Here is a 115343-nt window from a genome sequence, read left to right as displayed (position 1 = left end):
GTACTGGGCGGAAAAGTGTTTGTCATGAATCCAAAACAGATTGCTAACCTTTAAAAAGATTTATGGCGATATGGATAAAACTGATGCAATTGTTGCTTTCGTTATCGCTGATTATTTGCGATTTGGACGGTTGTCTATGTCTGTCGTAAAGGAAGAGCAGTACGTAGCCCTTCAACAGTTAACAAGAGCACGTTATCAACTTGTTCGTCAAATTACAAAAGAAAAACAACGCTTCCTGTTTGGTGGATGCACTACTACGCAAAAACCAAATTTACACGCTAGAAAGGAGCGTTCATATTTGAAGCACAAATAGCTTTTAAGTTCTTTTAAAAAATTCCAGCAATTCCAATTTTGTTGCTGGTATATCTTTAAAGCCGCCTTTTTTGGACAAATCGAACCTTGATAACTAAATCATTATTTAATTTCCTCTTGACATAAAATGTACGCCAACCTATTAGAGCTGGATGCTTTCGATGCGGATGAAACAAAAATACAAGTTTTGTCCAAGCCGGGAAGATCCGCAATATCTAATTCTTATATGTAGCGTATCGATCTGGGCAAGCCGATGTGCCAATCGTTCTGTACGATTATCAACAAACTTGAGCTGCCAAACATCCTCTAGATACAGTAAAACCTACATTTGAAGAAAAATACCCGATGCATTAAAATAACCATTGTTTCATTTTAAATTATATTTCTTAAAATAAACCTGTATAATCGAAAAAGGAATATATACAATTATACAGGTTTATTCGTTTGTAGGTTTAACTTAATACAGTGAAAAATTACTGGTTAAAAACTTGTCTTGGAACTCTTCCTAGAAAGCTTAAGCTTATTTGAGAAGTAGCTACAAAATGTCAATTAATGATTGTTTAAGTGCTAGTCTCATGCTTGCTAATTTCATGCTATTGTAAACAATAGTTAGAAAAACTTGGCTTGTCGCCAAGTCTTTAGCGAAAGCTGTAGTTTTTCTTATACTATAAACCCTAAAATTTTATACTTTCCTATAGTGTAAAAAAATCAGAATAGACTTTTGCTCTTTCTCTGTTCGGTATCTTCATTATTTAATTGAAAGAAATCAAATAAGATTTCAATTAGTCGTTCAACAGGGCTGGGACAAAAAATTCAAAAGAGTGGTCTTGCCAATAAGTTGGTGAGTGACCACTCTTTTTTATAAAATTATGTGTTGCAAAAAGAACACCTTCTGATAAAGTTAAAGTAACTCACAAAAACAGAATCGGAGGTATCCTTTTATTTAAAATTATACCATGAATCAAGTCGTTTTGCCGTTAGATTTCGAAATAAAACTTCAAGAAAATGATATAGCCTATGCCGTAAACGGTGTAGTAGAGAATATTCCAGATGAAGGATTCACTGGTGTTTTGCGATAAACAGGCTGTCCTGCTTATCATCCACGCATGATGATGAAAGTGATTTTATGCGCTTATACGTAATCCATTTTCTCTGGTAGAAAGATAGAAGGATTACTGAAAGATAGCGTACGTATTCGGAAGCGCATACCCACTCATCACGTATAATATGTATCGTAAAGAGAAGAAAAAGAAATATAAGAATGACCCTTTTAACGTAGCAAATTGGGAATATAATTAGAAAAACTTGGCTTGTCGTCAAGTTATAGCGAAAGCTGTAGCTTTTCTTATACTATAAACCCTAAAATTTTATACTTTCCTATAGTATAAGAAATATGATACTTTTATCTGTCCAAATGGGAACAAATTGACGTTCCGTTACTTATCTAACGAACGAATAAAACTGGTTTTACACGAACATTTTAAAGTCTATGAATGTGAGGACTGTTTGGGTTGTCCGTTACGTTCCCAATGTACTAAAGCAAAAGAAGGGCATCATCGAAAATACACTATTGATTATTGTTTTCCACTCCAACCTTATACACCTACTTGAAATTTAATTAACATTAACCTGTATCACTTATTCGTATACAGTGGTAAACTTACCCTAATTTCTAATGTATTGTTCCGTATTACAGCTTCAGTGCTTCCACCTATCTGTTCGGCAAGAAGTTTTACTATAGCCAGACCCAAACCACCAGACTTACTTCTTGCTTGATCCCCAGTATAGAAACGTTCAAAAAGCCGTTCCACCTCATTTTCTGTCAAGTCTTTTACCTGATTTTTGAGGGAAATGATAGCATTTTCCTCCATAAGTAAACTTACTTCGATGACTCCCTTAGAATGTTGAATACAATTTTGAATAAGATTCTTTATAATTCTTTTAACAAAATGTTTATCTGCTAAAACAAAGATGGATGGTGTTTCAGTTAATTGAATTGATAAATTATTTTCTTCCAAGTAGGGAATAAAAGTCACAAGACATTCTCCTACAAGACTATTAAGGTTTGTTCGCTCTAAATTAATCTTTGGCTCGGCATTTGAAAGATAAGAGTACTCGAAGAAATGTTGAATTAGATTCTCTAAATCTTCTGTGTGCTTTTCAGCGATTTTGAGCCTTTTTAGTTGCTCTTGAGACAACTCCTCTCTTTTCATCAACTGTTGATAACCCTTAATAGCAGTAAGTGGTGTTCGTAAGTCATGGGAAATATTAACTATTAATTCCCTGAACTTCTTATCTTCACGAATACTTTTAAGGCGGATATTCTCCTCCGCCTTTAGGTACTTGTTAATGTTAGATGTCAGTTTATTAATGTCTTTATTTATTAATTCAACACTTACAGGCTGACGGGTATGTTCTCTTAAACGTTTTTCAAGCTGCAAATTTATATTACGCAGTTGTAGTTGTATAAGTCCAATATAGATGACTAATACAATAATTATTACTATCATAACAACAACTACAATATTCACTTCTATCAGCCTTCCAATTATTTGATTTCTGACTTTCTAAAAACTCCATTTGTAATGCTAAGTATCCATACAATAAATAACAAGCTGATACCGATCGCTTTCAAAATAACATCTACTTCTACATCCATTATTAGAACCTGATTATTTACTGAAAAAGGTGTAAATGAAAGGATATTTTCTATAAACGAAATTTCAGTTCCTAATCCCCCCAGGATTTGTAAAACCAATATAATACCGAAGCCGAGGAAGATAACTAAAGAAGTCTTTCTTACGATAAATGCAAGAAGTATACCTATACTCATTTGAGAAGCATATGCTAACATCATAACAAACATAATAACAAGCATTTTCCTAAATACTGTTCCTGTTAAATCTAGTTCAATCTGATTTGCTAATATATGAAGGAATATAGATGCAGAAAACGGTTCGGAAAACTCTGCTCCAGTGGAAAATGCAATGATGGTAACTACCGCGTATGGTAAAATCATAAGTAATACTAATAAATATAAGACAATTGCCTTACTAATAATCACAACTCCTCTACTAATGCCACAAGAAGAAATTGCATCATTTATAGATTTATTACTAAAATCACTACATATATAGATCCCCGCTAAAAATGGCCCAACAATTGCTATTGTCATAACATCACTTAATCCTGAAATGGGGCCACTTATTTCAATACCTACTTTTCCTTGGGCCACTAAATACGATACTAATGTCACAATTGCGGCGGCAGCCCACATAATTAAAAACAGTATTTTAATAGGTTTGGATTTTTTTAGTTTATATAGATCAGCCTGAATGATATTAATCATTCTTTTCTCCTCCAATAACAGAAATAAAATAGTTTTCTAAAGTATCTCCCTCAACAGAAAAATTGGTTGCAATAATTTCATGTTTAAAAATAGTTCTGGCAACTTTTTTCTTATCATCAACATAATCATATAGTTTTATAGTCTTATCAGGCATAATCTTATAATTCGTTGTGCCCAATTCCGTTTCCAATATAACTAGAAGATCCTCAGGATTTTCACATTCAATAAGAAGATGCCTCTGACATTTATTCTCCAACTCTTGAAGTGTCAAGGTTTGTTTGATCTCTCCATCATGGATAATAATATAGTCTGTTGCTACCTGATATAGCTCGGGGAGATTATGACTTGAAATAATAACGGTTATATGTCTCTCTTCACATAACTTCTTAAGCAAATTTCTTATTTCTTTAACACCAATTGGATCAAGCCCATTAATTGGTTCATCTAGAATAAGTAATTCAGGATTGTTAATGAGTGAAACTGCAATTCCTAATCTCTGTTTCATACCAAGTGAAAAATCTTTCACCTGTTTTTTTCCTGTATCACCCAATCCTACTAACCGTATTAGTTCATCCTCAATCTCTTCATTTGAAATTCCACGTAAAATTCTATGATATCTGATGTTTTCCTTTGCTGATAAACTCATATTAAGGCTCGGCAACTCTATCATGCATCCTAATCTTTTACGTTCAACCTGAATTGCTTTTGGACTTTCTTTTCCAAAAAACTCCATGCTACCCGATGTCGGAAAACTTAGACCTGCAATGATCCTCATTAAAGTACTTTTACCAGCCCCATTACTTCCGATTAATCCGTATATTTTTCCAGATTCTATTGTAATGGATATATTCCGTAACGCATCCACCTTACGAAATGTTTTTGTTATTTCGTTTGTTTTTAAAATATAATCTGTCACCCACCATCACCTCATTTGCAAATATAACATCTAAAAGTTAAGAAAAGGTTAAGAATAAAAAAAGGTTTAAGAAAAAATTATTTACTTAAACCTTACTCAAGCGATATCCTAGCCCCCAAACAGTTTCTATATAGTCTATATCTGGGTTAATGGTTTTTAATTTATTACGCAAATTACTGATATGCGTTTTTACTGCATTATCATCTCCTAGATATTCTTTATTCCATAAAGATTCATAAATATTACTTTTTGAATATACCTTTCCAGGATTCTGCATTAATAATTCCATGATTAGATATTCCTTTGCAGTAAGGTCTAATTTTACTCCAGATAAGGTCAGTTGTTTATTCGTAATATCTAACTCCAAATCTTTATACTTCAATACGTTATTTGCTTTCTTCTGGCTATTATAGTGACGTAGATTAGTCATAACACGTGCTGCAACTTCCCCTAAGTTAAATGGCTTTGTTATGTAGTCATCGGCACCTAATCGTAATAAGTCAATCTTTGTTGAAACCATATTTTTAGCCGAAATAATAATTATCGGAATGTCCTGGTGTGCTCGAATTTCCTTTAAAATTTCTTCGCCACTTTTATAAGGAAGCATGATATCCAACAAAATCAAGTCGTATTGATTATGTTTCGCTTCATTTAGACCTTCCATTCCATCAAGTACAATGTTGACTTCATATCCTTCATCTTCTAAAGACTCTGCTAGTAACCTACTTACATCTACATTATCTTCAATAATCAGTATTTTTTCCATTCTAGCGCAATTTTTTCCTGCTTCTAATCGTATGTAATCCCTTACAGTATACAGTTTATATTCTCCTTTCCTTAAATATTTAGTTTAATAATAATATATTGTATTAGTATCACAACTTGATAATCTGTACATGTGTGAAATAAATCAATTCTAATGAGGCAATATCATTTCTTCATTATAGTATTGTATTGGGGATATTATAATTTCAGCATTCGGTAGCTGAAATGGAAACCCTGTTAATAATTCGTATGTTTTAATATCAATCATTCTGGCACTCCATTTTGTACACCTTTCCACTACCGCACGACATATATTGTTTGGTAACCCCAATTTTTTGATAACGTTCTAGACCCCCAAGAACCTTACCAAAAAATTGAAGGATTATCAAAGAATTTTTGCTAGACTCCCCATTGCTTTTGAATAGGCAACATTAAGGAAATTGAACCATTTTTTGTACCAATTGACGGACGAGTTTTCCGATGCAAGACAGCAAGCGTACAGCCTCCTTGTCGGAGTACCAGTGCTTGTCGGGACTGCACAAGGCGCTTCAAGGAGAAAAGCGTACTTTTAAATAAAGTTTTACTATATGTAAGAGATTATAAACTGTTCCGGTTAAAATGAGTTCTACATATGAAAAAATTTAGGATTTTTCCCAAAAGGCAATTGCTAGTAAACTTGCTGAGCCTCGAGGAGCTAGGCGCTGAAGCTTGATGCGAATAAATTATCATACAATCAATAATTTTATAATTTCCTAGAAAACTAAGTTTCTCTTATACAAAATATTCCAAGAATTTTACATACTTTTTTTGAGTAGTATAACATATTTTATCTATTTGCGTTACCTTATTTTAAAAATAGGGTACAACCGCTTAGCAAATTAGAACTGTACTTCACTTATCAAGATCTCTATCTCAGAACCTTTTTTTAGAAAAACTTGGCTTATCGCTAAGTCTTTATGGCGAAAGCTGTAGTTTTTCTTATACTATAAACCATAAAATTTTATACTTTCCTATAGTGGAACAAGAGGGGGAAGCAAATATTTTTTTCCAATGGGGGATCATCTAATGATTCTTTTTATCGCTATCTCATGATTTTAGCGTTAAACTTGACTAATATAATCCTTTTTATTTGGAAACATCCCTGTTAAAATTCTAATTAATGGAAGGAGTGAGCGTGTTGAGTAAATGGATGAAAGAGAGCATGATCATTATTATCGGCTCTTTTATTTTTGCATTTGGAATTAATTATTTCGCGATCCCTAACAACTTGTCAGAAGGTGGTGTTATTGGTATATCCATCGTAACGTACTACCTGTTTGATTGGTCTACTGGAATTGTAAATTTTATTATAAATGCCATATTGTTAGCAATTGGTTATCATTATTTTAATAAAAGAGTAATTATATATACGATTATTTCCATTGTTTTTTCTTCTCTATTTTTACATCTCACTAAAAATATTGGAGAAGCGGGAAATGGTGACACTCTGCTGGCAGCATTATTTGCAGGACTAACAGTTGGAATCGGTTTGGGATTAATTTTCAAAGCTGGAGGTACTTCTGGTGGAACAGCTATCATCGTACGTTTATTAAACCAGTTTATCGGTTGGAGTTTCGGTAAAGGAATGCTAATAACGGATATAGCTGTAATCGGACTTTCTGCTTTTGTCATTGGTCAAGAAAAAGCAATGTACACGCTTATTTCTGTGTATATAGGTGCTAAAGCAATTGATATTATCGTAGAAGGTGCTAACGAACGAACTGCTGTACTGATTATTTCAAAACATCCTGAACAAGTATTGGAACAAGTAACAAATCATATGTCTCGGGGCCTTACTGTATTAGAAGGTAAGGGTGGTTATACCAAAACAAATAAAGAAATCCTTTATATCGTTATTAATAAACAAGAAATTGTCCAATTAAGGCATATTATTGAAAAGATCGACAAAAATGCCTATGTAACTGTCCATAGTGTACAGGAAATAAACCGAAGAGGGTATAAGGGAAAATAAGATGAAGAATTTTGACCAATGGATTCCACCATCTAAGATTCATCTTTCATATTTCTGTACATAGAACAGCTTGCTTTAAAACAGTAGGAGAATGAACATTGCATTAAGAATCTTGCAAGAGCCAACCCCTTTATTGCACAGGGATAATAGGGGGGCTTCCAGCATAAAAATAACGGATGAATCTCTCCTCTAATTGATAAATAAGGTTTGCTTACGGCCAAAGGATAACGAGGTAAAAACGAGTTAGATTGTGATCTAGTTCTAAAACAAGAAACTTAAATAAAAATCTTGGCTTTAAACTGTTATTTGGATATGGAAAAAAACAATAGAACATATAACTTTCCAAAGTCAAATAAAGTCTTGCTCCTCTTTGATAACAAATCGGTCTTTTAAAACGCTCACTACATTTGAAGTGGTGAGCGTTTTACTATAATAAGATGATCATCTGCGCCAAACACTGGTCGCCCTAGCATCCTTACTGGCTTATTGAATCTATTAATTAATGTATACCGACATTTTCCTCCTCGAATTTCAAAGCGGTCATGCTAGTGTCGGCGTTATCATCGAACAAGTAGGACTTCTCCTTGAAAAACCGCGATGTGTCGCTGTCGTAGCTTCCCCTGTCCTTGAAAAAGAAAAACGCTTTTTCTGCGTGCGATGTGTCGCTGTCGTAGCTTCCCCTGTCCTTGAAAAAGAAAAGCACTTTTTCTGCGTGCGAAGTATCGCTGTCGTGGTTGTTTCTTGTCCTGTTGACCCAAACGAATCAGGAATTTAGGAACCATTTTTCTCATCATATTCGCATCATCATATGCAGAATTTGAAATAAAAAATACAAATCCTCAAATTTGGGATAAAGGAAGGATGCCCCTCTCAACAGGGGTATACCGACGCTTTACGGCAAGCCCGCTTTTAGTCGGCCTTCCTTCAGATTCGAGCCGATGTTAATTTATCGTAATTAAACTAGATGAAAATAATTTCTCAAAAAAGTTACCCCAAAGGTACAAACGAATATAGATTCCTAAAGAGCATAAGATCAGCGATTATTCAAAGACGTGGCATCTTAGTCCTTTTACCCTCTTTTTAAAACATACGTTATAATTTGACTCGTTTACTATACTTTTTGACCAATTGCTGATTATGCTCGTCTGCCCCTTCTATATTTCCACTTAGGAAAATTGGAGGTTCAAAGTCTTGCTCTGCCATTTCTTCAATTGCTTTAGCAAACAATGCATTTAATATTGCTGCACCGATGACAGTTGAACTTGGTGCAAAAGGTACTTTAACTCTTTCATGAGATAGTAATGCATCACCTACAGGTGCATGATTGTCAATTACTAAATCTACTGCATCGAATAAATACTTTCCACTAGTGTGACGAGACGGTTGACTAGATGAATAAGTAATTGAAGTAATGCCAATGACATAAGCTCCTTGCTGTTTCGCAAAGTTTGCCACATCTACTGGTACAGGATTCCGTCCTGAAGTTGAAATAACAAACACGATATCGCCTGCTTCAATACCTTGGTCTTCTATAAAGTTTGCTGCATAATTATTTTGTCTTTCTAAAGTGGATGAACGAACAGCCCCCTCATGAAGCATTAATGGTTCATGAAGAATCGGATGCATCGGAACAAGCCCACCAGCCCGGTAATACACTTCCTCTGTTAAAATATGCGAATGACCACAACCGAATAAATGAATAACTCCGTCTGATTCGATGGCTTTAGCAACCTTCTTTGCCGCTTTTTCCATCACTTCCATTTCTTCTTTTTCAACTACTGCCAACAGTTCTGAAATTTTTTGAAAGTATTGTTGGATCAATATATTTTCCTCCTCTATATAATTAAAAGGTGTAAACAGTTTGTCAATTCAGCTCTACTGTAATCATTGATTTTTTGTTTAATTTTCACTAGCTTTTAGCATCGTTAGCATGTTATCTATAGCAAGATCGATAATATATTTTCCCTTATCTTCCGTTGCTAATGTGGCATCTCCTAATACCGCTGATGTTGTGAAATTTTCCCATGGAGTAGGAGTGACATCTGCATCACTTGGTATAACCGGAACATCATTTAAAGCTTTACTCATAACTACATATTCAGGTGCTAAATAAAGCATGTACGACGTTTCAATTTCACAAGCATGAAAATACGTGGCATGCGTTGATTCTGTTTCACGAACCTCTTTAGCAGCCTTATTCATCCCTGGATAAAAGAAATAAAATACTTTCATTTCAGGACAAGTCGTAAACAAAACCCGTGCTGCATCCTTTAATGCCGGCTGATTACCTAGATGACCGTTTACCATCGCAAACGTCTTAAAGCCTTGCCGATATAAACTTTCTCCAATATCGACTATCATTGAAATTAGTGATTCATTCGATACATTAATACTTCCTGGAAAATTACGTAAGCTCCATACTTGTCCATAAGGCAGTGTAGGCAAAACAAAACAATCGATTCGTTCGGCTAATCGTTTTGCAACACGTTCGGCCAATAAATTATCTGTTCCTAATGGCAAATGAGGGCCATGTGCTTCAACCGCACCAACTGGCAAAATAGCAATCTTTGTTGTTTTCATTTTTTCTTCTATATCAAAGGAATTTTCATATTGAAACTCCATTATTTACACCTTCTTCAACTTATTTGAAAGCTTAGCTAGCACTATTATTTAACAAACATGTTTGCCTCATCGAATTTATTTATGTTCTAAAAACATTGCAACGTCGAATGAATCCCTTCACTACAATTTGTCATTAACCTTTAAACGTAAAGCATCTAGCTGGGTTTTCTACAAAAAAACGATCTACTAATTGTTTTCCTGAAAAACCTGATTGATCAGCTTCTTCAATAAAGCGTGGAACCCATTTACCTAAAATATTTTCTAGACCTAATCCATGATCGTAATGTTTGTAATATGTTTTTCTAGCTGTATCCCCACTAATAAGAATTTGCTTTTCATACCCTTTTTTCACCAATTCGAAAATACAATGAACTCGAGTACTCTCTGGTGCATATTTTATTTTGGATATCCCATCAAAAGAAATAAATGCTCCTGTTTGTGCAACCTTCTCATGGTAGTAAGGGTCTGGATTTCGATCCATATGACCGAAGCTGACATATTCTAAATTGACGCCTTCAGATTTTAGTATTTCTATTTGCTCCAGTGCCATCGTACCTGCCTCTGTATGTGAATGAACGGGTGCTTTCGTCTCATGGTGTGCTCTTGCAACTGCTCGTATCGTTTTTTCTTCTAAAGGAGTAATCCGATTATAGCCAGTACCAAACTTCACCTGTCCTCCAGGAGTATTTGTACCTTCCAATCCTTCTTCTACTTCTCTGATTACAAAATCAGCAAGTTCATTAATGGATTTAGCCTCAATCCATTCGTAAAAAGTAGCATAATCACCAATAACCTCTTTTACATGTGCTGGTACTTTTGCTCCCCAGAGAAAGCTTTTATTAAAACCAGCTGTTCCAATAATCGTGATACCTGTTTCTTCTGCTATTTCTTTTACAGCCATGACATCTCTACCATAATCAACAGCCGTAGCATCAACGATTGCTTGTCCACCAAGCTGCTTAAAATCTAACACATCCAGCTTAGATTTTTCTTTATCATCAAGCAGTAAATCATCTTCTCCTCTTTCAGCCCAAAATGGCGGCCGACATACAATATGTTCATGTGAATAGGTGACTCCTAATGTTTTAGGGTTAATGTCGCCATGAAACGTCCGAATAAAACTCACTTTTTATTCACTCCTTCATTGATAATTTTTAATTTGCTTAAGTAACAGGAAGAAGGAACAGATGTCTGCTCCCCTTTACCCTTTTAAGATTCCTTTCAACTTTTACCATAGGTTCTATTTAGAAGAATAGCTGTGCTAATAGACGGACAAGCGGTCCTAGGATAAACATATCCGAATCAGCAGCCCACATGGCTGTATCAGGAATTGTGTCAGATATTAGCATTTTCACCATAAAAAATTGTCCCCATGCTACTACAGTTGAAGTAATAAACCCAGCGATTAGTGCACCGCGAACACCTCCGGTTGCGTTTCCGAAGACACCGGCTGTTGCCGAATGGAAGAATAGAACAATCATCGTAGGAACAAATACGTAACCAACTGTATTTCCAAGCACTACGAGCCAGATTAGGGCTCCGGCAAACGCACCTAAAAATCCTAGAATAACTGCATTTGGTGCATAAGGGAAAACAACCGGACTATCTAAAGCAGGCTTTGCTCCAGGCACAATCTTGGTAGCGATTCCTCTAAAAGCGGGTACCATTTCACCAATAAACATCCGAACTCCCAGTAAAACTACAGCTATTCCAGCAGCAAATGTGAAAGACTGAATAATAGAATAGATAATAAAATTCTTATCGCCTGCTGCAGCAACTAATTCCTGAGCTCCCGGAGTATCCTTAAATGAGATAATGATGGCACCAATCAAAAATAATAACCCCATTGTCAGTGCAGTGATCACATTTGAATCTCTTAAAAATTCCAACCCTTTTGGGAGTTTTATTTTTTCTGAATCATTTTCTTTGTTTCCAAGTACCTTTCCGGCTAACGCCCCCAATAAAGCGACGGAAGCAGAAGTATGTCCAAGTGCAATATTATCATTACCAGTAATTTTTCTCATAAAAGGTTGCGTTAACGCTGGCTGAATCGTCCAGTATAACCCCATAAAAACAGCTAAGAAAATAACAAGTTTCGTAAATGAAACATTCCCGGCTGCTTGTACAATAACCCCAGCGAATATCGTAGTTGTCCAAAACATCATATGCCCAGTTAAATAGATATATTTTAGTTTCGTAAAACGAGCCAATAGGACGTTGATCACAAACCCTAATGTCATTGCTAATGTTACTGCACTACCAAATTTTGCATTAAATCCTTCTTGTCCTATGAACTCACCGAGTGGCTCGGCTGACAAATTAAATACCTCTTTCCAGAGCGGTTCAAATACGGTTAATGCGTTTACAATAATTCCAGATCCAGCACTAATAATTAAAAATCCGATTACTGCCTTAAATGTACCACTAATCGTTTGACTTGCCGATTTTTTTTGAAGTAATAATCCTAGTAAGACGATAAATCCTAATAGTATTGCAGCTTCTCCAAAAACATTTGTGGCAATCCAAATAATAATATCCATTGATCATTCCTCCTATATTTTTTATCCCGCATGTAAGGTGCCATAAGACTCCCACTTCAAGACCTGAATTGATACAAAAGAGGCTAAGTGGGAGAAAACGGCACCTAAATGCCTGATTCGTTTAAGGGCCTTTAGGTCATACCCTTGTGGTACTAACATTCAGTAGGAAATGGAAGAAAACTCCTACTGAATGAAGTTTCACTTTATCCCGCATGTAAGGTGCCGTAAGTTTCCCACTTCAAGTCCTGGATTGATACAAAAGAGGCTAAGTGGGAGAAAACGGCACCTAAATGCCCGATTCGTTCAACTAACATTCCGTGTAAAAAGCATTCCACGGAATGAAGTTTCACTTTATATTGAAACCTCTGTTAAGAGGCTTCAATATTGTCTTTCAGTGCTTCATTAATTTCATCCATGTCAAAGTAGTTGTTAACAATGACAACTTTTGCCTTATGCCCTTGCAAACTTTCTGCAAGCTCATTACTTGTGATGATATAATCGGCATCCATACTGGAAGCTGCTGATACATCTGTATGTTCTACATCCGCTTGAATCCCCATATCACCAAGAACTTGTTCCACATTCATTTTCAATATTAGGCTTGTCCCTTGACCTAACCCACAAACAGTTAATATTTTTAACATTAGTCATCTCTCCATTTCTATAACTTTTTTTATATCATCAACAGTAGTTGCTTGTAATAATTGATCAATATTACTTGTGTCATTTAATAAGGTTGTTAATCTTCTAAGCAATGTCAGGTGATCAGAACTGGAAGCCGCACCTAGTCCAAATACAAGACGAACTGGATCATTGATGGTATGTCCAAATGAGATTGGTTCTTTCAATTGAACAAGGGAAACAGCTGCTTCATTAACCCCATCCTCAGGTCGAGCATGAGGGATAGCTATTTGGGGAGCTAATACAAAATAAGGGCCATTTTTCTGATAAGCTTGTTTCATAGCTTCTATATAAGAAGGCTCAATCAATTCTTCATCTAACAGTAATTGACCGGCAGATGCAATTGCTTCTTCTGCATTATTCACTTCTACGCCAAGTTTTATTAAATTTTTCTCCAAAAAATTCATGATTTACAAACACCTGTCTTTCTCTATGTTATTCCAGTTCGTTATGGGAGTACGTTTTAATTAGTTTATAAATCCTATGTTTATCCTGCGCGTCCATCACGAGTTGTTTATTATTTTTATTAGAAAACAGCTTTGTCAGCTGTGCTAAAGCTCTTAAATGCTGTTCATTATCTTTTGATGCTAAAACAACAAATATGGAAACATTTTTTCCTAATAAATCAACCGGCTGTTTTAAACAAAGCATACTCATTCCTGTTTTCTTTACACCATCATTAGGGCCGGCATGGGGTAAGGCAAATCGTTCAGAAATAACGATATAAGGACCATTTTGATAAATCGCTCTCAACATTTTATCTACATAGCGATGCTCAATCGTTTTATCATCAATTAATGGTTGAGCAGCAAGCCTTATAGCTTTTTGCCATGTATCCACTTGATCGATTAGTCTAATCCGATGTGAAGGCAACAACTCCTTTAAGTTTCTTTTCCTTCCATTACTTACTACATGGCCAGGGGTATAAAGGTACCTTTTTATCTCTTGTTGCAGCGCATCTTCGTTATGGATGGTAGCATAGCGTTTTACCATATCAATTAATGCTTCCACGGAATAGTCTTGCTCCTTATTCGTCGCAAACATACTATTTACTTTTTTTAATAGCTGTTCCTTATCATCATTACTTAATACAGGACTGACTACAAATACTGGTATACCGCGATCAGGTAGGGGTATTGTTGAGACAATAAAATCGACTGCTAAATCCATCTGATGATACTCGCGTAAAGAAGTTACTCCACTAATTTGAATATTGGAAAACAATCCTAATAGCTGACTTTCTAACAATTTTGACGTTCCTAAACCGTTGGTACAGACGATTAATAATCTCTTTTGTCTATTATCAAGCACCACTCCTTCTTTACGAAGCCACCCACCAAAATGTGTCGCAATGAATGCTACTTCATTCTCATCAATTGGCTGTTCAATCAACTCCTCAAAATGCTTCATTACCAGCTTTGTAATGTGAAACACTTCTGGATACGTTTTCTTAACAGAATCACGTAACGTATTTTCTAATTTAATACCATATTTGATTCGGTAATAAGCGGGTTTTAGATGCAACAGTAAATTTTCAATAATTTTCTTCGGCTCATCAAATTCAACAGCAGCATATAGCTGAAAGTCTGCTACCATCTTCTCAACTACACCAACTAAAGATTGCATCACACTATTTTCTTCATAGGGATTTAAGTCATAATTTACTTTCGCACTAAGTAAATATTTTGCAAAGTAGTAAACCTCTTCTTCATAGTTATGCTCTTCTGGCAGTACCTTAAATAGTTCATGGCATAACATCTTAGCACCTAAGAAAGTGTCCGTTGATTCAATTACTTCTTTTTCAATTGGATCAATATCAATAGTGAATCCTTGTTGCATGCGTTTCATAAAAAAGTGAAACCAAATAACTAAACTATTTAAAACATCATCAATAATTTCAATACTAAAATGTTTTTCATATGCGATTAAATTACGATGAATCTGGTGAAGCCAATTACGATTAAAAATGGAATACGTTTGAGGCAGGTCCGTTTTACCTTTACGTTCATCATGTAAAATGCTATACCAGCTATCCATCGGGGTGATAATTGACAAATATTGGATTAACACTTTTCTGACATCGATTTCATTTCCAATAATATGATACCCTCTGCCTCGTTCTGTATACATATTTAATTGATGACTCTCGATTTCATTTTTTAATATTCTTACATCATCTAGAATTGTATTTCTGCTCACTTGAAAAAGCTCTTGTAAATCTTCTACAAAATAGGCGCGCACACCACAGGTTATATGCAAATAAATCCATGCCTTGCGCTCTTCCTTTGTATATTCATAGTAGTTATCTTCTAAAAGTGTATAGCCTTTCGCAATAGCTTTTTTCGTACTGTTATCCAGATATATTCCTTCTGACCTTACTTGTTGAATCGAGGTTAAGCCCTGTTCCTGAAGCCAATCATTGATTCTTCCAATATCGTTATAAATCGACCTTCTGGAAACATTAAACATATCAGAAAGCTGAGTGATAGAAATATATCCATCATGAACTGCTAGTTTTTTTAATACTGCCATACTACGTTGATTCATAAATATCCTCCTGCCATCAAGATGAAGTAAGTAGTATGTCTTACATTTATTATAGCCAATAGTAGTTATTATAATAAGACCAAATTGGTCACAGCCATTTGTGCAAAATTGGGTTATTCTTAAATAAGATTCCCCAGATCATGAGTTTGTATAGAACTTATACAAACTTCCAACGACTAGAAACTACTTCAATTACTTATATCTCTAACTAAGTAAATAATGTTGTTTTGAATATAACTTGAATTGAACAGCCACTTTATGAACAAAAGTTAAAAGTGCTCGCTTAGCGCTGTACAAACGGTAGAGCTTCAGAAGAGGTAAAGTGAAACTTCATTCAAGGAATACTCTTCTCTTGAAACAGAAGATTAAAGGCTAAGTTCGCAAGCGTCCTTGAAAAATCACGATGCGTCGCTGTCGTAGTCCTTTTTATCCTTAAAAAAGAAGGTCACTTTTTCTGCGTGCGGTGTATTGCTGCCGTAGAACTCTGTCCTTGAAAAAGAAGCTCACTTTTTCTGCATGCGATGCTTATTCAAGAAGCTTTCCTTGTCCTGTTGACTGAACGAATCGGGGATTTAAGAGCCGTTTTTCTCACCATGTTCGCAACATCATAAGCAGATTTTTGACATAAGAAAAATACGGCTCCTTACATTCGATAAAGGAAACATGCCTCTAAAACAGGCGTATGCCGACGCCTGAGCGACAAGCCCGCTTTTACTCGGCCTTCCCTTAGATTCGAGTTGATGTTGACTTATCGCAGGAAGAAAAGCGAAGTTTGCTAGTCGCTTAAGCGCTTTAGCTAGACACAAAAGCTAGAAGCGCTCGGGTTAGCGACGTACTAACTGGAGGTCTTCTGACGAGGTAAAGGAAAACACGGTGACGGAGGAACCGATGCTGACTTATCGTAGGAAGAAGAGTGAAGTTTGCTAGTCGCTTGAGCGCTTTAGCTAGACACAAAAGCTAGAAGCGCTCGGGTTAGCGACGTACTAACTGGAGGTCTTCTGACGAGGTAAAGGAAAACACGGTGACGGAGGAACCGATGCTGACTTATCGTAGGAAGAAGAGTGAAGTTTGCTAGTCGCTTGAGCGCTTTAGCTAGACGGAGCTAATTTTCAAAAAAATTATCCACAATGCACAAATGGTCATAGTTCCTAGATAATAAAAAATCCATTGTTCCTAATGAAACAATGGATTTTCCAGCAGTTTTGAACGTACATATTTTTCTGTCGTTAAAAACTACTGCCCACACATGAATAATTTAGTCTACTACCTTATCATTAAGCTGATTGGCTATATCTGCCAGCAATGTAGCCGACGCTGATACCTCTTGCATCGAAGCATTTAATTCCTCGATAACAGCAACGATATTTTGCAAGTTGCCGCTTGATTCAGCCGTAACATCAGATACATTATTAATAGAAGAAGAAACATCATTCATACTATCTTTAACTTCATGCATTGCCGCTGATAAATCATGGATAAATTCATCGATTACGTCAACATCCTGGTAAATATCATTAAATACCTTTCCCATCTCTCCATTTCTTGAAACGCCTTGTTTAATTGATTTTCCACTTTCCTTAATAACATCTATCACTTCATTGGTGCCAGATTGAATTTCTTGAATGAGCTGTTGTGTTTTCGCAGTAGCATCATTTGTTTGTTCTGCAAGCTTACGAACTTCATCTGCTACTACCGAAAAACCTTTCCCGTGTTCTCCGGCACGAGCAGCCTCAATAGCAGCATTAAGCGAAAGTAAATTTGTTTGATTTGAAATATCGGTTATCAGTGACAATATTTCGCCAACCTGATTTGTTTTCTCATTCAATTCATTAACCACTTCAATCGAACGCTCGACTTGTTCACCAATTACATCCATTTGTTTCGCTACATTAGCAACTACTTCATTCCCATTTTTTGCATTCGTTATCGCTGTTTTAGAAGTCTCTGCTACAAACTTGGTACTTTCATCAATTTCCGTTAAACTGAAAAATACTTGGGATGAAGATTCATTAATTGTTTGAATTGAATGCGCCTGGGCATCTGCTCCAGAAGCTAATTCCTGAATCGAAGCAGATATTTCTGCTGTTGCTTTACTCGTCTCTTCAGTTGTAGTCATTAGCTGATTAGAAACTGTAGCTGTTTGCTCAGCCAACTCTAGAACTTCAGTACCTTCTGTTTTATTATCTTGCTGAGCTACTGGAAGTTGATTCATGACCCATCGATAGAGAGGATGGTTTGAAGAAGACACTTCCAACTGGCTTGTGTCTACCCCTTCTTTATTTTTTAGTGGTGAAAACAAAAAATTTCCAAATAAATATGCAAGAAACAGCGCTAATAGTATAATGATACCAATGAAAGACCATACAAAGATAGACTGTAAAGGAATGTCTAAGATAATAAATGTAAGAAATGTTAAAACAGGCAGTAAAACAATAACAAATGTGAAAAGTATTACATAAAGCAATAATATTTGTTGGATAGTTAAAGTTTTCGCTGTTTTTTTCATATTACTCCATCCTTAATCTATTTTAAATTCCGGAATATCCATAAATACCAAGGCTTCCTGCAAGTTCGTAAATGCTCTAATTGTATCATATGTTCCAGCACTTCTGGACAAGCGATTTAATTGCATTTTCAGTGCTACATTTGGTGCGACAGTAGCGTTTTTCTCGATATTACTGCTTACCCATTTCATTAATTCTCCCCATACTTCATTAACTTCCGGCTTAGCCACACCTTTAATGTTACTATTATCGTTGAGAAATTTTTTAATACCCGGTTGCTGTAAAGCACGTTTTGCTTCAGCAGCATGCTCCTTAGCTTCAGCTACAGTTTCAGCCATTTCAAAATAATTAAAATAAAGAACATCCTTATAAACTTTTATTTCATATTTAGCCATTTGTATTCTCCTTTTCTTCTACTACCGTTTTAAAAATATGCAAAGCATGGATCGCCTTAGGAAATCCTGCATAAGCACTACAATGATTGATTAATTCAAGAATTTCAGCCTTACTAACTCCAACTCGTAAAGCCGCATGAAAATGATACTGTAAACCTCTCCCTGCATCGCCTTGTGTAATTAAAGACGCCAACGTTATAAAAGAACGCTGTTTCAAATCAAGACAATCATCTTGATAAACATCACTATAACCGAATTCCAAAGCAAGTTTAGCTAAGCGTGGTGAAAACCTTTCTACCTCTTTCATCGCTGCTATTCCTTTTAACCCAGCCAATTCTTCAATTTGCTTCCATCCTCGTTCCTGCTTATCCAATTTCTTCTCTCCCATCTAAGTTTAGAAACGCTTGATTACTGATTAAAAATCCAGATTTTCAGAGAGTTTATTACCCTCGTTTTAATGTAGGCGGTACTTCCTCTTTTTCTACCATAATTTCAATTACCGCAGTTTGTGGGTGCTTTAATGCCGTTTTCGTTGCATCAATAACTTCTTCCATTGTCGTACAACGATAACCAGTTGCACCTAGTGATTCAGCAAATTTTGCTGCATTCATTTCGGTCGTATATCTTGTCCCTACTGCCCTACCTAAGTTATAGAGCATTCCTTTATCTACCATATCAAGCATTCCATTATTAAAAACAAAGAAAATCATATGAGTTTGTTGATTCACGGCGGTAGATATTTCTGTTCCATGCATCATCATACAGCCATCACCTGTAAAGCTTACAATCGGCGTTTCTGGTTCAGCTATTTTCGCCCCAATTGCAAAATTAAGACCATGTCCCATTGCACCAAATACATCGTCAAAAAAGAATGTACCAGGATTCACAATGTCAAAATGCTTAATTGCATGAAAAGTATGGCTCCCGTCATCTCCAAATACGATGGTTTCCTCTGGTAAGACCTCTCTTAAGCATTTCATAACTGCTGCTGTAGATATTTTTTGGTAATTCGCTTGTTTAATTTGCTCGCTCTCTCTTTCTAGCATTTCTTTTTGCCAATATGTTTGAAGATCTGGTGCTTCTCGCTTGGAAAAATAATTTATATTCAACTGATGAAGATTTACCTTCGCATCACCTTGAACAAATAAAGTTTCCACTGGAATTGATTTTCCAACAAAATCTGCAAATGGATCAAAATGAATGATTGTTTTTGGATAATGGTCTGGTCGCAAACCTGCTATCGACATATCACTCAACTTAGAGCCGATAACAACCATAACATCGACTCCTTCTTCCATATAAGCAGAAGCCGCTGCTGTACCGCCTAGTCCATATGCACCTAGTGACAGTCTATGTTTCGTAGGAAATGTGCCTTTACCTCCTGGAGTTGTCATGACTGGGATGTTCCATTTCTCAACAAACTCTAGTACCTGTTGATACGCCTTGGCTATGTGAACTCCTTTCCCTAACAATAAAACTGGTCGTTGTGCTGCATACAAAATTTGTGAAGCTTGTTCTAGATTTCCTGATACAGGAATATCGTTACTCCATTCAGAAGGTAAGGTGAATGACTCTGTCTTATCAATAAGCACATTGAGTGGAATAGACAAATGAACAGGTCCTTTTGCCCCAGTCAGCGCTTTTTCTAAAGCATGCTGTACATAATTTTTTAACAAGCTAGCATCCTCTACCTTTGCACTAAACAAAGTAACCGGACGAAACATTTCTGTTAAATCAGTACCGAACATACTCGAATCTTGTCCAACTGGTTTACCTGCATCCGTCAATGGTGGATGACCAGTGATAAACAAAACCGGTGCGTGATAAGCCTTTGCTTGTGCCGCTGCCGTAATAAGATTAGTTCCGCCTGGACCAGATGTACCAATAGCGATACTCAGACTATCATTTTGCATGGCATAACCTGTCGCCATATAACCAGCACCGCATTCATGGCGCGCTAAAACAAAGTCAATTCCCTGCTTTTCCATTTCCAAGATAAGTGGTACAATAGGCTTTCCCGGAACTCCAAATGCAAACTGACAGCCTTGTTCCTTAATCATTTCTACAATATGTGCTGCAACTGTTGCCATCTCTTTAGTATCCCTCCTAGAAGAATTATTAACTTCAGCTTTCTTTATATCGGCACATGTCAGGTATCTTTTAACCAATTTTTCAAATTATTGGATTCAGCCTTGCTGTTTTCACTTGAATTGATGTGAAAAGCTGGAGAGATCTTTCCTATACACAGATGTGTACAGATAAAATAAAGCTCTCCACACTAGCGTTTTAAAAATGATGTAATGGAACGAATTTTTTCTATTATTTATTCCAACCCTTTTGCACATACATGTATCAACTTAATCTATAGATCTAACATTTTTAACATGCAAAAAAGCAAACCTTTATCTGCGAGAGATATTAGCTTGCTTTTCAGAGAGTAAAATTTTGTTGCTACTTGCGATGTCTAATTCCATTATAAATTACGAATTAACTCGTTATTCTATTTACTCATGCAAAATATTAATTTAAAAATTTCACACAGACTACTTCCGGAACCTCTACCACAGAGTCTAACTGAGTTAGCTTACCTGTCTGTTGATCCCGTTCAAATAAAACTAAATTGTTACTATGCTGATTAGCTGCAATAATGAAAGACTCTGTAGGATCTAACACAAAATCACGCGGCCATTCCCCGCCAGTAGCTGTAAACTCGATAAAGGAAAGCTTGTCGGTTTTTTGATCAATTTGAAACAATGCAATACTATTATGACCACGGTTTCCTGTGTATAAAAACTTCCCATCTGAAGAAATATGAATAGCGCTGGCATCGTTCGTTTCTGCAAAATCCGCTGGTTTGGCGAGAATTGTTTGCTTTTCAGAAAAACTTCCATTTTCCGTATCATAATCGAAGACAATCACTTCCGAGCTTAGTTCTGTGAGCACATATGCCGTTTTACCATTTGGGTGAAATTCAATGTGACGTGGACCGCTTCCCGATTTTACTTTTAGAGTTTCATGACGCACAAGTTTGTTGTTATCAATACGATACGTAACAAGTTCATCCGCCCCTAAATCACAGATAATGACATAGTTACGGTCTGGCGTAAATCCTGCATAATGAACATGCGATTTTTCTTGACGTTCATGAGGACCACTACCTGTATGTTGTATAAAGGAATCTGTTTCTAATGTTTCCTTAGCTGTGAAAGAATATAGACCAACTTCTCCCTTATGATAATTACCAGTTACTAATTTATCTTGGTGGAAAGATAAGTGACATGGAGGCTTTCCTTCCGTTAGTTGCTCGTCTAACTTAACCAATTCACCAGCTTCCCCATTAATCTTATAAGCTTGTACCCCACCTAATTCTCCATCTTGCCCAATAGAGAACAAATAGCGATTATCCTCACTTATTGTCAAATAAGTAGGACTTCCTACTTCAGCAACAGCTTTAACTGCTGTCAACTTTCGTGCTTTTGGATCGAGTGCAAACCGATAGATTCCTTTACTTATTTTTCGAGTATAGGTTCCAGCATAGCCAATATAATTTTTTTTCATGATGTATCCTTCCTTTTGAAAGAAATGTATACATAAAGTCTAATTGTAAATCAATAAAAAGTAAACCTGAAACAAAAAAGCAGACACTGAGCGCTGAAGCTAGAGGAAACTTTTCAAAAATATCACAATGTAAAAACGGATATCCTTTCTTAGACAAGAACATAGTAACTTACTTGGATATAAAATCTTCATTTTAAGCGCATTCGATTTGAAACTATTTTACAATTTATTCGGTTAATCACTCTTTCTTAAAATACCATTTCCAAAACAGCAACCCAATGATAATTTGAAAACCAATAACACCATATAACCAAATAGTTAACATCGGATTTACAAAAATAAGAATCACTTCCTCCCCACCTCTTAATTAGAATTCTTCATATACTGAACATAAAGTTATCCCACTAATCTTTCGTTCACATCAATCATGGAGTAAATAGAATAGAAACTTCATCCAATAATTATTTTTCTCATTGAATATTAGTGGAACAAATCGACATTTAAGTGCCGTTATCTCTACTAAGACTTCTTCATATTCCCTTTAACTCGTGACGTAGAAATCTTACGGCACCTTAGATGCGGGATAAATCGTTAGGTCAAATTCATTTCCTTCGTTCAGAGATACATTCTTACTGCTCATTATAACCGGGTTGGGCAGACGGCTTTAGTATATAAGCTAATATAGCGATCGTCATTATTCCAATTACTGTTGCTACAGATCCTGCTAGCATCGTACTTTGGATAAATCCGCCAAATGAAAGAGTGAGGTAAGATAACAAACCAGCAAACATGGAAGCCTCCGCAGCTCGAGCCGGCGCTTTTTGCTTACCATAGATTGCATAAAGAATTGGTCCCATTGTTCCAGCTGCTACACCAGAAATTCCAATCCACATAATATCTCCCATGTATGCAGGTGGACGTATCACAAGAAAAAAAGCAAATAAACCAGTAACCGGAACAGTAATACGACTAATCCAAAATGCGATTCTCTCTGCTTTTTGTTTTCCGACACGAATCATTTTACGCTTAATTAATACTTTTAAAAAGATGTCATTGCTAAATACCGTTGCGATGGATACAAATAACCCGTCTGTTGTGGACATCGCAGCAGCTAATATGACGACACCGAATATGGCAACAAAAATTGCTGGAAAAGCCCAAACAACATAATCAATTAATGCTACATCTGAAGTTACAACCGTATCTCCAAGGACTCTGCGGCTATAAAACCCGCCAAATAATACAACTAGTGAAAAAAAGCTAGCAAGTATATAGGTTATAATCATTTTTCCTAAATCTTTTTCATCTTTTAGACCGAGTATTTTATTAAATAGATGAGGTGCAGAGGCAAAAGCCCACTGAATCATGATTGCCCCCAACACGGTTATAAATGAATGAAAATGCGTTGATTCCGGATTAAAGATTTTTACAAGGTTTTTATTCTGACTAGCTAAATTTTCAGTAATGCCTAGAAACGTATTTGTTATACTACCTTGCCAAAACAATACAATGCCGGAAATAAAAATAGCAATTCCACCAAAAGCCATCATTACTGCCTGTACTGCATCAGTATAAATGTCGGCCAGAGCCCCACCCGCAAATACATAAAACACTACAATAACAGCAATGGCTACTAATCCCATCGTATAAGGAATATCTAACAAATATTCAAAAATACGAGCGCCAGCGACAAATTGGCCTGCAATATAAAACACATTAAATAATAAAATAATCCCTGAACCAACTCGTAAAATATCACTATTGTAGAAATCACCGAGCCAATCCGGAAGAGAGAGCGATTGTTGTTGCTGATTGAGTTTTCTCGCTTTTTTTGCGACCATGATAACACCAATCGGTCCTCCTCCAATGATTGCTAAAAAAAGCCATAAATTAGATAATCCCCAATCATACGACCATCCCGGATATCCTAGAAAAGTAGCAGCACTTAAATAGGTTGCCGAAAAGGAGAGTCCAAGAACATACGGTCCAAGACCACTTCCGATCGCAAAATCACGGATGTTCTTTGTTTTCTTTGCACTAACCAAGCCAAGAATAAACATAGCGGAAAGAAAAACAGTAAAACCAATCCAAGTATAGGTCATAATAGAATTCATCCATTCTCCCTCCTCATTTATTAGAAGAACGTACTAAACGGTTAAACCGTTACGGGCAGGATGTTCATCCGATATATTTACGTGACCTTTCCCAAATAAATGTTCCCTTAAAGTAACTGCTTCATATTTTCTTCTGAAAATACCCCGTTCTTGTAAGACGGGTACAACATAATCAACAAATTCAGAAAAAGTTCCAGGGGAGTAAAATTGCGCAATATTGAAGCCATCTACATCCCCTTCTGTTGCCCAAACTTGCAGTTCATCAGCGATTTGTTCAGGTGTCCCAATAAATTTTACAGTACCATTACCAAGTCCATGATTTTTTACCGCTTCTTTTAATGTCCATTTCTTATTTGGATCTTTTGTGTACATATCTAAATTACCTTGTACAGCATCTGTTTCCATATTTTCAATATATTGATCAGGATCATATTGGGAGAAATCTATTCCTGTATGTCCTGATAATAAAGCTGCAGTTCCCTCATAACTGACGTGTTCTGTCAATTGCTGATACTTTCGATACGCTTCTTCTTCCGTTCGACCAACAATTGGAAGTATCATTAAAAAAATCTTTATATTTTTTGGATTTCTGCCTTTCTTTTTTGCTCGCGCTCGTAAATCTACGGTGTATTCTTTTACAGCTTTTAAGGAATGATTTTTCGTAAATACTGCCTCCGCATGCGTAGCAGCAAAATCCCTCCCCTTTGGTGAGGCACCAGCTTGAAAAATAACCGGAGTTCGTTGCGGAGATGGCTCTACTAAATGCGGACCAGGAACATTGAAATATCTACCCTTGTGATTAATAAGATGCACTTTGTTCGGATCAGCAAATTGATCATTGTTCTTGTCATAAACAACGGAGTGTTCCTCCCAACTATGCTCCCAGAGCTTATACACCACTTCCAAAAATTCATCTGCTCGTTGATACCGAAGCTCTTTTGGTAAGCGGTCTTTAAGCCCAAGGTTTTTCGCTTCACTTTCCAAATAAGAGGTCACAACATTCCAAGCAATCCTTCCATTTGTTAAGTGATCCAATGTAGAAAGCTGTCGTGCTAATGAGTAAGGCTGTGCATAAGTAGTAGAAATAGTCGCAGCAAATCCTAAGTGCTTCGTCACAGCGGCCATAGCGGAAATAGGTACAAGCGGATCATGTGCCGGGAGTTGAACTGCATGCTTTGTTGCTGCACGATGGGTATTTTCATACGTGCTATACGTACCTAATACATCGGCAATAAATAGAGCATCAAATTTTCCTTTTTCTAATATTTTCGCTACTTCTGTCCAGTACGATAAAGTATTATGTTTCCTTCCTAAATCTTTGTCATGTTTCCATAACCCAATAGAATGTGGTGATGGTGAATTTTGAATAAACCCATTTAAATGAATTTGCTTTATCATCTTTTAATCTCCTCCATAATTGATATTTTCAAAGGGATTTACCCTTAGTTAACTTTAAATTAAAGTATCCACATCATATTAGTTGGTTTTATAATCCTATTTGGCTAAATCTAGTACGTTAAATACTGGAAAATCTCGTTAATACTAGGATCTAACCAAGCAACCACTTCATCGGATTAAACTTTAGTCACAAAATTTTTGCTGCTTTGAATTGGCTTCTAACTAAAAAATGCCCCTTCCGATGAGGAAGAGGCATTCATAACCATACGACACTTCTCATCTTTCAAGCAAAAAGCTTGCTGGAATTAGCACCTTGTTACAAGTAACGGTTGCTGCGGGATCACAGGACCAGGTTCCTCCCCCGACTCGAGATAAGAAAAAATTTAATTATAAATTCAACATTTTCGGGTAATACACAATGCTTCTATTTATTGGGCTTTCATTATTATATCAAAAATTAATTACAGTCTATTTATACTGTTAACATTAAACTCAACTTGAATTAACTATAATCTAAAAACTAACCTCAAAATATGTTTATATACTGATGTATGAGCTCTAGTTAAAGACAATTATGTGCAAGTTGAAAAATGAGTTAAAAACTTAAATGATTGTCTGATATCGATGGTACGATAGTGTCAGAGTTAGGAATAAGTCACCGAACCGCTTCGATAATAGCATTACTTTTTGTTTTTTCCTATATGACAAAATAAAATATATAATTAAAATAACAGCCCCTATAAAAGATAATTGAGACGTAAATGTTCTAAAATCAAAACGACCTATTCATATCTTCTTTTATTTTGTCACTTTGGAGCTAGAAGTTCAATTTAGGTAATGTTTCGGTTTAATTCTTTCTTTAAATTTAGTCAGATTACCAATTAAATTCGATTGCCGCATTTCCGTGTACCAAATATTTCTTTATTACTAAAACGTCAAAATAGATATGTTCATTTTTTTCTGTTATATAATATTACAACTAATAATACTTAAAACACAATAATCTGTCAAGTCTTATTTTTGCGAATTATAACTTAACTTTTTGACCAAAACCTAATAAAATCGCCTTTTTATAAATGGCTGTAGCGACCACTAAATCAAAATATGCGGACCCCACCGATTTAAAAAAGGTAATTTCATCATCAGAAGAACGAGATAATAATTCATAATCAGTTAGTTCCCCTACTATATCTGAAAAGCTAAAATCACTTTGCTTTTCTGCGTAAATTAATTCTCCTGCTTCTTCTTTTGCACTAGAAAGGTCATCAACAACAATCTTAGTAGCACGTTTAATGGTTACAAGATCAACCTCTCTCATCGAAGGTAAAAATGAACCAATCCCATTTACATGCGTTCCTGGTTGAAGATCCTTTCCAGCAAAAACAGGTTCATACGATCGTGTGCTACATATTATGATATCAGCAGCTTGGACCACTTCTTTCGAGCAATTAACGACTCTAACAGGTATATCTACTCCCGAAGCTAAGAGATTTGTTTTAAAGCGTACAGCTTTTTCCAATGTCCGATTATATAAAACTATTCCTTCAAGTTCCCGTACAGCAAGTACACCCATCACTTGTTCAAAAGCCATTGCTCCAGTACCAATTATACCTAGTATTTTGGCATTAACACGTGCGAGTTTATCTGTAGCAATCGCACTTAATGCCCCTGTTCGTAAACGTGTTAAATAAGAAGCATCCATCATACAAATATGCTCACCGGTTGCAGCATCTGTCAGTAAAAGGACACCCTGGGTCGTTTTTTTACCTTGTTTAGGGTTTTCAGGGAAAATGCTCACGACTTTTATCGATGCAATATCCGATGATAAATCTGCACTTGGCATATACAAGCTGGAGGCTTGATATTTCGGTATACTAATCACCGTACGATGGGGGTTTACTATCTTTCCAGACTTTTTTGCATCTAATCCTAGTTTTATATCTTTTATCGCATCACTTATCAAATAATGAGCTTGAATTTCCGTTTTTGAAATGATTAACATGGAACGCTCCTTTTCTGGCATTCTAAAATCATTCATTTTGCTTATTTTTTTAAAACTCCTCTTAAAACAAACATAACATTGGCAGGGCGCTCTGCTAAACGTCGCATATTATAGCCAAACCAATCTTCACCATAAGGCAGGTAGATTCTAACTTTGTAGCCTTCTTTTAATAATCTGTCCTGCAGGTCGTTCCGAATCCCATAAAGCATTTGAAATTCGAATTGATCTCGTGATAGATGATAGGTTTGTTCTAGTTCCTTTGTATATGCGATTATTTTATCATCATGCGTTGCTATTGCCGTATAATTACCATACAATAAGTTTTGCTTTATTATTTTTTTGTAATTTTTATCGACATCGGCTTTATTTGGAAAAGCAACCTCCTCGGATTCTTTGTATGCTCCTTTAACTAAACGCAAATACGGTTTATATTTATTCAATGCCTCTAAATCTTTTTCTACCCGATATAAATAAGCTTGTAAAACCGTACCGACATTATCGAATTCCTGTTTAAAAGTAGTAAAAATATCTAACGTCTGCTCCAATCGCCCATAATCTTCCATATCCATCGTTACAATCACTTGATTTTCTTTCGCCGTCTGCATTATATTGCGCATGTTTTCCATAACAAGCTCGTAAGAAATATCCATTCCTAGAGATGTTAGCTTTAACGATAACTCAGCATTTAATTGTTGATGAGCAATGACCTGAATAGCATGGATACATTCCTGTGCTGACTGTCTAGCTTCCGTTTCATTATCGATAAATTCACCTAAATGATCCACCGTTATAACAAAGCCCTTTTCATTCAATTCCTTTATTTTTTTGGCAGCTTCATAAATATTTACACCTGCCACAAAGCGAGATGCTCCAAATCGGAATCCATATTTTTTGGCTGCTTTTGTTAACGTTTTATTGTTTGATAAAAACAAAAAGAAATTTCGCATTAATTGTTCCATGTTTATCCTTCCTCCCAACCATCCCGAAATTCTGTCTAGACAAAACAAAATCCTAGAAGCGCTCGGTTAGCGACATAGCTTCTAACGAGATTAAGGAAATATGCCTCTAAAACAGAAGGATGCCGACGCCTGACGCAAAAAGCCGCTTTTAGTCGGCCTTCCTTTAGATTCGAACCGATGTCAAAATTTATCGTAAGAAGGAGCTCGAAGCTTGCTAGGCGCTTGAGCACATAGCTAGACGAAGATACTTTTCAAAAAAAGTATCCACCATGAAGAAACGGATATCGTTTCCTAGACACGAAAAATCGGTTCAGGAAATGAAATAGAAAGGGCCCCCCTATAGTTGATGTTGCCCAACCATGGAGGGAAATACGAAGTCTTATATTAGTTAAAACATTTCAGAAGTTGTTTTTCCTTGCATATGCTGAATTAAATAGTCTGGCCCGCCGGCTTTTGAATCGGTTCCAGACATGTTAAAGCCGCCAAATGGCTGATAGCCTACTATTGCTGCTGTACAGCCTCGATTAAAATATAGATTTCCAACATGAAAATCTTCTCTTGCCAGTTCAATATGTTCACGATTATTTGTAATAACTGCACCGGTTAAACCGTACTCCGTGTTGTTGGCAATATCAATAGCCTCTGTGAAATCTTTCGCCTTGGTTAAAGCAACAACCGGTCCAAATATCTCCTCTTGCATAATTCGTGCGTTTGGATCTACATCAGCAAACACGGTTGGATGAATCATCCAGCCTTTACTATCATCACCATCTCCACCGATTAATAACTCGCCTTCTTGTTTACCAACTTCAATATAATCCATTATTTTATCGTATGCTGCTTGATCGATAACCGGACCCATAAAGTGTGAATTATCATGTGGATCACCAACCGACAATTCATTTGTTAATTCAACGATGCGATTTTTAACTTCTTCATAAACATCCTCATGAATAACTACCCGTGAACATGCAGAACATTTTTGACCAGAAAAGCCAAAAGCAGACTGAACAACGGATTGAGCAGCTAATTCCAGATCCGCTTCTTTATCAACGATAATCGTATCTTTTCCGCCCATTTCAATAATGGTGCGTTTTAACCAAATCTGTCCCTTTTGAACTTTAGCTGCACGTTCAAAAATACGAGTACCAACCTCACGAGAACCTGTAAAGCTTATAAAACGTGTACGCGGATGATCGACTAAATAATCACCAACTTCTTTTCCCGACCCAGGAATATAATTGATTACTCCTTTGGGAAGCCCTGCTTCTTCTAATACTTCCATAAATTTATAAGCAATAACTGGTGTTGCACTGGCAGGCTTAAGTAATACCGTATTTCCTGTAACCATAGCAGCAACAGTGGTGCCAGCCATAATAGCAAATAAAAAGTTCCATGGTGAAATAACGACACCAACGCCCAGTGGGATATAATGATATTGGTTATACTCAATTGGACGGCTATTTACTTTTACTCCATCCTTCAACTTCAACATTTGCCTTCCGTAATACTCTAAGAAGTCAATTGCTTCAGCGGTATCTGCATCTGCTTCCTTCCATGGCTTACCACCCTCCTTGATTAGATGAGCGGTAAATTCGTACTTCCTTCGGCGAATAATTGCTGCTGCGCGAAATAACAGATCTGCTCGGAATTTTGGATCCGATTTTCTCCAAGTGGTAAATGTTTTATCCGCTACTTGTATTGCTTTTTCTGCTAATTCCTGATTCGCCTTAGAGACATAGCCAACTACCTCATTCTTATTAGCTGGATTTACAGAAACGATTTTCTCTTCCGTTGTAACTCGTTCCCCGCCAATAATAAGTGGATATTCCTTACCAAACTCTTTTTCCACTTTTTTAAGGGTAAAAAGCATTTTTTGCTTATTTTCCTCCACTGTAAAATCAGTAAATGGCTCATGCTTGTATGGTACTACCATGTAAAAACCCCCTCATTATAATTGCCCCCAAAAAGGAAGCGTTTTCAATAAGATCAGCACTTTAACGATTCAAAGTATTACAGCATTATTTAATTACCACTATAATCCTTTTCCAAATATATTATTCAATTATTTTCTTCTCAATTGGAGTATATTGATATATTTATATACTTAGAACGGTAATAATTTTTAAATTATTTTGCTTAAAACAATTTAAGGAATACTTAAATTGTGGTTAACTAAATTATAAGATAGTTTTTGCTTTTTCGTCAACTAATTGCTTAGAGGTTATTCAAAAAGGTATAAGAATGCCTAATGGAACTATCGAATTTTTATTATGTCGCTTTTTCAACACCGATATAATTTTAGGAACAAAAAGTGCAAACGATCGTTTAGCGACGAACAAACTGGAGAACTTCTGACGAGAAAAGTGAAACTTCATTTCTTGGAATACTTTTCCCAAGAAATGTTAGTACCTTAAAGGTATGACCTAAAGACCTCTGAACCAATCGGGTATTTAGATGCCGTTATCTCCAATTTAAACTTCTCGTATTCTCTAAGTTGTAGTTTTACGGCACCTTACATGCGGGATAAAGGAAACACGATGACGAAAGGAGACGATGTTGACTTATCGTTGGAAGAAAAGCGAAGTTTGCTAGTCGCTCGAGCGCTTACGCTAGACGACGAAGAAGGAATTGCAAAAAAAGATATGCTCCATGTAAAAACGGATCTCGTTTTCCAGACAGTCAAAAAACTACCTAAGAAGGAGAGGGATAAATGGAAACATCATGGAATCTTGGAGATAAAATCAAGCAGCTACGCAAGCAAAAGAACTTAACATTAAAAAATATTTCTGAGAAAACGGGATTATCTATCAGTTTTTTATCCCAATTAGAACATTCTAAAACATCAGCTACTTTGGAGTCATTTAAAAAAATTTCCGATGCCTTAGAGGTTCACCCTAGCTATTTTTTTAATCAACCGAAATCTCCCCGCTCTGAAATTATGCGAAATATTGTAGATACGTTGAATGCAACAGAAAATCGCTTTATTTATAAAGATTTATCTGGAGGGATGGAAAATCCAGCTTTTATTCCTAATCTTATCATTCTCGATCCTGGTGCAAATCGTGGCAATAATTTTTCTCATAAAGGGCAGGAGTTTTTATACGTATTAGAAGGAACATTAACGATTGAGGTAGACCATCAGCTAGAAGTGTTACATCCACATGATTGTGTTTTCATGGATTCATCCAAGCCCCATTATTGGTATAACAGAACAGATAAACCGATTAAGTTTTTATGTATTTCTACAACAGAATAAGACCACACAGTACTGGTTGTGTGGTCTTATTTTACGTGTAACAACGAGTTTTAGCGGAAGCACATAGTCTAAACTATGCATATCAAATCAGATTTTACAGTAAATTTATATATTTTAACATTGGTAAAATTGGTAGATGAAGAGCAATCTGTTTGCTTTGTCTATGCTTCTACATATTCCCTACTTAAGACTAGATCACCAATTTTTATAAATTGTTGTCAATAAAAACTGTTAGTACTCTAGCGGGCTCATTATTAACAGGAACAAACAGGTGAGGTTTATCTCCTTTAAAATAAGCACTATCCCCTTTTTCCATATAGTGCTGTTTACCTTCATAGCGTAAATAAATTGCCCCTTCCAAAATATAAATAAATTCGTCCTGTGAATGCGTGTAAGCCTCATGTCTTATATTCATATCACGGGGTGTCACATGGACAATCGTTGGTTCAATTCCAGTAAATCTAGAACGATTCGCCAACAATTCATATGAATACCCCATATTGTCATCGCCCACTTTAAACTGACGATTTGTATGGGAAAGGATGACTAAATCACGTTCTTCTTGATCATCAAGTACCCATGATAATGGAACATGTAATGCCTCACTAATCTTTGACAATGTGGCTATCGCTGAAGCAGTTTGTCCATTTTCAATCTTTGATAATAAACTTTTTGATATACCACATTCATCTGCCACTTGCTGTTGTGTTTTTTTTGCTCGTAGACGCATTTGCTTAATTTTTGCCCCAATATTGTTCAGATTTATTGTTATTCTCTCCTTCCACAATAATAAATACCTAACTTCAACTAGAACCGAATACTTATTGTATTAGTTTTGCAAACGATTAAATGCAAAAAGAAAATTTTTACTAGTGTTATGTAGCTGATGCAAGTAATCGACTGGTTGCACTATTCTTAAAACACTAAAAGTAAGTGCTAACTTTATACACTGGTAAATAATTAAGAAAAGGAAGACAATAAGAATCAGTTGTTCATCGCTTCACCTACATTTCATCCATTGCGGGCAGCACTTTACCGTCCTCCCTCTATTAAAGGTAAATATATTTAATCATAAAATAGAAGCGAACCAACGTCAAATCAATACTTGGAAAAATGAATACACTCCTAAGATGAATACCTTTTACAAGTAAGTTTGATACAGGAAAAAGCCAGAATACATATCGTTTCAATGCATTCTAGCTTTATAGATTTTGTAGATATAGAATTAGTTATTTAACAGTTGATAAACTCTTGCTTCATAAGGTCTTAGAGAAACCTTATTCATATCACCCGGAGACGGTACTGGATAATTACTAATAAGTAGCTTGCTATCAGTTAGCGTTACGTTTTTCGGTAAAATGAACTCCGCTTCCTCATTGAATAGATTTGTAATTACAACTACTTTTTGATCTTCAAGCGTCCTTACATACGCATAAATTTGATCATGGTCTTCTAAAATAAGATCATAACTGCCATAAATAAGTACTGGGAGCTCTTTTCTTAACTGGATTAACTGACGATAATAATGATAAATCGAATTCGGATTAGCTAGTTCACGTTCGACATTCACTTCTTTATAATTAGGATTTACTTTTAGCCAAGGTTTTCCTGACGTAAAGCCTGCATTTTCTTTATTATTCCATTGCATTGGTGTCCTAGAGTTATCTCGTCCATTTTTCCAAATGATTCTCATGATCTCTTCATGACTTTTTCCATTTTTCCGCTCTTCTGCATACAGATTTTTGCTGGAAACATCATTGTAATCCTCAATGGAATCAAATTGAACATTGGTCATCCCAATTTCTTGACCTTGATATATAAACGGCGTTCCTTGCATCAGAAAATAAAGAGTAGCTAAACATTTTGCTGATTCTCGGCGATAAGCTTGATCATTTCCCCAGGTTGATACCGAACGAGGCTGATCATGATTTTCCAAAAACAGCGCATTCCAGCCATTTTGCTCAAGGCCTTTTTGCCACTTGGTTAATGTCCTTTTTAATGCATGAATATCCAATCCGCCGGAAATACTTTTACCCCAAAGGTCGAGATGTTCAAATTGAAAAACCATATTGAATTTACCCTCTTGCTCACCAACCCATAAATGAGCATCGTCCACCGTTACACCGTTTGCTTCACCAACGGTTACAATATCATACTTAGCAAATGTTTCTTGTTTTAATTCTGCTAAAAACTCATGAATTCCTTCTCGATTCATATGACCTTCAAAGGAAGGAGCATATTTTTTATTTTCCGGATTTGGCACATCTGGAAATCCTGGCACCTTTTTAATATGAGAAATAGCATCAATACGAAATCCATCAATCCCTTTATCCAACCACCAATTAATCATATCATATAAACTATTACGGACGTTTGGATTTTCCCAGTTTAAATCAGGCTGTTTCTTGGAAAAAACATGCAAATAATACGCGTGTGTTTGTTCATCATATTCCCATGCTGATCCGCCGAATATGGAGGCCCAATTATTCGGCTCTTTTCCATTTTTACCTTCATGCCAAATATAGTAATCTCGATACGGATTATCTCGTGACGAACGAGATTCGATGAACCATGGATGTTCATCGGATGTATGATTGATTACTAGATCCATAATCAGTTTCATCCCACGACGATGAACTTCTTCCAAAAGTAAATCAAAATCTTCCATCGTTCCAAATTCAGGCATGATTGCTCGGTAATCACTAATGTCGTAACCATTATCGTCATTAGGCGATTGATAAACAGGGCTTAACCAGATTAAATCAACACCAAGATCTCTTAAATAATCCAACTTGGAAATAACCCCATTAATATCACCAATTCCATCACCATTTGAATCCATAAAACTGCGAGGATAAATTTGATAAGCTACAGCTTCTTTCCACCATGCTTGTTTCATATCTATGACTCCTTCTTCCTATATTATTTCTAGTTAATTAGATATACTGTTTTATTCATTAAATATATATAGATTTAACAAAATAACAATTTACTTAACTATTAGCTAACGACCTATCCAGTTCTTTACAAAATAACTTCGAACGTCTGACCAGGTTGCATGAAGACTATTATCATTCAACAAAAATTATCTGTTTTTTATATTTGTAAAACTAAATGATCGGATATAGCTGGCAAGCTCGTATCATTAAACAACACTCTTGAAGATAATACTTCTACAGAAACAAAAATAAAGTGAAACTTTATTCAGTAGGAGTTTTCTTCCATCTCCTACTGAATTTTAGTACCTTAATGGTATGACCTAAAGCCCTTGAACGAATCGGGCATTTGGGTGCCGTTTTCTCCCACTTAGACCCTTTTGTACCAACCTAGGCTCTTGAAGTGGTAGTCTTACGGCACCTTACATACGGGATAAAATCAATCCGCCTGTCACTACAGTTTTTCTCCCATCCAGCAATCTGTCACATTATGTATCCGTTTGGTTTGCAGATAATACGTATCGTAATATCTTAAATCTTGTAAGATATGTGTAACCTTCTCCGCTTAAAGATTATTAAAATCACCAATGAAAAAATGAGGATGAGCATTGAAATTATTTTCTGAGTAAATTATCCATTTGTATTTGAAAAGGCTCTTCGTCACCCTTCTACCATCCTATATGACAGGAATAAAAAAAACTCATTATTTTTCCTTTAAAATTGTCATCCCTACAGCTTATGAGCCTTCCAAAAATCTCTATCCTCACATTGACTGACATAAAATGAGTAGTAACTAATTACCGGATGTTTTGTTAATAGTGCAATTCCTTCTTCAACATGATCGTAAGCAATATGAGAAGAATCCCATATAAATTCATAAGTGATCCTAATTCCTGTAATTTTTCCTAAAGAAACAATGTATCATTATCTGCTATTAAATTCCCATCTACATTCTATCTGCTGCAACAGATTGACTTACTTCCTGCAAGGAATAATTAGTGCAATCGTTTTCTACATTTTACAAAGCGTTTTGTGTTTTTCCATAAGTATATGGAAGTTTAAATATGAGGATATCCTAGTTATTTATATGCGTTTTCATTTCTAACAAATTAAAAACTAGCGAAAATTAAAGTTCCTTTGCGCAAACGATTGCATCACAATCATATAGTAGAATTTAAGATAGGTCAACACTTATTTTTAAGCCAATCAAAATTTGTTTAATTATTCAGCTTCCCTCTCAGGAAAAAGATACTCGTTAAGCCCTTGGTTAGGTACTACCTAGCCTGCGCATATATGTAGGACATGAAATGGATTGATGTTTAAAGTGGAAGAAATACAGATCTTGATTCGAGATACGAGAGAAGGATGTTGACTTATCATAGGAAGGAGGTCGAAGTTTTGCTAGCAGCACAAGCGCTTTAGCTGGACGACGAAGCTACTTTTTAGAAAAACTTGGCTTATCGCCAAGTCTTTAGCGAAAGCCATAGTTTTTCTTATACTATAAACCATAAAAATTTTATACTTTCCTATAGTGTTAGAAAACTTGGCTTGTCGTCAAGTCTTTATGGCGAAAGCTATCGTTTTTCTTATACTATAAACCATAAAGTTTTATACTTTCCTATAGTACAAAAAAGACATCTACCGGGCAGAAACGTAATTACCTTTACAGTGAAAAAAGGATAAAATCGTATTATTTTCACGACTTCATCCCTCTTGATCTGTCTTTCTAACTTTATACTGTTTTTTTATAGTGGTAAGCAAGTACTTTACTAGGAAGTTGCTTGCCAAGCTTATCTTGAATATACAAAGCAGCTTGCCGCATCTTATCTTCTTGTACCCCCGTTTTAATCCCTAAACCGTGCAATAAATACAGTACATCATTAGTAGCTACATTTCCTGCTGCACCTTTTGCATATGGACAACCGCCTAAACCGCCAACTGTACTATCAAAACGGGTTATTCCATATTTTAAACTCGTTAATATATTTGCAATTGCCATTCCTCTTGTATCATGAAAGTGCATAATAATTTTATCCGAATCGTAACGGAGAAAAACAGATTCTAAAAGTGCTTCTACTTGGGAAGGAACTGCAGAACCGATCGTATCCCCTAACGAAATAAAATCAACCCCAGCTTCAAATAGCTCATCGCAAACGCGAATAACTTGTTCCGGATTAATCCTCCCCTCATAGGGACAATCAAAAACAGTCGATACATATCCAGTAACAAATTTATCAGCCGAATTAGCTTCACTGATCACTTCTTTTAAAATAGGATACGTTTCCTCTACTGATTTATTAATGTTTTTCCGATTATGCGTCTCACTTACCGACATAAATACAGATGCGCCATCTATTCCAGCTTCTAAAGCACGCTCTAGACCCTTCAAGTTTGGTACAAGTGCAGAATAACGAACATTAGAATTTCGTTTAATTTTTTTACCAACTTCTTGAGCATCTCTAAGTGCAGGAATCCATTTTGGGTGAACAAACGAAGAATATTCAATTTCACCGACCCCGGAATCTGATAGCATATCAATCCATTTTACCTTATCCTCTGTATCAATAAAAATACTTTCATTTTGCAACCCATCTCTCGGGCCTACTTCTTTTAAATGAATAAAGCTTGGATAATGCATATCGTCTCCTCCTTTTCAATCCATATGAACAGATGCTGATTAACAGAAAATACAACGGAACAAATTCTCCACCGTTTTCTTTTTTGGAATGCGCTTTCAATATAAATATGATAACTATTCCGATTTTGTTTACCCATTCAAGCAAAGGTAAGATTTATCGAGTTTCTTATCCTTCTTTTGTTTTAAACGCCCGATATTACTGATTAAATAAGATACCTACCACATTCCATTTAGTTTCCTTTAGTTCAACTTTGTTGAATTAAGTATATTATAAAAATTCGGATATAGTCAACCATAAGACGATCGTTAGGATCGATAGTCTCAAAATTCATCTTTGTAATAATCTGGATGAACGTCCGTTTAAATATTACAAGTTTTTGTATTTCGTAAATAGTTAAACGAATAGCTATTAAGAGGGGTTTTTTATAGACGATGTTTGTTGTTACGATGTAATATCTTTAAAGCAGTTGCAGATGGTTATGATGTTATCCATTCCATTTTACCGATGCATGTGCTACAAATATTTCTTTAAAGTCATGAACGTTTTGATTTAAAATGGGAAAGACTAAAAATTCTCTATAATTCAAAGTCTTAGGAAAACATGAATATAATCGTAAAGTGAATCTTCAATTTAGTGATTTTCTTTTATCCCTTCTGATTGGTGGTTGAACAGAATAGGGCATTGACTTACAGTTGGATTCTCCACTTATCCTCCTAGGGTTAATCTCGTAGCATGGAGGGGCAGGTCTTACTGCCAATTACATGCGGAATATATATCCACGAAAAATCAGAAATCCACCTCGTTGTGTCTGTGAATAGTTTTCTTTAAATTAGTAGAATTCAGGATTTAAATTACTTATTTATTCCACATTTTTCACACACTATTCCCATGTTAATTAGTTAAGATAATAGTGTAGTTCCTAGTACAGGTAGAAATTGTATTTTAGACTACCACAGAAAGACAGGTGAAAGAAGTGGAATTACTTAACCTTCAGGGGTTATCACATATCGTTGGTATTCCACCATCCACCGCAGCTGCTTGGATTAAAGAATTCAATATGTATGTACCGAAAGTGCAAGATGAGGAAGAAAGTTATTATCTTCCTGAGGCTATTGATGTTTTAAAATTTATTAAGGTTTGTAAAAGCAAGCATTACAAGCAGCATGATATTTCAGAGCGGTTGGCTAATGGACATTTTCCAATCATAGTAGAATGCAGTAAGAAGGACACCCACAAAGAAGAAGTAGATCAGGAATATTATAAAGAAAACATTCGCACAATTATGCAAACTTTAGGATTAACAGTAGCTAATATTGCTAAATTAGAACAATCATTTCAAGTACTAAAACAAAAACAATCTGAACAAGTTCAAGAAATAAATAAATTGAAAAAACAAATTGAATGGCTACAAAGAAACCAAAAAAATGATGAAATTAACTGAGTTCACTGATTTCTTAAGGAGGAATAAACATGTTTAAACCTGATTCAAAAAAAGCTAAACCAGGAGATATAATAGAATTTAAGAAAGAAAATGTGTTACTTCAAGGAGAGGTTTTGCCATCCCATTGCAAAAGAAGTACTATTGTAGACATCTCAAAATCTCGTAACTTAACTAAATTAAACCATAGTTTTCCTACTACTGTTGTAGCCCATAAAAATTATCGTATCGTTGAAAAATATTCCTAACTATAAATACGTTTCAAAAAGTGGATAAAAAGGAACAAGGTTTCTAAGGTCGCAATGTCCTTGAAAAAGAAAAGCGCTTTTTCTTCGTGCGATGTGTCGCTTGCGAAGCTTTTCTTGTCCTTGAAAAATCGCGATGTGTCACTTGCGAAGCTTTTCTTATACTGCTGTACGCTGAACACAAGCACATCTATCTATGTGTCCAAGTTCCAGGCGGCTAGCTAGCTTGGAATAGCTGAGTGTATATAGTTAGGCTTTTTGAACAGCCTATAAGAACTTACAAAACATAATCCATAAAAATCCCCTAAAAAGTTAGTTGCAAATATCTGACTTGAACAGCTATTCCTTATTGTTGAAGGATGTCAACATCATGTATAATTGTATAGACAGTTATACATGATGTTTTTTATTTCCTGATTTTTTTCCATCTCACAACAGTCGTAAATTAACAAGATATGGAACAAAGCGATTGAAAGAAACCCCTAATTAGTTCAGCTTAAGTTCATCAGAAACGAAAAAATGATTCACAGTTTTACTTATCTATTCTAGTAATTTAATTTGGCATCGTATTTGCATCAAGAGAGTAGACTAACTACAAACATCAAGGAGGAGTGTCTTATGGAGTTGAATCATCTCACGCTCACTTACAAAAAAAACATAGCTATATTAACAATGGATGCCCCACCAGCGAATGCATTATCTTCAGCAATGATTACAGAAATGAGAGAAGTACTCAAACAATTACAAGATAACTTAGAAGTACATGCTATTATCCTAACCGGTGCAGGAAGGTTTTTTGCTGCAGGAGCAAATATTAAGGAATTTGTTCCTGCCATGGGTGATTATAATAAAGGAATTGAAATGTCTAAAGCGGGACAAGATTTATGCAATGAATTAGAAGCAATGACAAAACCGGTCATAGCCGCCATTAACGGACCGGCATTAGGTGGCGGGTTGGAAGTTGTAATGGGGTGTCATTATCGAATCGCTTCCGACAAGGCTACACTCGGTCTTCCAGAAGTTAAACTCGGACTTGTCCCTTCGTTTGGTGGCACACAGCGCTTATCCCGTATGACTAGTATTGCTACAGCATTAGAATTAATCCTCACAGGTAAACATATTGACAGTCAAAAGGCATATGAACTTGGCATCGTTCAGTTAACCGTTTCTGCTGATGAGCTTATGTCTACAGCTATTACCATTGCCAGCTCATTTATTGAAGAGAATAGCATGCAAAGTATTACCCGTGCCGTGGAAAGTGTTGTTCAAGGATACTATCAATCTGTTTCTGATGGATTAAAAAGAGAAAATGAAATATTTGGCGAGTTATTTTTAACGGCTGATGCAAAAGAAGGAGTGCAAGCTTTTGTAGAAAAACGCAAGCCCCAATTTCGCCATAAATAGTACATAGGAGGGCATATTAATGACAAACGTATTATTTTCAGTTCATGACCAAGGTATAGCTACCATTACGTTAAACAGACCAAAAGCTATTAATTCATTGACCTATGACATGCTTTCCCCTATCCATAGTAAACTAAAGGAATGGGAACAAGATCCTTCTGTATCCGTTATTATTCTAAAAGGAGAAGGACCAAAGGGATTCTGTGCTGGAGGCGATATAAAAACATTATATCAAGCAAAAGAAAATCCAGGGGCATTTAACAAAGCGATGGAATTTTTTAAAGAAGAATATGATACTGACGCGTTTGTAGCAAACTTTTCAAAGCCAATTATTGCCTATTTAGACGGTATTGTAATGGGTGGAGGTGTAGGTCTATCCTATGGTGCTAGTCATCGCATCGTCACCGAAAGGACAAAATGGGCAATGCCGGAAATGAATATCGGTTTTTTTCCCGATGTCGGAGCAGCTTATTTCCTAAATCAGGCTCCTGGTTTCACTGGACGTTATTTAGCACTTACATCGAGCATTATAACCGCTAGCGATGTTCTATACGCAAAGGCAGCAGATATTTATATGAAGAGCAGTCAATTTGAACCATTTCAGGCTGAACTCAAAAACATGAATTGGACGGAAGAGTCAAACGTTCATCAAAAACTTGACGAATTACTAAAGAAATATACAAGCAAACATGATGATAATGGAATTTTACAAGTTAATCAGGCACTAATCGATAAGCATTTTTCCCATGAAACGGTTGAGCAAATTATTGAATCTCTTGCTTCCGACCCTAGTGAATTTGCTCAAAAAACAAAAGAAACAATATTGGAAAAATCACCTGTTTCCTTAAAAGTAACATTAGCCCAGCTAATTAAAGGCAAAAATAAATCATTTAGGGCATGCCTGGATACCGACTTCATTATTGCCCGCAACTTTTTAAAGTCGGATGACTTTTATGAAGGAGTTCGATCAGTAGTCATTGATAAAGATAAACAGCCAGTTTACAAGTATCAGCAATTGGCTGACGTTCCAGATTCACTTATTGAATCCTTTTTTATACTATAGGAAAGTATAAAATTTTAGGGTTTATCCCGCATGTAAGGTGCCGTAAGATTCTCACTTCAAGAGCCTTTAGTTGATACAAAGGGTCAAAGTAGGAGAAAACGGCACCTAAATGCCCGATTGGTTCAAGGGCCTTTAGGTCATACCCTTGTGGTACTAACATTCAGTAGGAGATGGAAGACAACTCCTACTGAATGAAGTTTCACTTTATAGTATAAGAAAAACTACAGCTTTCACTAAAGACTTGGCGACAAGCCAAGCTTTTCTAAAATGAACGTTGTAAAAAAAGAAATCGCCCTAGCTAGGACGATTTCTTTTTTTTTAGAACCAGCGTTCGGTTACTACCTTTTTTCTCGTATAAAATTGCACACCATCTTTTCCATTCGTACCTAAATCACCGTAAAACGAAGCCTTATTCCCGGCAAATGAAAAAAATGCCATTGGCGCAGGGACATTAACGTTTACACCTATCATTCCTGCATCGATCTGTTCACGGAATGTTTGTGCGTGACGACCGCTTGACGTGTAAATAACCGCACCATTTGCAAACTTTGACCGATTTGTTAATGCAATTCCTGCTTCTAAATCTTTAATACGTACAATACTCAACACAGGAGCAAAAATTTCATCCTGCCAAATCTTCATATTCGGGGTTACATGATCAAAGATCGTTGCACCTACATAATATCCATCCACCACTTCGTCTTCAATATAACGACCATCAACTAATAACTCCGCTCCCTCTTCTACTCCTTTATCAATGTAGCTGATTACTCTTTCTTTATGTGACTTACGAATAAGTGGACCAACAAATGCCGTCTCATCCATTCCATCGCCAACTTTTAATTGTTTTGTTTCTTCTGTCAACAAACCAATAAATTCATCAGCTATTTCATCTACAACTGCTACAACGGAACAAGCCATACAACGCTCACCACTACTTCCGAAGGCAGCACCGATTACACCTTGTACCGTTTTTTCTATGTTGCAATCATCCATAACAATAGCATGGTTTTTGGCCCCTGCAAGTGCCTGAACACGCTTGCCATGTGCCGTACCCGTTTGATATACATGCTTTGCAACAGGTTCTGATCCGACAAATGAAATAGCTTCTATATCCGGATGTTCTAACATCCGATTAACTACTTCTTTTCCACCATGAACCAGATTAAGCACCCCATCTGGAAATCCAGATTGATAGAACAATTCAACTAATCGTTCTGCTAATACTGGAGTTCGTTCTGATGTTTTTAACACAAATGTATTACCACAAGCAATCGCTAATGGGAACATCCACAATGGAACCATCATTGGAAAATTAAATGGGGTGATCCCAGCAACGACACCTAGTGGATAGCGCCAAATCGAACCATCAATTCCACTGGCGATGCTTGGCAAGGCATCCCCTATCATTAAGTTTGGCGTCGAAGTTGCTAGTTCTACCACTTCAATCCCACGTTGAACCTCTCCATCAGCATCTCGTAATGATTTACCATTTTCAAGTGTAATAATTTTTGCTAATTCTTCTCGATGTTGGTTGAGTAACTGAAGATACGTAAACAACAAACGCGTCCGATTAGGAACCGGAACAGCTGCCCACTCTGAAAATGCAGATTTTGCTGCAGCTACTGCTTGATCAACATCTTCTTTTTCGGATAACACTATCTGTGCAATGACTTCCCCAGTCGCTGGATTTGGAACATCTAATGTTTCCGTTCCAGTTGATTCCACCCACTTATTACCAATAAAGTTTTTCACCCTTTTTACTTCTTGAGATATCATTTAGAAGCCTCCTTCAATTCTGATTGTTTTTGTACGCGTTCATAAAGTACCGCCATATCTTTATCGCCAAATCCTTCTTTTTCTACTTCTTTATATAGGGAAAGTAATTTCTGGCTAATTGGTAAATCTAGCTGATTTTTTTCAGCAACATCCATTGCAAATTCTAAATCTTTCCGCAGGAGCTTTAAGGAAAAACCTGGTTTATAATCATTGTTGGCGATAAATGTTTTGTAATTACGTTCGTAAATACGGCTTTGACCATAGCTCACATTGAGCATGGAAAAAAGGTCATCTAAATCTATGTTTTTCTTATTCGCAATATGAAGCGCCTCACTAACCCCTGCTGTATAAAATCCAATTAATAAGTTATTGATTATTTTCACGGTTGTTCCACTATCAATTTGTTCATTTACGTGAAAGATATTTTCCCCAATTATCTTAAAGATAGGTAATGCTTGCTCGTAAACCTCTCGTTTTCCTCCAACCATAACGGTCAGCGTCTGCTTTTCTGCGCCAATCACACCACCGCTTACTGGCGCAGCTATAAAAGGTATCGCCTGTTTATGACAAGCCTCTTCCAGCTTTTGATTCAGCTCAGGAGAAACAGTACTCGTATCAATAAAAATTTTAGTATGATCGCCATTTTCAATGAGCCCATCTTCTCCTAAATATACGTCTTCTACAGCTTTCACAGATGGTAAACTAGTCATAATCACATCACTTGCTGCAATCACATTTGCAATCGATGTTGAAATCTCTCCTCCTTGCTTTTTAAAAGCAACAAGTGTCGACTCACTTATGTCATAACCAATAACACCATATCCTTCTTTCAAAAGACCAGTTGCCATTGGAAGCCCCATATTTCCTAAACCTATAAAGCCTATTTTCGCCATTTTATCCCCCCATATCATTGAAAATAACCATCTTTCGTTATGATTTCAGTCGCTATTTCCTGCTTTTTTTCAAATAAATTGGAATACATCACCGGTAAAGAGCGAATCTCTTGAATTATCTCTTGCTTGGAGCTATTCTCTAACCCATAAATCGATGAAAGCAAAACAATCGCTTGATTTTCTATTCGCATATAGCCTTCTTCAGATAAAACATTAAATAACTTAACGGTTAATGGCTGCTTATCTGCATTTACGGCAATCTCTCCAGCTTTCATGACATAAAGCTCTTCAAGGATATTGGCAAGCCCATGTAAATAAAATTGATTTAGTTCTGTTAAATCAAATCGTTTCGTAAGCGCATTCATAATGGAGTTCAATAGCTGATGTGAATAGCGAATAAATACGTTATCAATCTTTTCTGATTGTTCCATTAGATCAGGTGCTTTTACATATTGTTTTAAAAATGATTTTGTAATTGTTAGACGGTTAATTTCATTTGTTCCCTCAAAAATTCGGTTAATTCTAGAATCACGGTATATGCGTTCAACCTCATATTCCTGCATATAACCGTAGCCACCATGAATTTGAACAGCCTCATCAATGCAATAGTCCAATGTCTCTGAAGCCTTTACTTTATTAATGGAACAATCCATCGCATAATTAGCCAGTACTTGAACAATCTGTGATGGCGATTCTACGTTAATGCCATCTAAGATGCTGGCAGTATAATAAGCAGTACTTTCTGCCCCGTAAATTGCTACAGCCATATTTGCCAGTTTTTCTTGAATCATACCAAATTTAACAATCTCCTGATTAAATTGTTTGCGCTCCTGCCCATATTGAACAGCAATGGCAAGAGATTGCTTGGATGTTCCAATATTAGCAAAAGCAAGCTTTAGACGTGCTAAATTAAGTATATTTAGTGCGATTCGGTGACCTTCTCCAATTTCCCCTAATATGTCTTCCTCCGTAAGTTCAACATCTTCTAAAATAAGCGTTGCTGTCGATGAACCTTTAATCCCTAGTTTCTTTTCTTCTGGCCCTATTGAAACACCAGGTCGTTCCCTTTCCACAATAAAAGCGGTTATCCCTTCTGTTGTATTGGCAAAAACAACATAGACACTTGCAATATGTGCATTTGTTATCCATTGTTTCTCACCGTTTAACACCCATTTGCCGTTTGTTTTTTTGGCAGTCGTTTTTGCATGAAGTGCATCAGAACCTGCATTCGGCTCCGTTAGTGCATAAGCACCTACCCATTCACCGGTGGTCAACTTCGGTAGATAACGCTTTTTTTGCTGTTCTGTTCCAAAATAAACAAAAGGTAATGTGCCTACTCCCGTATGAATGTTAAAAGAAACACTAAATGAACTTCCGTACCCCATTTTTTCTGCAATAAGTCCTGCAGTTCGTTTTCCCATTTCTAATCCACCATAAGCTTCCGGAACATCAGCACCTAAAAGTCCAAGATCACCAGTGGATCGGAATAATTCCTTTGCTACTTCATAATCATAGGCTTCCAGCTTATCCAAGTTGGGATTTACTTGCTCTTCTACAAATTTTTCAATCGTTTTTGCAATAAGCTGTTCTTCCTCACGAAATTCATTAGAATAATCAATTTGTAACAAGTGTTGCTTACTAGGAAAAATAAAGCTTTTATTACGTTTATCCAACCTTTCCACATCTATCCCCCCTTAATACAAATGACATTGCAAAAATCATACCAACTATTTAATATTGCACAAAATAGATGTGAAAGAACATGCTAGTTCACTCCATTTATAAGGTCGCCTTTAATTCTCAAAGAAAATTGACAAAGGTAATTTATCCATATTTTTCTGTTTTTTCACTTCTGAAATTTGGAATTACTATCTATTAAAAGCAAGAAAGAATTTGTTTAATTGTCCATACAGTTAAACAACTATTAGTCAATTGAAGATAGACAATTTTACGAAGTAGCAAGTGACTTTAACTAATCAGTTTTTAGCACTGTTCTTTTCATTACGGCGCGATTATCCACTGATTGACGATTCACTTTATGATTTTTTTTATCCCCTCCGATTGTTAGAATGAACAGAATCGGGCATTTGACTTGCAGTTGGATCTTCCACTTACCCTCTCTCCTATGGTTCACCTCGTAGCATGGAGGGGAAGTCTTACTCAGTTACATGTGGAATAAATTCCCCTATCGAATATAAGAAAAACCTTTTACCAACTTGCATTTCCTAGCAAAGAAAAACAAGGGAATAAAGCCTCAGATACGCATTATGAAATCTGCCGATAATAACGTAAAGATACCTGTTTTTCATTTGTCTCGGTTATCGTAGTTTGCTTGAACCGATACTTAAATCCTCTAGCTTCATAAAGTGAAACTTCACTCAGTAGGAACTTTTTCCTTCATCCCCTACTCAATGCTAGTACCATAAGGGTATGACCTGAAGGCCTTTGAACGAATCGGAAATTTAGGTGCCGTTACCTTACTTAGACTTCTTCGTATTCTCTATGACTCTTGAAGTGGGAGCCTTAGGCACCTTACATTCGAGATGGAATGGATTCCCACTGATTGCCCTTTTGTATTGAGACCCATTGTTCGTTTGCGCCGCCTGATGATGATTACTGTTTAGTAAGCGCCCGCAGCAGTCTGCTTCCAATTCCTTCATATCGGCATTTTTCATCTACATAAAGTGAAACTTCATTCAGTAGGAGTTTTCTTCCATCTCCTACTGAATGTTAGTTGAACGAATCGGGCATTTAGGTGCCGTTTTCTCCCACTTAGACCTTTTGTATCAACTCAAGCTCTTGAAGTGGGAGTCTTACGGCACCTTACATGCGGGATAAAGAACGAATATTTCAACTTTTTTATCTGTTATAAATCCACCGCCAATGACTCCAACAACCTGTGAATTATGTAATGCTATATGGGAATACTTACTTTAATATCGGAAGAAACCCGTTCTTCGTTATACTAATAGATGATGTTCAATGACACATCGAATTTCATCGCACGTTAGAACGTATAAAATTTAAAGCGTTGAAGTTCATTCAACGTAGTTAAAAATTTTTAAGTTCTAAGTATAAGTGTAACTAGGCTATCATCTTTGCTTTACTTGCTGCTAGCCAAGTTTTCTTTATTGACTTGTTTCTTTGTTCCTTGGAAAAGGGTATCCCCTTTTCCTGCCGTGAGAATGTGTTTCGAGGAGGCTTCACTAGTGCTCATATATCTCTAACAACATACACTGCGCTACTTGAAAATACGCCGTCTCGAACTTCTTAGTCTTTTTAATCCTCTTTTTAAACACAAACCAATAGACAATATTTTTATATTGATACTCTTCACTCAATCTACCTTCTACTATTTGTTTCCAAAAAAAAGTACGGATTTTAGCTGTAGGATTTGCATGTTTCACATTCGATTTTTCAATTGATGGATTCATTTTGCTACTTCCATTTTGTTTAATATACCGGCTATTTAAAATATTTTCGCTTTACTTCTAAGCCTTTTTGTTTTTATACCGCGATAGTTTATTGTAAAGGGTGGATCGAGAGACACCTAACAATTTAGCAGCCTGTGACTTATTTCCGTTTACCTGCCTCAACGTTTGCTCAATAATTTCCTCTTCTTCCTTAGATACCTCATCCATAAGCTGCTTCTTTCTTTGTATATGATTTAGTTTTACATCCGCAGTCTCCCGATAAGCCGAAACTTGCATCAACTCTGGCATGTCCCTCAGAGAGATATGATCACTATCTGTTAAAACAAACAAGCGTTCCAACACGTTCATAAGTTCGCGAATATTTCCCGGCCAATGATGATTTCTCATAAGCTTTAACAGCTTTTGATCTATCGTTTTCTCTTTTACTCCATAAATCTTAACTAAAGATTCGAGCTTATGAGCAATCAAAATAGGCAAGTCATCCTTTCGCTCTCGAAGTGGCGGGATATGAATGGGGATTACGTATAACCGATAATATAGATCTTCCCGAAAATCTCCATTACGTACCAGCTGCTTTAAATCTTTATTAGTCGCACTGATCAGTCGAAAATTAACGGATATGGACTTATTTCCACCAATTCTCACTACTTTCTTTTCTTGTAAAACCCGCAATATTTTTGCCTGCATATTAAAAGGCATATCACCAATTTCATCTAGAAAAATAGTTCCATTATGTGCCAGTTCAAATTTTCCCGGCTTGCCCTCCTTATCAGCTCCTGTAAACGATCCTTTTGTATATCCAAATAGTTCAGATTCCATCAATCCATCTGGAATAGCTGCACAATTTACACTGATAAATGGTCCTGCTTTTGTCATTCCTCCATAATGAATTGCTTTTGCAAATTGTTCCTTTCCTACACCGCTTTCTCCGGTTATAAGTACAGTCGCATTAGAGTCAGCTGCCTTTCGGGCAATCTTTTTAGCCTGAGAAATTGTAGGACTTTCCCCTAAAATATCCTCAAAATGGATTTGGTTTTCTTCCATATCTGGTAAAGTAATCTTGCTGTCTATTATGTGTTTGCCATCTAATTTTTCCATTCGTTTCATCGCTTGATATATTTCTGAAGTACCTTCATAGACAAGAATTCCTGCTGCACCGATTACTTTATTATCCTTCCAAATAGGAATACGATGGACAACCAAATTTTGACCCTGAAGACGATGTGCCTGACTACGTTCAGGAACTCCTGTCTTTAACACGACTGGTAATCTGGTGTTTTCAATTACTTCTTCCGCTAATCGACCAACTGCCTCTTCTTTAGGTACACCAACATAGCGACTATATGCTTGATTAAAAAGTTGGATAACACCTTTTTCATTTACTACCGTTAATCCCTCATATGCAGTATCAAATGTCAGCTCGTACCATTGAATAGTCTCGCTTTTATCATTTAATTCTTGCATGATCCGCTTTTGAAAAGTTAGCATTTCTACTTCTGAAAGTTCGCCTATCATTTTTCCACTTTGCCTGTCAACAATATATACAGGGAGATGAGTAATATCCTCCATTAAATAATCAGCAAAAACGGTTGAATAATCACTTTTCATCATGGCGGTAATGGAATTATCCCCCGAAATCTCATCAAGGCTGGCGATCACATCATGAATACGTAAGATTCCATGTACACGTCCTTCTTCTACAACGGGAAGCTCATTCTTTTTATACTGACAGAGAATAGTTAAAGCATCTTTTATCCGCATCGATGGCTGAATAGTAATTGGGCTTTTATTCATCCATGTAGCAACAGTGTAATTTGTTTTCTCCACTCCATATCCCTCCATTATCATATTAAGTTAGCCATATAAGTGCGGTTCAGAAAACTAAGAAATTCAAGACAACATGGTGTAGATCATTGGAATGTATGTCATCACATAGATTAAGTAACAGATTTAAATTATGATACGTTTAATTAATTTTTTGGACTACAAATAAAGCATTGGTCGACTCCAACACATATCTGCATTTTATGTAACCCTTTTCATTTTTGGTTAAACATTCACTTAGAGTGCTTCGTAAGTGAATGCAATAATTAAAAACTACGTTACTATTTACTATGCAGTTTCAATAATGGAAAAAAAGAGCATTTTTCTGAATTATAGCATTATTATTTCTTATTCGCAAACGGCCTCGTAATTTGTTCATCTTTTTAAAGTATTGGGGAAGTTTAAAAACGGAAGGAGGGTAATTATGGGAAAGGTAAAACAAAACTAAAAATAAAAAATACACATTAGCATGATGAACGAAAGCTAGAAATGCTCAGTTAGGACGTAAAAACTGGAGATCTTCTAACGAGATAAAATACTTTATTCAAGGGAGTGCTTTTGTCCTTGAAAAACCGCGCTGCTTATTCAGGAAGTCTTTCTTGTCCTTGAAAAATCGCGATGTATCGCTGTCGTAGCTTTCCTTGTCCTTTCGATCTGAATGATTCGGGGATTTAGGAACCGCTTCTCTCATCAAGATTGCAAAATAATAAGCAAAATTTTTAAATGAGAGAAGTACGACTCCCTACATCCGGGATGCCTCTAAAACAGGGGTATGCCGACACCTGAGTGGTAAGCCCGCTTTTAGTCGGCCTTCCTTTAAATTCGAACCAATGTTGACTGATCGTAGAAAAAAATATCTACCATGTAGAAATGAATATAATTTCCTAGACAACAAAAGGTAACTAACCATGAGGCTTTTTCAATCTCATGGCTGTCCACCTAAAATTCACAGTTTTTTCCACCTGAGAGAAAAAACTGACTAGATAACTCCTTGAATACGTAAAGCAATTTCTGCTACTAGAGCCGAACCCAAATATGTTCCCGTCAATACGAATATTCCAACGATAATAGTTCTCCAACCTAACTTGACAAAATCTGTCCATGATCTGCCAATAGAAATACCCGCATAAGCAAGAATTGGTGTCGTAATCGCAAGTAAGTTTACCTCTGATGTCCAAGCAACTATTTGTTCTGAACCAGGAACCCCAGGAATGGTTAGGATAAATGCGAGAATCCCAATATATGCAATACTCGGAATCTTCTTGTAAGGAATCATATGATGTATCATCACTCCTGCCAGACTGATCATTATTAATACGATTACTCCCGGAAGCGATGCTAGTGGCATAACGTCATAACCAATCCAATTGCCAATAACAACCATTAGGCCAATAATAACAAATAAGAGTACCCACTCTTGAATATTTTTTAGCATCCGCTACACCGCCTTTGATTTTGATTGTTCATATTTTTTTCGTGTCATAACTTGATATAATTTCTCCGTAAGTGGCAAGCCAATAAAGATACTAGCATATAAGCCTGTAACAGACGTTAGCAAATTACTAGCTCCTGAGAAGGCAGTAAGGTTATCAGCCATATCAGGATAAGCAGCAAGGAGCGGCCCCAAAGAAGCAGCCGTCATACTACCACTACCAATCCCCGTCGCCATCGCAAAAGAATATGGATGAAACGGAATAATTGAAGCCAAGAATCCTGAGGCCGCCCCCAAAAAAATCGAGCCAAAGACGGTACCAAATATGTACATTGCCATAACTCCTCTTCCTTCTGGAGAAGACAGACCATACTTATCTGTAATTAGAGCAAGATTTGGCTCTCTGCCGATAGAATGGGTCATCCCCACACTTTCACGTTTCAATCCTAAAATAATTGCCAGCGGTAATGCCAAAAGCACAGTTCCTAAATTTCCTAATTCCTGTAACACTAAAGCCCATCCTGCATCAACCAATTGCGGTATTGCCGGACCAGCTTGTACACCAAATTTGGCAATCAGTAAAGTAACGGATATAAACACAAGCGCTTCTGCATTTTTTGACTGTTTTTCCTTAATCAACGGTGTAAAAAATAAAACAACCCCAATGATGACAGCATAAAGCATGGGTAAAAGTAAAACGACACCTACACCTAATTTAACTTCATAGGTACCAATAAACTCCGTAAACATGACAATTCCTAATACAAGAACATGTAAACGCCAATCTTTCCATAAATTAACCGCTTGCTGACTCATACTCGTTTGCCTCCTTAAATGACTCGATAAGAGCCTAATCCAAGATCCTATCGAATTTCCAGCTATGAATTTTGTTGCATGTATTGTAATGTAGCAGCCCCCAATACTTTAGCAGCATTTAACAATGCTCGTTCATCGAAATCAAATTTAGGATGGTGATGTGGAAATGCTTTATCTATGCTGGGGTTCTTCGCACCAGTAAAGAAAAATGTCCCCTTTACATGTTGTAAGTAATAAGCATAGTCCTCCCCACTCATCACTGGAGGCGTTTCCGTAACTTCTTTTATATCAGGAACTTGTTTTGCGATATTTGCAACAAATTCCGTTTCCCTTTGATGATTAACGAGCGTAGGATAGCCTCTAGAATACGTAAATTCATAATCAGCCCCGGAAGCTTCACATGTCCCTTTAACAATGCGTTCCATTTCTTCTTCAATGGAATTGCGTGTTTCTTCATTCAATGTTCGAACCGTTCCTGTTAATTGAGCAGTATCAGCAATAACATTATAGGGATTCTTAGCAATAAAATTACAAACCGAAACGACTGCTGCATCAAGTGGATCTACCTTTCTACTAACAATTTGCTGAAGGCTATTAATCAGTTGACTACCAACAATAATGCTATCTATTGTATGATGCGGAGCAGCTCCATGCCCTCCGGCACCTTTAATCATAATATCAAATCGATCTGCTGCAGCTTGCAAAGCTCCAGTTCGGTAAACAATGGTTCCAAGTGGTAATTGTGCCTGTAAATGTGTTCCAAAGATAACATCGACGCCATCTAAGCAACCAGCTTCGATCATTGAAATAGCGCCCCCAGGTGGAAGTTCTTCAGCATGCTGATGCAGAAAAACAATCGTTCCTACTAATTCCTCCTGCATTCCATTTAATACTTTAGCAAGTCCTAACAATGTAGCAGTATGTCCATCATGACCACATGCGTGCATAACACCGTCATTTTTTGATTTGTATGGGACATCCGTTTTTTCCTGAATGGGTAACGCATCAAAGTCTGCCCGTAAAGCAATCGTCGGACCTGGTCTGTCTCCTTTTAAATAAGCTAAAACACCATTTCCACCAACATTTGTTTTGACTTTATGACCCAATGCAGTATGATAATCTGCAATATAGGCAGCTGTTTTTGTTTCTTGAAATGATAGTTCCGGATACTGGTGAAGATAACGGCGAATTTCTACCATTTCATTATAAACAGCATCCAACTGACTAAATAATTTGTCCACGCAATCAGTCTCCTTTTTTGTATTTAATGAATATCATAATATAATCTGAAAAAAAATAAAATAACATACGTGAAATTTTTTCTAAAATGTTCTTCTCACGAAATACTCGTTTAATCAAGGGAACATTTTGCAAAGCAGTTAACTAGCATCCGGGATAAAGGAAACATGCCTCTAAAACAGGTAGATGCCGACGCCTGAGAGGCAGGCCCGCTTTTAAACGGCCTTCCTTTAGATTCGAGACGATGTTGACTTATCGTAGGAAGAAGATTGAAGTTTGCTACAACTTGAGAGCTTAAGCTAGACTACAAAAGCTACTTATTAGAAAAACTTGGCTTGTCGTCAAGTCTTTATGGCGAAAGCTATCGTTTTTCTTATTCTATAAACCATAAAGTTTTATACTTTCCTATAGTGCGAAAAAAGGTATCCCATTGTAAGAATGGATAAACTCTCAATAGTATAAATAAACAAGGACCTTTAAAAGATCCTTGTTTTATACTAGATTATTTATTTACCAAAAATAACCACAATCGTTCAATAAAGTGAAACTTCATTTCTTGGAATGCTTTTTCCAAAGAAATGTTAGTACCACAAGGGTATGACCTAAAGGCCCTTGAACGAATCGGGCATTTAGGTGCCGTTTTCTCACACTTAGACCCTTTTGTATCAGCTCAGGTCTTGAAGTGGGAGTCTTACGGCACCTTACATGCGGGATAAAGTGAAACTTCATTTCTTGGAATGTTTTTTCCAAAGAAATGTTAGTACCACAAGGGTATGACCTAAAGGCCCTTGAACGAATCGGGCATTTAGGTGCCGTTTTCTCACACTTAGCTCCTTTTGTATCAGCTCAGGTCTTGAAGTGGGAGTCTTACGGCACCTTACATGCGGGATAAAAAATGTCAAGCTTAAATAATGCCCTGAGCAATCATCGCATCTGCGACTTTTATAAATCCAGCGATATTTGCACCAAGTACTAGATTTCCAGGTTGCCCATAATCTTCTGCTGCTTTGGTAGAAGTAGAGTAGATATTATTCATAATCTCATACAGCTTACTATCTACCTCTTCAAAGGACCAAGCTAAACGCGCGCTATTTTGTGCCATCTCCAAAGCGGAGACAGCTACTCCTCCAGCGTTCACGGCTTTTGCCGGAGCAAATAAAATATTATTTTCCAAGAAAATCTCAATAGCTTCTAGAGTTGTAGGCATGTTTGCACCTTCACCGACAGCCTTAACACCATTCGCAACCAGGAGCCTTGCTGCACTGTCATCTATTTCGTTCTGAGTAGCACAAGGAAGTGCAATATCACATGGTATTTCCCAGATGCCGGAGCAGCCTTCTTTAAACATAGCATGAGGGTGCTCTTTAATGTATTCTCTAATTCTTCCTTGTTCTTCCTCTTTTAAACGTTTAACAGTCTCCAAGTTGATACCATTTTCATCATAGATATATCCATCCGAGTCACTGCAGGCAATAACATTCGCACCTAATTCCGCCATTTTTTCCATTGCATGAATCGAAACATTTCCTGAACCTGATACAATCACTTTACATCCATCTAAGCTTAATCCGTTGTCTTTGAACATGGCATCCATAAAATAAGCAGTTCCATAACCTGTTGCTTCTTTACGAGCTAAGCTGCCGCCATATCCAATTCCTTTTCCTGTTAAGACTCCTGCTTCATAGGCTCTACAAAGCTTTTTATACTGACCAAACATATAGCCTATTTCCCTAGCACCAACACCGATATCACCAGCTGGCACATCTAGATCTGGACCAATATGTTTGCTAAGCTCTGTCATAAAACTCTGCGTAAAGCGCATAATTTCCATTTCCGATTTCCCTTTTGGGTCAAAATCCGCTCCACCTTTTGCTCCGCCAATTGGTTGACCGGTCAAAGAATTCTTAAATGTTTGCTCAAAGCCCAAAAATTTAATAATGCTCTCATTTACAGTTGGATGGAATCTTATACCACCTTTATATGGGCCAAGTGCACTACTAAATTGCACACGATAGCCACGATTTACCCGTACCTTTCCTTTATCATCCACCCAAGGAACACGAAATGTAATCGTTCTTTCCGGCTCTACCATACGTTCAAGAATTGCTTGTTGCATATAATTTGGATGCTTAGCTAAAACAGGTATAAGAGAATCAAACACTTCTTTAACTGCTTGTTGAAACTCTACCTGATCAGGATTACGCTTCTTAACCATTTCATATACTTCATCTACATAATCCTTTGCCTGTTGCAGATAGGTGAACTCCATTTTTTCAACAGTTTTCATTTTCCGTCATCCCTTTTGTGTCATTTAAATAATGAAAATATTTAGCGAACAATTAAAATTTAGTGGATTTCCTATTAAAGAATATTTTATAATTAAACAAAGTATCGAATCAATATAAAGAAACGATAGAGTTAATGCGTTAAACGCATGATTAGGAAAGGAGAGGAGAAAATGGAGATTCGCCAAATACGTTATTTTATGGAAGTTGCTACAAGAGAACACGTTACAGAAGCCGCAAATGCACTGCATGTTGCCCAATCCTCTGTTAGTAGACAAATTGCCAATTTAGAAAATGAATTAGGTGCTGATTTATTTATCCGAGAAAGCAGAAGGGTTAAATTAACACCGGTAGGAAAAATCTTCTTTAAACGAATGAAGCAAGCAATGAATGTTATTGATGACGCAACAAGAGAAGTAGAAGAATATTTAGATCCGAAAAAGGGAACGATTCGAATCGCATACCCTATCAGTCTGGCTTCCCACACGATACCCACAGCCATTCACGCATTCCGTGTTTACTATCCTGAAGTAAAATTTCAGTTAAAACAAGCACTTTATCCAGATTTAATCCAAGGAGTAATTGATGGCGATTTCAATTTGGCATTATTAGGTCCATTACCTAAGGCAGACGAAAAATTTAGACGAAAAATTCTATTCACGGAAAATTTGGTGGCTCTTTTACCACTTCATCATACACTTGCTAACAAGCCTTCTATTGGGCTTAGAGAATTAAAGGATGATCCGTTTATCATGCTTCCAAAGGGGTTTATATTGAGAGAAATTGTAGAAAAAGCCTGTACCTCACATGGATTTACTCCGAAGGTTGGTTTTGAAGGAGATGATACAGATGCACTAAAAGGATTAGTTTCAGCTGGGCTGGGAGTAGCATTGATGCCGGAAGTTACAGTGATCGATAATGTTCCCCGTTCCACTGTAAACATACCACTGTCAAACAATACAATCACTCGCACTGTTGGAGTAATCACACCTACACATCGTAAGCTATTACCCACCGAAGAGATATTTCATCAATTTTTACTGGATTTCTTTTCTAGATTAAATCATTTTAGTGGTTAAGAAAATAAGCCTCCCATTAGCATGAACGGAAGGCTTAGCAACTTTAAAAATCATTCATTTGTGATACCTTCTAAGAATTAGTTAACACGTTTTTCGCTATCCCAATACATCTTCCTTAAACGAAACTTTTGCAGTTTCCCTGTAGCAGTCTTCGGAAGTTCCTCAACAAATTCAACTGCCTTTGGCGCTTTAAAATGCGCCATATTCTCCCGGCAGAATGCTATAATTTCGGATTCCGTTACTGTATTTCCCGGCTTTAAAACAATAATTGCTAACGGTACCTCCCCCCATCTATCATTGGGAATGGCTATAACAGCCGTCTCCAAAACTGCCGGATGTTTATATAACACCCCTTCAATTTCTGTTGAGGATATGTTTTCTCCTCCGGAAATAATGATATCCTTTGCTCGATCACGAATTTCTATATAGCCGTCCGGATGAGTAACTGCTAAGTCACCTGTGTAGAACCACCCATCCTTCATTGCAGCTTTCGTTTGCTCTTCATCTTTATAATATCCTTTCATTACGACATTGCCTCGAGTTACAATTTCCCCAAGTTCTTCACCATTCCAAGCTACCTCTTGCCCATCCTGACCAACAACCTTCGTTTCCCCATTAAAAGCAAGTTCAATTCCTTGTCTTGCTTTTAATGCTGCTTGTTCTTCCGGTAATAGTTGATCAAAATCCGATTTCCATTCATTATAAAGAATAAATGGTGAGGTTTCGGTAAGTCCATAAATATGGATGATATCCAGCCCAAGCAGCTCTTGAGCCTTTTGAATTACTGCCGCTGATGGAGGGGATCCAGCAATCGCCATCCTGGATTTAACCTTAATATTAGTTTCATTTACTTTCGGGTCATTTACTAGCATATTAATGACTATTGGTGCTCCGCATAAAAGTGAAATATGATGTCTTTCAAATAAATCTAATATGACTTTAGGGTCTACTTTCCGCAAACAAACATGAACACCACCAACAGCTGTAATCGCCCAAATACCTCCCCACCCATTTACATGAAACAATGGAAGTGTATGCAGATAAACATCCTCATGGTGGACACGCAAATGAAACATAAAATCTGCCGCATTTAAATAATTACTACGATGGGTTTGCATAACGCCTTTAGGTTTTGATGTTGTTCCACTTGTGTAATTGATTGTTATAAGCTGATTTTCATTTATTTCCATTGGTGAAAATTGAGCAGGCTCGACATGCTTGATAAAGTTTTCATAATCAATTCCTTGAATCTTGCTTTCATAACCTGGAACCGCTACAATAACTATTTCCTCCAGATTTAAATTAGCAGCAATCTCTTCAATGGAAGGTGTAAATGCTGCGTCAACAATTAATAGTTTTGCATCACTATGATTAATAATGTATTCCATATCAGCTGATGAAATACGATAATTCATCGGAACCATTACTGCGCCCATCTGACAGATTCCATAAAAGCATTCCAGCATATAATGCGTATTAGGAAGCATAACTGCTACATGATCCCCTTTTCTAATTCCTGCTTTCATTAATGCTCTCGATAGTCGATCAACTCTTTCTCCAAATTGCTTATACGTAAATGTTTTTTCTTCATCGATAACTGCTGTTTTGTTCGGATAATATTTCATTGCTCTTCGTTTCCAATCTATTGGTGTAAGTGGATAATACATACCATCTGCCCCTTTGGTTTGATCAATATTAATTATTTGAAAAAGCATGCTGTTGTTTTACTATTTTCAACTGAGCACGCTGATAAGCTTCCTCTAGTTCAGCAACGATCTTCTCTATTGATTGCACATGAGTAATAGGCCCAATTCCTTGTCCTGCTCCCCAAATATCCTTCCAAGCTTTCACTTCTGTATTTAATTTATTAAAGTCAATTTCTTGCTTTTTCTCTAAGTTTGTTGGGTCTAACCCGGCTTTTACAATACTGGGAATTAAATAATTTGCATTTATTCCGCTAAAAGCATCTGTATAAATAATATCTTCAATGGAAGAATCAATAATCGTCTGTTTATACTCTTTTGTAGCTGAACTCTCCATGGACGGGATAAATCTCGTACCCATATAAACAAAATCCGTCCCTAGAATTTCAGCTGCTAAAATATCCTCTCCTTTTGACATACCCCCAGCTAAAATAATTGGTCCGGAAAAGAAGGATCGTACTTCGTGAACAAACGAAATCGGATTTAATACACCTGCATGTCCGCCAGCACCACTGGCCACCAATACTAACCCGTCTGTTCCTTTTTCGATTGCTTTTTTAGCAAATTTAATATCAATAACATCAGAAAATACGATGCCGCCATATTCATGGGCTATCTTTACCACAGGACTAGGATCGCCTAAAGATGTAATCACGATTGGCGGCTTATATTTTTCAATCAGTTTTAAATCCTCCGTATAGCGCTTGTTAGAGCGATGAGTAATAAAATTTATTCCCCATGGAGCAAGCTGCTTATTGGGATTTTCTCTTTTTATTTTCTCTAGCTCTGCATTGATTTGTGCCATCCATTCTTCTAACACTTCTCCTGTTCTTGCATTTAATGCCGGGAATGTTCCAATGATTCCAGAGGAACAGGCTGCTGTAACCATTTTTGGATTAGAAATTAAAAACATTGGTGCCATAATTACAGGTAAACGCATCGATTCTTTCATTTTTTGCACAGTTGCATTTGACATTTACAAGGCTCCTTTATACATTAAGTTGGATAAATAAATAGAAACTGCTCTCTCTCTCAACCCTTAACTATTCTGTTTTTCACATAATACAATAGGTTAATGAGTTGAGATCTCCCATCCTCCTCTAAAAAAGATGTTGCCAACATTGCTGTCAGCGAGTTCTCCTTCGACTAGTATTATGGTCTGGACACCTTACTAACACTTATACTGGGGGTAAAAAACGAAGCACCTTATAAAGCAAACGTTTTCAATAATATGATTATCTATATAAATTTACCAGTTTTACATATTGAACCCCCAGTATAATTACTGACAATTCTAATAATTACTTTTGTAATTGTCAAGTTTCATCAAGTGAAATTTATACCTTTTTGAAATATTCTTTCACATGGATTAATTCGTATTTTATTGATTAATCGGATGGATTTAAATGGGCTTTTAATAGTTACTTAAATAAGTTGAGACCTGTTGAATATCTTTTGAGAAGACTCTATCTGTTGTAATACTTGGTACGATTTCACGGAACTCCATCCATTTCTTTTTTAGCTTTGGTGACATATTATCTATCCCTCTATATTCCACAGCCTGTAGGGCACATATACATTCGATAGCTAGAACATGCCTTGTATTTTGGATAATCAAATGTGCATGTCGTGCACCAATGGTACCCATGCTTACATGATCTTCCTGATTTCCAGAAGAAGGTATAGAATCAACACTTGCAGGGTGGGCGAGTGTCTTATTCTCCGATACAAGGGATGCTGCTACATATTGCATAATCATAGCGCCAGATTGTAATCCTGGTGCCGGGCTTAAGAATGGAGGTAAATCATTTAAATGTGGATTTACTAGTCTCTCCACTCTGCGTTCCGAAATATTTGCAAGTTCTGCCATTGCAATTTTCAAAAAGTCCATTGCAAAAGCAATTGGCTCTCCATGAAAATTACCACTAGATATAATCAATTCTCCGTCTCGTAAAATTAACGGGTTATCTGTTGCAGCATTAGCCTCTATCTCTAACTTTTCTTTAACATAATCGAGTACTTGCCAGATAGCTCCGTGTACCTGTGGGATACAGCGTAATGCATATGCGTCTTGTACCCGTTTTTCTCCTTGATGTGCAACCAATTGACTTCCTTCTAACCATTTTATCATCCGTTTTGCTACAGCTATTTGTTGTGGGTATCCCCTTGCTTCATGAACTGCAGGGTGAAATGCATCAATAATTCCTTCAAGCCCCTCCATCGTCATAGATGCAATCCATTCACTGTCACAAGCAAGCCTTTCTGCTTCTAAATAACTGATAACCCCTACAGCAACCATAGCCTGTGTTCCGTTTATTAAAGCGAGTCCTTCCTTAGCCTGTAATACAATTGGTTTGATCCCTTTTTCGTTGAAAACTTTTTCTGTATCTATATGTTCCCCTGATGATCCGAATACCTTTCCTTCTCCAATCATTACTAATGCTAAATGAGCTAATGGAGCTAAATCACCTGATGCCCCTAAAGATCCTTGCTGAGGAATAACAGGATGAATCTGTTTATTAATCAATTCCATTAATAGTTCTATAAGCTCTGGACGAACACCTGAATACCCTTTAATAAGCGCATTTAGCCGTAACAGCAGCATTGCTCTTGAGACCAACTCCGAAAATGGCTCGCCTACACCACATGCGTGTGAACGAATAAGATGAAGCTGAAGTTCAGCGACATTTTCATTATTGATGATAACATCACTAAACTTGCCAAAGCCTGTATTTATCCCATAGATCGTTTGTTTATCTGAAACGATTCCTTCAACAGCGGCTCTGCTCTTCCTGACTCGATTCATACTTTGTTGAGAAATAGTCAGCCCTTCTTTTTTTAGACAAACCCTAGCAATTTGTTGCATCGTTAAAGAAGATCCTGTTAATTCAACCATAAGTCTCCCCCTTACCATTGTAATTTTTCGTTTAGAAGAACTTGGCTTGTCGCCAGGTCTTAGCGAAAGATGTAGTTTTTCTTATACTATAAACCCTAAAATTTTATCCTTTTGTATAGTAGAACAAAAGCGGATAAGCCAGGACAAAGCTACTTTTTAGAAAAACTTGGCTTATCGCCAAGTCTTTAGCGAAAGATGTAGTTTTTCTTATACTATAAAGCCTAAAGTTTTATATTTTCCTATAGTGCAAAAAATAACTACCATGTAAAAACAAATATCGTTACCTAAACATTTAAAAAGGAGGCAATAATGGCATACAAAATAGCCATCATCACCTCCTATTGACTAATATCGATAGGTAATGATTTAAATATGATTGACACCTAAACCTATAGCTTCATGTTCCAGTCCCTTTATTGGAGCTCCAATTGTTCCATAAAATGCAACCGCTAACCACTCACCTTCTGCTTCATTAGAATAAGGTTTTCCACGTACAACAGCAAAGCGAAGGCCTACTGTACGCATCATATCACCAATTGCCCACTGTCCTCTCATCACGCCTTCAAGCGCTTCCAAAATAGCATGATAAAGTGCGTGGGTTTCTCGATAAATCCCTTCGTTAATCAGCCCACTGCGCTTTACAGCAGTTTCTACAGCTGAAATAACCTTTTGCATATCCATTGACCCAACCTTCCCCTCACAAATTTGTACCTCTTGAAATAGTTTAGGGAAAGCTACACGCTCCTGTTCGTTAAGCATGGCAAATAAAATAGCGATCTTACCAATCCGCCTTTTGGTCATTGCTTCAGCCCCTACTCTGCAATTTCTAATAAACTAATAACTAATTGTAGTATACGTATATGAAAGCATCTTCGTCAATTGTCTACAAACGAACTGAGAGATACAATCACATCATTATATATGCAGCTTGACTGAATTTATTCTTACTAAAACAATACCCGATCATATTTGTTTCTTGAACGATTACGAACTCTTTTCAAACTCCATCAATCTTGCTTTTTTAGACTTTACTTTCGTTTTGTTGCTTCACTAGCTGTCTATTTTTTACTACTACACAACCATTTTTAATTACTGTATCTACATGGTTCATACCATATTGATAGGATAAAGTTAAATAGTTAGGAACATTAAATATGGTAATATCTGCTTTTTTCCCGACTTCGAGACTACCAACTTCTTGAGCATAATCAATGGCATGCGCTGCATTAATTGTTGTAGCTATTAAAACTTCTTCCGGTGTCATTCCCATGTTTAAACAGCCTAAATTCATAATAAACGGTAATGACAGCGTCGGAGACGAACCTGGATTTGCATCGGTTGATAATGCAACAGCAACACCATTATCGATCATTTTTCGTGCTTCTGCGTATTCAGCCATAAGGAAAAATGCAGTTCCCGGAAGTAAAACACCAATCACCTCTTTATCTGCCATCTGTTGGATACCTTTCTCTGATGCCTTTAACAGATGATCTGCAGAAATAGCACTAACTTCAGCTGCAATTTCAGCCCCACCATATGGTTCAATTTCATCAGCATGAATTTTAGGAATCAGTCCATATTTTTTGCCAGCTTCCAAAATACGTTTAGATTGCTCTGGTGTAAAGACTCCTCGTTCACAAAAAACATCGTTAAATTTTGCAAGCTTTCGCTTAGCTACTTCAGGAAGCATTTCATGGATTACCTTATCGACAAAAACTTCAGGGTCATCTTTGTCCGATACAGGGATGGCATGTGCTCCCATAAACGTCGACACGACGTCTACTGCATGATCTTCATGTAATTTTTTTGCTACTTCTAATTGTTTTATTTCATGCTCAGTTGTTAGTCCATAACCACTTTTCGCTTCGATTGTAGTTACCCCATGCAATAAAAATGTATCCAGCCTTTTTCTTGATTCTTCATATAGTTGTGCAAAGCCTGCCATTTGGGTCGCTCTTGTTGTCGCATGAATGCCGCCTCCAGCATTCATAATATCCATATACGTTTTTCCATTTAATCGCATAGCATATTCATTCTCTCTTGTCCCTGCATGTACTAAATGTGTATGAGGATCAATTAAACCAGGTGTTACTATTTTATTAGTTGCATCAACTTCGGTTGCATTTTCAATCAGTTCAGGATAGTTTTTTTGTATTTCTGCAGTTTTTCCAACAGCAACTATTTTTCCATCATGCGAAAGTATGCTGCCATCCTCAATAATACTTAACTCTCGCATAGCTGATCCTTTTGCCGGTCTTTCTGTATGTCCACGCATCGTAATTAACTGGGCTGCATGTTTGATAAATAATATATTCGTCATGTTATTACGCTCCTTTATTTTTAGCATGAATCATAGCTTTTGCTTACTAATTCCCTGCATCGCTTCAGCGATTAAATAAGCGGCCAGCCTAACTGTCTTATCATTTTCGTCGAATTCAGGGTTTACCTCAGAAATATCAAAGCTAAGTAAATTCGGCTGGCCTGTTATAAAACGGATTAAATCACGAACTGTTTTTGGTTCCAGTCCAAATGGGCTTGGAGCACTAACACCTGGTGCTGAAGAAAAGGCGAATACATCCATACATATTGTTAACATAATATAATCATATTGCTTGGCAAATGAATCAATAACTTGATACGTTTTGTCATCCGTTGTTACATTTTCGGCGAGAATATACTTACAACCATATTGGGCTGCGTCTTGAAAAAGCGCAGCTGTATTTCCCCATGGCTGAATACCTAAACATAAATAACCTGCCTGCTTATCATGTTCCAAAATTTGTCTAAACATCGTACCAGAAGAAGGAGGATCATCATTTCGCAAATCAAAATGGGCATCGATATTAATAATACCTAACTTAGCATCTTCTTTTATATACTCACGTACACCTAAATAATGACCAAATAAAGTTTCATGACCTCCTCCAACAATGACAGGAGTGCAATGTTGTTGCAATAATTGGTCAATATAGTTTCCAAGTTCTACTTGTGCTGCTTCTAAATCCTGATTCATGCAATTTACATTACCAACATCTATGAATCCCAAATTGTTTATGTGGTAAGGTAAGTTAGCTAACATCGAACGAATTTTATTTGGAGCTTTTGCTGCACCTTGCCGTCCCTTATTTCGTCTAACCCCCTCATCCGAAACAAAGCCAATAAGGGAAAATTCCCTTTGTAGCTCATTGTATTCCTTCCATTCATCGATATTTTTTAATTGGACAACTTGATGAAATCGAAAATTAGCTGGGTCCGTTTCATGATCTATCCTACCCGACCATAGTTGCTTTTCGGCTGGAGTATACATAATAAAACCACCTTATTCCTAATTATGATTTACTATCTAAAGCAAATGGCGTCCTTTTGCATACTGTGTTGAAATTTTTTTGTACTCGCCTGCTTGTTTATACAAATAAACCATTTCATGTGCTAGACCTATGGAAGCTTAGATACGATAAGAAGCAAGTTAACATCCTATTCCATCATGGGAATATGAATCCCCTTCTTTTTTGCTGTTTCTATCGCAATTTCGTAGCCAGCATCTACATGACGTGCAACTCCCATACCGGGATCAGTAATCAAAACTCGATTTATTTTTTCTGCTGCTTCATTCGTTCCATCGGCAACAATCACTTGACCGGCATGCTGGGAATACCCCATTCCTACACCGCCTCCGTGGTGAACACTTACCCAACTTGCTCCTCCTGCTGTATTGACAAGTGCATTTAATATCGGCCAATCCGAAACAGCATCACTGCCATCCTTCATCCCTTCCGTTTCTCGATTTGGAGAAGCGACAGAGCCTGAATCAAGATGATCTCGCCCGAAAACAATTGGAGCTTTAATAACCCCAGAAGCAACAAGTTTATTTACTTCCAACGCAAAACGGTGACGATCACCATACCCTAACCAGCAAATACGCGCAGGAAATCCTTGCCACTTGATCATTTTTTGCGCCATATCAATCCAATTGACTAAAGATTCATCCGCTGCAAACATCTCTGTTACTAAACGGTCTGTTTGGTAAATATCCTCCGGGTCTCCAGAAAGAGCCGCCCATCGAAAAGGCCCCTTCCCTTCACAAAATAATGGACGTATATAGGCTGGTACAAAACCAGGAAAACCAAAGGCATTTTTTACGCCCATTTCCTTCGCATAAGCCCGAATATTGTTACCATAATCAAAAACTTCCGCTCCAGCTGCTTGGAAATCGAGCATGGCTTGAACATGAATAGCCATAGCCGCTTTCGCTTTTTCCTCATAAGCTTTTGGGTCTGTTTTTCTCAATATGAGAGCCTCTTCAAAGCTCATTCCATTGGGAACATATCCATTTAACGGGTCATGAGCACTTGTCTGATCTGTTACGATAGCAGGGATTATCCCTTTTTGATAAATAGCTGGATAAATATCTGCACAATTACCAACAAGACCAATCGATACTGCTTCTTTTTTATGTTGAAATTCTCTAGCCAATTGCAATGCCTCATCCAAATCTGTAGCTAAATAATCACAATATCCCTCCGTTATTTTTCTCTCAATTCGCTTTTGTTCTACCTCAACTACAAGCGTTACTGCGCCAGCCATTTTTCCCGCCAACGGCTGTGCTCCACTCATGCCACCCATTCCTCCAGTTAAAATTAACCGGCCGGCTAAATCCGTAGTACCAAATGCTTTCCTACCTGCCTCTACAAAACTTAAGTAGGTTCCTTGCAAAATACCTTGAGCGCCAATATATATCCAGCTTCCAGCTGTCATCTGCCCATACATCATTAAGCCTTCACTTTCCAGTTTGTAAAAGTGATCCCACTTCGCCCATGCCGGAACAATATTCGAATTTGCGATTAATACTCGAGGCGCATGTTCATGTGTTCTAAAAACAGCTACTGGTTTACCTGATTGCACAATTAGCGTCTCATCATTTTCTAAATTTTTCAATGTCTCTATTATTTTATGAAAAGATTCCCAATTCCTTGCAGCTTTGCCAATTCCTCCATACACAACTAATTCATTTGGATTTTCTGCAACTTGCGGATCTAAATTATTCATCAGCATTCTCATGGCAGCTTCCTGTTGCCAGCCTTTACAGGTTAAGTTTGTACCTGTTGGTGCTTTGATCATTTGATTTGTTTTCATAAAAAAAACTCCCCTCATAATAAGTGAAACTTCATTCCGTGGAACGCTTTTTACACGGAATGTTAGTTGAACGAATCGGGCATTTAGGTGCCGTTTTCTACCACTTAGACCTTTTTGTACCAACTCAGGATCTTAATGTGGGAGACTTACGGCACCTTACATGCGGGATAAAGTGAAACTTCATTCCGTGGAACGCCTTTTTACACGGAATGTTAGTTGAACGAATCGGGCATTTAGGTGCCGTTTTCTACCACTTAGACCTTTTTGTACCAACTCAGGATCTTAATGTGGGAGACTTACGGCACCTTACATGCGGGATAAAGTGAAACTTCATTCAGTAGGGCTTTTTCCATTATCTCCTACTGATAGCAATCAGAACAAAGGCTATAATCTCAGGCGTCGTTAAAAAATCACGATGTGTCACTGTCGTCCCGAATCAACGGGGCGTTATCTTATCTCACATTTAGAACTCTTCGTATTCTTGAAGTGGGAGTCTTACGTTGCCTTAGATGCGAGATAAATTGTTAATACCAAAAATGAAATGAATTTCTTAAAATTGTAGTACAAATAATATAAGAAGATTCATATATAGTTATTCGCTCAAGGCAAAACGTGGACAAATTAACTTAACTAATCGTCATTCCTCTTACAACAAGCATTCTACATCAAACAATTTATAGCGGTTTTATTCGTATTCATATTTAAATAAATATTCTAGATATCCAGCAAATATCGTATATAAGCAAACTAATTCTTTTTATTTTAATAAGTGGCTAGCTATAACGATCTTTTGAATTTGCGATGTTCCTTCAAATATTTCTAAAATGCGCTGATCACGGTAAAATCTTTCTACTGGAAATTCCTTCATATATCCATAACCTCCATGAATTTGAACTGCTTTGTGCACAATTCTTTGACTTGCCTCAGAGGTAATTAATTTAGCAATTGCTGCTTCTTCAGATATTCTTCCTCCCCTGTCCTTTAATGAAGCTGCATAATACGTATACATACGTGACACTTCCAACTCAGCCTTCATTTCTGCCATCATCCATTGCAAACCTTGATATTCAGCAATTGGCTTGCCAAACGCCGGTCTTTCTTTCGCATACTGAACAGCAGCATCTAAAGCAGCTTGAGACAGTCCCACTGCCATTGCCGCAATTCCAATTCTGCCCCTGTCCACAACCTGCATGGCTAGCTTAAATCCATCTCCCTCGTTTCCTATTAGATTTTCTTTTGGAATACGGCAATTTTCAAAGATCAATTCATCTGTTCGTGCTCCTCTTATCCCCATCTTGTCATCTTCAGCTCCAAAAGAAAGCCCTTCTACACCGTTTTCTACGATAAAAGCACTTATACCTTTATTTCCTTTCGAAGTATCCGTTTTCGCATAAACGACAATAAAATCAGCATATCTGCCATTCGTAATAAAATGCTTCATACCATTTAAAACATATTCATCGCCTTCCCTCACTGCTGTCGTTTTCATTGATCCTACATCCGTTCCGCCAATTGGTTCAGTCAAACCAAAAGCAAACAGCTTTTCTCCTGTGCATCCTGGAAATAAAAATTTCTTCTTTTGTTCAGCTGTCGCTGCTAAAAATAGACCATCAATTCCTAAATAATGCGCAGTCAAAATGGATCCTGTAGCTGCACACCCATGGGTTATCTCCTCAACTGCAATTGCCTCAGTTACTGAATCAGCTCCTACGCCACCGTATTCTTCTGGATATGCTATGCCCAATAACCCTAATTCCCCCATTGTTTTCACATGCTCTATGGGGAATTCATTTTTTTCATCCAGTTCCTTTGCTCGCGGTGCCAGTACATCTTTGGCATAATCTCTCACCATGTTACGGACACTCACCTGCTCCTCTGTATATGCAAAATTCATCGAATCTTCTCCTTATATTTTTTTATAATGTCTTCAGTATGTTCTCCAAGTTTTGGCGCCGGATCTGTTGTTGTTTGCTCTACGCTCGAAAGCTTAATAGGATTGCCGGGAATTTTAAACCGACCACCCTCCGCTTGATCTACATCTACAAGCATATTCCTCTCTTTTATATATTCACTCTCGGAGATTTCTTGGATGTTATAAATAACCGAACAAGGTATTCCACCTTTTTCTAGTAACATCATCGCTTCTTCTTTCGTATATTTAGACAACCAATTTTCAATTTCTACTTTTAACGCTTTTTGATTCAATTGTCTGTTACGATCCGTATAAAAACGTTCATCAGATAACATATCTTGTCTGTCTATGATTAGACTAAATCTTTTAAACAGCGAATCATTCGCAATAGCAATTGCTAAATAGCCATTTTTCGTTTGATAAACATCAAATGGTGCACTAATTGGATGCCTGTTGCCAATTCTCTCCGGAATTGCTCCTTTCACGGTATACCGCATAATATTACTTTCGAGTAGAGCATAAATCGAATCAACCATCGCTACATCGACGTACTGCCCTTCTCCTGTACGCTCACGATGGAACAATGCAGTAATAATCCCAATGGCAGCATTTAGCCCTGCACTAGTATCTCCTAAAGAGGCGCCCACCCTGGTTGGTGGAAAATCATGATAACCATTAATACTCATTATCCCCCCTATAGCCTGAGCAATAAGGTCATACGCAGGTTTTTCACTCCAAATCCCTTCTTGGCCGAACCCAGAAATAGACGCATAAATCATATCGGGTTTTAATTGTCTTATCGATTCATAATCTAACCCAAACTTTTTCATGATCCCAGGTCGAAAATTTTCAATGATAACATCTACATCTTTAACCATGTTCTTGATTAATTGAATGGAGGTTTCTTCTTTTAAGTTTAGTTCAACGCTCTTCTTACCGGCATTTAAATAAACAAAATAGCCACTCACTCCATTTTGGAAAGGTCCGAAAGAACGCGTATCGTCTCCTGAACCAGTTTTTTCTATTTTGATAACCTCAGCACCAAAATCGACTAATATTTTTGTCGTGAACGGACCAGCTAATACTCTCGTAAAATCTAAAACTTTTATTCCTTCTAATGGTTTCATAACAACCATTCCTCCTTCTTAAAATAGCAATTTAGCTAGCGGTATGATGATTATTAATGTAAGTACAACTCTTTGGAACCAAATAATGACCAGCTTTGATATCGGGATTGGAATATCAGTCGATATAATGACAGGTATTACTGCCGAGAAAAATAAAATAGATGATACGGACAATACAGCAACTATAAAACGAGTAGCAAGCTCTGTTTCTACGACGATTAAAGAAGGCAGAAAAATTTCCGAAATTGATATAGCAGCAGCCTTAGCGGTTAATAAAGTTTCTGGTGCTTGAAGAACCCATGTAACAGGCAGAAAAATATATGCTACCCAGTCAAATAAAGGAGTATAGTAGGCTAAAAGGAGACCTAATAAGCCAACAGACATAATGGAAGGTAATGTATTCATTGTCATAATAAGGCCTTCTTTTAAATGAGAAGCTATGTTTACTATGAATTTAGGTGCTTGATCTGCAGCGTAAACTCCTTCCTTCCATGCATACCGTAATCTATTTTTTTTAATAATTACTTCTGGATCCCCTTTTCCTGAAATATATGTGTCCTTCATATTTTTTAAAGGCCAAATCCTTACTGTAATTGCCGTTACAACAAAAGTAATAATTAACGATAGCCAAAAGTACAAATTCCAATGATTCATCAAATCCAATGTGTTGGCAATTACAATCATAAATGTCACAGAGACGGTAGAAAAACCAGTTGCAATAATTGCTGCTTCGCGAATCGTATACTTTCCTTGAGTAAATACTCTATTCGTTACTAACAACCCAATGGAATAGCTGCCTACAAATGATGCCACAGCATCAATTGCAGAACGGCCCGGAGTTTTAAAAACCGGTCTCATAATCGCTTGCATAAAAATACCAATAAACTCTAAAAGTCCATAGCTGACTAACAAGGCTAAAAACATCGCTCCGATTGGAATCAAAATTCCTACAGGGATAATTAGTTTTTCTAATAAAAATGGCCCTAAGTTAGGTTCAAACAGCCAAGCTGGTCCTACATTAAAAATAAGCATCGCTCCAAATATAAAACCAGCAATTTTAAACAAAGTAAACATGACATCAATAAAGCTATAGCTCCAAGTTTTCTTCATGATTGGATAAACTGCCCCGAGAAATAGAATTAAAATAATATAACTATGGATAAATAGATTCGGAAGTGATTCAATAGCGCTTACGATATGATCAAGCAAAATAGATGTTTTTCCATAAATTGTCATTGGAACAAAAAAGGAAAAAACCCCACATAAACTAAACAACACAAATTTCCAACTAGCGAATTTATTTGTTGCTGAACTTTCGATTTGTGCTTCTATATTTTCCATACACGGCCCCCTCAATTATTTACACGCTTACATATTTCATTATTTTCTCTATTATATTTTTTCTGATATTATTAACATAGGGAATTATCTACAAATTCTAGTATTATTTTTAATTAAATGAACCTATTGTATTATTAAAAATAGCAAATATTTAATATTAATAGGACTTAATATTAAAGTACTTATTCAAAACATGGGTGAATAAGCATGCTGCCGTTTTGCAAGATAATTGTTTATTACTACACATGCCAGAATCTTCCCGAGACAAAATAATGAATACATTCGCTGTGGAATTTTATAGTTGATTTTTAAACATCCCTAAAGGAGGTTAATACTTTGGATATACTAATCATCGATAGAGATACTACGGAAAGAACAGGAATAGAGTGGTTTGTCCGCTCCAATCAATTACCTTTTCAACATATTTATCATGCTGAAAACATCAAACAGGCAAATATGTTATTAAGTAAAGTTAAACCTCATGTGGTTATTTTAGAACTAGAAATTCTATCCAATACAAATTTTGAATCCTTTTCTATTAATGTATTTCGTTTTTCAGAAAGACTAATCACGATAACAGCAGAGCCTGTATTTGAGCGGGCTTACCAAGCAATTGAGCTAGAAAGCAAATCTTTACTAGTTAAGCCATTAAATCTAAATCAATTAATGAAGGCCCTAACAAATGCATCACAAACTGAAGTTCATCATTCTGATACCTATTTTTCAAGAAATCAAGAAATATACCATTCCTTATTTATCAAATCGCCATTAACAGATTCTATTCAACCTTATTTTTTACTAATCGAGGCAGAATGCTCAAAGTACACGATCGATTTATTCCATTGGTTACATAAAATTAATCTTCCTTTTGCTGCAGAGTTTTTTCCGCTTCGGAATAAAGTAGTCTGTTTAGCTTACACGAATTATTCGTTTACAATCAATTCGCTAAAAACAGAGGCCTATAAAATGATTCAATTATGGAAAGAAGAATTTGACTCCAATATTAATATCGCTATTCATAATAGCTACATCAAGAGCGATAATTTGCAGCAAGCATATGTAGCAACAAAAAATATACTTCATATGCGTTTTTATAAAGGATTTAACCAGGTTTTTTTATCTGACGAACTTAATAAATTTATATCGTTTGATCCATTTTTAACTTCAACGGAACAACGCTTCTGGATGGAGAGTCTGGAAAAAGGGGATATTGAAGGGATTAAAGATTATTTGTACAAGCAATTTACAAACCCGTTTCACGAATACCTTGAGCCGGAAATTGTTAGAATCCAGCTTACTAGTATTCTTGCGCAAATCAGACGTTTTATAAATAATTACAAACTAGCAAAAATAGAAGACATTGAAAATAAATATCACCGAATGTTTCAAATTATTTTAAACAGTCCAATCCTCTATACAATTGTTCAGGAATTTATCTTGTTTTGTATCAACGTTATTAATTATTCCCAAATTCAAAAAGAAAAGAGAGATTTTAATTATGTAGAACGATCGATTCGCTATATTGAACATCATTTTAGAAATAAGTATCTTCGTTTAGAAGATGTAGCCAATCAATTGGAAATAAGCTCAAACTATTTAAGTCACTTATTATCATCTAAAGAAAAGCCTTTTAAAAGGTTAGTTAATGAATATAGAATAAACGAAGCAAAAAAATTATTACGTAACACAAATGAATCCATTCAAAATATTAGCGATTTAGTAGGTTTCAAAGATCCCAATTATTTTTCTCGTGTTTTTAAACGATTAACAAATACCTCTCCCAAATATTTCCGACAAACAAAAACATAATAATTGTGTTTCATCACATTATTGACAATCATTCATGATGTGTTTGTAGACCTAAATCGCCGCGCACTTTTGTACATATCGAGCTTGATCATTTAAATGCCTGTACGACAAGCTTGGCTCCAGAAAGACCCGCTCGAGTTGTACTTATACTTATTTCTTAACGATATTGAATTAATTTCTAAGCTAAGAAAGTATCCTTTTTTATTGACAAAAAAATAATAATAAAGCAGGAATCTCCTTGCATAATGACCGAAAATCTGCTATAGTACAGGCAATTGAATTACTTCCTGTTTCAATATTATGTTGAAATGTGGATAGAGGTGCGGCATTCAAGAGTACACTATTGGAGGATAATGAGATCCTTTGAAAATAGTGAAAAGGGGATTTCGCCGAAGCTATGGAAAACCCATTGTTTCTATAGCTGGTTCTGCTATTGAATAAGTACAGAACTGTCATATAGGTGACTATATGGAGGGCTATCTGACGCTGAAACTTTTAAATTGTTTCAAGCAGTAGCGATATGTCGTCGTTGCTGCTTTTTTGCGTAAAATCTTATGGCCTTCTCACCTAAACATTATTTAAAAAAGGGTGTGAAGTAATGAAGTTTGGCCAAGTGGTTACTGCTATGGTGACCCCATTTGACAATGAGAAAAATATTGATTTTCAGGCTGTAGAAAGACTAGTAAATTATTTAATTGAAAACGGTTCGGATAGCATAGTGGTTGCAGGTACAACCGGAGAATCTCCAACACTTTCCAACGAAGAAAAATTGGCTTTATTTAAACATGTTGTTAAAACTGCAGCTGGAAGAATTCAGGTTATTGCTGGAACTGGTTCCAATAATACAAAATCATCAATAGAACTAACCAAACAAGCGGAACAAATTGGTGTCAATGCCGTTATGCTTGTTACACCATATTACAACAAACCCTCTCAGGAAGGTATCTTTTTACATTTTCAAGCAATTGCTGAACAAACACGTTTACCAGTCATATTGTATAATGTTCCCGGAAGAACTGGTGTTAATATAAGTGCTGATACGACAGTTCGCCTTTCACAAATAGATAATATCGTATCGGTAAAAGAAGCTAGCGGTGATTTGGATCAGATGGCAGAAATTATCCGACGAACGACGAATGATTTCTCCTTATATAGTGGAGATGATAGTCTGACATTACCAGCTCTAGCGATTGGCGCAGCAGGTGTTGTCTCTGTAGCATCGCATATTATCGGTAAGCAAATGCAAACAATGATGGATCAATTTCTTCAAGGAAATATTACGAAAAGTGCTGCCATCCATCAAAACTCGCTGCCGATAATGAAGGCATTATTTGCTCAACCAAGTCCTGCTCCAGTTAAAACTGCTCTAAATTTAAAAGGGATCGCTGTCGGAAATGTCCGACTTCCTATGGTTCCGTTATCGAATGAAGAAATCACCAGCTTAAAACAAATTCTGAAGCTTGATGCTATATCATGTTAATAGTAAAAAATGATCAACGGGAAATCTCTATTTGAAATAGAGATTTCCTTGTTTTTTTATAATTAGTTACGTTCTCCCGACTGCGGGATTTTTTCTTCCGACTTCGGGGCGATCTCTTCCGACTTCAGGGCCATCTCTACCGACTTCGGGGCGGTCTCTCTCTACTTCGGGGTGGTCTCTCCCGACTTCGGGGCGATCTCTACCGACTTCGGAGCGGTCTCTCTCTACTTCGGAGCGGTCTCTCCCAACTTCGGGGCGGTCTCTCCCGACTTCGGGGCGATCTCTCTCGACTTCAGGGTGGTCTCTCCCAACTTCGGGGCGGTCTCTCCCAACTTCGGGGCGGTCTCTCTCGACTTCAGGGTGGTCTCTCCCAACTTCGGGGCGGTCTCTCCCAACTTCGGGGCGGTCTCTCCCAACTTCGGAATAAATGAAATTTTTTCCTCAATTAACACTTTATTCAAAAGCAATGTGAAATATTGAACATTTAATTTCTTTTCTGTGAACAAACAGTTAAAAAAATTCGACAAAATTCGTACTTTCAAGAAAAGGTAAGCGCTACACAATTATATCGGCTACTATTTAGTTGTAGTTAAAATAAAAATATTTGTGATATTATTAGGGGGTCACTCAATGAAAGCAGCTGTTTGGTATGGAAAAAAAGACATTCGAGTTGAAGAACGAGAACTAAGACCATTAAAAGAAACAGAAGTAAAAGTAAAAGTTGCCTGGGCAGGTTTATGTGGAAGTGACTTGCACGAATATGAAGATGGACCTGTGTTTGTTCCAGTCGACGAACCCTCTCCATTAACCGGAGATAAAGCTCCATTGACTATGGGGCATGAGTTTGCAGGGATTGTTGAAGAAGTTGGCGCAAAGGTAACCAAATTTAAGCCAGGTGATCGCGTAGCAGTAAACCCGACCATTACTTACGGAAATAAATCAGAAGATGTTGATATTTACGATGGCACTGCCTTCATAGGATTGCATACGGATGGCGGGTTTACGTCTTTTACTAATGTTCCAGAAAAAAATGTGTATCTTTTGCCAGAACCATTAACCTTGCAAGACGGTGCGTTAGTTGAGCCTACAGCTGTTGCTGTTCAGGCTGTAAAGGAAGGAAATTTACAATTTGGTGACACGGTTGCCGTATTTGGTGCTGGTCCAATTGGATTGTTAACTGTAATTGCGGCAAAAGCAGCTGGAGCAAGTAAAATAATTGCACTGGATCTTTCAGAAGCTCGCTTAGAAAAAGCAAAAGAAGTTGGGGCAACACATGTTATTAATTCAGGGAATACAGATCCTGTAAAAGCTATTCTCGATATTGTCCCTGATGGAGTTGATGTCTCCTTTGAAGTTGCTGGAGTAAAAGCAACATTCGAACAATCTATTGAAGTGACAAAAGCACGCGGATCAATGGTAATTGTTTCTATTTTCGCTAGACCTATTGAATGGAATCCAATCCAGTTAATTTTAAAAGGTGCCAAAATTACTTCATCCATCGCCTATTCGCCTACATCTTTCCAACAAACCATTGATTTAATGGCATCCGGGCAATTAAAACCGCAATCTATCATTACTGGGCAAATTCAACTTGAGGATATCGTTGATAAAGGTTTTGAAGTGTTATCCAACGATAAGTCCCAAGCAAAAATTTTAATTAAATTAAGCGGCGAAAAATAAATACACTTTAAAATAACGATCTAACCAGATGATAAGAGCTTTCTAGAAGTCATTCAGGTGGCTAATAGCAAGCTCTTATTCTTTATATTTGTCTTTAAAATGTTGCTGCGGATCCTAACAGCCAATTTAGGTTATTGATATAATTGCCTCTTTCATTTTCTAATCATGCAGAAATTACTATCATCTATCCATAAATCAATAATTATGCTGACATTTTCCTGCCAGTTTTATTAGGAAGCAAATAAATATCTATATATAAGTCGCTCTCTTTTCTATATATAAATTGTTCCGAAATTTTAATTAAATTGTCGATTTATGCAAAAAAATGTCATGTTTTATCATTTTGCGCTAAGATAGGACTGAGAGAATAATATAAAAACACTTTTGGGAGGAAGAAAATTTTATGAAAGCTGCAGTATGGCATGGAGAAAAAGATATTCGAATTGAGGAAGTAAATTTAAAACCTTTAAAAGAGACAGAAGTGAAAGTAAGGGTTGCCTGGGCGGGAATATGTGGCAGTGACTTACACGAATACGTAGAAGGTCCAGTATTTATTCCAACAGAGCAGCCAGACGCTTTAGCTGGAGGAAAAGCTCCACTTACAATGGGACATGAGTTCGCAGGAGTAGTAGAAGAAGTTGGGGCTAAGGTAACCAAGTTCAAGCCAGGTGATCGTGTTGCAATAAACCCGACGATAACTCATGGTGAAAAGTCAGAAGATCTCGATCCGTATGACGGTTTCTCTTTTATCGGGCTACATGCAGATGGAGGTTTTACATCATTTGCCAATGTTCCGGAAAATAACGTATATCGATTACCGGAGCCATTAACCTTACAAGATGGTGCATTGGTAGAACCTACAGCTGTGGCTGTCCAAGCAGTTAAAGAGGGCGACTTAAAATTTGGCGATACGGTTGCTGTGTTTGGTGTTGGTCCAATTGGATTATTAACCATTATTGCAGCTAGAGCAGCTGGGGCAAGTAAAGTAATCGCACTCGATCTTTCCGAAACACGATTAAAAAAGGCAAAAGAAGTTGGGGCAACTCATATTATTAATTCGGGAAATACGGACCCCGTAAAAGCTATTTATGAGATTGTTCCTGAGGGTGTCAACGTTTCTTTTGAAGTTGCTGGAGTAGCTCCTACTTTCAAACAAGCAATAGAAGCAACGAAGCCACGTGGGACAATGGTAATTGTTTCTATTTTCGCTAGACCTATTGAGTGGAATCCAATGCAATTAACGAATAAAGGTGTAAAAGTAACATCAACTATTGCCTATACACCTACGTCGTTCCAACAAACCATTGATTTAATGGCAACTGGACAATTAAAGCCGCAATCAGTTATTACAGATCAAATTCAATTAGATGATATTGTTGATAAAGGCTTTGAAGCACTAACTAACGATAAGTCACAAGCAAAAATCCTCGTCGAATTAAGTGGGGAAAAATAAGCAATCTTTTAATATGGTAGAATACTAATTAAATTGGAGCTTTGCAAATAAATCGATGAAAAGATTTACTTGCAAGCTCTTATATTTATTTCCATGTTTTACTTTTCTATGCGCAATACTGCACCTCGTTGAATGCATAGGTCTTAAAATACATGAACTTCCATATTCGAAATAAAACAACTCTTTTTTTACATATTTAAAACGGACGCTCCCAACTATTCACTATTTCTTATCCATTACAACACCAATTCTTACATTTGCCGGTATTTCAGTTGCCAATCGAAAAGTTGATTTGCGAAATACCTCTTGGAAAATTGCTATCGTTGCCCTCTTTTTTTTACAGGAACATATGCAGGAAGCGCGATTCTTGCACAACTTGGTCTATTTTTGGTTGATAATTAAAAGTGTTGCCATGACCTTCTTGACTATGAATGCGTAGAGAAATCGCTAGATATAGAAATGAAAACTTTTTATTGGTAGTAGAACATTCAACTGACGTAAGGTTCATCGCTAGTATTGTCAAGGAAATATTTGAAAGGGGCTGCCAATGTGTCATATAAGGTGACTTTTTGTGCAGCCTTTTGTGCTGTTTTATCCTTCTAATCCAGCTTGACCTACCAGTCTATTATGCTACTAAATTTCAGTTTCTTAAATATCTTCTGCTATATCCTATCTATTGACTAAAGCACATCCATATATTGGTGTTTTACTAAATTAAATATGTGTTTATGATTTAAATAGCTTTCAGGAACAAGGAATGTAACTGTAACCACACCTGGATGACGTCCGATTTCAATCGAGCCATTAATCGTAGCACGATTCATTACTTCCGGAACAGTTATATTAAAAAACGCAGCTGCTCGTTCCATACCATTTGTTGTTGCTTCATTTAAATCTGCACCTGAACCTACAAAGGAAACTGGTAACATTTCTTCTATTTCAGCAACTTGCCAGTGTTCAGCTAATACCTGTGCTCCCTGCTTTTCCTCTTTAGTAAACGGTTTAGCCAAATATGGAAGATCATCGTAAACAGGCAGGATAATCGGTCCGTCTACTTTTACTCCTTTTAATACATTTACTTGTAAACTAACAATCCCTGCTACATCGGTAGTATGGCCGGCAATTTCACCATCTCCTTGCATGGCATGCATATCACCGAGATAAACTCCTCCCCCTGTTACTTTTACAGGACATATTACAATGGCACCTGCACGGACACGATTAATATCCATATGACCATCTGTTCGTTCCTCCAGCTCTTCTTTCGTAATGGCATAATCATGCGGAGCGTCGATTAGAAATTGGCCAAAATCCCCCGCATTATGAGAATCAGGAAATGGTCGTGATGGTGTAGTACCTAATTGTCCTAAAAATGGTCGTAACCTTGCTATCGTACCAGGCATCTGATAAGGAGCGAAAGTTACAACTGGATTTTGAATGGAATTTTCTGGTATTGACATGTAGCTTTTTCCATCTTTTGCAACCTGTTCAGCAGCCGCTTTATTCAAAGTAATCCCAACCGTTTTTTTATCATTAAATGCCATTGTATAAGCATGTGTAAATGTAAATGGCGTAATGTCTTTATCACAGTTTTTACAATGGACTGCTTTCTCACCAATTCCTTTAATGATGGTTTCAGGGTTAACTGTACCACACCCTGGACATTTAGCAGCAACAAATGGATCACCGTTAAAGCGACCATCTACAGGCTTATCATTACCAGAAGCAGTAGCAATTGATGTAACCTCGATTGATTTAAGATGAATAGCAATTGCATCACCTATCTCCGCCCCCTCAACATAGACAGGCTTCGTTACTTCATGACCACCTTTCAAAGCTGGAGTAATCATAGGCCCCCAGCATCCCGGAGTTGTATTAGCAACAATATATCCCCCATCTTTTACCGCGTATTCCATTTTTCGAGCGGGATCAAGAATTCCATCTGTAAACTCATTAACATAAACGGTTTGCTTCGCCTTCATCATCAATCACTCTCCACTATTAATAGTTTATTCCCTGTTTTTCACATAATTGTTCATTCATGAGCATATATAAACTAGTCAGTTCAAGTAAAAAAGCAGTTTACAGACTTCTAGTAAAGCATGTTTACATACTTTTTAAGCTAGTTCTATATGCTCATTTTTATTGTAACTCATTTAGGAAGCGCTTACTATTAAAACGGATTCCGTTTTACAAATTCTTTGGAATATATACTTCGAATATAGGCTAGAGAACATTAGAAAAATGAATGCACAAGCGCTCGGATAGCGATGTACAAACTGGAGAACTTTTGAAGAAATAAAGTTAAACTTCATTCAAGGAGCCACTTCCCTCACAAAGTTCATGAAATAATAAGTAGATTTTTTGGAAATGAGAGAAATATGGCTCCTTACATTAAGGATAAAGAAAGCTTGGATGACGGTAAGCTTCTGACACAGCCGACAACTAGTTGCACGAATACTTATATCAAATTTTTACTACATTGAATCTACTTTCTGCGCTAAAATTTTTTTAGGTAGAAAATAAACCTCTGCGTATGAGAACATTTTTCTTTATATATATTAAGCTATAACAAGTTTTTTATATCTACTTGCACTTACTTTCTGCTAATCTATTTGGCGAAAAACAAATTCCGCATTAAATTTTTGCTTATATCTTTCATCTTATTCGTACACGTTAACGTGTAGATATTTAATTTTGATTAGCCATGTAGTCCTTTACCTTTTCTCTTAATGCTACTTTTAAAAACTTTCCTACAGATGTTTTAGGAAGTTCATCCATAAATAATATTTCGTCTGGTAGCCACCATTTTGCAAACTGTGGTTGCAAAAATGAAAGAATATCCTCCTTAGAAACTGTTTTCTTATACTTATCCTTTAATACAACACAAGCAACTGGACGTTCTTGCCACTTCGGATGTGGAACAGAAACAACCGCCGCCTCGTAGATAGCTTCATGTGCCATTAATGTATTTTCTAAATCAACCGAGGATATCCACTCACCCCCACTTTTAATTAAGTCTTTTGTTCGATCCACAATTTTAACAAAACCTTCCGCATCAATGGTAACGACGTCTCCTGTATAGAGCCAACCATTACGAAAGGCTTCTGTACTTCGCTCATCTTTATAATAGGAATCGGCAATCCAAGGTCCACGAATTAAAAGTTCACCCATGTCAACACCATCTTTCTTTATCTCTCCATGCTCATTAACTGCTCTAATATCAATGCATGGAACAACTATCCCTTGCTTCGCACGCAACTCCAATCTTTCTACTTCTGGAAGCTGTTCTTGATAGCTTTTTAGTCTGGAAAATAGAGCAAGTGGTGCTGTTTCTGTCATTCCATAAGCATGATAAAATGGAATTCCGTATTTCGATTCGAAGGCGTGGATCATTCCCTTTGGTGCAGCAGCCCCTCCACACAACACCCCGCGCAAACTATCCGTATTATAATGATTTTCCTCTAGTTCTTGAAGTAATCCAAGCCAAATAGTTGGCACACCAGCAGTAATCGTAACTGCCTCCGTCTCAATCAGCTCTGCTAAAACTTTCGGAGTTGGAAACGACCCCGGTAATACTTGTTTGGTTCCGAACCAAGTTGCAGCAAATGGCATTCCCCATGCATTAACGTGAAACATTGGGACAACCGGCATAGCAACATCTGATTCTGAGATTGCAGCTGTATCGGCTAAACCTAAGGCCATTGAATGTAACACAAGTCCGCGATGAGAATAAACGACACCTTTTGGTTTGCCTGTAGTTCCCGATGTATAGCATAAGACGGCTGGATCTTGTTCTTCAATATTCTTAGAAAAAGTAAATTTTCGATCAGCATTTTCCAATAGTTGTTCATAAGCGTATAGTGATTTTATCGATGATTCTGGTAATATATTTTCATCCATCATCACAATAAATGCTTTAACCGAAGTTAATTGATCCTGTAATTTTTCTAACATTGGCAACAGTTCTTCGTCCACAAATATTACTTTATCTTCTGCATGATTTATAATATGCACAAGATGCTCGGTCGATAAACGAATATTAATCGTATGCAGTACAGCACCGATGGCCGGTACAGCAAAATATGCTTCTAAATGCCGATGATGATTCCAAGCAAACGTTCCAACTCTATCCCCCTTTTTAATACCAAAGTTTTTTAACACATTCGCCAATGTTCTTGTTCGCTCACCGAGTTCGCGATATGTTAAACGATGAATCTTTTTTTGTGTACGAGAAACAATCTCTTTTGTAGGAAAATACGTCTCTGCACGTTCTATTAAAGATACGAGAGATAAAGGCGTGTTCATCATCATAATTTGCCCCCTATACATTTAATCAGATAATGATTTTTCCATTTGTAGTGCTTCACGAATTTGATACTTTAAAATTTTTCCCGAAGCATTACGAGGGATTTTTTTTCCTTGAATGATTTCTTTTGGCACTTTGTACTTGGCCAGATGATTACGACAGAAAGCTTTTATTTCCTCAGCATCTAATGCTCCCCCATCTTTGGAATTAACAATAGCGACGACTTTTTCGCCCCATAACTCGTCTGGCAAACCAACAACAGCTCCCCCCAATATGTTTGAATGTTCATACAGTACTTGCTCCACCTCCGTAGAATAAAGTGAAACTTCATTCAGTAGGAGTTTTCTTCCATCTCCTACTGAATGTTAGTACCTAGAAGGGTATGACCTAAAGGCCCTTGAACGAATCGGGCATTTAGGTGCCGTTTTCTCCCACTTAAACCCTTTTGTACCACCTCAGGCTCTTGAAGTGGGAGTCTTACGGCACCTTACATGCGGGATAAATATTTTCTCCACCGGAAATAATCATATCTTTTTTTCGATCAACAAGTGTTATAAAACCATCTCCATCGATAATAGCCAGATCTCCGGTATACAGCCAGCCGTCCCGGAGTATCTCTTTTGTTTCATGGGGTTTTTTATAATAATCCTTATCATCATTTCACTTCGAATAATAAACTCTCCAACTTGGTTAGCATATACATCTTCACCAGCCTCATTAACAACTCTGGCCTCTGTTAATAACATCGGTTTTCCACAGGCACCCATGTTCGTTTTATGATCCTCAGGCAATAGTAAAACACCACCAGGACCGCCTTCTGTTAGACCGTACATATTGTAAAATTGATCATTTTGAAACAACTTTGTCTAATAATGCTACTGGCATTGGTGCTGCTCCATATCCACAACGCTTAACAGAGGATAAATCAAAGTTGTCACTGTTTGGTACTTGAAGTAAAAAATTATACATCGTTGGAACTGCGAAGAAAAGACTTATCTTATATTTTTCAATATCATTCAATACTTGTACGGGGTTAAAATCCTTATGAATAACATGTAAGCCTCCTAAAAGTGTTCCAGTTATCATGAATAGATTTAATTGAGCTGAATGAAATAGAGGTGCTACATGAAGTAAATTATCTTCTGGTCCGATCTTCATCATAATGGAGGAGGTAAATGCTACGAAAAGAATACGATGATGATCAAATAATGCTCCTTTAGGTGTTCCTGTTGTTCCTCACGTATAAAGTATTTCTGCATCATCTGTTTCGTTTACTTCAACAGGCGGCTCCGATTGATTGCTGCTCATTATTTCTCTAAGTTGGTACTATCCATCTACTATATTTTCATTTGCGGATACTTGCAGTAATAATTGCTGATTCTCTTTTCCTATCTCGGCTACATTTGCATATTAACACAGCTAGTTTGTCACCTTTACTTATACCATGTGTAAGTAAACCATGAGCGAGCCGATTTACTTCTTCATTTTAATTGCCTATATGTGTACACTTTTTCGCCATAGTAAATTGCCTGTTTATCCGGATGTCGATTTGCGTTTCTAGCTAAAGTAGTCCAAGATCTATCTTCATCACTCCCTCGTATATTATATTTAGGCGTTATTTTTTCGCCCATTGTTTCTTATTAGTTTATCTGTTTTATTTCTTGAGAATTTATACGTGCGTTAAACCCGTCGTTTTACACTACAGGCGGACGCTTCCTAAGGTCTGCTCGAGCCTCCTCACTCGCAAAAAACGCTCGTTACGGGGTCTCAAGGCTCATGCTTTTCCCGCAGGAGTTACCGCCTTTCGTTCCAAGCGACTTGTTTCCTGCTTATTCTATTAATGGATATGTCCAATCCGTGATGTTCCTAGATAAAGGTCTTAGGATCATTTGGGACCATTCTTTTCACTCCCGCGGGTCATAACCGCATTGTAAGACTGTTCCCCAGTGTGCGTTTCGACCTTCATACACGCAGGCTGTACAACTTGATGTTCGAACCTAGATGTTAGTAGCTTTAGGGTGGCTTTCCATGCAAGGATAGTACTCATACACGAGGTTGCTGGCCAGCGTTCACACTAGGGCGTCATGAGCGTCCCAGGTTTTGGTTCCAATGATTCTAAATGAAAGGAGTGTTTAACCCCATGAAATTATTTGTTGATTTGGATGTTAGTTTTTTTTGATATCAAGGTTTGTTTTTAAACGGTGAAGGAGGCGAGTTGAATCCCTTCACAGTCACCAATGATTTACCTGATGCCACACAGCTAAAAAGACTTTCGTTTTAAAACTTCTTCTGTATGCTCACCAAGTTTTGGAGCTTTGCTTCGAAACGAACCAGGAGTTTTTGATAATTTAATTGGGATACCTATTTGCTTTATCGTTCCTAAAGAAGGGTAATAGCTTTCTTTAATCATCCCGCGTTCTTTCACCTGCGGATCATCGATTAATTCTGCAAAAGTTTGTACTGGGGATATACACGACTCATCCTTTGGAAAAATTGCTAACCATTCATCTAATGTTTTTCGAGAGATAATTTCTTGAATTTCATATTTTAAACGATGCTGCTCACGTAATGGTGCTTGTTGAAGCGGGATAAAGTCATCTCTACCAATAGTATTACAAAATACCTTCCAAAATTTAGCCTCCAATGCACCAACGGCAATCCAGCGATAATCCTTCGTTTCATAAACCTCATAACAAGCAAGTCCGCCACTTAACATTTGTTCACCACGTTTTGGCAACTGATTAGTGGCCATGAAATTAGGTAATACGGTTTGCATCCAAGCGATTACCCCATCCATCATCGAAATATCGATAAATTGCCCGCTACCCGCTTTTTCTCTCGCAATTAGAGCTAATAAAATACCTAATGCAGCTGGATATGCACCTCCCCCAATGTCGGCAATTTGTACAGCAGGAATGACTGGCTTTTCGCCACGCTCTCCCATTAAATGAAGTAAGCCGGCATAGCTGATATAATTAATATCATGACCAGCTTTCTTAGCATATGGACCATGTTGCCCAAAACCGGTTATACTACAATAAATAATTCTTGGATTCATGGATTTCAATGTCTCATAATCTATTCCAAGTTTTTTCATTACCCCTGGGCGAAATGATTCGATAACAACATCAGCTTCTTCTACCATACTAAAGAAACATTCTTTTCCTTCAGTTGATTTTAAATTTAAACAAATGCTTTTCTTATTGCGATTCAGGGAATGGAAAATGGCACTATTTTCATCCAACTTCGGCTCATAGTCCCTAGCATAATCACCAACTTTAGGATCTTCTATTTTAATGACTTCAGCACCAAAATCTGCAAGCAACATGGTACAATAAGGCCCCGGCAATAAGCGTGTCAAATCGAGTACACGAATCGAAGTAAGCGGCAAAACACCACCTCCATATTATTTTTTAACTTGGCTGATAACAAGCCTTTAGCGTATAAGCCCCAACCTAGTCGAACTTTTAATTAAAACAGATGCCAATTTTTATCCCGCATGTAAGGTGCCGTAAGACTCCCACTTTGAGAGCCTCGAGTTGATACAAAAGGGTTTAAGTGGGAGAAAACGGCACCTAAATGCCCGATTCGTTCAAGGGCCTTTAGGTCATACCCTTGCGGTACTAACATTCAGTAGGAGATGAAGAAAACTCCTACTGAATGAAGTTTCACTTTATTTAAGTTAATCGTTCAATTATCGTTGCATTGGCCATCCCATGCCCCTCACACATGGTTTGCAATCCATAACGTCCTTCTGTTCGTTCCAACTCATACATCATGGTCGTCATGAGTCGAGCTCCACTTGCACCAAGTGGATGCCCTAAGGCAATTGCACCTCCATTTGGATTGAGCTTTTGGGGGGCTGCTCCGGTTTCTTTCAGCCAAGCTAAAGGAACCGAAGCAAATGCCTCATTGACTTCAAAAACATCTATATCCGAAAGGGATAGCCCTGCTTTCTTCAGTACTTTTTCTGTAGCTGGAATCGGTCCGGTTAACATGAATGTAGGATCAGAACCAATAACGGTACGGGCAATAATCCGGAATTTAGGTTTTACTCCTAATTCAACTGCTTTTTCCTGAGACATGATTAACAGTGCTGCAGCCCCATCACTAATTTGACTGGAGTTTCCTGCCGTAATTGCCCCATCTTCTTTAAAAGCTGGCGTTAACTGTCCAAGCTTTTCCAAATTTGTGCTCTCCCTCGGCCCCTCATCTTGATTCATAACAGTTTCTGAACCGTCTTCAAGTTTCACTTCCAATGGCATAATTTCATAATCAAAATAACCTTGTTTACTAGCTGCAACTGCCTTTTCATGACTCTCTAATGAAAATTCATCCATCTGTTGCCGGCTTAATCCCCACTTATCGGCAATTCGTTCAGCAGATAGACCTTGATTAATAATTTCATATTTGAGAGACAGATTCTCATTGATTTTAACCCCTTGCATATTAGATCCCATTGGCACTCGAGTCATATGCTCAACCCCTCCAGCTACGACTACATCCATATCTCCACTTATGATGGCCTGTGCCGCAAAATGTACGGCCTGTTGACTGGAACCACATTGTCTATCGATCGTTGTTCCCGGTACTTCAACTGGATAATCAGCAATTAATGCAGCTTGTCGGGCAATATCAAAAGCTTGCTCTCCTACCTGTGACACACAACCATAGATAACATCTTCCACGAACTCTGGTGATATACCGGCTCGTTTTACTACTTCCATTAATGGTTTTGCTGCTAAATCTTCTGCGCGAATTTCACTTAACATGCCTTTACGTCTTCCAATTGGTGTTCTAACTGCTTCTACAATTACTGCTTCTCGCAAAATTATCATCCTTTCTGATTTTCAACCCCTGTCGTAAACGCTTTCAACAATTACAACCTTTGCTGTTTTGCAAGGACTTAATAGAGAGAGTTCACAAAACATATACTAAACATGAAGCTATGAATGAATAAACATATTTATACTTCTCATTTTCATAATCTTTATAGTCCCATATTTTTGCTAATAATCACTTTCATAATTTCATTCGAGCCTGCATAAATGGATGACACAGCTGCATCCCGGTATCTTCTGGCAATCTCGTATTCTTCCATATACCCATAACCGCCATGGAGTTGCATACATTCAGCAGCAACTTTTTTTACAAGATCTGTGCTCCACCATTTTGCCATTGATACTTCTGTAACCAGATTTTTTCCTGTCATATGAGATTTAATTAATTGATCTACAAAGACCCTTCCCATTTGAAGTGCAGTGTTCATCTCTGCCAACTTAAATTGTGTATTTTGAAATTGGCTAATCCTTTTTCCAAATGCTTTTCTTTGCTTTACATAATCAGTTGTCAAATCGATCATTATTTCAGTAGCTGCAATACTTTGAATACTTACGATTAACCGTTCCTGCTGCAATTTTTCCATTAAATAATAGAATCCTTTTCCTTCCTCCCCCAATAAATTTTCAGCGGGAACCCGTGCATCTTCAAAAATTAATTCACACGTATCATTCGCATGTTGACCAACCTTCCTCAATTTCTTTCCACGCCGAAATCCTGGCGTATCCGCTTCTACAACTAGTAAACTAATCCCTTTATGCGCTGGCTTTATATGCGGATCAGTTTTGCATACAACTACAATCAAATCAGCTGTATAACCATTCGTAATAAAGGTCTTTTCTCCATTTAAAATATACGTATCTTCATCTTTTATCGCTGTTGTTTGAATTGCAGCCAAATCTGACCCAACAGCCGGTTCTGTCATCGCTATTGCAGATATGATATCTCCCGTTATCGCACCAGGCAGCCATTTTTTCTTTTGATCTTCTGTACCATATGCATGAATATATGGCATTACAATATCATTATGTAATCCTATTCCAACCATTGCAGTGCCAATTCGTTCTAATTCTTCGTTAAGGACCACCGAATATCCAAAATCTGCTTCATATCCACCGTAATCCTCTAAAGCCCACGGACAAAGATATCCCCGCTCTCCCGCCTGCCGCCAAAATGATCTTGGTATTTGCTGATTTTGTTCCCATTCAGCAAAATACGGAGCCGCTTCTTGTGCTAAAAATTTTCGTAAGGAGCTCCTGAAAATCAGATGCTCTTCCTGTAAAAAGTCTCTTTCCACAACACACATCCCCCTAGAATATAGTAAAACTCTATTACGCATCTCGCAAAATGTTTTAGCTTACATGTTAATACTTGAATTGTTTTTTCATCAATTATTCTTATCAGTTTGCTACCTGATTGAAAAAATTACCATTAAATAGTTGCTACTGGTGACTTATTCATTACTTTGGCTGCATACGAATGGCACCATCCAAACGGATTGTCTCCCCATTCAACATTGGATTTTCAATAATACTTTTAACAAGTAGTGCGTACTCTTCTGGTTTGCCAAGCCTTGATGGAAATGGTGTCATTTCTCCCAATGCTTGTTTAGCTTTTTCTGGAAGGGATGCGAATAACGGTGTTTCAAATAATCCCGGTGCAATCGTCATCACGCGAATTCCTAAGGAAGCAAGATCTCTCGCCACCGGCAATGTCATACCGGTAATTCCCCCTTTTGATGCACTATACGCTGCCTGACCAATCTGCCCATCAAACGCAGCAACAGAAGCCGTATTAATAATTAATCCACGTTCACCATGTTCATTTGGATCATTTTCAGCCATTTTTGCAGCAGTAAGACGTAAAACATTAAAAGTACCGATTAAATTGACTTCAATCACGTTAGAGAACGTAGCTAAATGATGTACGCCGCGTTTTCCAAGCGTTTTCTCTGCAATGCCTATTCCTGCACAGTTCACAAGAACATCCACTCTGCCAAAACTCTCTATCGCTTCATCCAATGCCGTTTGCACACTTAACTCATCTGTAACATCTGCTTGAAAAAATATTACTTTATCACCGAGTTCTTCTGTTAGAGTGACTGCTTTTTCTTTAGATACATCTAAAATTACCGCTTTTCCCCCAGCTGCAACCAGCTTTCTCACTGTTGCTTCACCTAGGCCTGATGCACCCCCGGTCACTACAGATACACAATTTGTAATGTTCATTTAATTGCCTCCCGCTTTTATTAAAATCCGAAGTAAATACACTGTAATATCCTCAGCAATTTCTGGTTTACTCTTTTTTCCACTGTCTGAATACCATTGTGTTACCCAATTCATCGCTCCCAAAATGATATTTCTGACTACTTTTACGTCAACAGGGTAAAAAGCATTCGCTTCTATTCCTTCTGCGATCAGCTGGTCAAAACATTTCCCATAATCATCTCTCAGTTTTAAAATGACTTCGAGCTGTTCTTTAGAAAAAATCTGCTCCGGCTTTAACATTAATTCAAACCCTGACTTTTCAGTAAGGAGATATTCAATGTGGGTGGTCATTGCTTTTTTTAGCTTATCCATTATTGGCAAGTCCTGTTGTTGGATGGAGTTCATATTGTCCAAACTTTTTTCTAACAACATCATCTGACTTTGATATAATAGATCCTGCTTATCTTTAAAATAGTAATAAACGGTACCTTTTGTCATTAATAGCTTTGAAGCAATTTCCTCCATCGTAATGCCATAATACCCTTTCTCTGATAATACGCGTATAGCCATTCGAATTATTTCCTCTTTCTTTTCTGCTATTTTCCGGGCACGTAAAGACAAGGCATTCACTTCCCCATTTGTATTTATCCCACATCTAACTGGCAGTAGATCCTCCACCTAGTGAAGTAAGAGGATCTAAGAAGTCTAGGTGGAGGAAACTGAAAGTCAAATGTCCGATTGGTTTATCTAACCATAAGTTTCTCATGGCAAGTTTCACTTTATCTTACCATTATTCTAATTATTCTTTATTTGACTGTCAAGTTAATTTTCTAAAAATTTTAAACTAAAAAACACATGAGTGCTAGTGTGTAAGAAGAGCATAGTAACTTTAAGCACGGGATAAATTAATTAATGCAGGCTAAATCTACTTATTCTTATTCTGGTCATAAAGTCTTTCAAAATCCTTTTATCAATAAGTCTTTTGCCCTATTTATTATTTCTCTTATTATGCATTAAAATAACTAAGTTAAAAGCTTGCAAATTTAAATTGCTTGTTAAAAATTTTCTGAAATTAACCACTATCTTTTATAAGAATGGTATAATCATACTAATCTCCATTTTTGGATAGTCAACTATGAGGTGATTATATATGAGTATAAGGCTAGCTAATAAAATGGCTTATTTTCAAACTTCCATTTTCAATGAGCTATCTGCTTACAAAAAGAAAAAAATGCAAGAAGGGTTGGAAATGATTGATTTAAGTGTGGGAAGTCCAGACTTACCCCCTGCCCAGTTCGTAATAGACGAAATGACAAAAAATGTTCAAGATCCTGCACAATATGGCTATACATTAACCGGTATTGATGAATTACACGAAATGATTGCAGCTTACTATACCGAACAATATGCAGCACCTATTCATACAGAAACAGAAACCTTAATGGTAATGGGCTCACAAGATGGACTTGTGCATTTACCAATGGTTCTTACTAACCCGGGTGATATTATTCTTTTACCTGACCCTGGGTATACTGCCTATCAAACTGGGGTTTCTTTAGCTAATGCAACGCCATATTCCATGCCACTAAAGGAAGAAAATAATTTCTTGCCTGACTTAGAAGCCATCCCTGGCGAAATTAGAAAAAAAGCCAAGATGATGATATTGAATTTTCCAGGCAACCCTGTACCTGCTATTGCTACAAAAGAGTTTTTTGAAGAGGTAGTTAAGTTTGCCAAAAAATACGAAATTTGCGTTCTTCATGATTTTGCTTATTCTGAACTCTATTATGAAGAAAAACCAATTAGCTTCTTATCAATCGATGGAGCAAAAGAAGTTGGCGTAGAGTTTAATTCCTTTTCCAAAAGCTTTAACATGGCTGGTTGTAGAATTGGTTATATTGTAGGCAATGCTGAAATTATAGATGGATTGAAACGGTTAAAATCAAATATTGACTTTGGAGTATTTCTTCCTATTCAAAAAACCGCTATCTCCGCATTAAAACATGGTGCAGATTTTTGTCAAACATTAAGATCCGTCTATAAAAAGCGCAGGGATATTTTAATTCAAGGTTTTAGTGAATTAGGATGGAAAGTCGATCCCCCAAAGGCGTCCATGTTTATTTGGGCAAAGGTACCGGAACCATTTACATCTACAGAATTTACGTATCGACTCATAGACGATGCTGGAGTTGTCGTGATACCAGGCAACGCTTTTGGAAAGTCAGGAGAAGGCTATGTACGTATTGGTTTAGTTCAACCGGAGGAAATGCTTACAAAAGTCGTTAAACAAATGGAGAAGAGTCAATTATTCTAGATCCGTAAACATGGTTTAATTACAACTACTTAGAAGCTACATATTTTTTATGTCATCACTAGCCGAAAACATATAATTGCGTGTTCAAAAATTAGAAAAACTAGGCTTATCGCCAAGTCTTTATGGCGAAAGCTGTAGTTTTTCTTATACTATAAACCATAAAGTTTTATACTTTCCTACAGTACAAGATAGGGCTTTTTGAACATCCTGTTAAGTATTTTTTTATCCCGTATGTAAGGTGCCGTAAGACTCCCACTTCAAGAGCCTGAGTTGGTATAAAAGGGTCTAAGTGAGAGAAAACGGCACCTAAATACCCGATTCGTTCAAGGGCCTTTAGGTCATACCCTTGTGGTACTAACATTCAGTAGGAGATGGAAGAAAACTCCTACTGAATGAAGTTTCACTTTATTATATTGTGGAAAGTAAGAATAAAAATGATAAATAAATAGGCTGAGGTGAATCGTATGCTTCGGGCATTTTCAATCGTGTTAATTATTTGTGGAATAGCGATTCTTGGCTATGGCGGATTTCAATTATATAACTTTAAAGCAATGGAAAGTGAACGGATGGATGAAGCTAAATCATTTGTTTCGAACACTGTTGTTAAAGAAGTAGAAAATGTCAAAAAATTTAATTATGACCAATTGAAAACAGGAGATACGATTGGCATTTTATATATTCCAAAACTTGATCGTGAAGTCCCAATCGTAGAAGGTGTGGATGAAGAAGAATTGGCTCAGGGAGTTGGACATTACACCGGTACAGGTTTTCCAGGAGAAAATAAACAAATCTTACTATCCGGTCATCGAGATACAGTTTTTAGAAAATTTGATCAGTTAGAAGATGGAGATGAGTTCCATGTAAAAATGAAACATGGTACATTTGTTTATACCATTCAGGATCATAAAATTATATCTGCAGATGATACAACAGTCGTTGATCCTGATCGAAAGGATGAAGTATTAACCGTATCTACATGCTATCCATTTTCCTATATCGGTGATGCACCAGATCGCTACGTTATCTATGCCTATCCAAGATAACAGTAACCCTCATTTCCCCAGAAGTTAGAGTAAGATACTTCTAGGGTGTTTTTGTAAGTAACCCTTTTTATTTTCAATCCTCTGGCAGCTACATTTAAGAAGGGATAATCTACTCTATTCTCTCGATTTTTAGTTTATCCCGTATGTAAGGTGCCGTAAGACTCCCACTTCAAGAGCTTGAGTTGGTACAAAAGGGTCTAAGTGGGAGAAAACGGCACCTAAATGCCCGATTCTTTCAAGGGCCTTTAGGTCATACCCTTCTAGGTACTAACATTCAGTAGGAAATGGAAGAAAACTCCTACTGAATGAAGTTTCACTTTATTGCATAGCACTATCTTCTGGTTTTCGTACAAAGCACATAATACCGGCAATTAAATATAAAGCGGATTGGAAGAAAAACCCAGAGAACAACAACCAACTACTAATTATCGCAGCTGCTATTAAAAAACCTCCAGCAACTTTTGGATTCTTTTTTATATTTACTACTGCAATTAATCCTAAAATAAAGCTGATGACACACCCAAGAATAGGAATCCACAATAAATTAATAAATACGGGGAAAAAATCAGAAAGCGCCCCATATTCCGTTGGGTCAATAGCGTCTTTTAGAAAATCTACCCCACTATGAAGTATAAGTAGAAAAACTCCACCCATAATGGCCACTAATGCATCCATTGAAAAACCAACAATTCCTAATATATACTCAATTTTTCGATTCATTTACTTTAACTCCCTACTTTAACGTTTTTATTTGTTAGATAAATACGTACAGAAAAATAAATTGTCTCACACTTCATTTACAAAGTGAAGTTGTCGTCAATGGGAAGATTATCCCTCTATTTGATTACTTAAATTGATACAATCAGGCTTATACCGGCAATTGACCCTGTATCTACTCCTGTTGATAAAACACTTATCCTAAAAAGACTTACTTCTTAGAAAAACTTGGCTTGTCGCCAAGTCTTTAGCGAAAGCTGTAGTTTTTCTTATACTATAAACCATAAAATTTTATACTTTCCTATAGTACAAGAAAATAGATTGCTAAAAACTGGTTAAACTTCCCTTTGCCTAGTATAACAATTTTATACCAATTCTTGTTGTTGAAGATTGGTTCTTGGCAAAATTGCAGTTCGTGCATATACTACTTGGTCAGCTAGCTAACTTAATTTGTTCCATTTTTTAAAAAACAAACTGTAACAGTTGTACCATGCCCAACCTCACTTTCAAAATGAATGGTTCCCTGATGTGCGTCTACCAACGCCTTTACAATCGACAATCCAATTCCAATTCCACCTGTTTTCGTCGCTCTTGATTTATCACCACGATAGAATCTTTCAAATAAAAAGGGCAGATCTTCTTCTTTTATTCCAATGCCTTCATCTTTCATAACAAAGCAGACATAACCATGGCAATCTTCTACAAAAATAGATACCTTTTTACCAGCAGGTGTATATTGCAATGCATTATTAACAAGATTTGTTAAGATTTGGATAACCCGATCATGATCCCCTTTAAAATATTTCGACTCTTGAGGAGAGATTACTTCTAAAGTCACGTTTTTCTCCTGAAATAGTGGACTAAATTGATCCGCTAATAAGCTTATTAGTTTTCCAGCTTCCAATGTAGTAAAGTTTAATTTTTTTTGTGGATTTTCCACTGCAATCAGCTTTTCCAATTCATTAACTAAGCGAACTAAGCGCATTAATTCATGATGACTTTTTTCAAGCCGTTCCGGAGTAGGCTCCCAAATCCCATCCTGATAAGCTTCCAGTTGACTGCGTAATGTTGCTAACGGCGTTCTTAGTTCATGTGCAAAATCAGCTGTAAATTGTTTTCTTAATTTTTCTTCCTTAGCAAGTGATGTAGCTAACTCATTAAATGACTCTCCAAGCTGTTGCATTTCAATAGTTAAATCCTTTACAGGGACATTTACCCGTTTATGTCGTTTTAACTCCTGAATGGCTTTAGTTAAACGTATAAAGCCAGCAGTTAACCGTCTGGAAAATAAAAAACTAAATAAAATGGACAAGAGTAAAATAACAATAACAGCAATGAGAATATTTTGTTTGATTGATTTCAAAAATGTAAAATCCTCACCAACCAATTCTACGGGATAAACGACTTCCAGTTCACCAATTATTTCATTTCCTAATTTTATCGTATGTGAACTTGATTCGAAATCGACGGCTTCTGATTGGGAATAACCATGCATTCGGTGCATCATCCGTTGCATCATTGTTGTATCTGCAATGACATTTCCATTTTTATCAACGATTTTATAATATAGGTTTTCTGTCATTGCTTGATTATGCAGCATACTACTTGCTTGGTCACTCAATAATCTTCTCGTTTGTTGATATGTTTTAGTAATTTCTTCTTCTATTAAAGATATCCTTTCTTTTCTGCTTTCCTCTAAATAGCTAGAAAATTGATTTTCAACACCAAAAAATATGGAAAGGCTTGTTAAAAACACCCCACTTAGGGAAACAATTAATAAATAGATAAAGATCTTAGTACGAAGTGTTAGCCTCATCCGGCTTTCCTCCAAACTTATATCCCATTCCAAATACAGTCAAAATAAACACGGGTTGTCGAGAATCTGTTTCCACCTTTTTTCGCAAATTTTTAATATGCGTATCAATACTTCGCTCATAACCTTCAAAATAGTTTTCATCCTCTTGAATCTTAACTAATAAATCACCTCGGCTATACACTCTGCCCGGATAACTTGCCATGGTTACTAATATTTTATATTCATTCGGAGTTAGTGAAATGAGTTGATCATTAAAACGAACTTCTTTTTTTAAATGATCGATAACTAATTGTTGATTATTAAAGCTGAGCCTACGATTACTTATTGATTTCTTCACTCGTCGCAACAATCCTTTAGCACGGACAACTACTTCTCTTGGACTAAATGGTTTGGTTACATAATCATCTGCTCCGATGACGATTCCATTTATGATATCATCCTCTGCAGATTTAGCTGTAAGCATAATGATTGGAACATCGTTATCTTTTCTTGTTAATCTGCAAACCTCTTCTCCTGAAATATCCGGCAACATTAAATCAAGAATAATAATATTGGGATTTTCTTCCTTTATTTGTTTTAAAGCTTCTAATCCATTTGTTGCAAATATAATGTTCCAGCCCTCTTTTTCAAAATAAGCTGCTAACACTTCACGAATAACTTCTTCGTCGTCAACAATCAATACTTTTGTCACCGTTACCCTCTCCCCTTCAATGAATTACTATAAAATCTAAAAGCAGAAACCGTTTAAAATGTCTACGTACCTTTTTATAAAAGTGAAATTCATTCAGTGGTGTTTTTCCTTCATCCAAAGCTCTTCTTGTCCTTGAAAAAGAAGAACACTTTTTCTGCGTGCGATGCGTCGCTTACGTAGCTTTCCTTGTCCTTGAAAAAGAAATACGCTTTTTCTGCGTGCGATGTGTCGCTTACGTAGCTTTCCTTGTCCTTGAAAAAGAAATACGCTTTTTCTGCGTGCGATGCGTCGCTGACGTAGCTTTCCTTGTCCTTGAAAAAGAAATACGCTTTTTCTGCGTGCGATGCGTCGCTGACGTAGCTTTCCTTGTCCTTGAAAAAGAAGAACGCTTTTTCTGCGTGCGATGTGTCGCTGACGTAGCTTTTCTTGTCCTTGAAAAAGAAGAACGCTTTTTCTGCGTGCGATGTATTGCTGCCGTAGCTTATCTGTCCTGTTGTCCCGAATAAATTAAGCATTTAGATGCCTTTATCTCCCATGAAGCAGGAGTCCTTACGGTACTTTAGATGCGGAATAAAATTTTTATATGCATAACCAGTTGTACTTCAGAAGATATTAACAATAAGGCAAAGCGGTTTATTTAACCGGCTTTTTAATAGCCTTAAATGGAAGAAACATTACTTACTAAACATATTTTTAGATGCGTGTTTTTTTATATATTCTTAACTATTATTCATGATACCATGCGATGAAGTGGAAAAATACATCTTCACAACTTCTACATAAGTTCTTCATAGGTTCCTCAAAGCAATTCGATATGATAAAGATGATCAAAAGAAAGGAGTTGGAGAAAATGAAAAAAATGATAATTGGTATCCTAGCAGGTGCAGTAATCATTGGAGGTGCAGCAACTTACACGTTTGCCGACACAAATGAGAATAACCAATTCTTTAATGAGATAAGACCTTATATGGAAAAAATGCATCCAAATTTCTCTAATGAAGATTATGAAGCAATGTTTAATTTCTGTCATGGAAACGGTCAATTTAACAGAGGTCCCCAAAAGGAATTTGATAGACCTAACGAATAAAAAAGGGGTGAGGCACGCATGATGGGCGGATATGGACCTTTTTTCGCAGGGTTTGGACTCTTCGGATGGATTATTAACCTACTTGTTATTGGTATCGTTGTGTACTATTCCACAAGGTTGGCTTTAAAACACCACGATAAAGATAAGACTAATTAAAAAGGATTGGCTTTTGTACCAATCCTTTTTTCCACTATAGGAAAGACCTTTCTTTTTTCAAAAGGAAACAAAAAATGAGCACTAGAGATCTTAGTACTCGAGTAAATAGCATTCATTTATTTACCCCAAAAATAATCACTTATTTTTAGACGGTTTATTATTTAATTCAATAATAGATTGATAACTTGTAGGATATGGTTTGATTTTCTCATCCGCAGCTATAAAATCATATAAAATTTCTTCTGATCTATTATTAAAATAGATTAAATAACTTTCATCTTTTTTAATTTCAGCTACAACATTCTTAGGTAATGAAATTATTTTTTCATGTTTCTCCTTAACAAAAATATCATTTTCATTAAGATTTTTTCTCCTTTTGAATTTAAAATTACTATGTCTAAATTAATATCATATAAAGTCTTATTGATCCTAATTTTACTAAAATCATTGTCACCACTATCAATATCTATTAGGTTTTCATCATTATTTAAAATATCAATAGTAGGTAATAAATCATACTTCTCATAATCTTCCTCTTTAATATTAAAGGTCTCGGTTTTTACATGCTTTTTATTATATCCTTCTGCTTCATTTGTTACAAAAAACCTTAATAAATTAGTGTTTAACTCATCTTCTTTTTTTGGAAAGAAACTAATTTCCTTATCCTTTTCTATATTAAAAGGAATTTCAACCTTTAATTTAGTAGTTTTATTTGGAGGAGTAATTGTGTGAACCTCATTATAAATTTTACCTTCCAAGAAAATATCCTGTTTATCATTCCCTTGAAAAAATATATTTTCCAACTTAACAGCTTCTTTTGTTTTATTTTCTACAATTACTGTACCTTTTACATACTCATCTTCTTCATCTAACTTAATATAAGTGAAATCATCTTGCATTCCGTTATATTCTTCTTCTTGTTTTTCATCAGGTTCAAATACAACAGCAAAATCAAAATCACTTGAATTATCTACTACCTCAGATGAAGCCTCTAAATAAGCAAACTCTTCCGTCACCTGAAATATATTTTTTTGTTCTTTATCTATAACAACACTTTCATTTTCTTCTAAATCTTTTATACTACAACTTACTAGAAAAAAAGAAAATGACATTATAATTAATAATTGTTTCATAAACTCTCCTTTTAATTAATTGGAAAAAGGAATTTCATAAATATATTAGTTAACTAAAATAATATATACTATTTCAAAATCCAATGTTAAAATTTTAATAGATTGAAAAAGTCGAAGTAGTCCTTTTATATAATACCCCTTGATTAGTAGCAGTGTGTATTGTTAAAGAATTGTTTCCGTTTCGTTTTTTTGTGGCTTTTAAACTTGAACTTGATTTAGCTGTACGTTTTCCTATAGCTATTTTTTTCTTTCCTTTTGCGATTTTGTTTGTAGTCATATTCTTAATGGAATTTGTCGCTGAAGTAACTGTAGTTAATTTTAATCCCTTAGTTGAACCACTGGCCATAATCTTTTTTCCATTTGTTTTTAAATTAGATTGCCCTTTTGCTAATTTAACAATTGTAAAAACCTGTATCGAACTTTATTAAATTGTGGTGTAACAACATTTTCACCATTCTTTTCTTTCTTCTTGAGTTCAATTCCATCTCTTAAGTATGAATCAAACTTCTTAAATTCACTCTCAAAATCAGGTTCGAAATCAGCAGTCTTTTGTAAATCTTCTTTCTTAACATTTTTAGCAGCAGCATCTACAGTAGTAACATCCAACTGAGAAAACAAAAAGATAAAAGAAAAACACAAAACTAAGACGAACCTTTTTTAAACAAAAAAATCACTCCCCTTATGAATGTATAAGAAACCCCTTTCATTCTCCTTGAATTCATATTATATAAATGGAAATATTTTGCCGATTTAATTTTTAAATTATTATAGATAATTCAAAATAATATAGTATAGTAAGGTATGTACCCAAAAAGGTTATATGCTTAATTTGGGTACAATACCATTAAATAAAAAGGGGAGATAAACTTGCATAAGAAATTTCAAAAAAAATTAGTTTGGTTGATCATTTTAATATGTTTACAAATAACCTTTATTTTTTTATCTAATAAAATTGAGATCAATAACCAGATTTATAACAATTTGTTATTTATTACCGCAACTTTAATTATATCAATGACAATATATATTATATTAACTATTATAATTAGTAAGTTTCCGTCTTTTTTAGAGGATGGAATTTGGAAAAAACCGTTCTTCACATTATTAATAGGAACATTTGCTTTATTAATTCTTTCTGTTCTCATATTATTTATTTTTAATAATCTTAACACAAATCCTACAATGACTAGATCTTTAACATTTATTATGGGTTATCCCATTACTTTTGTTTTAATTTTAATGATTGAATCGTTTTTTAGAAAGTTATTAAACACACATAATAGAGAAAAGGTATTATTTTACAGTTCAATTTCTATCGTTCTTTCTCTTACCCTTATTATTTTAGTTGGTAAATTAAATAATATATAAACCAATAACCAGATAAAGTGAAACTTCTTTCAGTAGGAGTTTTCTTCCATCTCCTACTGAATGAGTACCTAGAAGGGTATGACCTAAATGCCTTTGAACGAATCAGGCATTTAGGTCGTTTTCTACCACTTAGATCCTTTTGTACCAACTCAGGCTCTTGAAGTGGGAGGCTTACGGCACCTTACATGCGAGATAAAAGAGAGACACATGTCATGAATTGAGCAACATACCATTTATTACTCAGAAAAAGCCGTTTCCTTTTTGCCTTGAACCTTCCCCCTGCCCCTTCAGTCAGCCAGTCGCTTCAAATTCCCTTGAAACTCACAAGGTGACTGGCACTTTAGTTTAGGGGGTTCTTTACGACAATTCTTCAGTCATAAACGAGAACTGGAAATGCTGTTTTCACACAACAATTGTTTTAATATAATGCGACGTGAATAATTTTATATATTCTATATATTTAAATACTGTAGTCTTGAACATGAGTGGTTTTATTTACTTACTCGTTTTTTCAATCAGTAATACATGCTTCTTTGATACTACGTTTTATAGTATTAAAAAATAATTATCCACAGAAATTTATTTGCATTTTAAAAATTTTTTAAACTAATCTAAATTTATAACCACCTCCAATTATTATTTAACCCTATTCATAACAAAATGATCAATCGTATCATTGCCGTTATTCCAATATACAAAAAATAACGGAGAGGAAAATGATAGTTTTCTTTAAAATACTTTATAATCATTGCTACAAATTGAAAATACAAAAAGAAGATTAAAATATTTGCTAAAAACAGTTGATAATCTGCCGTTCCTTTTGCCAACAAAATACTAGCAAATGCCACTAATTCTTTTAGGAGAAGAAATGAAAGAATAATGGCAAGAAAAATAACTGATACGTTTAAAACCATCTGTAATAAATAAGGAAATCGGTCAAGGAAAACAATATACACCTATTTTAATTTTTTCACATTGTAGCCTCCATACATAGAGTAGCTTATTCTATTTTTATAATAATATAGTATTCAATTGATATTTCTGTAATAAGTAATGGGATTGCCATTCTGTATAAGGAAAAAAAACAGCTTAAACCGACTCCAATGAGTTAATTGATTTCGATATCTCGTAAAAAACTGCCATTAATTTTACTTGTATTTTAGTTGCTCCAGGCAAACTTTTTGAGTTATAATCATAATATATTTAGAAAGGAAACAATTGAACGTTTTACCCAACCTTTCATACGTTACATAAAGTGAAACTTTATTCCGTGGAATGCTTTTTACACGGAATGTTAGTACCGCAAGGGTATGACCTAAAGGCCCTTGAACGAATCGGGCATTTAGGTGCCGTTTTCTCCCACTTAAAACCTTTTGTATCAATTCAGGTCTTGAAGTGGGGGTCTTACGGCACCTTACATGCGGGATAAAATATAATTCTATATATGAATGTTGCCTTAGACCAACTGTTTGCCTATAGACCAAAGGAGATGTCAGAAATGATTGAAGATAAGCCAATTTATCAATTTCAAATTGGAGACAAACTAGAAATAACTTCTATACAAGTAAAAGATATTATGCGAAGGAGGCTGCTTGATTTAGGGTTCGTACCAGGTGCAGTTATTGAAGTGATGCAAAAAAGTCCCTTAGGAGATCCTATCGCATTTAAAGTATTCAATACGACGATTGCCTTAAGAAAAGAAGAAAGTTCATTAATTTATGGAAAAAAAGTACTGAAAGAGGTGATATAAAATGAGTCATACAATTGCTTTAGCGGGAAATCCTAATACAGGGAAAAGTACACTTTTTAATTTACTGACAGGCTTAAGGCAGCATACCGGAAACTGGCCTGGTAAAACCGTTATGCTTGCAGAAGGCGAGTTAAAAACAGATAAGCATATATATAAAGTAATTGATTTGCCTGGAACTTATTCACTCTATTCAAACTCAGCCGATGAAGAGGTTGCCAGAGACTACATTATTTTTGAACAGCCGGATATTACAGTAGTCGTTGTCGATGCTACATCGTTAGCAAGAAATTTGAATTTAGCATTGCAAGTATTAGAAATGACAGATCAAGCAATCCTATGTGTGAACCTTATTGATGAAGCAAGGAATAAAGGTATAACGATAGATAAAGAAGAGTTATCGAGACAGCTCGGTATCCCCGTTATATTGATATCAGCACGAGAAAAAATAGGTATTATTCAACTGTTGAAAACCATTGATCAGATGATTGAAGGAAAAATTCATACGAATCCATATAAAATTAAATATAATTCTATGGTTGAAAAACAAATTAAAGAATTAGAACCACAGATTAAGCAAATTGTTGGAGATGCTTTACCCTCAAGGTGGGTAGCATTACGTTTGTTAGATGGAGATACTAAATTACTGGAAGCTTTAAAAGCATATATTAGTAATCCAGAGTTTACAAGTTTAAAACATGAGCCAATGAAGGGAGGGTGCTGTCATGGCGCATAATGCAGAACATCAACTTGACCAGCTTTTTAAACAATATGGTGACAATACTTCCCATGAAATGAGAGATCATATCGTTTCTAGAATCTATCAAACTTCACAAACTCTTACGAATAAATCGGTTCAATATACGAAGAAAAAAGTATCTTGGCTTGATGAAAACTTGGATAAAATCCTAACATCACGCATATACGGTTTCCCAATTATGCTTATGTTACTCGGTGTTGTCATTTATTTAACGATTGTAGGAGCAAACTATCCAGGAATTGTCATCACCAAAACCTTTTCCGTTGTTGAAGGTTGGCTTACTGCTTTTTTTCAATTGGTACACGCTCCTGACTGGCTATACGGAGTTTTAGTTGAAGGATTTTATCGAGGAACATCATGGGTTGTGAGTGTCATGTTACCTCCGATGGCAATTTTCTTCCCAATGTTCGCATTACTTGAGAACTTTGGTTACTTACCAAGAGTTGCTTTTAATTTGGACCGAGTATTTAAAAAATCAGGGGCTCATGGAAAGCAATCCCTAACCATGGCGATGGGATTTGGCTGTAATGCAGCTGCGGTCATGTCATCGAGAATCATAGAGTCGCCAAGGGAACGTATGATAGCTATTTTAACGAATAATTTTGTGCCTTGTAATGGTCGTTGGCCATTATTAATTTTACTTGCTGGGTTATTTATGGCTGCCGGCTTTTCAGGAGGGATGAGTACCTTCGTATCAGCAGCTGTTGTTGTTGGGATTGTATTGTTCGGTATTGTAATGACTATTTTTGTTTCTTGGTCATTGTCTAAAACGCTATTGCGAGGTGTGCCATCTCATTACACACTGGAATTACCACCTTATAGAAAACCGAAAATATGGAACACGATTGTTCGGGCTACATTAGATAAATCATGGTTTGTTTTAAAAAGAGCTGTTATTGTTGCCGCACCAGCCTCGATCATCACATGGATTTTGGCAAATATCTTTGTTGGTGATCAAAGTGTACTGGAGCATTTTGCCGGCTTTTTAGATCCTTTCGCTCATGCGATAGGGTTAGACGGTTTTATTTTAACAGCCTTTATTTTAGGGCTTCCAGCAAATGAAATTGTCCTACCAATTCTGTTAATGGGATACCTCGCCACAGGATCTATGATTGAAGTAGATAACTTAAGTGATTTAAAACAAATCTTTCTTGACCATGGCTGGACGTGGTTAACTGCACTAAACATGATGCTGTTCTCGCTTCTACATTATCCTTGTGGAACAACGATGCTAAATATTTGGAAAGAAACAAAAAGCGCAAAATGGACATTTGTTTCCTTTGCTCTTCCGACAGCAATCGCTGTTATAGTAACTTTTACAATTGCTCAAATCGTAAGAGGTTTTGGCTGGGTATAAAGAGGTGGATATGATTTGAAAATTAATTGCCAAAGTTAAAACATTAGAAAAACTTGGCTTGTCGCCAAGTTTTATGGCGAACGCTATAGTTTTTCTTATACTATAAACCATAAAGTTTTATACCTACCTATAGTATACCAATAAAGCCGCATGAAATCAGATTTTTAAATTAGATTTCATGCGGTTTATTCATGTTAAAAGAGTTTTGCCTCTTGTTTTGGAAAAGAAAAAAAGGTTTTGATTATTTTACTCACTTTACTTATTGTCTCCTTAAAGAAATCCATGTTCGTTCGCTCTTTTTAGTAACTTCAACAGGTATTTGATAGAATTCAGATAAAACTGCACTAGAAGTAATCTCATTGGTGAGCCCTTTTTGAAAGATTGTCCCATCTCGAAGCAGAAGTACATGTGAAAACACTGGTAGAACTTCCTCAATATGATGCGTTACAAATATAATTGTTGGTGCATCATGCTGTTTAGCTAATTGATTAATGAAACTTAGGAGTTCTTCACGTGCTAGGAAATCGAGTCCGTTTGTCGGTTCATCTAAAATTAATAAATCTGGTTTTGCCATCAGCCCACGTGCTACTAAAATTCTCTGTTTTTCTCCTTGTGAAACGGTTTGGTAAGGTCGGTTTTGCAAATATTCAATACCTAGTTTTTTCATTAATTGGTAAGCAAACTCAACATCTGTTTTCTCCGGTTGCTCATATAAACCAATAGAAGCATGTTTACCGCTAAGGATGATAGCTTCGGCCGTATTCGTTCCTTTTATTTTCTCTTGTAATGATGAGCTTACCCAACCTATTCTCTTTCGCAGATTACGTAAATCCGTTTTTCCGAACATATTTCCTAAGACAGTGATTTTGCCAGTAGTCGGCCAAATATAACCATTTACCATATTTAGTAACGTTGTTTTTCCAGAACCATTCAATCCGAGTATTGCCCAATGCTCTCCCTTATTTACTTGCCAATTTATATTATTTAACAAAACCTCTCCATCTCTTTTCCATAAAACATTTTTTATTTTAATTACAGTTGTCAATCGTCCTCCCCCATTCTTCTGTCGTAGATTTTATCTCTTATTATACTAAAAATTTATTAGAAAAACTTGGTTTGTCGCCAAGTCTTTAGCGAAAGCTATCGTTTTTCTTATACTATAAACCATAAAGTTTTATACTTTTCTATAGTATTAACTAAAGAGTTTTTCCTTCATTCTTCATTGTTATGAAGTAGAAAACGAAGGTTAAAATCATATTGTTCCTAAAAAGAAAGGACAATTTTTCGTCGTGCAATGTATCGCTGTCGTTGTCTTTTCTTGTCCTTGAAAAAGAAAAACGCTTTTTCTGCGTGCGATGTCTATTCAAGTCGTTTTCCTTGTCCTGTCGACTCGACCCTGATGTTAGGTACCGTTATCCCATTTTAGACTTATAATGTATTCTTAACTTTTGAAGTAAGAATTGCGATATGTTTGAATGCTACGTTTAAGAAGTAATTTAGTTGGTGTTAAATTTAAAGATCTTTATTTTTACAACAACAAATGATTATATTTCTTAAATATAAAAAGCCCTAAAGCACATGTCATTGCTTCAGGACTTTTCTATTTATGCTCCAATATACCGTTGATACAATTTCCTAGCTTTCTGGACATCGTTTACCCCATGAATCAACGTACGGCCATCTTTAAAAACAACAAAACGAGTATTTTCAATCGTAAACATAAGCAGCTCTCCATTATCTCTAATGGAATCTACAAGCGGCTTTAATTGCTTCGTTAATGCAGAAATAGACATACTTTTCACTTGATTTGGTCGTACCTGCACAGTATCTCTTCCACATAAGACAGTCGTTTGCATTCCTTGTTGCTTATTTAAATAAGGGTAGGTGGCTTGTTCGGAACAAGACGGACAATTAGGATTTATTAACTTACTTACATTAATTGATGCATATGTCCGTTCCCACACATCAAAATTAAGCATTTCTTGTGACATTTTATGACCAGTTAGATATTTCAAGCATTCCGCTGTTTGATAGCTCGCCGTAATTTGAACGGCTGGTGCTATAATTCCTACTGTATCACAGGTTCTCCCTTCTTGTGGAAGTTTATCAACAAGACAATTTAGGCAAGGCGTTTTTCCAGGTACAATTGGTAAAACAATACCATAGCTTGTTAAACACCCGCCGTATACCCAAGGAACGCTTGTTTTTGCGCAAGCATCATTGATGATAAACCTTGTGTTGAAATTATCTGTCCCGTCTATTACAAAATCTACCTGTTCTAGTAATCTCTCCGCTTTTTCTGGTTCAAATTCGTCAGCAATTCCTTCAATCGAAATCATTGAATTAATTGCTCTTAATCTTAATTCCGCTGCTTTTGCTTTTGTTCGAGAAAGTCTGGCATCTTCTTCTGTATAAAGCTGTTGTCTGCTCAGATTACTCCATTCAATATAATCCCGATCAATGATCGTCATTTTTCCAATCCCAGCCCTTGCTAACATCTCTCCATTTGCACTTCCTAATGCCCCGGCACCTACAATTAGAACATGCTTTTTTATCAGCTGATTTTGACCTTCCATCCCAATTGGTACAAATAATTGTTGACGAGAATATCGTTCTGAAATCATTCCATCATCGCCGCTTCCGGACTGCTTTTTGTTGCATATGTCTTTTTTGCTATGCGTCCTGCTTCATAGCCAAGTCGACCTGATTCCACCGCTAACTTCATCGCTTCAGCCATTTTCGCAGGATCCTTTGCACCAGAGACCGCTGTATTTAATAGGATACCGTCCGCCCCAAACTCCATAGCGTAGGCAGCATCACTTGGAGCACCAATACCTGCATCGACAATAACCGGGATCTCTGCCTGCTCGATAATAAATTGTAAATAAAGCGGGTTTACAACTCCTTGACCAGAGCCAATTGGTGAAGCCGCCGGCATTACCGCATGAACCCCTGCTTCTTCTAGACGTTTCGCCAGCACTACATCATCTGACGTATATGTCAGCACAGTAAATCCTTCATTTACAAGCTGCTTCGATGCTTTTAACGTTTCAAAAGGATCAGGCAACAATGTCTTCTCACAACCAATAATTTCTACTTTAATCATGTCACATAATCCGGAGGCTTTCGCTAAATGAGCGATACGAACTGCTTCCTCGGCTGTTTTTGCTCCAGCGGTATTTGGCAACAATGTATACTTTTGTAAATCAAGTTCTTCTAACAAGTTCGGCTCATTTGGATCAAAAATGTTCATTCTTCGTACTGCAAAAGTTAGTATTTCTGTATCTGAAACTGCAACAGCCTCTTTTTGTACTTGAAAGTTTGGATATTTTCCAGTACCTAGCAATAACCTGGATCGAAATGTTTTATCCCCTATTTTTAACATAACTTAACCCCCTCCAACAAAATGAACGATTTCAATCATATCTCCATCTTTAAGTTCTGTCCGTCGATACGCTTCTTTTGAAATAATCTCTTTGTTTCGTTCAACTACTGCTATTTTTTCTTGCAATTGATAGCTGGAAAGCAAATCAATAATGGTCATCTTTTCTTTGGAAAAATGTAATGTTTGACCATTTACGCGGATATTCATGGAAAGTTCCTCCCCTTTATTAGTGCACTCTCTATAATCAGTGCCTTATTTTTATAGCGCTTCTTGATAAACAATTCTTTCTGGTAATATTAACCCCAAAACTGGAATGGAAGCACGCTTACCAATCATTAACTCCTTTACCAATTTTCCTGTTGCCGGAGCTAGTAATACACCATTTCGGTAATGTCCCCTTGCATAAAATAACCCTGAGTAATTCGGATGCTCTCCGATAATCGGCAGACCGTCTTTCGTTCCCGGTCGAATACCTGACCAAACAGATTGAAGCGCTTCCCGCTGTAAATTAGAAAATACTGAAAACAAACATTGCATCAGCTCAAATCCTCCACCTACGGAAGCATCGCTAGTTTAATCATTCGGAACAGAAAGTTGCTCCAATAATATAACGGCCATCCAATTTTGGTACAAGATAAAGTGAAACTTCATTCCGTAGAACGCTTTTTACACGGAATGTTAGTTGAACGAATCGGGCATTTAGGTGCCGTTTTCTCCCACTTAGGCCCTTTTTGTATCAACTCGAGGCTCTCAAAGTGGGAGTCTTACGGCACCTTACATGCGGGATAAAAATCATCAAAGAATAACGTTGCTTTTATCTCCCTTTTTTTCCGTTTGATTGAAAAACATTCTCCTTTCATTGGTACCATTGGATTTGGCAGATCAAAAGTTGTAAACTAACGTTCACTATCTGCACCTGTTGCAATAACTACTTGGTCAGCCGTAAACGCATCTTTATTTGTTGTTAAGATGAATGTTGCCCTTGCTTTTTGGATCGTTACTACATGACAGTTTTCTAGAACCCCTCCTCCTAATTGGAGGGTGCTTGTTTGAACGCTTCACACACTCGTGTAGGTTCTACATGCCCATCCTCTTTCATATACAATGCTCCTTCTGCTTTAGACAGTAACGACAGAAATTTCTCTTTTAATTCCGATCGTTTAAGCCATTCTAATTCAGAAAAGGTTGCTTGTTTTCCCAAAGCTTCTGAGCTTCATTTTCATTCAAAGCTACTTCAAGCATACCAAAAGAGACAAGCTGTATATCGATGGAAGTAAGCTCATACAATTCCTGCCTTAAGCTTTTATATAAATCTCTGCTTTCCTTATAAAAACCATAAAACTCCCCAGAACGTTTATTTTCTGTATGAACACCAAGCATACCTGCAGCAGCACGAGTTGCTTGGTGACCACTTTCTCCCTTTTCCATAACCGTTGCAGATACGCCACTCTTATTCAAATAATAGGAAATACTGTGCCCAATCACCCCTCCACCAACAATAAGTACTTCATGATGATTTTTCACTTTTTCTAACCCCCTCTCTTAGTCTCTTCACAGCTTCCAGTGGATTATCTTGAGAAAAAACAGCTGACATAATAGCTATTCCATCAGCATTCACTTGTGCGAGCTCTTCAATTTTTGTTACATTAATGCCACCAATTGCTATAACCGGAAGATAAACAGAGGAAATAATTTTTTCTAATTGCTTTATTCCTCTAGGCTCCATTCCTTTTTTACTAGCAGTAGCATAAACATGCCCATACATGACATAATCTGCACCATTTTGCCCTGCCTCCACTGCTTTTGGTAAAGTATGAACAGACACACCTATCGTTAATGATGGAAACAGTTGTTTAATTTTATTTACAGGCAAACTGTTTTCTGGTAAATGAAGCCTGTTTACACCTGTTATGGCACAAATTACAGCATGTTCATGGATACAAAGACGGTCTTTAGTTACTCCAGCAGCCAATAAACGCTTCACAAATGTTAAGTACGCTCGCGGCGATTTCTGTTTTTCTCTTAAAATAATAAAATCGACATAAGGAGCAATAGCTTGTACCGTTTTTATTAACTCCGCTTCAGCCATTTTTCCATCAGTAACTACAATTAGTTTCATACTACACCTCATTTCGTTTAGATATACGCTTCAATATATGTAATTCTGAAAACCAATCTTGTCTATAAAGCGAATCTTTATTTTATAGAGCTTTTCTTTGAAAAATCGCGATGTTTATCAAGAAGCTTTCCTTGTCCTTGAAAAAGAAAAATGCTTTTTCTGCGTACGATGACTAATTAGAAGCTTTCCTTGTCCTTGAAAAAGAAAAACGCTTTTTTTGCGTGCGATGCATTGCTGTCGTAGCTTCTCTGTCCTGTTGGACGGAACGAGTTGGGCATTTAAGTGTCGTTATCTCCTACTTAGACTTTTTCGTATTTTCTATAACTCTTGGAGCGAGAGTCTTACGGCATCTTAGTTCGAGATAAATATTTTTGGTACAAAAATTATTTCGAATAGAGTTTGTCATGAATTTAGTTTTCTTTTAAAGATTAGAAAAACTTGACTTATCGCCAAGTCTTTATGGCGAAAGCTATCGTTTTTCTTATACTATAAACCATAAAGTTTTATACTTTCCTATAGTAAAATAAAAATGTCACTTTTTCCGGATTAGGAAAAAGTGACATACGTAGTCATAGAATCAAAGACTAATATAAAAATATTAGTCAACTGTCACTTTCCTCCGCTGGTACTTCATCCAGATCAGGTTCAAAGAGTCCCAACGTCATACGTTGATCTCAGCCAATACCCAATGGCACCCCTAGTGAAAATAAATTATTATTAAATATTTTAGAATATTATTTACCCATACTTTACATGATTATAAGTGATATGTAAAGTCATTACTATTATCGTAATTTCTCACTAAAAAGTCCGGCTTATGAGAAAAGCAACTTATTAACAGACTTTACTTATACAGTGAACTTATTAAACGCTCATAATATAAACATCTATAGAAAGTTATTCAAAAAGTCTGGTAAGAACGACGCATCGAATTTTTTCGTACGTTAGAACGTATAAAATTTTAGCGTGAAGTTCATTCAACGTAGTTAAAAATTTTTAAGTTCTAATATAAGTGCGACTTGGCTATCGTCCACCTCTTATTGTCGCTAGCCACGTTTTCTTTATTGTTTGTTTCTGTGCATCTTGGAAAACATGGGAATGAGTTTTTTAGGAAGCTATCCGAGTGCTCATGTATCTAATCAATAAAAGATCTTCTACTAAAAGGCTCCCACATACTGTAGGAAACTAGAAGTCAGTACACAAGCCTGCTATCAAAAACTGCGTCGCCTTGAACTTCGACTAGATAGAAGATGCTAGTGTCGAGCGTTGCAACAAGGGTGCCTGAGACCTTAGCCGACCTTGTTCCTTTTATCCTCTTTTTTGAACAAGCACTTTTAAGCTGTTTTCTATATAAAGGTTTGTTATACTAATTTCATAATGATCTTAAGGGGGATGAACATGAGTCAAATGTTAGTCGAACAATTCGCATTTAACCGAAATATGCTATTAATGGAAATGGATAAACTGGATGAATCTCTTATCGATGTACAGCTAGAAGGATTAAATAACACCATTCGCTGGCAAATCGGACATATTTTAACCGTTGCTGAACAATTTTTATTCGGTTTTCCTAATCAATCAGCTCATCTACCGGAAAACTATGTTTCCCTATTTGGAAATGGAACAAAGCCAGCTGATTGGCCAGAGGAAGTACCAAGTCTAGCTGAACTAAAAGATCAACTCAAAGACCAACTAAGACGGGTTATGGACCTACAGCCTGATTACTTTGCTACAAAATTGGAGAAGCCATTTTTAGGGCAGGAAACAATTGGCGGTCTAGCAAAAGTAGCTGTTTTTCATGAAGCAAATCACAATGGTCAATTACATACGATCAGCTTAATTGCAGGAACAAAAGCGCAAGCGCTCAGGTAATAACGATGTACAAACGGCAAGGTTTCTGACGAAGAGAAACTTCATTCAAGGAGTGCTTTTCTCCTTGAATGTTAGTTAAACGAATCGGGATTTAGGACCCGTTTTTCTCATCATGTTCTCAACATATTAGCACATTTTTGAATTGAGAAAATACGGATCCTTACATCCGGGATAAAGTGAAACTTCATTCAAGGAGTGCTTTTCTCCTCGTATATTATTATTAACTAGTATTTTTACTAGTTTTAAATCGTTGTACCACTCAAGGTATAATGTATTTAATCAGATAGAGGTTGTCGTAATTCTCCCCGTATATTAGCGCTCTGTCTCGACTTGGGTACGTTCTCTCTCAACTTTCCGGCGCTCTGTCTCGACTTGGGTACGTTCTCTCCCTACTTTTCGGCGCTCTGTCTCGACTTGGGTACGTTCTCTCCCTACTTTCCGGCGCTCCGTCTCGACTTGGGTACGTTCTCTCCCTACTTTCCGGCGCTCCGTCTCGACTTGGGTACGTTCTCTCCCTACTTTCCGGCGCTCTGTCTCGACTTGGGTGCATTCTCTCCCTACTTTCCTGCGCTCTGTCTCGACTTGGGTACGTTCTCTCTCAACTTTCCGGCGCTCCGTCTCGACTTGGGTACGTTCTCTCCCTACTTTCCGGCGCTCTGTCTCGACTTGGGTACATTCTCTCCCTACTTTTCGGCGCTCTGTCTCGACTTGGGTGTATTCTCTCCCAAGAGGGAAATACTGCTTACATTCGGGATAAAGAAAACATGCCCCCTGCAACAGGGGGATCGACGCTTTATGACAAGCCCGCTTTTAGTCGGCCTTCCTTTAGATTCGGCTCGATGTTAACTTACCGTAGTAAGAAGATCGAAGTTTGCTAGCAGCACAAGCACTTTAGCTAGACGAAGAAGATACTTTTCAAAAAAGCATCCACTCATGTACAAACGGATATCGTTTTCTATACAACAAAAAATTAATAATCTCTTTATCATGATCAATTGAAAGATACTTCATATTCATACGATAGTCTTGAAGAATGTTTTTTTACCAGTCTCCTAACTGAAGTCCAAATATTACAATGTTAACGTAAGGATCTTGAAAAAAGAGTTTTTCACCAGGGGATATTTTTAAATCGCCTTCCATAAAACCTAGTGAATAAATTAACTGTAAAAGATCACCATTCATCTTAAAGAAGATCCTTCCCCTCATAAATTCACCTTGATCTTACTCACAACTAATAACATCTTATTTCAACGCATAATTATATTTTTCTAATACCCATACTGGAAGCTCCATTCTTGATGTCATCAGCGGGTCAACAATTTGACAAATTTTCAAATCTGCCCCTACTGATAGAAACATAGCTGCTTCATCGCTATCCATTTTTAATTCGTTAACAAGAAAAGTATGCATATTTCTGGTTGCTTGCCTTGCCGCTTCATCCAGTGTCTCGGAAGAAGCAATTGTCATTACATGATCTGGATCAGCTAAAAATGGTAGCGGATAAGGTTGTCCTTTAATAACACTAACTTTAACAGTAATTTCAGCAGGTATTTCCAAGCCACAGATGACTACCTCGCCATCTCCCATAACAGCATGTGCGTCCCCCATTGCCAAAAGTGCCCCATCTACATTTACTGGTAAATAAAGCGTAGCTCCTTTGCATACCCGCTTACAATCCATATTACCACCATGGTCTTTCGGCGTTCCGGTCGGTACATCTTTATTACGGGGAGCGGTCCCAATAACACCAATCATCGGTTTAATTGGCAGTTTTAATTTTTCATTAAAATTGGCATAGCCATTTTCAACAGCGATGATTTTTGTTTTTTCCGCTGCTATCCTCTCTCCAAGTACTCCCATCTTAGGAACAACCGTCATAACGCCTTGATCTCTAATCTTAATATCAAGTATCTCTACCTTAAGCGTATCCCCAGGCTGCGCACCTTCTACATACAAAGGTCCAGTTGCCGGATTAATTTTATCCCAGCCAACAGAACTAAATTTATCATTTTCGTTCTTCATCTGATTACTAAAACAATCATAGGCCTCAAATAAGATTGTTTCACCTGAAGCTGCTGTTTCGACCGGTTTATTGTTTGGAGACATCGTTAAGATACATGTTTCCTTAGCAATTTTTTTCATTTTATTCCTCCTATTAGAATAGATCATGAATACAAAAGTTATCTATAGCATATCAGCTAATTTGTTTTTAACAATACTCTCTAGTCATATTCTATTTTTTTCTTTCCTTCTGTGTAGTAAAAATATAACATAATGAAAGGATCGGTGATTTTAATAGCTGTAATTAAGCTTCACTGTTATAATAAGGGTGGTTTTACAGCTGTGTAGGACTGTGTTTATTGAAGTTCTAAATATACAACGAGGAGAGAAGGTAATGAACGAGATTCGTCAAGTTATTTTTGATATGGATGGCCTGCTTTTTGATACGGAGCGCATTGCTTATAAGGCTTTGAAAAAAGCAATGGGTCAAGCTGGCTATCAACTATCTATGGATATATATAGTTTAGTTATTGGATCAGGAGTTCAAGAAGAGGAAAAAATACTGCAAGGTGTATACGGGGATGATTTCTCCATAAGCTTTGTTACGGAAAATTACCTAAAAGAATTTCAGCATATCGTAGAAACAGAAGGTGTTGGCATAATGCCAGGAGTACATGAATTACTTGATATATTAGATGAACTTCATATCAAAAAATGCGTTGCTTCATCTAGTTCACTGACAACCATTGAACATTACTTGACAATAAATGAATTAATGGATCGCTTCGATTTTTATATGAGTGGTGAAGAAGTAGAACGAGGTAAACCAAATCCTGATATTTTTATTGAGGCATGTCGCCGAGCTGGAGAGAAGCCTGATACAGCTCTTGTTCTGGAGGACTCTCCAAATGGCTTAAGAGCGGCATATGCTGCTGGGATTAAATGTATTGTCGTTCCTGATTTAGTTTCACCTGATCAAGAAATGAAAACAAAAGCTTATAAAATTGTCAATAGCTTATTCGATGTTCGAGATATGTTTCGTTGTATAAAATTATAGTATTTGTGATCACACATAATCGAAGGGGAAGATATAAACAAATGATCTTTTCCTTAGCTTTTTACTGTGTATTTATAAACTGACCTTTATTCAGTAAGGCTTTTTTCTACACGAAAAAGCAGATCAAGGCTAAGATAACAACGCCCTTTTAAAATTAGGATGTATTACTGTCGAAGCTTTTCTTGTCCTTGAAAAACCGCAATGTGTCGCTTTCGAAGTTTTTCTTGTCCGTGAAAAAGAAGAACGCTTTTTCTCCGTGCGATGTATTGCTTATGAAGTTTTTCTTGTCCTTGAAAAAGAAGAACACTTTTTCTGCGTGCGATGTATTGCTGCTGAAGCAACTCCGTCCTTGAAAAAGAAGAACACTTTTTCTGCGTGCGATGTGTCGCTGTCGAAGTTTTTCTTGTCCTGTTAACCTAAACGAATCGGGTAAGTAAGTGCCGTTATTTCCTGCTTGTTCTTCTTTTTATTCCCTATTGCTCTTGAAGAGAAAGACATACTGCACTTTAGATACGGAATAAAGTGAAACTTCATTCAGTAGGAGTTTTCTTCCATCTCCTACTGAATGTTAGTACCTAGAAGGGTATGATCTAAAGGCCCTTGAACGAATCGGGCATTTAGGTGCCGTTTTCTCCCACTTGACCCTTGTGTATCAACTCGAGGCTCTTGAAGTGGGAGTCTTACGGCACCTTACATGCGGGATAAAATTTTACTAAGTATTCATAAAATATCACGCAGTTGTCATTTTTCCTTCACATATTGATATTGATATCATTTTTATTAGTTGATACAATTTCGTTAAACTATGTTTTAATTTGTTATTAATTGTTATAAATCTCTTTATGGGTTACTTAAAATAAGTCGGCTCGGGATTATGTTTGCCAAAATTTTCATTTACTAAAATCATAAGAATCACTGTAATTAAGTTGTGCAAGGGGAATAAATACAACTTACGAGCAGTCAACCAAATAAACTGATAGAATAAAAATGATAGATCTATGGGAGGAAGTTACAAATGAAAAAATATCTGGGGATTGTTCTACTAGCAACAGTAATTGTATTAGCTGCTTGTGGTGGCGGTGCAGAAGAAAAAATCGAACCTAATATATCGGAAGAAGTAAACGACTTCACTTTTACTACACAAGATAATGAAAAGCTATCCTTAGAGGATCTAAAGGGAGACTATTGGGTTGCTGATTTCATTTTTACAAATTGTACGTCCGTCTGCATACCTATGACATCCAATTTGGTAAAATTGCAACAGAAGGCAAAGGAAGAAGATATAAACATTCAATTTGTTTCCTTTAGTGTAGATCCTGCAAACGATACACCGGAGGTATTAACATCGTATGCCAAAGACTATAAAGCAGATTTAGATAATTGGACGTTTTTGACGGGCTATGATTTTCAAACCATTAAAGAGTTTTCCATTAAATCGTTTAAGAGCATGGTGGCTCCTCCGCCAGAAGGTGAGGATCAAGTTTACCATGGAACGAGCTTTTTCTTAGTTAATCCAGAAGGAACGGCTATTAAAAAATATAATGGCGTACAAGCAGATAGTATGGATCAAATTCTCACTGATTTAAAAGTGCTTGGACTTTCCGAAAAAAAGTGATTTATACTACTGAGCCCTTTTGATGTAGTTTTGTTTGAGAACATATCCAATATCATTTTCAAAACAAAAGCTAAGCTAACTTTAAAACCTTAGCTAGAAAAACTGTAGTTTTTCTTATACGATAAAGCCTAAAGTTTTATACTTTCCTATAGTGCAAAAAAGACTGCTTAGTTGCACATTTGACCTAATTACAAATTTTCAAAGTAAAACAGCTAATGCCTTTGAGGGCATTAGCTGTTTTCATAGTTACAAAAAAACAAGTGGTAAGTGAAAGTGCCACTTACCGCTTGATTGCTTATTCTTGTGAAAACTTATCATCTACTCAGGTAGCATTCATTCCATCGACTTACCATCTTTCAATTCATTGGCTTAAAGATTTCTTTAATCTATACTTATACAATATACCCCTTGTATTATTATAAAAGAAGATGTAATAAATTTGATAGGAATCATTCCATTCAACCATATTATTGCAGTTTTTTAGCCTGACCATAATGTTTAAATTTGTCTACCATCATCTCCATTTCGTCATCTGACAAAATGACTGGTTCTCCTATTGCTTTTGCCTGCCAATAAAGTCGTGCACAAAATTCTAACTGTTCAGTAATTGCAAATGCTTCCTCCATATTTTCTCCTACAACATTAATTCCATGATTAGCTAGTAAAACAGCTTTTCTTCCTTCCATAGCGTTTAGCGCATTCTCAGCTAGTTTTTTTGTACCATATGTTGCGTATTCTGCACAGCGAATGTTTTTCCCCCCAGAATGTGCTACAAGAT

Annotated in this window: 95 protein-coding genes, 4 pseudogenes and 3 riboswitches (2 of these 102 only partly in view); of the genes and pseudogenes, 26 read left to right on the top strand and 73 right to left on the bottom strand. The window is 36.6% G+C overall.

Annotated features, from left to right (window positions below):
- From KQI21_RS09050 to KQI21_RS16775, 3 genes and pseudogenes are all read left to right on the top strand, one after another.
- Positions 1-238: pseudogene (locus KQI21_RS09050) on the top strand (IS110 family transposase) (its annotated part extends 58 nt beyond the left edge of the window); the annotation flags it as partial.
- Between the two features lie 1030 nt (positions 239-1268).
- A pseudogene (locus KQI21_RS16780) lies at positions 1269-1451 on the top strand (IS5/IS1182 family transposase); the annotation flags it as partial.
- A 265-nt stretch (positions 1452-1716) separates the two neighbouring features.
- On the top strand, positions 1717-1923 hold the full coding sequence (locus KQI21_RS16775) for a transposase (RefSeq protein WP_373687655.1): 207 nt from the start codon (positions 1717-1719) through the stop codon (positions 1921-1923).
- A gap of 23 nt (positions 1924-1946) precedes the next feature.
- Here KQI21_RS16775 and KQI21_RS09040 read toward each other — a convergent pair whose 3' ends face one another.
- The 4 genes from KQI21_RS09040 to KQI21_RS09025 all read right to left on the bottom strand — a co-directional run bounded on the left by KQI21_RS09040 (position 1947) and on the right by KQI21_RS09025 (position 5343).
- The gene (locus KQI21_RS09040; RefSeq protein ID WP_216483868.1) at positions 1947-2843 is read right to left on the bottom strand and encodes a sensor histidine kinase; all 897 of its coding nucleotides are present in this window, start codon (positions 2841-2843) and stop codon (positions 1947-1949) included.
- A 17-nt stretch (positions 2844-2860) separates the two neighbouring features.
- On the bottom strand, positions 2861-3661 hold the full coding sequence (locus tag KQI21_RS09035; RefSeq protein ID WP_216483867.1) for a hypothetical protein: 801 nt from the start codon (positions 3659-3661) through the stop codon (positions 2861-2863).
- Positions 3654-4577 carry an ABC transporter ATP-binding protein gene (locus tag KQI21_RS09030; RefSeq protein ID WP_216483866.1) on the bottom strand — a complete coding sequence of 308 codons (924 nt, stop codon included), beginning with the start codon at positions 4575-4577 and terminating at the stop codon, positions 3654-3656. Before KQI21_RS09030 ends, KQI21_RS09035 begins: the two co-directional genes overlap by 8 nt.
- A gap of 85 nt (positions 4578-4662) precedes the next feature.
- Positions 4663-5343 carry a response regulator transcription factor gene (locus KQI21_RS09025; protein ID WP_216483865.1) on the bottom strand — a complete coding sequence of 227 codons (681 nt, stop codon included), beginning with the start codon at positions 5341-5343 and terminating at the stop codon, positions 4663-4665.
- Between the two features lie 1173 nt (positions 5344-6516).
- Between KQI21_RS09025 and KQI21_RS09020 the strand changes: the two genes are divergently transcribed.
- Positions 6517-7353, top strand: coding sequence for a YitT family protein (locus KQI21_RS09020; RefSeq protein ID WP_216483864.1), 837 nt, complete (start codon positions 6517-6519; stop codon positions 7351-7353).
- A gap of 499 nt (positions 7354-7852) precedes the next feature.
- Here the strand turns inward: KQI21_RS09020 and KQI21_RS09015 are convergent, their stop codons facing one another.
- The 18 genes from KQI21_RS09015 to pruA form a co-directional block, all read right to left on the bottom strand.
- Entirely contained in the window at positions 7853-8056 is a 204-nt protein-coding gene (locus KQI21_RS09015; RefSeq protein ID WP_216483863.1) for a hypothetical protein, read from the bottom strand.
- A 389-nt stretch (positions 8057-8445) separates the two neighbouring features.
- Positions 8446-9174 (bottom strand): SIS domain-containing protein, encoded by a 729-nt coding sequence (locus KQI21_RS09010; RefSeq protein WP_216483862.1) that lies wholly within the window; start codon positions 9172-9174, stop codon positions 8446-8448.
- Between the two features lie 78 nt (positions 9175-9252).
- Entirely contained in the window at positions 9253-9975 is a 723-nt protein-coding gene (locus tag KQI21_RS09005) for a creatininase family protein (protein WP_216483861.1), read from the bottom strand.
- 133 nt (positions 9976-10108) lie between these two features.
- On the bottom strand, positions 10109-11101 hold the full coding sequence (locus KQI21_RS09000) for a phosphotriesterase family protein (RefSeq protein ID WP_216483860.1): 993 nt from the start codon (positions 11099-11101) through the stop codon (positions 10109-10111).
- A gap of 118 nt (positions 11102-11219) precedes the next feature.
- Positions 11220-12515 (bottom strand): PTS ascorbate transporter subunit IIC, encoded by a 1296-nt coding sequence (ulaA, locus tag KQI21_RS08995; RefSeq protein ID WP_216483859.1) that lies wholly within the window; start codon positions 12513-12515, stop codon positions 11220-11222.
- A 368-nt stretch (positions 12516-12883) separates the two neighbouring features.
- Positions 12884-13159: a PTS sugar transporter subunit IIB gene (locus tag KQI21_RS08990; RefSeq protein WP_216483858.1), complete on the bottom strand. Its 276-nt coding sequence runs from the start codon at positions 13157-13159 to the stop codon at positions 12884-12886.
- A 3-nt stretch (positions 13160-13162) separates the two neighbouring features.
- Entirely contained in the window at positions 13163-13603 is a 441-nt protein-coding gene (locus tag KQI21_RS08985; protein ID WP_216483857.1) for a PTS sugar transporter subunit IIA, read from the bottom strand.
- Positions 13604-13631: 28 nt separating this feature from the next.
- Positions 13632-15743, bottom strand: coding sequence for a BglG family transcription antiterminator (locus KQI21_RS08980; RefSeq protein WP_216483856.1), 2112 nt, complete (start codon positions 15741-15743; stop codon positions 13632-13634).
- A gap of 1255 nt (positions 15744-16998) precedes the next feature.
- Positions 16999-18249, bottom strand: a complete 1251-nt coding sequence (locus tag KQI21_RS08975) for a methyl-accepting chemotaxis protein (protein ID WP_216483855.1) — start codon at positions 18247-18249, stop codon at positions 16999-17001.
- 12 nt (positions 18250-18261) lie between these two features.
- Positions 18262-18642 (bottom strand): hypothetical protein, encoded by a 381-nt coding sequence (locus KQI21_RS08970; RefSeq protein ID WP_216483854.1) that lies wholly within the window; start codon positions 18640-18642, stop codon positions 18262-18264.
- Positions 18635-19015: a carboxymuconolactone decarboxylase family protein gene (locus KQI21_RS08965; protein WP_216483853.1), complete on the bottom strand. Its 381-nt coding sequence runs from the start codon at positions 19013-19015 to the stop codon at positions 18635-18637. Before KQI21_RS08965 ends, KQI21_RS08970 begins: the two co-directional genes overlap by 8 nt.
- A 70-nt stretch (positions 19016-19085) precedes the next feature.
- Positions 19086-20732 (bottom strand): thiamine pyrophosphate-binding protein, encoded by a 1647-nt coding sequence (locus KQI21_RS08960; protein WP_216483852.1) that lies wholly within the window; start codon positions 20730-20732, stop codon positions 19086-19088.
- A 430-nt stretch (positions 20733-21162) separates the two neighbouring features.
- Complete coding sequence (locus KQI21_RS08955) at positions 21163-22200, bottom strand: lactonase family protein (protein ID WP_216483851.1); 1038 nt, start codon at positions 22198-22200, stop codon at positions 21163-21165.
- A gap of 629 nt (positions 22201-22829) precedes the next feature.
- A complete protein-coding gene (locus KQI21_RS08950; protein ID WP_216483850.1) occupies positions 22830-24314 on the bottom strand; it encodes a sodium:solute symporter family transporter in 1485 nt (494 codons plus the stop codon).
- 33 nt (positions 24315-24347) lie between these two features.
- On the bottom strand, positions 24348-25712 hold the full coding sequence (locus KQI21_RS08945) for an LLM class flavin-dependent oxidoreductase (protein WP_216483849.1): 1365 nt from the start codon (positions 25710-25712) through the stop codon (positions 24348-24350).
- 273 nt (positions 25713-25985) lie between these two features.
- A riboswitch (SAM riboswitch) is annotated at positions 25986-26090 on the bottom strand.
- 649 nt (positions 26091-26739) lie between these two features.
- Positions 26740-27714, bottom strand: a complete 975-nt coding sequence (locus KQI21_RS08940) for an ornithine cyclodeaminase family protein (RefSeq protein WP_216483848.1) — start codon at positions 27712-27714, stop codon at positions 26740-26742.
- 41 nt (positions 27715-27755) lie between these two features.
- Positions 27756-28673, bottom strand: coding sequence for a proline dehydrogenase family protein (locus tag KQI21_RS08935; protein WP_216483847.1), 918 nt, complete (start codon positions 28671-28673; stop codon positions 27756-27758).
- Positions 28674-29061: 388 nt separating this feature from the next.
- Entirely contained in the window at positions 29062-30609 is a 1548-nt protein-coding gene (gene pruA / locus KQI21_RS08930; RefSeq protein ID WP_216483846.1) for an L-glutamate gamma-semialdehyde dehydrogenase, read from the bottom strand.
- A 604-nt stretch (positions 30610-31213) separates the two neighbouring features.
- Here pruA and KQI21_RS08925 point away from each other — a divergent pair.
- Together KQI21_RS08925 and KQI21_RS08920 are read left to right on the top strand one after the other, a co-directional pair.
- Positions 31214-31447: a hypothetical protein gene (locus KQI21_RS08925; protein WP_216483845.1), complete on the top strand. Its 234-nt coding sequence runs from the start codon at positions 31214-31216 to the stop codon at positions 31445-31447.
- Positions 31387-31932, top strand: coding sequence for a helix-turn-helix domain-containing protein (locus tag KQI21_RS08920; protein WP_216483844.1), 546 nt, complete (start codon positions 31387-31389; stop codon positions 31930-31932). Before KQI21_RS08925 ends, KQI21_RS08920 begins: the two co-directional genes overlap by 61 nt.
- Before the next feature lie 205 nt (positions 31933-32137).
- On the opposite strand, the gene KQI21_RS08915 is transcribed toward KQI21_RS08920, so the two are convergent.
- The 3 genes from KQI21_RS08915 to KQI21_RS08905 form a co-directional block, all read right to left on the bottom strand.
- A complete protein-coding gene (locus tag KQI21_RS08915; protein WP_301281743.1) occupies positions 32138-32719 on the bottom strand; it encodes a helix-turn-helix domain-containing protein in 582 nt (193 codons plus the stop codon).
- Positions 32720-33157: 438 nt separating this feature from the next.
- Positions 33158-34831 (bottom strand): glycoside hydrolase family 13 protein, encoded by a 1674-nt coding sequence (locus tag KQI21_RS08910; protein ID WP_216483842.1) that lies wholly within the window; start codon positions 34829-34831, stop codon positions 33158-33160.
- Between the two features lie 1769 nt (positions 34832-36600).
- On the bottom strand, positions 36601-37506 hold the full coding sequence (locus KQI21_RS08905; RefSeq protein WP_216483841.1) for a hydroxymethylglutaryl-CoA lyase: 906 nt from the start codon (positions 37504-37506) through the stop codon (positions 36601-36603).
- 974 nt (positions 37507-38480) lie between these two features.
- On the opposite strand from KQI21_RS08905, the gene KQI21_RS08900 reads away from it, so the two are divergent.
- From KQI21_RS08900 to KQI21_RS08885, 4 genes are all read left to right on the top strand, one after another.
- Complete coding sequence (locus tag KQI21_RS08900) at positions 38481-38948, top strand: MerR family transcriptional regulator (protein WP_216483840.1); 468 nt, start codon at positions 38481-38483, stop codon at positions 38946-38948.
- 29 nt (positions 38949-38977) lie between these two features.
- Positions 38978-39193: a YkvS family protein gene (locus KQI21_RS08895; protein ID WP_216483839.1), complete on the top strand. Its 216-nt coding sequence runs from the start codon at positions 38978-38980 to the stop codon at positions 39191-39193.
- Positions 39194-39808: 615 nt separating this feature from the next.
- The gene (locus tag KQI21_RS08890) at positions 39809-40594 is read left to right on the top strand and encodes an enoyl-CoA hydratase-related protein (RefSeq protein ID WP_216483838.1); all 786 of its coding nucleotides are present in this window, start codon (positions 39809-39811) and stop codon (positions 40592-40594) included.
- Between the two features lie 19 nt (positions 40595-40613).
- Entirely contained in the window at positions 40614-41657 is a 1044-nt protein-coding gene (locus KQI21_RS08885) for an enoyl-CoA hydratase/isomerase family protein (protein ID WP_216483837.1), read from the top strand.
- Between the two features lie 318 nt (positions 41658-41975).
- Here KQI21_RS08885 and KQI21_RS08880 read toward each other — a convergent pair whose 3' ends face one another.
- The 9 genes from KQI21_RS08880 to gdhA form a co-directional block, all read right to left on the bottom strand.
- Positions 41976-43436, bottom strand: coding sequence for a CoA-acylating methylmalonate-semialdehyde dehydrogenase (locus KQI21_RS08880; protein ID WP_216483836.1), 1461 nt, complete (start codon positions 43434-43436; stop codon positions 41976-41978).
- Positions 43433-44329 carry an NAD(P)-dependent oxidoreductase gene (locus KQI21_RS08875; RefSeq protein WP_216483835.1) on the bottom strand — a complete coding sequence of 299 codons (897 nt, stop codon included), beginning with the start codon at positions 44327-44329 and terminating at the stop codon, positions 43433-43435. Before KQI21_RS08875 ends, KQI21_RS08880 begins: the two co-directional genes overlap by 4 nt.
- Before the next feature lie 14 nt (positions 44330-44343).
- On the bottom strand, positions 44344-46002 hold the full coding sequence (locus tag KQI21_RS08870) for an acyl-CoA dehydrogenase family protein (protein ID WP_216484291.1): 1659 nt from the start codon (positions 46000-46002) through the stop codon (positions 44344-44346).
- 1533 nt (positions 46003-47535) lie between these two features.
- Positions 47536-47763, bottom strand: coding sequence for a hypothetical protein (locus tag KQI21_RS08865; protein ID WP_216483834.1), 228 nt, complete (start codon positions 47761-47763; stop codon positions 47536-47538).
- Positions 47764-47820: 57 nt separating this feature from the next.
- Complete coding sequence (locus tag KQI21_RS08860; protein WP_309245531.1) at positions 47821-49590, bottom strand: sigma 54-interacting transcriptional regulator; 1770 nt, start codon at positions 49588-49590, stop codon at positions 47821-47823.
- 976 nt (positions 49591-50566) lie between these two features.
- Positions 50567-51022 (bottom strand): hypothetical protein, encoded by a 456-nt coding sequence (locus tag KQI21_RS08855; RefSeq protein ID WP_216483833.1) that lies wholly within the window; start codon positions 51020-51022, stop codon positions 50567-50569.
- A 3-nt stretch (positions 51023-51025) separates the two neighbouring features.
- Positions 51026-51835: a DUF3100 domain-containing protein gene (locus KQI21_RS08850; protein ID WP_216483832.1), complete on the bottom strand. Its 810-nt coding sequence runs from the start codon at positions 51833-51835 to the stop codon at positions 51026-51028.
- A 62-nt stretch (positions 51836-51897) separates the two neighbouring features.
- Positions 51898-53076 carry a M20 family metallopeptidase gene (locus KQI21_RS08845; protein ID WP_309245530.1) on the bottom strand — a complete coding sequence of 393 codons (1179 nt, stop codon included), beginning with the start codon at positions 53074-53076 and terminating at the stop codon, positions 51898-51900.
- Between the two features lie 902 nt (positions 53077-53978).
- On the bottom strand, positions 53979-55361 hold the full coding sequence (gene gdhA / locus KQI21_RS08840) for an NADP-specific glutamate dehydrogenase (protein ID WP_216483831.1): 1383 nt from the start codon (positions 55359-55361) through the stop codon (positions 53979-53981).
- 171 nt (positions 55362-55532) lie between these two features.
- Between gdhA and gltC the strand changes: the two genes are divergently transcribed.
- Entirely contained in the window at positions 55533-56438 is a 906-nt protein-coding gene (gene gltC / locus KQI21_RS08835; RefSeq protein WP_216483830.1) for a glutamate biosynthesis transcriptional regulator GltC, read from the top strand.
- A gap of 77 nt (positions 56439-56515) precedes the next feature.
- On the opposite strand, the gene KQI21_RS08830 is transcribed toward gltC, so the two are convergent.
- From KQI21_RS08830 to KQI21_RS08785, 10 genes are all read right to left on the bottom strand, one after another.
- Positions 56516-58105, bottom strand: coding sequence for a long-chain-fatty-acid--CoA ligase (locus KQI21_RS08830; protein WP_216483829.1), 1590 nt, complete (start codon positions 58103-58105; stop codon positions 56516-56518).
- Between the two features lie 28 nt (positions 58106-58133).
- On the bottom strand, positions 58134-59117 hold the full coding sequence (locus KQI21_RS08825; protein WP_216483828.1) for an NAD(P)H-dependent flavin oxidoreductase: 984 nt from the start codon (positions 59115-59117) through the stop codon (positions 58134-58136).
- A gap of 438 nt (positions 59118-59555) precedes the next feature.
- Entirely contained in the window at positions 59556-61037 is a 1482-nt protein-coding gene (gene hutH / locus KQI21_RS08820; RefSeq protein ID WP_216483827.1) for a histidine ammonia-lyase, read from the bottom strand.
- A gap of 366 nt (positions 61038-61403) precedes the next feature.
- On the bottom strand, positions 61404-61838 hold the full coding sequence (gene hutP, locus KQI21_RS08815; protein WP_216483826.1) for a histidine utilization transcription antiterminator HutP: 435 nt from the start codon (positions 61836-61838) through the stop codon (positions 61404-61406).
- 220 nt (positions 61839-62058) lie between these two features.
- Positions 62059-63357 carry an imidazolonepropionase gene (gene hutI, locus KQI21_RS08810; protein WP_216483825.1) on the bottom strand — a complete coding sequence of 433 codons (1299 nt, stop codon included), beginning with the start codon at positions 63355-63357 and terminating at the stop codon, positions 62059-62061.
- Positions 63358-63387: 30 nt separating this feature from the next.
- Complete coding sequence (hutG, locus tag KQI21_RS08805) at positions 63388-64344, bottom strand: formimidoylglutamase (protein ID WP_216483824.1); 957 nt, start codon at positions 64342-64344, stop codon at positions 63388-63390.
- A gap of 167 nt (positions 64345-64511) precedes the next feature.
- On the bottom strand, positions 64512-66170 hold the full coding sequence (hutU, locus tag KQI21_RS08800) for a urocanate hydratase (protein WP_216483823.1): 1659 nt from the start codon (positions 66168-66170) through the stop codon (positions 64512-64514).
- A 757-nt stretch (positions 66171-66927) separates the two neighbouring features.
- Positions 66928-68064: an acyl-CoA dehydrogenase family protein gene (locus KQI21_RS08795; RefSeq protein ID WP_216483822.1), complete on the bottom strand. Its 1137-nt coding sequence runs from the start codon at positions 68062-68064 to the stop codon at positions 66928-66930.
- Complete coding sequence (locus tag KQI21_RS08790) at positions 68061-69209, bottom strand: CaiB/BaiF CoA transferase family protein (protein ID WP_253291371.1); 1149 nt, start codon at positions 69207-69209, stop codon at positions 68061-68063. Before KQI21_RS08790 ends, KQI21_RS08795 begins: the two co-directional genes overlap by 4 nt.
- Before the next feature lie 18 nt (positions 69210-69227).
- Entirely contained in the window at positions 69228-70550 is a 1323-nt protein-coding gene (locus KQI21_RS08785) for a YjiH family protein (protein WP_216483820.1), read from the bottom strand.
- Positions 70551-70886: 336 nt separating this feature from the next.
- Here KQI21_RS08785 and KQI21_RS08780 point away from each other — a divergent pair, with 336 nt between their 5' ends.
- The 5 genes from KQI21_RS08780 to KQI21_RS08760 all read left to right on the top strand — a co-directional run bounded on the left by KQI21_RS08780 (position 70887) and on the right by KQI21_RS08760 (position 76972).
- A complete protein-coding gene (locus tag KQI21_RS08780; protein ID WP_216483819.1) occupies positions 70887-72359 on the top strand; it encodes a helix-turn-helix domain-containing protein in 1473 nt (490 codons plus the stop codon).
- 307 nt (positions 72360-72666) lie between these two features.
- Positions 72667-72846, top strand: a riboswitch (Lysine riboswitch).
- Between the two features lie 111 nt (positions 72847-72957).
- The gene (dapA, locus tag KQI21_RS08775; RefSeq protein WP_216483818.1) at positions 72958-73839 is read left to right on the top strand and encodes a 4-hydroxy-tetrahydrodipicolinate synthase; all 882 of its coding nucleotides are present in this window, start codon (positions 72958-72960) and stop codon (positions 73837-73839) included.
- A gap of 80 nt (positions 73840-73919) precedes the next feature.
- Positions 73920-74270, top strand: coding sequence for a hypothetical protein (locus KQI21_RS16770; protein WP_216484288.1), 351 nt, complete (start codon positions 73920-73922; stop codon positions 74268-74270).
- Positions 74271-74469: 199 nt separating this feature from the next.
- Positions 74470-75519: a 2,3-butanediol dehydrogenase gene (locus tag KQI21_RS08765; RefSeq protein ID WP_216483817.1), complete on the top strand. Its 1050-nt coding sequence runs from the start codon at positions 74470-74472 to the stop codon at positions 75517-75519.
- 403 nt (positions 75520-75922) lie between these two features.
- Positions 75923-76972, top strand: coding sequence for a 2,3-butanediol dehydrogenase (locus KQI21_RS08760; protein WP_216483816.1), 1050 nt, complete (start codon positions 75923-75925; stop codon positions 76970-76972).
- Between the two features lie 680 nt (positions 76973-77652).
- On the opposite strand, the gene KQI21_RS08755 is transcribed toward KQI21_RS08760, so the two are convergent.
- The 9 genes and pseudogenes from KQI21_RS08755 to KQI21_RS08715 form a co-directional block, all read right to left on the bottom strand.
- The gene (locus tag KQI21_RS08755) at positions 77653-78954 is read right to left on the bottom strand and encodes an acetamidase/formamidase family protein (RefSeq protein ID WP_216484287.1); all 1302 of its coding nucleotides are present in this window, start codon (positions 78952-78954) and stop codon (positions 77653-77655) included.
- A gap of 709 nt (positions 78955-79663) precedes the next feature.
- The gene (locus KQI21_RS08750) at positions 79664-81283 is read right to left on the bottom strand and encodes a long-chain fatty acid--CoA ligase (protein ID WP_216484286.1); all 1620 of its coding nucleotides are present in this window, start codon (positions 81281-81283) and stop codon (positions 79664-79666) included.
- Positions 81284-81304: 21 nt separating this feature from the next.
- Complete coding sequence (locus tag KQI21_RS08745; protein ID WP_309245529.1) at positions 81305-81586, bottom strand: AMP-binding enzyme; 282 nt, start codon at positions 81584-81586, stop codon at positions 81305-81307.
- Positions 81587-81832: 246 nt separating this feature from the next.
- A pseudogene (locus KQI21_RS08740) lies at positions 81833-82472 on the bottom strand (AMP-binding protein).
- Positions 82473-83541: 1069 nt separating this feature from the next.
- Positions 83542-84672, bottom strand: coding sequence for a CaiB/BaiF CoA transferase family protein (locus KQI21_RS08735; RefSeq protein ID WP_216483815.1), 1131 nt, complete (start codon positions 84670-84672; stop codon positions 83542-83544).
- Positions 84673-84958: 286 nt separating this feature from the next.
- Entirely contained in the window at positions 84959-86110 is a 1152-nt protein-coding gene (locus KQI21_RS08730; protein WP_216483814.1) for a thiolase family protein, read from the bottom strand.
- Positions 86111-86271: 161 nt separating this feature from the next.
- Positions 86272-87426, bottom strand: a complete 1155-nt coding sequence (locus KQI21_RS08725; RefSeq protein WP_253291369.1) for an acyl-CoA dehydrogenase family protein — start codon at positions 87424-87426, stop codon at positions 86272-86274.
- Between the two features lie 154 nt (positions 87427-87580).
- A complete protein-coding gene (locus KQI21_RS08720) occupies positions 87581-88348 on the bottom strand; it encodes a 3-hydroxyacyl-CoA dehydrogenase (RefSeq protein ID WP_216483812.1) in 768 nt (255 codons plus the stop codon).
- Complete coding sequence (locus KQI21_RS08715; RefSeq protein WP_216483811.1) at positions 88349-88948, bottom strand: TetR/AcrR family transcriptional regulator; 600 nt, start codon at positions 88946-88948, stop codon at positions 88349-88351. It abuts the gene before it with no gap.
- 529 nt (positions 88949-89477) lie between these two features.
- Here KQI21_RS08715 and KQI21_RS08710 point away from each other — a divergent pair.
- Together KQI21_RS08710 and srtD are read left to right on the top strand one after the other, a co-directional pair.
- The gene (locus KQI21_RS08710) at positions 89478-90641 is read left to right on the top strand and encodes an LL-diaminopimelate aminotransferase (RefSeq protein WP_216483810.1); all 1164 of its coding nucleotides are present in this window, start codon (positions 89478-89480) and stop codon (positions 90639-90641) included.
- Between the two features lie 464 nt (positions 90642-91105).
- Positions 91106-91684 (top strand): class D sortase, LPxTATN-specific, encoded by a 579-nt coding sequence (srtD, locus tag KQI21_RS08705; protein WP_216483809.1) that lies wholly within the window; start codon positions 91106-91108, stop codon positions 91682-91684.
- A gap of 318 nt (positions 91685-92002) precedes the next feature.
- On the opposite strand, the gene KQI21_RS08700 is transcribed toward srtD, so the two are convergent.
- The 4 genes from KQI21_RS08700 to KQI21_RS08685 form a co-directional block, all read right to left on the bottom strand.
- Entirely contained in the window at positions 92003-92404 is a 402-nt protein-coding gene (locus KQI21_RS08700) for a DUF4064 domain-containing protein (RefSeq protein WP_216483808.1), read from the bottom strand.
- Between the two features lie 442 nt (positions 92405-92846).
- Positions 92847-94217 carry a sensor histidine kinase gene (locus tag KQI21_RS08695; protein WP_216483807.1) on the bottom strand — a complete coding sequence of 457 codons (1371 nt, stop codon included), beginning with the start codon at positions 94215-94217 and terminating at the stop codon, positions 92847-92849.
- Positions 94195-94908, bottom strand: a complete 714-nt coding sequence (locus KQI21_RS08690; RefSeq protein ID WP_216483806.1) for a response regulator transcription factor — start codon at positions 94906-94908, stop codon at positions 94195-94197. Before KQI21_RS08690 ends, KQI21_RS08695 begins: the two co-directional genes overlap by 23 nt.
- Positions 94909-95018: 110 nt before the next feature.
- Entirely contained in the window at positions 95019-95423 is a 405-nt protein-coding gene (locus KQI21_RS08685; RefSeq protein WP_216483805.1) for a hypothetical protein, read from the bottom strand.
- Positions 95424-95758: 335 nt separating this feature from the next.
- Between KQI21_RS08685 and KQI21_RS08680 the strand changes: the two genes are divergently transcribed.
- Entirely contained in the window at positions 95759-95995 is a 237-nt protein-coding gene (locus tag KQI21_RS08680; RefSeq protein ID WP_216483804.1) for a hypothetical protein, read from the top strand.
- A 473-nt stretch (positions 95996-96468) separates the two neighbouring features.
- Here the strand turns inward: KQI21_RS08680 and KQI21_RS08675 are convergent, their stop codons facing one another.
- The 3 genes from KQI21_RS08675 to KQI21_RS08665 form a co-directional block, all read right to left on the bottom strand.
- Positions 96469-97284 (bottom strand): hypothetical protein, encoded by an 816-nt coding sequence (locus KQI21_RS08675; protein ID WP_216483803.1) that lies wholly within the window; start codon positions 97282-97284, stop codon positions 96469-96471.
- A 94-nt stretch (positions 97285-97378) separates the two neighbouring features.
- Positions 97379-97630: a hypothetical protein gene (locus KQI21_RS08670; RefSeq protein WP_216483802.1), complete on the bottom strand. Its 252-nt coding sequence runs from the start codon at positions 97628-97630 to the stop codon at positions 97379-97381.
- 41 nt (positions 97631-97671) lie between these two features.
- Positions 97672-97890: a hypothetical protein gene (locus tag KQI21_RS08665; RefSeq protein ID WP_216483801.1), complete on the bottom strand. Its 219-nt coding sequence runs from the start codon at positions 97888-97890 to the stop codon at positions 97672-97674.
- 261 nt (positions 97891-98151) lie between these two features.
- Between KQI21_RS08665 and KQI21_RS08660 the strand changes: the two genes are divergently transcribed.
- On the top strand, positions 98152-98652 hold the full coding sequence (locus KQI21_RS08660) for a hypothetical protein (RefSeq protein WP_216483800.1): 501 nt from the start codon (positions 98152-98154) through the stop codon (positions 98650-98652).
- Positions 98653-99308: 656 nt separating this feature from the next.
- On the opposite strand, the pseudogene KQI21_RS08655 reads toward KQI21_RS08660, so the two are convergent.
- Positions 99309-99566: pseudogene (locus KQI21_RS08655) on the bottom strand (phosphate-starvation-inducible PsiE family protein); the annotation flags it as partial.
- Positions 99567-100150: 584 nt separating this feature from the next.
- On the opposite strand from KQI21_RS08655, the gene KQI21_RS08650 reads away from it, so the two are divergent.
- The 3 genes from KQI21_RS08650 to KQI21_RS08640 are packed head-to-tail and all read left to right on the top strand — an operon-like array spanning position 100151 to position 102516.
- On the top strand, positions 100151-100402 hold the full coding sequence (locus KQI21_RS08650) for a FeoA family protein (protein WP_216483799.1): 252 nt from the start codon (positions 100151-100153) through the stop codon (positions 100400-100402).
- 1 nt (position 100403) lies between these two features.
- A complete protein-coding gene (locus tag KQI21_RS08645) occupies positions 100404-101135 on the top strand; it encodes a FeoB small GTPase domain-containing protein (RefSeq protein ID WP_216483798.1) in 732 nt (243 codons plus the stop codon).
- Positions 101125-102516, top strand: coding sequence for a nucleoside recognition domain-containing protein (locus KQI21_RS08640; protein ID WP_216483797.1), 1392 nt, complete (start codon positions 101125-101127; stop codon positions 102514-102516). The genes KQI21_RS08645 and KQI21_RS08640 overlap by 11 nt, the downstream gene beginning before the upstream one ends.
- Before the next feature lie 259 nt (positions 102517-102775).
- On the opposite strand, the gene KQI21_RS08635 is transcribed toward KQI21_RS08640, so the two are convergent.
- The 7 genes from KQI21_RS08635 to KQI21_RS08605 form a co-directional block, all read right to left on the bottom strand.
- Positions 102776-103561 carry an ABC transporter ATP-binding protein gene (locus tag KQI21_RS08635; protein WP_216483796.1) on the bottom strand — a complete coding sequence of 262 codons (786 nt, stop codon included), beginning with the start codon at positions 103559-103561 and terminating at the stop codon, positions 102776-102778.
- A gap of 559 nt (positions 103562-104120) precedes the next feature.
- Positions 104121-105137 carry a ThiF family adenylyltransferase gene (locus tag KQI21_RS08630; protein ID WP_216484283.1) on the bottom strand — a complete coding sequence of 339 codons (1017 nt, stop codon included), beginning with the start codon at positions 105135-105137 and terminating at the stop codon, positions 104121-104123.
- Positions 105137-105901 (bottom strand): thiazole synthase, encoded by a 765-nt coding sequence (locus tag KQI21_RS08625; protein ID WP_216483795.1) that lies wholly within the window; start codon positions 105899-105901, stop codon positions 105137-105139. Before KQI21_RS08625 ends, KQI21_RS08630 begins: the two co-directional genes overlap by 1 nt.
- A gap of 3 nt (positions 105902-105904) precedes the next feature.
- Positions 105905-106108 (bottom strand): sulfur carrier protein ThiS, encoded by a 204-nt coding sequence (gene thiS, locus KQI21_RS08620; protein WP_216483794.1) that lies wholly within the window; start codon positions 106106-106108, stop codon positions 105905-105907.
- Positions 106109-106159: 51 nt separating this feature from the next.
- Entirely contained in the window at positions 106160-106438 is a 279-nt protein-coding gene (locus KQI21_RS08615; RefSeq protein WP_216483793.1) for an NAD(P)/FAD-dependent oxidoreductase, read from the bottom strand.
- Between the two features lie 633 nt (positions 106439-107071).
- Entirely contained in the window at positions 107072-107425 is a 354-nt protein-coding gene (locus KQI21_RS08610; protein ID WP_216483792.1) for an NAD(P)/FAD-dependent oxidoreductase, read from the bottom strand.
- Positions 107409-108020, bottom strand: a complete 612-nt coding sequence (locus tag KQI21_RS08605; protein ID WP_216483791.1) for a thiamine phosphate synthase — start codon at positions 108018-108020, stop codon at positions 107409-107411. Before KQI21_RS08605 ends, KQI21_RS08610 begins: the two co-directional genes overlap by 17 nt.
- A 597-nt stretch (positions 108021-108617) precedes the next feature.
- Positions 108618-108729, bottom strand: a riboswitch (TPP riboswitch).
- Positions 108730-109418: 689 nt separating this feature from the next.
- Here KQI21_RS08605 and KQI21_RS08600 point away from each other — a divergent pair.
- Positions 109419-109892, top strand: a complete 474-nt coding sequence (locus tag KQI21_RS08600) for a DinB family protein (RefSeq protein WP_216483790.1) — start codon at positions 109419-109421, stop codon at positions 109890-109892.
- 312 nt (positions 109893-110204) lie between these two features.
- On the opposite strand, the gene KQI21_RS08595 is transcribed toward KQI21_RS08600, so the two are convergent.
- From KQI21_RS08595 to KQI21_RS08585, 3 genes are all read right to left on the bottom strand, one after another.
- Positions 110205-110669, bottom strand: a complete 465-nt coding sequence (locus KQI21_RS08595) for a hypothetical protein (RefSeq protein WP_216483789.1) — start codon at positions 110667-110669, stop codon at positions 110205-110207.
- Positions 110670-110933: 264 nt separating this feature from the next.
- Positions 110934-111074 (bottom strand): hypothetical protein, encoded by a 141-nt coding sequence (locus KQI21_RS08590; protein ID WP_216483788.1) that lies wholly within the window; start codon positions 111072-111074, stop codon positions 110934-110936.
- Between the two features lie 60 nt (positions 111075-111134).
- Positions 111135-112034: an acetamidase/formamidase family protein gene (locus tag KQI21_RS08585; protein WP_216483787.1), complete on the bottom strand. Its 900-nt coding sequence runs from the start codon at positions 112032-112034 to the stop codon at positions 111135-111137.
- Positions 112035-112287: 253 nt separating this feature from the next.
- Here KQI21_RS08585 and KQI21_RS08580 point away from each other — a divergent pair, with 253 nt between their 5' ends.
- Positions 112288-112950, top strand: a complete 663-nt coding sequence (locus tag KQI21_RS08580) for an HAD family hydrolase (protein ID WP_216483786.1) — start codon at positions 112288-112290, stop codon at positions 112948-112950.
- Between the two features lie 164 nt (positions 112951-113114).
- Here the strand turns inward: KQI21_RS08580 and KQI21_RS08575 are convergent, their stop codons facing one another.
- The gene (locus KQI21_RS08575; protein WP_216483785.1) at positions 113115-113291 is read right to left on the bottom strand and encodes a hypothetical protein; all 177 of its coding nucleotides are present in this window, start codon (positions 113289-113291) and stop codon (positions 113115-113117) included.
- 674 nt (positions 113292-113965) lie between these two features.
- On the opposite strand from KQI21_RS08575, the gene KQI21_RS08570 reads away from it, so the two are divergent.
- A complete protein-coding gene (locus KQI21_RS08570; RefSeq protein ID WP_216483784.1) occupies positions 113966-114565 on the top strand; it encodes an SCO family protein in 600 nt (199 codons plus the stop codon).
- Between the two features lie 467 nt (positions 114566-115032).
- On the opposite strand, the gene KQI21_RS08565 is transcribed toward KQI21_RS08570, so the two are convergent.
- Positions 115033-115343 carry the 3' end of an L-fuculose-phosphate aldolase gene (locus KQI21_RS08565; protein WP_253291367.1) on the bottom strand. It continues 349 nt past the right edge of the window, so only the last 311 of its 660 coding nucleotides appear in the window; its start codon lies off the right edge, out of view; the stop codon is at positions 115033-115035.

Source organism: Virgibacillus proomii, from assembly GCF_018916875.1.
Taxonomy (GTDB): Bacteria; Bacillota; Bacilli; order Bacillales; family Amphibacillaceae; genus Virgibacillus; species Virgibacillus proomii_B.
This window is presented reverse-complemented; position numbering and strand designations above follow the sequence as displayed.

Bases quoted from the DNA above. Each gene is read 5' to 3' on its own strand.
- KQI21_RS08830 (WP_216483829.1), bottom strand. From the start codon at position 58,105: ATGTATTATCCACTTACACCAATAGATTGGAAACGAAGAGCAATGAAA.
- thiS (WP_216483794.1), bottom strand. From the start codon at position 106,108: ATGAATATCCGCGTAAATGGTCAAACATTACATTTTTCCAAAGAAAAG.
- KQI21_RS08940 (WP_216483848.1), bottom strand. From the start codon at position 27,714: ATGTTAATCATTTCAAAAACGGAAATTCAAGCTCATTATTTGATAAGT.
- gltC (WP_216483830.1), top strand. From the start codon at position 55,533: ATGGAGATTCGCCAAATACGTTATTTTATGGAAGTTGCTACAAGAGAA.
- KQI21_RS08785 (WP_216483820.1), bottom strand. From the start codon at position 70,550: ATGGAAAATATAGAAGCACAAATCGAAAGTTCAGCAACAAATAAATTC.
- KQI21_RS08650 (WP_216483799.1), top strand. From the start codon at position 100,151: ATGATTGAAGATAAGCCAATTTATCAATTTCAAATTGGAGACAAACTA.
- pruA (WP_216483846.1), bottom strand. From the start codon at position 30,609: ATGGTAGTACCATACAAGCATGAGCCATTTACTGATTTTACAGTGGAG.
- KQI21_RS09025 (WP_216483865.1), bottom strand. From the start codon at position 5,343: ATGGAAAAAATACTGATTATTGAAGATAATGTAGATGTAAGTAGGTTA.
- KQI21_RS08605 (WP_216483791.1), bottom strand. From the start codon at position 108,020: ATGAAACTAATTGTAGTTACTGATGGAAAAATGGCTGAAGCGGAGTTA.
- hutI (WP_216483825.1), bottom strand. From the start codon at position 63,357: ATGACGAATATATTATTTATCAAACATGCAGCCCAGTTAATTACGATG.
- KQI21_RS08645 (WP_216483798.1), top strand. From the start codon at position 100,404: ATGAGTCATACAATTGCTTTAGCGGGAAATCCTAATACAGGGAAAAGT.
- KQI21_RS08750 (WP_216484286.1), bottom strand. From the start codon at position 81,283: ATGATGAACACGCCTTTATCTCTCGTATCTTTAATAGAACGTGCAGAG.
- KQI21_RS08580 (WP_216483786.1), top strand. From the start codon at position 112,288: ATGAACGAGATTCGTCAAGTTATTTTTGATATGGATGGCCTGCTTTTT.
- KQI21_RS08700 (WP_216483808.1), bottom strand. From the start codon at position 92,404: ATGAATCGAAAAATTGAGTATATATTAGGAATTGTTGGTTTTTCAATG.
- KQI21_RS08680 (WP_216483804.1), top strand. From the start codon at position 95,759: ATGAAAAAAATGATAATTGGTATCCTAGCAGGTGCAGTAATCATTGGA.
- hutP (WP_216483826.1), bottom strand. From the start codon at position 61,838: ATGACCAAAAGGCGGATTGGTAAGATCGCTATTTTATTTGCCATGCTT.
- KQI21_RS08570 (WP_216483784.1), top strand. From the start codon at position 113,966: ATGAAAAAATATCTGGGGATTGTTCTACTAGCAACAGTAATTGTATTA.
- KQI21_RS08695 (WP_216483807.1), bottom strand. From the start codon at position 94,217: ATGAGGCTAACACTTCGTACTAAGATCTTTATCTATTTATTAATTGTT.
- KQI21_RS08865 (WP_216483834.1), bottom strand. From the start codon at position 47,763: ATGAATCCATCAATTGAAAAATCGAATGTGAAACATGCAAATCCTACA.
- KQI21_RS08960 (WP_216483852.1), bottom strand. From the start codon at position 20,732: ATGGCAACAGTTGCAGCACATATTGTAGAAATGATTAAGGAACAAGGC.
- KQI21_RS08955 (WP_216483851.1), bottom strand. From the start codon at position 22,200: ATGAAAAAAAATTATATTGGCTATGCTGGAACCTATACTCGAAAAATA.
- KQI21_RS08825 (WP_216483828.1), bottom strand. From the start codon at position 59,117: ATGTCAAATGCAACTGTGCAAAAAATGAAAGAATCGATGCGTTTACCT.
- KQI21_RS08675 (WP_216483803.1), bottom strand. From the start codon at position 97,284: ATGAAACAATTATTAATTATAATGTCATTTTCTTTTTTTCTAGTAAGT.
- KQI21_RS08990 (WP_216483858.1), bottom strand. From the start codon at position 13,159: ATGTTAAAAATATTAACTGTTTGTGGGTTAGGTCAAGGGACAAGCCTA.
- KQI21_RS08640 (WP_216483797.1), top strand. From the start codon at position 101,125: ATGGCGCATAATGCAGAACATCAACTTGACCAGCTTTTTAAACAATAT.
- KQI21_RS08975 (WP_216483855.1), bottom strand. From the start codon at position 18,249: ATGAAAAAAACAGCGAAAACTTTAACTATCCAACAAATATTATTGCTT.
- KQI21_RS09035 (WP_216483867.1), bottom strand. From the start codon at position 3,661: ATGATTAATATCATTCAGGCTGATCTATATAAACTAAAAAAATCCAAA.
- hutH (WP_216483827.1), bottom strand. From the start codon at position 61,037: ATGGTTGAATTAACAGGATCTTCTTTAACGATGCAACAAATTGCTAGG.
- KQI21_RS08950 (WP_216483850.1), bottom strand. From the start codon at position 24,314: ATGAATTCTATTATGACCTATACTTGGATTGGTTTTACTGTTTTTCTT.
- KQI21_RS08945 (WP_216483849.1), bottom strand. From the start codon at position 25,712: ATGATAAAGCAAATTCATTTAAATGGGTTTATTCAAAATTCACCATCA.
- KQI21_RS08725 (WP_253291369.1), bottom strand. From the start codon at position 87,426: ATGTGTGTTGTGGAAAGAGACTTTTTACAGGAAGAGCATCTGATTTTC.
- hutU (WP_216483823.1), bottom strand. From the start codon at position 66,170: ATGAAAACAAATCAAATGATCAAAGCACCAACAGGTACAAACTTAACC.
- KQI21_RS08920 (WP_216483844.1), top strand. From the start codon at position 31,387: ATGGAAACATCATGGAATCTTGGAGATAAAATCAAGCAGCTACGCAAG.
- KQI21_RS08720 (WP_216483812.1), bottom strand. From the start codon at position 88,348: ATGAACATTACAAATTGTGTATCTGTAGTGACCGGGGGTGCATCAGGC.
- KQI21_RS08710 (WP_216483810.1), top strand. From the start codon at position 89,478: ATGAGTATAAGGCTAGCTAATAAAATGGCTTATTTTCAAACTTCCATT.
- KQI21_RS08985 (WP_216483857.1), bottom strand. From the start codon at position 13,603: ATGAATTTTTTGGAGAAAAATTTAATAAAACTTGGCGTAGAAGTGAAT.
- KQI21_RS08600 (WP_216483790.1), top strand. From the start codon at position 109,419: ATGAGTCAAATGTTAGTCGAACAATTCGCATTTAACCGAAATATGCTA.
- KQI21_RS08980 (WP_216483856.1), bottom strand. From the start codon at position 15,743: ATGAATCAACGTAGTATGGCAGTATTAAAAAAACTAGCAGTTCATGAT.
- KQI21_RS08905 (WP_216483841.1), bottom strand. From the start codon at position 37,506: ATGCATTATCCAAGCTTTATTCATTTAAAAGAAGTAGGCCCGAGAGAT.
- KQI21_RS08765 (WP_216483817.1), top strand. From the start codon at position 74,470: ATGAAAGCAGCTGTTTGGTATGGAAAAAAAGACATTCGAGTTGAAGAA.
- KQI21_RS08895 (WP_216483839.1), top strand. From the start codon at position 38,978: ATGTTTAAACCTGATTCAAAAAAAGCTAAACCAGGAGATATAATAGAA.
- KQI21_RS08625 (WP_216483795.1), bottom strand. From the start codon at position 105,901: ATGTTAAAAATAGGGGATAAAACATTTCGATCCAGGTTATTGCTAGGT.
- KQI21_RS08760 (WP_216483816.1), top strand. From the start codon at position 75,923: ATGAAAGCTGCAGTATGGCATGGAGAAAAAGATATTCGAATTGAGGAA.
- KQI21_RS08670 (WP_216483802.1), bottom strand. From the start codon at position 97,630: ATGGCCAGTGGTTCAACTAAGGGATTAAAATTAACTACAGTTACTTCA.
- KQI21_RS08890 (WP_216483838.1), top strand. From the start codon at position 39,809: ATGGAGTTGAATCATCTCACGCTCACTTACAAAAAAAACATAGCTATA.
- srtD (WP_216483809.1), top strand. From the start codon at position 91,106: ATGCTTCGGGCATTTTCAATCGTGTTAATTATTTGTGGAATAGCGATT.
- KQI21_RS08855 (WP_216483833.1), bottom strand. From the start codon at position 51,022: ATGCTAAAAAATATTCAAGAGTGGGTACTCTTATTTGTTATTATTGGC.
- dapA (WP_216483818.1), top strand. From the start codon at position 72,958: ATGAAGTTTGGCCAAGTGGTTACTGCTATGGTGACCCCATTTGACAAT.
- KQI21_RS08885 (WP_216483837.1), top strand. From the start codon at position 40,614: ATGACAAACGTATTATTTTCAGTTCATGACCAAGGTATAGCTACCATT.
- KQI21_RS08925 (WP_216483845.1), top strand. From the start codon at position 31,214: ATGACGAAAGGAGACGATGTTGACTTATCGTTGGAAGAAAAGCGAAGT.
- KQI21_RS08585 (WP_216483787.1), bottom strand. From the start codon at position 112,034: ATGAAAAAAATTGCTAAGGAAACATGTATCTTAACGATGTCTCCAAAC.
- KQI21_RS08590 (WP_216483788.1), bottom strand. From the start codon at position 111,074: ATGAATGGTGATCTTTTACAGTTAATTTATTCACTAGGTTTTATGGAA.
- hutG (WP_216483824.1), bottom strand. From the start codon at position 64,344: ATGTATACTCCAGCCGAAAAGCAACTATGGTCGGGTAGGATAGATCAT.
- KQI21_RS08880 (WP_216483836.1), bottom strand. From the start codon at position 43,436: ATGATATCTCAAGAAGTAAAAAGGGTGAAAAACTTTATTGGTAATAAG.
- gdhA (WP_216483831.1), bottom strand. From the start codon at position 55,361: ATGAAAACTGTTGAAAAAATGGAGTTCACCTATCTGCAACAGGCAAAG.
- KQI21_RS08935 (WP_216483847.1), bottom strand. From the start codon at position 28,673: ATGGAACAATTAATGCGAAATTTCTTTTTGTTTTTATCAAACAATAAA.
- KQI21_RS08795 (WP_216483822.1), bottom strand. From the start codon at position 68,064: ATGAATTTTGCATATACAGAGGAGCAGGTGAGTGTCCGTAACATGGTG.
- ulaA (WP_216483859.1), bottom strand. From the start codon at position 12,515: ATGGATATTATTATTTGGATTGCCACAAATGTTTTTGGAGAAGCTGCA.
- KQI21_RS08615 (WP_216483793.1), bottom strand. From the start codon at position 106,438: ATGCAATGTTTGTTTTCAGTATTTTCTAATTTACAGCGGGAAGCGCTT.
- KQI21_RS08910 (WP_216483842.1), bottom strand. From the start codon at position 34,831: ATGAAACAAGCATGGTGGAAAGAAGCTGTAGCTTATCAAATTTATCCT.
- KQI21_RS08685 (WP_216483805.1), bottom strand. From the start codon at position 95,423: ATGCTTAATTTATTCGGGACAACAGGACAGATAAGCTACGGCAGCAAT.
- KQI21_RS09005 (WP_216483861.1), bottom strand. From the start codon at position 9,975: ATGGAGTTTCAATATGAAAATTCCTTTGATATAGAAGAAAAAATGAAA.
- KQI21_RS08790 (WP_253291371.1), bottom strand. From the start codon at position 69,209: ATGAAACCATTAGAAGGAATAAAAGTTTTAGATTTTACGAGAGTATTA.
- KQI21_RS08875 (WP_216483835.1), bottom strand. From the start codon at position 44,329: ATGGCGAAAATAGGCTTTATAGGTTTAGGAAATATGGGGCTTCCAATG.
- KQI21_RS08970 (WP_216483854.1), bottom strand. From the start codon at position 18,642: ATGGCTAAATATGAAATAAAAGTTTATAAGGATGTTCTTTATTTTAAT.
- KQI21_RS08755 (WP_216484287.1), bottom strand. From the start codon at position 78,954: ATGAAGGCGAAGCAAACCGTTTATGTTAATGAGTTTACAGATGGAATT.
- KQI21_RS08850 (WP_216483832.1), bottom strand. From the start codon at position 51,835: ATGAGTCAGCAAGCGGTTAATTTATGGAAAGATTGGCGTTTACATGTT.